The organism is Enterococcus sp. AZ103 (assembly GCF_051714685.1).
GTDB classification, from domain to species: Bacteria; Bacillota; Bacilli; order Lactobacillales; family Enterococcaceae; genus Enterococcus_A; species Enterococcus_A alishanensis.
This window is the reverse complement of record NZ_JBIOSI010000002.1, coordinates 1-115343: the sequence shown is the minus strand read 5'-3', so window position 1 is coordinate 115343 and position 115343 is coordinate 1. Positions and strand designations below refer to the sequence as shown.

General features: G+C 35.3%; 119 protein-coding genes and 2 other annotated features (1 of these 121 running past the window's edge). Of the genes, 57 read left to right on the top strand and 62 right to left on the bottom strand.

Going from position 1 to position 115343, the window contains the following annotated elements; genetic code table 11:
* Nucleotides 1–432 carry the 3' portion of an AraC family transcriptional regulator gene (locus tag ID741_RS15065; RefSeq protein ID WP_438720557.1) on the top strand. 369 nt of this gene lie to the left of the window's left edge, so the window shows 432 of its 801 coding nt (coding positions 370–801); its start codon lies off the left edge, out of view; its stop codon occupies nt 430–432.
* A 6-nt stretch (nt 433–438) separates the two neighbouring features.
* Here ID741_RS15065 and ID741_RS15060 read toward each other — a convergent pair whose 3' ends face one another.
* Nucleotides 439–747: a DUF960 family protein gene (locus tag ID741_RS15060; RefSeq protein WP_218325877.1), complete on the bottom strand. Its 309-nt coding sequence runs from the start codon at nt 745–747 to the stop codon at nt 439–441.
* A 186-nt stretch (nt 748–933) separates the two neighbouring features.
* On the opposite strand from ID741_RS15060, the gene ID741_RS15055 reads away from it, so the two are divergent.
* The 10 genes from ID741_RS15055 (at nt 934) to ID741_RS15010 (ending at nt 8733) form a co-directional block, all read left to right on the top strand.
* Nucleotides 934–1341 carry a pyridoxamine 5'-phosphate oxidase family protein gene (locus tag ID741_RS15055; RefSeq protein ID WP_218325878.1) on the top strand — a complete coding sequence of 136 codons (408 nt, stop codon included), beginning with the start codon at nt 934–936 and terminating at the stop codon, nt 1339–1341.
* A gap of 119 nt (nt 1342–1460) precedes the next feature.
* Nucleotides 1461–2462 (top strand): LacI family DNA-binding transcriptional regulator, encoded by a 1002-nt coding sequence (locus ID741_RS15050; RefSeq protein WP_343214718.1) that lies wholly within the window; start codon nt 1461–1463, stop codon nt 2460–2462.
* A gap of 223 nt (nt 2463–2685) precedes the next feature.
* Nucleotides 2686–3420 carry a sugar phosphate isomerase/epimerase family protein gene (locus ID741_RS15045; RefSeq protein ID WP_218325880.1) on the top strand — a complete coding sequence of 245 codons (735 nt, stop codon included), beginning with the start codon at nt 2686–2688 and terminating at the stop codon, nt 3418–3420.
* Between the two features lie 2 nt (nt 3421–3422).
* Nucleotides 3423–3665, top strand: a complete 243-nt coding sequence (locus ID741_RS15040; protein ID WP_218325881.1) for a hypothetical protein — start codon at nt 3423–3425, stop codon at nt 3663–3665.
* A 12-nt stretch (nt 3666–3677) separates the two neighbouring features.
* Entirely contained in the window at nt 3678–4949 is a 1272-nt protein-coding gene (locus ID741_RS15035; RefSeq protein ID WP_438720555.1) for a gluconate:proton symporter, read from the top strand.
* Between the two features lie 23 nt (nt 4950–4972).
* Entirely contained in the window at nt 4973–5926 is a 954-nt protein-coding gene (locus tag ID741_RS15030) for a sugar kinase (RefSeq protein ID WP_218325883.1), read from the top strand.
* Between the two features lie 12 nt (nt 5927–5938).
* Nucleotides 5939–6565 carry an orotidine 5'-phosphate decarboxylase / HUMPS family protein gene (locus ID741_RS15025; RefSeq protein WP_438720554.1) on the top strand — a complete coding sequence of 209 codons (627 nt, stop codon included), beginning with the start codon at nt 5939–5941 and terminating at the stop codon, nt 6563–6565.
* The gene (gene hxlB, locus ID741_RS15020; RefSeq protein WP_218325885.1) at nt 6562–7104 is read left to right on the top strand and encodes a 6-phospho-3-hexuloisomerase; all 543 of its coding nucleotides are present in this window, start codon (nt 6562–6564) and stop codon (nt 7102–7104) included. The genes ID741_RS15025 and hxlB overlap by 4 nt, the downstream gene beginning before the upstream one ends.
* 91 nt (nt 7105–7195) lie before the next feature.
* Entirely contained in the window at nt 7196–7786 is a 591-nt protein-coding gene (locus ID741_RS15015; protein WP_438720553.1) for an ATP-dependent Clp protease proteolytic subunit, read from the top strand.
* A gap of 92 nt (nt 7787–7878) precedes the next feature.
* Nucleotides 7879–8733: an alpha/beta fold hydrolase gene (locus ID741_RS15010; RefSeq protein ID WP_218325887.1), complete on the top strand. Its 855-nt coding sequence runs from the start codon at nt 7879–7881 to the stop codon at nt 8731–8733.
* 22 nt (nt 8734–8755) lie between these two features.
* On the opposite strand, the gene ID741_RS15005 is transcribed toward ID741_RS15010, so the two are convergent.
* The 4 genes from ID741_RS15005 to ID741_RS14990 form a co-directional block, all read right to left on the bottom strand.
* Nucleotides 8756–9259 (bottom strand): flavodoxin domain-containing protein, encoded by a 504-nt coding sequence (locus ID741_RS15005; RefSeq protein WP_218325888.1) that lies wholly within the window; start codon nt 9257–9259, stop codon nt 8756–8758.
* Between the two features lie 12 nt (nt 9260–9271).
* Nucleotides 9272–10117, bottom strand: a complete 846-nt coding sequence (locus tag ID741_RS15000; protein WP_218325889.1) for a sialate O-acetylesterase — start codon at nt 10115–10117, stop codon at nt 9272–9274.
* A 126-nt stretch (nt 10118–10243) separates the two neighbouring features.
* Nucleotides 10244–10807: a YdeI/OmpD-associated family protein gene (locus ID741_RS14995; protein ID WP_218325890.1), complete on the bottom strand. Its 564-nt coding sequence runs from the start codon at nt 10805–10807 to the stop codon at nt 10244–10246.
* Between the two features lie 15 nt (nt 10808–10822).
* Nucleotides 10823–11185: a winged helix-turn-helix transcriptional regulator gene (locus ID741_RS14990; RefSeq protein WP_218325891.1), complete on the bottom strand. Its 363-nt coding sequence runs from the start codon at nt 11183–11185 to the stop codon at nt 10823–10825.
* 75 nt (nt 11186–11260) lie between these two features.
* Here ID741_RS14990 and ID741_RS14985 point away from each other — a divergent pair, with 75 nt between their 5' ends.
* Nucleotides 11261–12439: a serine aminopeptidase domain-containing protein gene (locus ID741_RS14985; protein WP_218325892.1), complete on the top strand. Its 1179-nt coding sequence runs from the start codon at nt 11261–11263 to the stop codon at nt 12437–12439.
* Nucleotides 12440–12459: 20 nt separating this feature from the next.
* Here ID741_RS14985 and ID741_RS14980 read toward each other — a convergent pair whose 3' ends face one another.
* The 3 genes from ID741_RS14980 to ald all read right to left on the bottom strand — a co-directional run bounded on the left by ID741_RS14980 (nt 12460) and on the right by ald (nt 16187).
* Nucleotides 12460–13155 carry a TIGR00266 family protein gene (locus tag ID741_RS14980; protein ID WP_218325893.1) on the bottom strand — a complete coding sequence of 232 codons (696 nt, stop codon included), beginning with the start codon at nt 13153–13155 and terminating at the stop codon, nt 12460–12462.
* A 124-nt stretch (nt 13156–13279) separates the two neighbouring features.
* Entirely contained in the window at nt 13280–14977 is a 1698-nt protein-coding gene (locus tag ID741_RS14975) for a M3 family oligoendopeptidase (RefSeq protein ID WP_438720552.1), read from the bottom strand.
* A gap of 79 nt (nt 14978–15056) precedes the next feature.
* A complete protein-coding gene (ald, locus tag ID741_RS14970; RefSeq protein ID WP_438720551.1) occupies nt 15057–16187 on the bottom strand; it encodes an alanine dehydrogenase in 1131 nt (376 codons plus the stop codon).
* Between the two features lie 293 nt (nt 16188–16480).
* Between ald and ID741_RS14965 the strand changes: the two genes are divergently transcribed.
* The 4 genes from ID741_RS14965 to ID741_RS14950 all read left to right on the top strand — a co-directional run bounded on the left by ID741_RS14965 (nt 16481) and on the right by ID741_RS14950 (nt 19537).
* Nucleotides 16481–16903: a hypothetical protein gene (locus ID741_RS14965; protein ID WP_438720550.1), complete on the top strand. Its 423-nt coding sequence runs from the start codon at nt 16481–16483 to the stop codon at nt 16901–16903.
* A gap of 479 nt (nt 16904–17382) precedes the next feature.
* Nucleotides 17383–17658 (top strand): HU family DNA-binding protein, encoded by a 276-nt coding sequence (locus ID741_RS14960; RefSeq protein ID WP_218325897.1) that lies wholly within the window; start codon nt 17383–17385, stop codon nt 17656–17658.
* Between the two features lie 132 nt (nt 17659–17790).
* Complete coding sequence (locus ID741_RS14955; protein WP_218325898.1) at nt 17791–18690, top strand: permease; 900 nt, start codon at nt 17791–17793, stop codon at nt 18688–18690.
* Between the two features lie 13 nt (nt 18691–18703).
* Nucleotides 18704–19537, top strand: coding sequence for a TIGR03943 family putative permease subunit (locus ID741_RS14950; RefSeq protein ID WP_218325899.1), 834 nt, complete (start codon nt 18704–18706; stop codon nt 19535–19537).
* A gap of 38 nt (nt 19538–19575) precedes the next feature.
* On the opposite strand, the gene ID741_RS14945 is transcribed toward ID741_RS14950, so the two are convergent.
* Nucleotides 19576–20733, bottom strand: coding sequence for a cation diffusion facilitator family transporter (locus ID741_RS14945; protein WP_438720549.1), 1158 nt, complete (start codon nt 20731–20733; stop codon nt 19576–19578).
* Between the two features lie 215 nt (nt 20734–20948).
* On the opposite strand from ID741_RS14945, the gene ID741_RS14940 reads away from it, so the two are divergent.
* From ID741_RS14940 to ID741_RS14860, 17 genes are all read left to right on the top strand, one after another.
* On the top strand, nt 20949–21287 hold the full coding sequence (locus ID741_RS14940; RefSeq protein WP_218325901.1) for a hypothetical protein: 339 nt from the start codon (nt 20949–20951) through the stop codon (nt 21285–21287).
* Nucleotides 21288–21400: 113 nt separating this feature from the next.
* Entirely contained in the window at nt 21401–23341 is a 1941-nt protein-coding gene (locus tag ID741_RS14935) for a glucosaminidase domain-containing protein (protein ID WP_438720548.1), read from the top strand.
* A 99-nt stretch (nt 23342–23440) separates the two neighbouring features.
* Nucleotides 23441–24262: a sugar-phosphatase gene (gene yidA, locus ID741_RS14930; RefSeq protein WP_218325903.1), complete on the top strand. Its 822-nt coding sequence runs from the start codon at nt 23441–23443 to the stop codon at nt 24260–24262.
* On the top strand, nt 24259–25362 hold the full coding sequence (locus ID741_RS14925) for an NADH-dependent flavin oxidoreductase (protein WP_438721237.1): 1104 nt from the start codon (nt 24259–24261) through the stop codon (nt 25360–25362). The genes yidA and ID741_RS14925 overlap by 4 nt, the downstream gene beginning before the upstream one ends.
* A 74-nt stretch (nt 25363–25436) precedes the next feature.
* Nucleotides 25437–25666 (top strand) — a binding site (T-box leader).
* Between the two features lie 34 nt (nt 25667–25700).
* Nucleotides 25701–25932 (top strand) — a binding site (T-box leader).
* A gap of 51 nt (nt 25933–25983) precedes the next feature.
* Nucleotides 25984–27348: an anthranilate synthase component I gene (gene trpE / locus ID741_RS14920; protein WP_438720547.1), complete on the top strand. Its 1365-nt coding sequence runs from the start codon at nt 25984–25986 to the stop codon at nt 27346–27348.
* Entirely contained in the window at nt 27345–27896 is a 552-nt protein-coding gene (locus tag ID741_RS14915) for an anthranilate synthase component II (protein WP_438720546.1), read from the top strand. Before trpE ends, ID741_RS14915 begins: the two co-directional genes overlap by 4 nt.
* On the top strand, nt 27880–28890 hold the full coding sequence (gene trpD / locus ID741_RS14910; protein WP_438720545.1) for an anthranilate phosphoribosyltransferase: 1011 nt from the start codon (nt 27880–27882) through the stop codon (nt 28888–28890). Before ID741_RS14915 ends, trpD begins: the two co-directional genes overlap by 17 nt.
* Nucleotides 28890–29648 carry an indole-3-glycerol phosphate synthase TrpC gene (gene trpC / locus ID741_RS14905; RefSeq protein ID WP_438720544.1) on the top strand — a complete coding sequence of 253 codons (759 nt, stop codon included), beginning with the start codon at nt 28890–28892 and terminating at the stop codon, nt 29646–29648. Before trpD ends, trpC begins: the two co-directional genes overlap by 1 nt.
* Nucleotides 29645–30238, top strand: a complete 594-nt coding sequence (locus tag ID741_RS14900; protein ID WP_438720543.1) for a phosphoribosylanthranilate isomerase — start codon at nt 29645–29647, stop codon at nt 30236–30238. Before trpC ends, ID741_RS14900 begins: the two co-directional genes overlap by 4 nt.
* A gap of 1 nt (nt 30239) precedes the next feature.
* The gene (gene trpB / locus ID741_RS14895; RefSeq protein ID WP_438720542.1) at nt 30240–31433 is read left to right on the top strand and encodes a tryptophan synthase subunit beta; all 1194 of its coding nucleotides are present in this window, start codon (nt 30240–30242) and stop codon (nt 31431–31433) included.
* Nucleotides 31430–32191: a tryptophan synthase subunit alpha gene (trpA, locus tag ID741_RS14890; protein WP_438720541.1), complete on the top strand. Its 762-nt coding sequence runs from the start codon at nt 31430–31432 to the stop codon at nt 32189–32191. Before trpB ends, trpA begins: the two co-directional genes overlap by 4 nt.
* Before the next feature lie 81 nt (nt 32192–32272).
* On the top strand, nt 32273–33679 hold the full coding sequence (locus ID741_RS14885) for a C69 family dipeptidase (protein WP_438721236.1): 1407 nt from the start codon (nt 32273–32275) through the stop codon (nt 33677–33679).
* 247 nt (nt 33680–33926) lie between these two features.
* The gene (locus ID741_RS14880) at nt 33927–35342 is read left to right on the top strand and encodes a cytochrome ubiquinol oxidase subunit I (protein WP_438720540.1); all 1416 of its coding nucleotides are present in this window, start codon (nt 33927–33929) and stop codon (nt 35340–35342) included.
* Nucleotides 35335–36369: a cytochrome d ubiquinol oxidase subunit II gene (gene cydB / locus ID741_RS14875; RefSeq protein ID WP_438720539.1), complete on the top strand. Its 1035-nt coding sequence runs from the start codon at nt 35335–35337 to the stop codon at nt 36367–36369. Before ID741_RS14880 ends, cydB begins: the two co-directional genes overlap by 8 nt.
* Before the next feature lies 1 nt (nt 36370).
* Entirely contained in the window at nt 36371–38092 is a 1722-nt protein-coding gene (gene cydD / locus ID741_RS14870; RefSeq protein WP_218325913.1) for a thiol reductant ABC exporter subunit CydD, read from the top strand.
* On the top strand, nt 38085–39830 hold the full coding sequence (cydC, locus tag ID741_RS14865; RefSeq protein WP_438720538.1) for a thiol reductant ABC exporter subunit CydC: 1746 nt from the start codon (nt 38085–38087) through the stop codon (nt 39828–39830). The genes cydD and cydC overlap by 8 nt, the downstream gene beginning before the upstream one ends.
* Nucleotides 39831–40249: 419 nt before the next feature.
* The gene (locus ID741_RS14860; protein WP_438720537.1) at nt 40250–41044 is read left to right on the top strand and encodes a sortase domain-containing protein; all 795 of its coding nucleotides are present in this window, start codon (nt 40250–40252) and stop codon (nt 41042–41044) included.
* Between the two features lie 44 nt (nt 41045–41088).
* On the opposite strand, the gene ID741_RS14855 is transcribed toward ID741_RS14860, so the two are convergent.
* The 3 genes from ID741_RS14855 to ID741_RS14845 form a co-directional block, all read right to left on the bottom strand.
* Entirely contained in the window at nt 41089–42651 is a 1563-nt protein-coding gene (locus ID741_RS14855; protein WP_438720536.1) for a helix-turn-helix domain-containing protein, read from the bottom strand.
* A gap of 874 nt (nt 42652–43525) precedes the next feature.
* Entirely contained in the window at nt 43526–44476 is a 951-nt protein-coding gene (locus ID741_RS14850; RefSeq protein WP_438720535.1) for a zinc-binding dehydrogenase, read from the bottom strand.
* 642 nt (nt 44477–45118) lie between these two features.
* Entirely contained in the window at nt 45119–46600 is a 1482-nt protein-coding gene (locus ID741_RS14845) for a glucosaminidase domain-containing protein (protein ID WP_438720534.1), read from the bottom strand.
* Between the two features lie 210 nt (nt 46601–46810).
* On the opposite strand from ID741_RS14845, the gene ID741_RS14840 reads away from it, so the two are divergent.
* Together ID741_RS14840 and ID741_RS14835 are read left to right on the top strand one after the other, a co-directional pair.
* Nucleotides 46811–47797, top strand: coding sequence for a GIY-YIG nuclease family protein (locus tag ID741_RS14840; RefSeq protein ID WP_438720533.1), 987 nt, complete (start codon nt 46811–46813; stop codon nt 47795–47797).
* Between the two features lie 62 nt (nt 47798–47859).
* Entirely contained in the window at nt 47860–48780 is a 921-nt protein-coding gene (locus ID741_RS14835; RefSeq protein ID WP_438720532.1) for a prenyltransferase, read from the top strand.
* A gap of 34 nt (nt 48781–48814) precedes the next feature.
* Here ID741_RS14835 and ID741_RS14830 read toward each other — a convergent pair whose 3' ends face one another.
* Nucleotides 48815–49423: a histidine phosphatase family protein gene (locus ID741_RS14830; RefSeq protein WP_438720531.1), complete on the bottom strand. Its 609-nt coding sequence runs from the start codon at nt 49421–49423 to the stop codon at nt 48815–48817.
* Nucleotides 49424–49548: 125 nt separating this feature from the next.
* On the opposite strand from ID741_RS14830, the gene ID741_RS14825 reads away from it, so the two are divergent.
* The gene (locus ID741_RS14825) at nt 49549–50238 is read left to right on the top strand and encodes a YoaK family protein (RefSeq protein ID WP_438720530.1); all 690 of its coding nucleotides are present in this window, start codon (nt 49549–49551) and stop codon (nt 50236–50238) included.
* A gap of 54 nt (nt 50239–50292) precedes the next feature.
* On the opposite strand, the gene ID741_RS14820 is transcribed toward ID741_RS14825, so the two are convergent.
* The gene (locus ID741_RS14820) at nt 50293–50595 is read right to left on the bottom strand and encodes a rhodanese-like domain-containing protein (RefSeq protein ID WP_438720529.1); all 303 of its coding nucleotides are present in this window, start codon (nt 50593–50595) and stop codon (nt 50293–50295) included.
* Between the two features lie 70 nt (nt 50596–50665).
* Here ID741_RS14820 and ID741_RS14815 point away from each other — a divergent pair, with 70 nt between their 5' ends.
* Both ID741_RS14815 and ID741_RS14810 read left to right on the top strand, forming a co-directional pair.
* Nucleotides 50666–51352, top strand: coding sequence for a YdcF family protein (locus ID741_RS14815; RefSeq protein WP_438720528.1), 687 nt, complete (start codon nt 50666–50668; stop codon nt 51350–51352).
* 308 nt (nt 51353–51660) lie between these two features.
* Nucleotides 51661–53034 carry a cation:dicarboxylate symporter family transporter gene (locus ID741_RS14810; RefSeq protein ID WP_438720527.1) on the top strand — a complete coding sequence of 458 codons (1374 nt, stop codon included), beginning with the start codon at nt 51661–51663 and terminating at the stop codon, nt 53032–53034.
* A gap of 49 nt (nt 53035–53083) precedes the next feature.
* Here ID741_RS14810 and ID741_RS14805 read toward each other — a convergent pair whose 3' ends face one another.
* The gene (locus tag ID741_RS14805; RefSeq protein WP_218325923.1) at nt 53084–53338 is read right to left on the bottom strand and encodes a hypothetical protein; all 255 of its coding nucleotides are present in this window, start codon (nt 53336–53338) and stop codon (nt 53084–53086) included.
* A 161-nt stretch (nt 53339–53499) separates the two neighbouring features.
* Between ID741_RS14805 and thiD the strand changes: the two genes are divergently transcribed.
* The 8 genes from thiD to ID741_RS14765 all read left to right on the top strand — a co-directional run bounded on the left by thiD (nt 53500) and on the right by ID741_RS14765 (nt 60219).
* On the top strand, nt 53500–54309 hold the full coding sequence (gene thiD / locus ID741_RS14800; RefSeq protein ID WP_438720526.1) for a bifunctional hydroxymethylpyrimidine kinase/phosphomethylpyrimidine kinase: 810 nt from the start codon (nt 53500–53502) through the stop codon (nt 54307–54309).
* Complete coding sequence (locus ID741_RS14795) at nt 54302–54850, top strand: ECF transporter S component (protein WP_438720525.1); 549 nt, start codon at nt 54302–54304, stop codon at nt 54848–54850. The genes thiD and ID741_RS14795 overlap by 8 nt, the downstream gene beginning before the upstream one ends.
* A gap of 158 nt (nt 54851–55008) precedes the next feature.
* Nucleotides 55009–55155: a hypothetical protein gene (locus ID741_RS14790; protein WP_218325926.1), complete on the top strand. Its 147-nt coding sequence runs from the start codon at nt 55009–55011 to the stop codon at nt 55153–55155.
* 669 nt (nt 55156–55824) lie between these two features.
* Nucleotides 55825–57354: an ABC-F family ATP-binding cassette domain-containing protein gene (locus ID741_RS14785; RefSeq protein ID WP_218325927.1), complete on the top strand. Its 1530-nt coding sequence runs from the start codon at nt 55825–55827 to the stop codon at nt 57352–57354.
* Nucleotides 57355–57366: 12 nt separating this feature from the next.
* Nucleotides 57367–57699 (top strand): hypothetical protein, encoded by a 333-nt coding sequence (locus ID741_RS14780; protein WP_218325928.1) that lies wholly within the window; start codon nt 57367–57369, stop codon nt 57697–57699.
* A gap of 122 nt (nt 57700–57821) precedes the next feature.
* Complete coding sequence (locus ID741_RS14775; RefSeq protein ID WP_218325929.1) at nt 57822–59387, top strand: Nramp family divalent metal transporter; 1566 nt, start codon at nt 57822–57824, stop codon at nt 59385–59387.
* 101 nt (nt 59388–59488) lie between these two features.
* Nucleotides 59489–60067, top strand: coding sequence for a DUF1700 domain-containing protein (locus tag ID741_RS14770; RefSeq protein ID WP_438720524.1), 579 nt, complete (start codon nt 59489–59491; stop codon nt 60065–60067).
* Complete coding sequence (locus ID741_RS14765; protein WP_218325931.1) at nt 60064–60219, top strand: hypothetical protein; 156 nt, start codon at nt 60064–60066, stop codon at nt 60217–60219. The genes ID741_RS14770 and ID741_RS14765 overlap by 4 nt, the downstream gene beginning before the upstream one ends.
* Nucleotides 60220–60274: 55 nt before the next feature.
* Here ID741_RS14765 and ID741_RS14760 read toward each other — a convergent pair whose 3' ends face one another.
* A complete protein-coding gene (locus ID741_RS14760) occupies nt 60275–61060 on the bottom strand; it encodes an alpha/beta hydrolase (protein ID WP_438720523.1) in 786 nt (261 codons plus the stop codon).
* A 64-nt stretch (nt 61061–61124) separates the two neighbouring features.
* Nucleotides 61125–61550, bottom strand: coding sequence for a universal stress protein (locus ID741_RS14755; protein ID WP_438720522.1), 426 nt, complete (start codon nt 61548–61550; stop codon nt 61125–61127).
* Between the two features lie 182 nt (nt 61551–61732).
* On the opposite strand from ID741_RS14755, the gene ID741_RS14750 reads away from it, so the two are divergent.
* Nucleotides 61733–62362, top strand: a complete 630-nt coding sequence (locus ID741_RS14750; protein ID WP_438720521.1) for a pentapeptide repeat-containing protein — start codon at nt 61733–61735, stop codon at nt 62360–62362.
* A 127-nt stretch (nt 62363–62489) separates the two neighbouring features.
* On the opposite strand, the gene ID741_RS14745 is transcribed toward ID741_RS14750, so the two are convergent.
* Complete coding sequence (locus tag ID741_RS14745; protein WP_438720520.1) at nt 62490–63137, bottom strand: carbonic anhydrase family protein; 648 nt, start codon at nt 63135–63137, stop codon at nt 62490–62492.
* 166 nt (nt 63138–63303) lie between these two features.
* Between ID741_RS14745 and ID741_RS14740 the strand changes: the two genes are divergently transcribed.
* Entirely contained in the window at nt 63304–63669 is a 366-nt protein-coding gene (locus ID741_RS14740) for a YccF domain-containing protein (RefSeq protein WP_218325935.1), read from the top strand.
* Here the strand turns inward: ID741_RS14740 and ID741_RS14735 are convergent.
* On the bottom strand, nt 63666–63836 hold the full coding sequence (locus tag ID741_RS14735) for a hypothetical protein (protein WP_218325936.1): 171 nt from the start codon (nt 63834–63836) through the stop codon (nt 63666–63668). The genes ID741_RS14740 and ID741_RS14735 overlap by 4 nt on opposite strands.
* 118 nt (nt 63837–63954) lie before the next feature.
* The gene (locus ID741_RS14730) at nt 63955–64908 is read right to left on the bottom strand and encodes a hypothetical protein (protein WP_438720519.1); all 954 of its coding nucleotides are present in this window, start codon (nt 64906–64908) and stop codon (nt 63955–63957) included.
* Nucleotides 64909–65097: 189 nt separating this feature from the next.
* Between ID741_RS14730 and ID741_RS14725 the strand changes: the two genes are divergently transcribed.
* Complete coding sequence (locus tag ID741_RS14725) at nt 65098–67734, top strand: transglycosylase domain-containing protein (protein ID WP_438720518.1); 2637 nt, start codon at nt 65098–65100, stop codon at nt 67732–67734.
* A gap of 49 nt (nt 67735–67783) precedes the next feature.
* Here ID741_RS14725 and ID741_RS14720 read toward each other — a convergent pair whose 3' ends face one another.
* A complete protein-coding gene (locus ID741_RS14720) occupies nt 67784–68698 on the bottom strand; it encodes a hypothetical protein (protein ID WP_438720517.1) in 915 nt (304 codons plus the stop codon).
* A gap of 185 nt (nt 68699–68883) precedes the next feature.
* On the opposite strand from ID741_RS14720, the gene ID741_RS14715 reads away from it, so the two are divergent.
* The gene (locus tag ID741_RS14715; RefSeq protein ID WP_218325940.1) at nt 68884–70233 is read left to right on the top strand and encodes an amino acid permease; all 1350 of its coding nucleotides are present in this window, start codon (nt 68884–68886) and stop codon (nt 70231–70233) included.
* A gap of 87 nt (nt 70234–70320) precedes the next feature.
* On the opposite strand, the gene ID741_RS14710 is transcribed toward ID741_RS14715, so the two are convergent.
* Both ID741_RS14710 and ID741_RS14705 read right to left on the bottom strand, forming a co-directional pair.
* A complete protein-coding gene (locus ID741_RS14710) occupies nt 70321–71484 on the bottom strand; it encodes an aminotransferase class I/II-fold pyridoxal phosphate-dependent enzyme (RefSeq protein ID WP_438720516.1) in 1164 nt (387 codons plus the stop codon).
* The gene (locus tag ID741_RS14705; RefSeq protein ID WP_438720515.1) at nt 71481–71975 is read right to left on the bottom strand and encodes an Lrp/AsnC family transcriptional regulator; all 495 of its coding nucleotides are present in this window, start codon (nt 71973–71975) and stop codon (nt 71481–71483) included. The genes ID741_RS14710 and ID741_RS14705 overlap by 4 nt, the downstream gene beginning before the upstream one ends.
* A 174-nt stretch (nt 71976–72149) precedes the next feature.
* Between ID741_RS14705 and ID741_RS14700 the strand changes: the two genes are divergently transcribed.
* Complete coding sequence (locus tag ID741_RS14700) at nt 72150–72479, top strand: hypothetical protein (protein ID WP_218325943.1); 330 nt, start codon at nt 72150–72152, stop codon at nt 72477–72479.
* Between the two features lie 46 nt (nt 72480–72525).
* Here the strand turns inward: ID741_RS14700 and ID741_RS14695 are convergent, their stop codons facing one another.
* The 10 genes from ID741_RS14695 to ID741_RS14650 form a co-directional block, all read right to left on the bottom strand.
* The gene (locus tag ID741_RS14695) at nt 72526–73080 is read right to left on the bottom strand and encodes a hypothetical protein (protein WP_438720514.1); all 555 of its coding nucleotides are present in this window, start codon (nt 73078–73080) and stop codon (nt 72526–72528) included.
* 67 nt (nt 73081–73147) lie between these two features.
* Nucleotides 73148–74053 (bottom strand): TMEM175 family protein, encoded by a 906-nt coding sequence (locus ID741_RS14690; protein ID WP_438720513.1) that lies wholly within the window; start codon nt 74051–74053, stop codon nt 73148–73150.
* A gap of 55 nt (nt 74054–74108) precedes the next feature.
* Nucleotides 74109–74564 carry a GNAT family N-acetyltransferase gene (locus ID741_RS14685; RefSeq protein ID WP_438720512.1) on the bottom strand — a complete coding sequence of 152 codons (456 nt, stop codon included), beginning with the start codon at nt 74562–74564 and terminating at the stop codon, nt 74109–74111.
* A 10-nt stretch (nt 74565–74574) separates the two neighbouring features.
* Nucleotides 74575–74964: a hypothetical protein gene (locus ID741_RS14680; protein WP_438720511.1), complete on the bottom strand. Its 390-nt coding sequence runs from the start codon at nt 74962–74964 to the stop codon at nt 74575–74577.
* Between the two features lie 55 nt (nt 74965–75019).
* The gene (locus tag ID741_RS14675; RefSeq protein ID WP_438721235.1) at nt 75020–75628 is read right to left on the bottom strand and encodes a DUF998 domain-containing protein; all 609 of its coding nucleotides are present in this window, start codon (nt 75626–75628) and stop codon (nt 75020–75022) included.
* 59 nt (nt 75629–75687) lie between these two features.
* Complete coding sequence (brnQ, locus tag ID741_RS14670) at nt 75688–77025, bottom strand: branched-chain amino acid transport system II carrier protein (protein ID WP_218325948.1); 1338 nt, start codon at nt 77023–77025, stop codon at nt 75688–75690.
* A gap of 137 nt (nt 77026–77162) precedes the next feature.
* On the bottom strand, nt 77163–77363 hold the full coding sequence (locus tag ID741_RS14665; RefSeq protein WP_218325949.1) for a cold-shock protein: 201 nt from the start codon (nt 77361–77363) through the stop codon (nt 77163–77165).
* Between the two features lie 225 nt (nt 77364–77588).
* Complete coding sequence (locus ID741_RS14660) at nt 77589–77762, bottom strand: hypothetical protein (RefSeq protein ID WP_218325950.1); 174 nt, start codon at nt 77760–77762, stop codon at nt 77589–77591.
* Between the two features lie 9 nt (nt 77763–77771).
* Entirely contained in the window at nt 77772–78116 is a 345-nt protein-coding gene (locus ID741_RS14655; RefSeq protein WP_218325951.1) for a MerR family transcriptional regulator, read from the bottom strand.
* 16 nt (nt 78117–78132) lie between these two features.
* Nucleotides 78133–78855, bottom strand: coding sequence for a dihydrofolate reductase family protein (locus tag ID741_RS14650; RefSeq protein ID WP_438720510.1), 723 nt, complete (start codon nt 78853–78855; stop codon nt 78133–78135).
* Between the two features lie 255 nt (nt 78856–79110).
* On the opposite strand from ID741_RS14650, the gene ID741_RS14645 reads away from it, so the two are divergent.
* From ID741_RS14645 to ID741_RS14635, 3 genes are all read left to right on the top strand, one after another.
* Complete coding sequence (locus tag ID741_RS14645; RefSeq protein ID WP_438720509.1) at nt 79111–79365, top strand: hypothetical protein; 255 nt, start codon at nt 79111–79113, stop codon at nt 79363–79365.
* A 155-nt stretch (nt 79366–79520) separates the two neighbouring features.
* Nucleotides 79521–80387, top strand: a complete 867-nt coding sequence (locus ID741_RS14640) for an aldo/keto reductase (RefSeq protein ID WP_218325954.1) — start codon at nt 79521–79523, stop codon at nt 80385–80387.
* A gap of 57 nt (nt 80388–80444) precedes the next feature.
* Nucleotides 80445–80795, top strand: a complete 351-nt coding sequence (locus ID741_RS14635) for a DUF2200 domain-containing protein (protein ID WP_218325955.1) — start codon at nt 80445–80447, stop codon at nt 80793–80795.
* A gap of 58 nt (nt 80796–80853) precedes the next feature.
* On the opposite strand, the gene ID741_RS14630 is transcribed toward ID741_RS14635, so the two are convergent.
* From ID741_RS14630 to ID741_RS14530, 21 genes are all read right to left on the bottom strand, one after another.
* Nucleotides 80854–81408, bottom strand: coding sequence for a sugar O-acetyltransferase (locus tag ID741_RS14630; RefSeq protein ID WP_438720508.1), 555 nt, complete (start codon nt 81406–81408; stop codon nt 80854–80856).
* Between the two features lie 12 nt (nt 81409–81420).
* Nucleotides 81421–82449 (bottom strand): LacI family DNA-binding transcriptional regulator, encoded by a 1029-nt coding sequence (locus tag ID741_RS14625; protein ID WP_218325956.1) that lies wholly within the window; start codon nt 82447–82449, stop codon nt 81421–81423.
* A 53-nt stretch (nt 82450–82502) separates the two neighbouring features.
* Nucleotides 82503–83702, bottom strand: coding sequence for an MFS transporter (locus ID741_RS14620; RefSeq protein ID WP_438720507.1), 1200 nt, complete (start codon nt 83700–83702; stop codon nt 82503–82505).
* A gap of 2 nt (nt 83703–83704) precedes the next feature.
* On the bottom strand, nt 83705–85915 hold the full coding sequence (locus ID741_RS14615; protein WP_438720506.1) for an alpha-galactosidase: 2211 nt from the start codon (nt 85913–85915) through the stop codon (nt 83705–83707).
* A gap of 119 nt (nt 85916–86034) precedes the next feature.
* Nucleotides 86035–86790, bottom strand: coding sequence for a DeoR/GlpR family DNA-binding transcription regulator (locus tag ID741_RS14610; RefSeq protein ID WP_438720505.1), 756 nt, complete (start codon nt 86788–86790; stop codon nt 86035–86037).
* Nucleotides 86759–87973 (bottom strand): acyltransferase family protein, encoded by a 1215-nt coding sequence (locus ID741_RS14605; RefSeq protein WP_438720504.1) that lies wholly within the window; start codon nt 87971–87973, stop codon nt 86759–86761. Before ID741_RS14605 ends, ID741_RS14610 begins: the two co-directional genes overlap by 32 nt.
* Before the next feature lie 113 nt (nt 87974–88086).
* Nucleotides 88087–88950: a ketose-bisphosphate aldolase gene (locus tag ID741_RS14600; RefSeq protein ID WP_438720503.1), complete on the bottom strand. Its 864-nt coding sequence runs from the start codon at nt 88948–88950 to the stop codon at nt 88087–88089.
* Entirely contained in the window at nt 88950–90368 is a 1419-nt protein-coding gene (locus tag ID741_RS14595; protein ID WP_438720502.1) for a PTS fructose transporter subunit IIC, read from the bottom strand. The genes ID741_RS14600 and ID741_RS14595 overlap by 1 nt, the downstream gene beginning before the upstream one ends.
* 15 nt (nt 90369–90383) lie before the next feature.
* Nucleotides 90384–90830, bottom strand: a complete 447-nt coding sequence (locus ID741_RS14590; protein ID WP_438720501.1) for a PTS sugar transporter subunit IIA — start codon at nt 90828–90830, stop codon at nt 90384–90386.
* A 193-nt stretch (nt 90831–91023) separates the two neighbouring features.
* Nucleotides 91024–91938: a metal ABC transporter substrate-binding protein gene (locus ID741_RS14585; RefSeq protein ID WP_438720500.1), complete on the bottom strand. Its 915-nt coding sequence runs from the start codon at nt 91936–91938 to the stop codon at nt 91024–91026.
* Nucleotides 91935–92777, bottom strand: coding sequence for a metal ABC transporter permease (locus ID741_RS14580; protein WP_438720499.1), 843 nt, complete (start codon nt 92775–92777; stop codon nt 91935–91937). The genes ID741_RS14585 and ID741_RS14580 overlap by 4 nt, the downstream gene beginning before the upstream one ends.
* Nucleotides 92778–92787: 10 nt before the next feature.
* Nucleotides 92788–93513, bottom strand: a complete 726-nt coding sequence (locus tag ID741_RS14575) for a metal ABC transporter ATP-binding protein (RefSeq protein WP_438720498.1) — start codon at nt 93511–93513, stop codon at nt 92788–92790.
* Nucleotides 93514–93637: 124 nt separating this feature from the next.
* A complete protein-coding gene (locus ID741_RS14570; RefSeq protein ID WP_438721234.1) occupies nt 93638–95746 on the bottom strand; it encodes a heavy metal translocating P-type ATPase in 2109 nt (702 codons plus the stop codon).
* 267 nt (nt 95747–96013) lie between these two features.
* Complete coding sequence (locus ID741_RS14565; protein WP_438720497.1) at nt 96014–97027, bottom strand: DUF916 and DUF3324 domain-containing protein; 1014 nt, start codon at nt 97025–97027, stop codon at nt 96014–96016.
* Between the two features lie 14 nt (nt 97028–97041).
* Nucleotides 97042–97608, bottom strand: coding sequence for a hypothetical protein (locus ID741_RS14560; RefSeq protein ID WP_438720496.1), 567 nt, complete (start codon nt 97606–97608; stop codon nt 97042–97044).
* A gap of 13 nt (nt 97609–97621) precedes the next feature.
* Nucleotides 97622–98176, bottom strand: coding sequence for a hypothetical protein (locus tag ID741_RS14555; RefSeq protein WP_438720495.1), 555 nt, complete (start codon nt 98174–98176; stop codon nt 97622–97624).
* Nucleotides 98163–98429 carry an LPXTG cell wall anchor domain-containing protein gene (locus ID741_RS14550; RefSeq protein WP_438720494.1) on the bottom strand — a complete coding sequence of 89 codons (267 nt, stop codon included), beginning with the start codon at nt 98427–98429 and terminating at the stop codon, nt 98163–98165. The genes ID741_RS14555 and ID741_RS14550 overlap by 14 nt, the downstream gene beginning before the upstream one ends.
* Nucleotides 98430–98439: 10 nt before the next feature.
* Nucleotides 98440–100707, bottom strand: coding sequence for a hypothetical protein (locus ID741_RS14545; protein ID WP_438720493.1), 2268 nt, complete (start codon nt 100705–100707; stop codon nt 98440–98442).
* Nucleotides 100708–100999: 292 nt separating this feature from the next.
* Complete coding sequence (locus ID741_RS14540) at nt 101000–101884, bottom strand: glycerophosphodiester phosphodiesterase family protein (protein WP_438720492.1); 885 nt, start codon at nt 101882–101884, stop codon at nt 101000–101002.
* Between the two features lie 81 nt (nt 101885–101965).
* A complete protein-coding gene (map, locus tag ID741_RS14535) occupies nt 101966–102715 on the bottom strand; it encodes a type I methionyl aminopeptidase (RefSeq protein ID WP_438720491.1) in 750 nt (249 codons plus the stop codon).
* A gap of 13 nt (nt 102716–102728) precedes the next feature.
* On the bottom strand, nt 102729–103559 hold the full coding sequence (locus tag ID741_RS14530) for a helix-turn-helix domain-containing protein (protein ID WP_438720490.1): 831 nt from the start codon (nt 103557–103559) through the stop codon (nt 102729–102731).
* Nucleotides 103560–103673: 114 nt separating this feature from the next.
* Between ID741_RS14530 and ID741_RS14525 the strand changes: the two genes are divergently transcribed.
* The gene (locus ID741_RS14525; protein WP_438720489.1) at nt 103674–104576 is read left to right on the top strand and encodes a DMT family transporter; all 903 of its coding nucleotides are present in this window, start codon (nt 103674–103676) and stop codon (nt 104574–104576) included.
* Between the two features lie 35 nt (nt 104577–104611).
* On the opposite strand, the gene ID741_RS14520 is transcribed toward ID741_RS14525, so the two are convergent.
* From ID741_RS14520 to ID741_RS14495, 6 genes are all read right to left on the bottom strand, one after another.
* Nucleotides 104612–105799 (bottom strand): NAD(P)/FAD-dependent oxidoreductase, encoded by a 1188-nt coding sequence (locus ID741_RS14520; protein WP_438720488.1) that lies wholly within the window; start codon nt 105797–105799, stop codon nt 104612–104614.
* Nucleotides 105800–105895: 96 nt separating this feature from the next.
* Nucleotides 105896–106135 (bottom strand): hypothetical protein, encoded by a 240-nt coding sequence (locus ID741_RS14515; protein WP_438720487.1) that lies wholly within the window; start codon nt 106133–106135, stop codon nt 105896–105898.
* Nucleotides 106136–106180: 45 nt separating this feature from the next.
* Nucleotides 106181–107131: an MFS transporter gene (locus ID741_RS14510; protein WP_438720486.1), complete on the bottom strand. Its 951-nt coding sequence runs from the start codon at nt 107129–107131 to the stop codon at nt 106181–106183.
* Nucleotides 107132–107162: 31 nt separating this feature from the next.
* Nucleotides 107163–108659: a xylulokinase gene (gene xylB / locus ID741_RS14505; protein WP_438720485.1), complete on the bottom strand. Its 1497-nt coding sequence runs from the start codon at nt 108657–108659 to the stop codon at nt 107163–107165.
* An 18-nt stretch (nt 108660–108677) separates the two neighbouring features.
* Nucleotides 108678–109985, bottom strand: coding sequence for a xylose isomerase (xylA, locus tag ID741_RS14500; protein WP_438720484.1), 1308 nt, complete (start codon nt 109983–109985; stop codon nt 108678–108680).
* A gap of 233 nt (nt 109986–110218) precedes the next feature.
* A complete protein-coding gene (locus ID741_RS14495) occupies nt 110219–111109 on the bottom strand; it encodes a helix-turn-helix domain-containing protein (RefSeq protein ID WP_438720483.1) in 891 nt (296 codons plus the stop codon).
* Between the two features lie 173 nt (nt 111110–111282).
* Here ID741_RS14495 and ID741_RS14490 point away from each other — a divergent pair, with 173 nt between their 5' ends.
* A complete protein-coding gene (locus tag ID741_RS14490; RefSeq protein WP_438720482.1) occupies nt 111283–112938 on the top strand; it encodes a family 43 glycosylhydrolase in 1656 nt (551 codons plus the stop codon).
* A 51-nt stretch (nt 112939–112989) separates the two neighbouring features.
* Here the strand turns inward: ID741_RS14490 and ID741_RS14485 are convergent, their stop codons facing one another.
* Complete coding sequence (locus ID741_RS14485; protein WP_438720481.1) at nt 112990–113325, bottom strand: zinc ribbon domain-containing protein YjdM; 336 nt, start codon at nt 113323–113325, stop codon at nt 112990–112992.
* Between the two features lie 204 nt (nt 113326–113529).
* On the opposite strand from ID741_RS14485, the gene ID741_RS14480 reads away from it, so the two are divergent.
* Nucleotides 113530–114981, top strand: a complete 1452-nt coding sequence (locus ID741_RS14480; RefSeq protein WP_438720480.1) for an ATP-binding protein — start codon at nt 113530–113532, stop codon at nt 114979–114981.
* 48 nt (nt 114982–115029) lie between these two features.
* Here the strand turns inward: ID741_RS14480 and ID741_RS14475 are convergent.
* Nucleotides 115030–115343: hypothetical protein (locus ID741_RS14475; protein ID WP_438720479.1), on the bottom strand; the 314-nt coding region annotated here is incomplete at its 5' end.

Below are 115343 nucleotides of genomic sequence, written 5' to 3'. Positions count from 1 at the left end.
TACTTGAAAAATGAAGAAATAGATTTGTATCAAAATGCCCGAATAGCCTTTGAATTTCTTTTGATGATTAAAGCTGAGGTAGCAAAACAAATGCAGAGCGCCAATCCTCAAGCTGAGAAATTGAGACAGTATTTAGATCAGCATTATCAAACGGATTTAAGTTTAGATCATTTAGAAATTATTTTTGAGGAATCAAAATACCGATTAATCAAGACCTTTGAAGCGGCTTATCAAGATACACCCATGGCTTATTTACGCAAAGTACGAATTTTAAAAAGTCTAGAATTATTATGGGGAAAGCAAACGATTTATCAAATTGCTGAAGCAGTTGGCTTTTCCAGCAGTAATTATTTTTCTAAGGTATTTAAGAAAGAAATGGGCCTTAGTCCGACAGAATATATTGCCTGTAAGCAAATAAAAAAAGCAGATTAATCTGCTTTAGTCGAGTTTTAGCACCATCTCGTTACCCATATCATGAATATAAACTCTACTTGGAAAGTTTATATTGGCAAATTCTGGGATATAAGGTGCTGTTACATTATCAGAAAAAGCCGGCTCAGCTTGAGAATGAACCACACTTAAAGTTTGATGTACTGGGTCTTTAAAAAAATTAAAACGTTGCGGTGAGACCAAGGTCATGCCTTTTTGCTGGCGTCTAAAAATCATATTCCATAATTCAAGTTGGATTTGTTTTGGGATAATGTCTTCAGATATTTCACTGCGGATTGGTTTATTTTGTTCGAACATTGCAGCTACCTCCTTATTGTTATTCTTATGATACCAGTTTTTTTAATAGATGCTAAGTAATTATTTTGAGTATCAAAAAAAATATAAAATGAGAAAAAAATGATTGCCAAAAACGAGCTGTTTCTTTGAGGTTAGCCTATAAATTTTGTTAATCTTAGGTTGTCAAAACGAGAAGGAGTCCCCATTATGAATAACGAAATTGAAGAATTATTACAAAAGGCTGATGCATTTACTTTAGCTACAACAGACGATGGTCAATTTCCCCATTTGATCGCTGTCTCGAGTCCAATTGAACGAAGAGATCATTATTATTTCAAATTCTATATTAACGGAGATGGTCAAACGGCAAAGAATATTTCTCGAGATCATGCCGGTACATTATTTGTGGTTGATTCGGATAATCACGAAAGTATAGCGCTAAAAGGATTTTTTATTATTGAAGAAATGACTGCTTATGAAGAGTTAGCTGCTGAAAAACTAAATGATTTTCAAAAAGGGTTAAAATATCCTAATCCGGTAATTGCTACTTTTGAAACTCTGGCGGTCAAACATTATAAAAACCGTCAAGCCCATTTCATGGATATGACGAGATAGTTAAGGCTAAACCTGACAACTTTGTCTGGTTTTTTTGATTTCGTCTTGCTATTTATTAATGAATGTCATAAATTTAAAGATGTAAATATATTTATGATAATTAAAGATAAATATTACGAATAAGGGAGGCTGTCATGAAAAAAGTAACAATCAAGCAAGTAGCAGAGCTGGCAGATGTTTCAAAAACAACAATCTCTCGTTTTTTAAATGGCCATTATGGCAATATGAGTCAAGAAACCAAACATCGAATTGAAAAAGTCATAAAAGATTTAGATTATCGTCCAAGTCGACAAGCCCAAGCTTTAAAATCAAAACATAGTTTCTTGATTGGTGTAGTGGTGGCTGATATTTCTAATATGTATGCCTCTTTACTGTTAAAAGGTGTAGGAGACGTATTAGCGAAAAATAATTATCAAATGGTGATTGTTGATTCAGCTAATTCGATTGAAAGAGAACACGAATTGATTCAAAAATTATTGGATCAAGGGGTAGAAGGGATTATTTTACAACCTTGTAGTCGCTATGCCAAACAATATCAATTTCTGTTAGACCGTCGTTTACCTTTACTTCTGGTTGACCGGCGAATCGAACCAGATCTATGTCCAGCAGTTGTAACGAATAATCATGCTTCGGTAGTAAATGTCCTTACTGAAGTTTTTAAGAAAGACTATCAACAAATTGTCGTAGTTACAGAACCTATCGCTGAAGTTACTACTAGAGAAGTTCGTTATAATACAGTCAAAGAAATGACCGAATCTGCAGGGAAAACAGTCCAATTAGTGGAGGTTACTGAAAGCTTAGATTTACGATCGATAGTCTTAAAAATGGTGAAGAATAGTAAAAAAACGTTATTATTTGCTTCTAATGGACGGGTCTTGATGGAACTTTTAACTATTTTAGCAGAAGAAAAAATTATTATTCCTGACGATTTAGGAATCACTGGTTTTGATGATTGGAAGATTACTGCTTTAGTAGGACCAGGAGTAACTAGCATTGAACAACAGTCACAAAAAATTGGTGAAGTGGCTGCTCAAAAGATGATTGATTACTTAAAAAATGGAGAAACAATTAAAGAAGAAACCATTGTACCTGCCAAATTGCGCTGGCGAAATTCAATCTAAATGATTATTCATCGAAAAAATATTTTAAATCAGAAACGAAAAACGATAAAATATCAACGTTATTTAAAAAATAATTTTACTGCGAGGGGAACCGGTTTCCAAAGCTCGCAGTTTTTTTCTGGCCAAATTTTTTGTTTTTTTAAATGAAAGCGTTTGACAAATTTAGGGAACCGGTTTACTATGAATCCATAAAGTTTATGAGAAAAGAAAGGGATGGAAGAATATGAGAGATTTAGTCTTAAATTTTTTAGTCTATGCTGATAAAGTTGCAAACGGTACCAAGCAAAGTGAATTAATAAAGGAAGCTGTTGATCTAGGTTTTAACAAAGTAGAAGTTCGTCGCGAATATTTTAATGATTTAGCTATTGAATTACCTGAAGTGAAAAAGGTAGCTGCAGAAAATAATGTTGAATTATTTTATAGTGTACCAGATGAAGTTTTTGTTGATGGAAAAATAAATCCCAAATTATCAGGGTATTTAAAAGAAGCAGAAGATACTGGCATCAAACATATTAAATGGAATATTGGTGATTTTACAGAAGAATCATCTTTAGAAGAACTTCATATGTTAACCGGTTCACCAGTAGCAATTAATATTGAAAACGACCAAACTTTAACCAGTGGAACAATTGAAGCGATTGAGACATTTATGAAAGCTATTTGTAAAGCCGATATTAATGTTGGTTACGTGTATGATTTAGGTAATTGGCGTTTTGTTGGCGAAGGTTTAGATGAAAAAGAAGCAGCAGAAAAATTAAAAGATTATGTTCGCTATATTCATGTAAAAGATGTCTCTTATCTTGATGATAAACCACAAGCTGAATTTTTAGATCACGGCGTTTTAAACTGGCGGGAAATTTTAGCAATTTTACCTCAAGATGTTCCGGTTGCCATTGAATATCCAACTACTGCAAATGATCAAATTCTTGAAGCGAAGAATCTTTTAGAGGAGGAGTAATCATGCAAGATCAACAAACTAAAATTGATCCAGAAAAATTTGCTTATCATTTTATGGATAGTTTAACGATCGATTTTTCAACTAAAAAAACCGAAGCAGCAGCAAAAGAAGCATTGGCGGGTTATCTTTCAGCATATTATTTAGCTCAAAGATTTAATAATCTAGAAAATGATTTCTTTAATGAAGAAACCGGTAAACCAATGTCGACTTATCAAAAAATTTTAAGTGAACTAAACCAATATTAGGAGGTGGCAGCGTTGGGTAGTATTATTACTGGATTATTATTAGCATTAACATTTATTATCTTTGTCGTCTACGCTATGAAAGGCGGAAACTTAACAGTTGGTTTCTTCGTAATGGCGGTTTTGTGGACCATCATTGGTTTAGTACCATTTAATGTAGCAGTCAAAGAAATTTTTACAGAGCCTGTTTTAAATTACGGGAAAACGGCCTCCTATATTATTTTTGGTTCTTGGTTTGGTCGAGTTTTAGTTGATACCGGAATTGCTGGAAGTATTTCTCGCCGAACAGAAAAAGTTGGTAAAAAGAGTCCGGTTTTAGCAACGGTTTTAATCGCTTTAGTAATTGCTTTGATTTTTACTAGTTCATACGGTGTGGGCTCTGCAATTGCTGTTGGGGTAATTTTATTTCCGATTATGTTTTCAATTGGTGTACCTAAAAATATTGCCGTTTCTGTTTTTACTTTATCAATCGGGGCAGCAATGTATGTAAACAATGTCTTGTTCGTTCAATTCCAAGTTTTCTTCCCAAAAGTTGCTTGGGGCGCTCATTACCAACGTTTTGGTTTTGTTGCAATGGCGGTTCAAATGGTAATCGTGATTTTATTTATACTATTTAATGCCAAAAAAATTCGCAACGGTAAACCATTTATTGTTGAAAGTGAGACAGTTGAAGAAGTACGTGAAGTTGCAGTTTGGACTTATATTTTACCAGTCTTACCAGTTGCATTAAGTATTTTTGCAAAATGGGATGCGGTTCCTGCCTTGTTGATTTCAATTATTATTGCTTTCCTTGCCACAGGAAATATGAAAACTTACAAAGGTTTTGTCAATATGATGAATGAAACAGCCAAACATGCGATTTCAGATATTGCTGGTTTATTAATCATGTTGTTTGTTTTAACTATGTTCCAATCAGCGGCTGTTCATGCAATGTCAGGCTTCACCTCAGTCTTCCAAAGTATCATTCCTGACAGCAAACTAGTTTTAGTCATTATTATTTTGATTATTGCACCACTAGCTTACTTCCGTGGACCATTGATGCTTTATGGTGCTGGTGCGGCAACTGCAGCAATTTTAGTTGGTACCGGGATGTTCAATCAATATTTCTTGTATGGTTTACTTGTAGTTCCTTCAATGATGGGTGTTTCAGCCGATATTACCCAATCTTGGAACTTGTGGGCGGTTCAATATTCAGAATTAGATACTAAGACATTTTTACTAACCGGATTGCCTTGGGCTTGGTTAGCTACGGCATTTAACTTAGTTGCAGCATATATTCTTTTATAAAAAATTTGAAAAGAGGTATTATTATGAGTGAGTTTTTAACGATTGGTGAACCAATTGCATTGTTTGGATCGACAGAGGTTGATAAAAGTTTGAAAGATGCCAGTAATTTCCAAAAATATTTGGCTGGCGCAGAAGTAAATGTGACTGTTGGTGTTTCCCGACTTGGTCATAGTACACAATACATTACTCGGCTTGGAAAAGATCCTTTTGGTGATTTTATTGTCGATCAGTTAGCAGAAAATAATATTGGCACAGATTATATTGATGAAACTGATGAATATTGGACGGCTTTCCAATTAAAAGACCGCGTCAGTGATGGCGATCCAAGTATTTTCTATTTTCGTAAAGGATCAGCGGCAGCGCATTTTGATAAAGCCGTTTTAGATACAATTGATTTTTCCGATGTGAAAATGGCCCATTTGTCCGGTATTTTTCCAGCAATTTCAGAAGAAGCCTTAGATGCTTTCCGCCATTTAATTACGCTATTAGAAAAAAATCATGTTCGGACTACCTTTGATCCAAATTTGCGTCCACAGCTTTGGTCAAGTCAAGAGCATATGGTGGAAACAATCAACGATTTAGCTAGTCATGCTGAAATTGTTTTACCTGGTATTAATGAAGGTGAAATTTTAGTTGGTTCAAGAGATCCTGAGACGATTGCTGATTTTTATTTGGCAAATGGTGAAGCGACTCAAACGGTGATTGTTAAATTAGGAACTGATGGCGCATATATCAAACAAAAGGATGGGACTAGTTTTACTGTGCCAGGTTTTAAAGTAGATCATGTGGTAGATACTGTGGGTGCCGGTGATGGTTTTGCGGCAGGATTAATTACGGCTTTAATTGAAGGAGAATCCTTGAAAGATGCTGTAATTCGTGCCAATGCTGTTGGTGCAATGGCTGTTCAAGCTCCTGGAGATAATGACGGTTATCCAACACCAGAAGAATTAGCAGATTTTTTAGCAAAAAATAAATAAGGTCGTGTAAGTATGAAATTACAAGCAGCAATCGATCGTGTCTCTTTAGAGGATGCGGTAGCTTTAGCGCTACAACTTGATGGAAAAACAGATATTGTGGAGATGGGTACTTCTTTAGTGAAAGATTACGGTATTGAAGCGATGACCCAATTGAGGGAAGCTTTACCTAATACAGAACTATTAGTGGATTTAAAAACCATTGATGAAGGTGCTTATGAGTTTCGTCAAGGTTTTAAATATGGTGGTGATATTTTAACAGTGATGGGTGCGGCGTCTTTAGATACTTTACGAGCAACTTATCAAGTCGCTGAAGAAGCCGGTAAAACTATGATGATTGATTTATTAGAAGTCAGCGAGGAAAAAATTGCTGAAATTCTTGAATTTGAACATGCTATTTATGCGTTACATCATTCGGTAGATCGTGTGGATAAACAAGATGCAGTAGGAAATGTTGCTCATTTTCATGAGAAATTTCCAGAAATCAAACGCTTGGCAATTGCTGGGGGCATTGATTTGGCGCAAACAAAGGCTCTAGCGACACAAGGATTAATCGAAATTGTCATCGTTGGTTCTAAAATTAGTAAAGCCAGCGATCCTGCTGCAGCGGTTAAAGAATTTATGGAGGGGCTAAAAGCATGAGTACAATAAAAACAATTATGGATGAAATCAATGAAGTGATGGCGCTAGTTGATGAAAGCCAAATCGATGATGCATTAACATTATTTCAAAAAGACAAACGAATTTTTGTGATTGGTGCTGGTCGCAGTGGTTTCCAAGGAAAAGGTTTTGCGATGCGCTTGATGCACATTGGTTATACCGATTATGTAATGGGGGAAACAATTACACCTTCGATTCAAAAAGGGGATACTTGGGTGGCTATTTCTGGATCGGGTACGACGAAAAGTATCGTTGCCGATACAGAAGCTGCGAAAAAACTAGGCTTGGACATAGTTGTACTAACGTCTGAACCAGCCTCACCTTTGGCAAAATTAGCGGACAAAGTAATTATTGTTCCTGGAGCGACGAAAACTGGTTCCGGAGTGAAATCAGTCCAATTGTTGTCTTCATTATTCGATCAAACTGTCCATATTACGTTAGATGCGTTAACTTTGAAATTGGCTAAACGAGACGATACATCAAATGCTGATGCCTTGCATGAACATGTAAATGTAGAATAATTTTTTGATCACTACGGGATTCTTCGTAGTGATTTTTTTACATTTTTAAAACATTTGTTATACTTAAAGGAAAGAGAAAGAAGGTCCTAGTATGTTTTATTTAGCAGAAGAAGAAAATGAAGAAACAAAAACAGATATTTCCGAAATTTATAAAAAGAAAATGTTGGAACAACGAACAATCTTAATTTATGGAGAAATTACGCAAGACTTAGCCAAAGAAGTGACATCTCAATTACTTTTACTAAGTGCTTTAAGTGATGATCCAATTACGATTTATATTAATAGTCAAGGTGGTCATGTGGAATCTGGCGATACTATTCATGATATGATTAAATTTATCAAACCAGAAGTTAAAATGGTTGGTACTGGTTGGGTAGCCAGCGCAGGAATTACAATTTATTTAGGTGCTGAAAAGAAAAATCGTTTTAGTTTACCAAACACGCGTTACATGATTCATCAACCGATGGGCGGCGTACAAGGTCAACAGACTGAAATTGAAATTGAAGCCCGAGAAATCATCAGAACCCGTGAAAGAATCAATCATTTGATTGCTGAAGCAACTGGTCAAACTTATGAAAAAGTTGCCGAAGATACAGATCGTAATTTTTGGTTATCTGTAGATGAAGCAAAGAAATATGGGATTGTCAAAAAAGTGATTAAATCATCTGACCAAGTTAAATAAACCATCAAGTCGCGAAACTTTATTGTTTTGTGACTTTTTTTATCTTTGAATGTGATAAAATAATAAAAAAATGGAGGTTCTAATAAATACATATGACAAAGACAATTCATCCTGGGAAAATGGTTACCGTCAATCAACATCAAATGCATATCTTCACTGCAGGAGATGGAGACAAGACCTTTGTTTTTATGGCTGGTTCTGGCACGGCCGCGCCAACTATTGACTTTAAACCGCTGTGGCAAATACTAGCCAAAAAATATCGCATTGTCGTGATTGAAAAAGCTGGCTATGGTTGGAGTGAAGCGACAACTGTTTCGCGAGATTTAGCTACAATGTTAGAAGAAAGCCGCGAAGCTTTACATTTGGCAAATATTCAAGCACCATTTATTTTAGTGCCTCACTCGATGTCTGGATTGGAAGCATTGTATTGGGGACAGAAGTATCCAACGGAAGTACAAGCAATCATTGGTTTAGATCCAGCTGTTCCTGCTGCGTATGAGAAATTAAAAATTCCTTCTAAGACGAATTTAAAGATTTCAAAGACTTTAATCAATTTAGGTGTTCATCGACCTTTTATGAAATTAGTTGCGAAAAATGTCTGGAAAAAACGTGGTACTAGTTTATCGTCAGAAGATTTTCAGCGCTATGTAGATTGTTATAAGGAATCATTGTTCTCGTCAGATGTAATAAATGAAGTCTTGACAGTGAGAGAAAATGTGGCAATCTGTCAAAAAGGTGAGGTGCCAAAAGATATTCCAGTCTATTATTTTATTTCTGATGGTAAGGAGATAGGATTAAAAGAAGATTGGCGACCCACTTTAATCGCCTATTTGGCTCAGTTTGAAACAAGTAAATACTTACTGCTAGATTGTGGTCATTATGTGCATGGAGAACGGCCAGAGGAAATTGCAGAAGAAATTGAATCATTTATTACTGAGATAAGCTAAAGCTTACCTCAGTTTTTTTATTTTAAGTTAGCTGGTCTAAGCGAGAAAAATCAACAAAATCTAATGAACTTTTATAGACATCTCGTAATAGTTTAACTTCATCAGATACTTCACTTTTATTTTTACTGGTGGCATGAATTCCTTTGATAAAGGTTTTGTGTAGAAAACTTAACTGATCATAGGTTAAAGCTCCCGGTAGATGACCTAAAAAGACCAGCCGTTTACCGTTAGCATTTTGTTGAGCCAAGTTAAAAATTTCTTGGATTTTTTCTTGATTCTCTGGGTCAGTTAGTCCAACGGTTAAAATTTGAACTTCTTGTTGCGGATCGCTTACTTTTAATAAATCTTTTAAATGCATTAAACTACCAGCATATACAGCACTGATAAAAATAACTGTATGACCTTTTAATTGTGCCTCGGTAATTTCTTCAATAGAGAATAGTGGTAGATTAAGTCTTTCAGCTAAATAGTTTGCGTATTTTTTTGCAGTACCATATCTAGTTGCGTAAATAATGATTTTTTCCATTATTTTCCTCCTTTATTTCGGTAGATAAGGGGCAATTTCTTGTGAAAATGCAGGATAGTCTATCTGTCCAAGGGCAAATTTTTTACTGGCAAGGTAAATGGCTTCAGTGGCTGTTCGATCTTTTTGATAAAGAAGTGAAACTTTTTGGTCTTCATTTTCTAAAGGGATCAACTGGTCTTGTTGGTTAGCGAAAGCTTCATAATAACGCAAACCAAATTTTCTTTGAGACAAGGCATCAAGATGGATACCATCAGGATTTGCCGATAGTCCTTTGGCGGTAACAAAATAAAAATGCTCGTCCGTATAAGCGATTTTTCGCAAAATTTGATTGATTTCATGATATTCAATAGCCTGTTGGCCGAAGCCAGTTTTACCTAAAAAATTCGGTAATTCGCCGATAATTATTGGAACATCAGGTAAATCTAACACTTCACGGAAAGCAGCAAAAACCTCCCGTAGTTTTCCCTCATAACTTTTATAAAGCTGATTTAAGCTATCATTTTCCCCTTGATGCCATAAAATACCAATAATCTCACTGGTTTCTTGCGCAAATTTTGCTTCCTTGACAGCGTGACGAAACAAAACCCCTTCTGGTGACCATTCAGCTATACTACTACCACCTTCAGCGCAAGGGATTAAGCCGATAGTTTCATCGGGATGCGCAAAACTATAAGCTTGCGCAAAACTAGCCGCCAATCCAATCCCAGCTACTTCACGATCAGAATGAATCGGTTCTGCCATCATTTGAAAGCGTCCATTCCTTAGCATTTGAATTTTTTCATTATAGATAGGCGGTACGGTGTGAATAAATCCGCGTCCAGCCATATTTGATTGTCCAACTAATAAAAATGATTTCATCCTATTCTCCTTCATTCATTATCTTTTTTATTTTAGAAGACTTAATGATAAGCGTCAAACAATCGAAGATCTCACTAAGAAATTGAGAATAAATATTTTTATCATAGAGAAAGTAAAACAGTATTTTTACATCGGCTTCAAATTTTTTATTAAACGTTCAGTCATCCATTTTAAGCGACTGTCGCGTCCTTTATCGGTTTTGGCATCGAAATAAGCGCGAGTGTAAGTTTTTTGCACTGAGGGAGACATAGTTTGAAAGTTTTGATAGGCTAGGGCATTTTCTTTTAATAAATCAGCGACTGTTTCTATTTGTTCAGGAGTGATAGCAGAGGGTTTGACAGCTTGATCCCATTGTCCATTTGCTTTGGCTTCACTGATTTTTTGTAGCCCAAATTCAGTGACTAAATCTTGATCTATTAATTTTTGAACAATTTTTTTGTTCTTTTCCGACCAACGACTATTTTTGCGACGTGGAGCGAAATATTTCATATAGGAATGTTCGTCAATTTTTTTCATGACACCATCAATCCAGCCGTGACACAAGGCTTCCTCTAAAGCTTCACTAGCTTTTAAAGTTGTGAAGGTCGCATCTTTTGAAAAAAGTAGCCAAATGCCTGAATTAGTTTGGTGATTTTCTGTAAGCCATTGATGAAAATCACTTTTAGCTTCAAAGTGTACTGGTTGTGTCATAAAAATCTTCCTTTCTTAATGAGTTTTTTCAAATTGCTCTCGATTACTTATAATTGCCTCTTGATTTTGGCGTAGCCAGATTTTTACAGTTCTCAAAATAACTAAGCTACTTTCTCCTAAAGGTGTTAATTGATAGGTGACAGGAAAACCAGTAGCAGTTTCTCCGATTTTGCTGATTAGTCCAGAGGCTTGTAAATTGTTTAAATTTTCAGTCAAAACTTTGCGAGAAACACCGGTCATTGTTCGATGTAATTCAGAAAAATTATGGGCTCTCTGGGCCAATGACAATAAAATAAAGGGAACCCATTTTCCAATAAGTGGTAGGGCCAATTCTCTTAGAAGCATTTCGTCAGCTAAATTTTGGTTATCATTTTGCACCTTCAGGTAACCTCTTTCTAAAAAAAAATAGTTTTCTTATAATAGCTTAAAGTATAGCATAAAGTGAGGAAGCCAATGAAAAACCATTTTTTTAAAAATTTTGCCTTTGAATTTGAGACCACTCGATTGATGTGGTATATCCCAAATGGTGGTGCCGATTACGGCGAAGTAGCAACTGTAGCGGAAAAAATCAATCCTAGAAATAATGAATCTTGGTATCAGGAATGGTCTAATTTTGCAGAAAAATTACAGCAAAGAGGACAGCAATTTCATTCCACAGAAAGCTGCGGAAATGCGTATTTACGAGCGAGTCGCTATTACCAAGCGGCTGAATTTTTCTTGTCACCACAAGATCCTAGGAAATTGACAGCCTATCAACAATCGGTTTCTTTATTTTATCAAGCTTTGGATTTAAAAAAAATCTCTTATCAAAGATATCAAGTCGGAAAATTTAGAACAGTTTTTTTCCAAACAACGAAAGAATCACGTGGTACCTTTTATATTTGTGGTGGATTTGATGCCTTACTAGAAGAATTGTATTTCACAAATGTAGTTTCAACTTTGGCACAGGGGTTCGATGTGGTTCTTTATGAAGGGCCTGGTCAATCAAATGTCATTCGCGAGCATCAGCTGGTTTTTGATGAAAATTGGGATCAAGTAGCTGAAGTAGTCATAAATTTTTACGAAAAAGAGATAGGCTTGAAGGGATTGCGTATTGGTGTTGGAATTTCTTTAGGGGGACTCCTCTTGGCAAGAGCAGCCAGTTCAAATCAGAATTTATTTGATAAAGTTATTTTATATAATTATTTTCCTTCAATGTTAGCCAGCTTTCAGAAATCATTACCTAAATTTTTGCATAAGTATTTAGATACAGGCTTCCCACTGTTTTTAGAAAAAATTTGTAGCCAGTATATTGCTAGTAATAGCTTTTTAAATTGGCAGGTAACGCATGCTAAGTGGGTTTTTGGCGCAGACTCACTAAATGAATTATTAAAGGTGACTAGTCGGTTTAATGAAGAAATCGCTTATAAAAGATTAACAACGGATTGTCTTATTTTTCTAGCTAAAAACGAAAATTATTATGATTATCAATTAGGGAGGAATTTCTATCAGAAAATTCCCGCAAAAAATAAGCGCTTGATCTTGTTTGATAAACAGGATTTTTCGGCAGATTTGCATTGTCAAAATGGCGCTGCTTATGATAGCAATGATCAATTATTTCAATGGTTAGATGAAGAAACCCTAAAAAGCTAAACTTTTTAGGGTCGTTTTTATTATGAATTACTAGAAAATCCCGCCATTTGGGTCGCAAAGGCTTGAACATTTCGTGTCTGAATATAAATTGTGCCATTGCCGTGAAATTCGTTCACGATTCCTTCACCAGTTTTAAAACCAAACATACCTGAGGCCACTCGAATATTATAATCTAAAGAACTAGTCCAGGCGATAACATGCTGATTGTCAACAATCACTGGTGCGTCTGGAGTGACTTGAATTTTTTCTAGATCACCAAAAGCTGAAACTAAGATAACACCACTTCCAGCAGTTTCCATGACAAACAATCCACCCGTTCCTCCTAAAAGAGCGCCAGATAATTTTTGACGTTTCATATTGTAACTAACCGATTGTTCACTAGCTAAAAATGCACCAGTATTTAAACGCCAATGTTCTTGTCCAACATCTAAAGGAATAATTTTACCGGGCGTTCCAGGAGCGATTGCAATCGTAGAAGTTGCTGATATTCCCGTCGCAGTACTAATAAAGAAACTCTCACCACTAGATACAGAACGGCCAATTGCAGATAGAGCGCCACCTAACCCTTTTTTTCCATTGGCATTCATGGAGCCTTCCAATTCAATCTCACCAAGTTCGTAAACCATCGCCCCTGGTTCAATTCGAATTTGTTCATTTTGTGCTAATTCAATTTTTGCAATCGGGGCAAAAGCACTCTCGGAAATCTCATACTTCATAACAACACTCCTTTTTTCATTTATTGCTGTATTATACCATGATTTGGTGCGAATAAATAAGTTAAAAATATCGCAAAAGAGATAAATAATAAGAAATTCCCAGCCACCAACCGGGAATCTATTATTATTTCAAATCAGTTTCCGAAATATTTTCCAAATAAGTACTAACCGTTTCAATTACTTGATTTATAGCAACTTCATCAAACGGCGAATTTAAATGCCCAGTTTGAAGGATTTCTGTAAATGTCTGAGTACCACCAACATGACAGATAGATAGATAATCTTCCCATGTTTTTGGATCTTTTTCGATTATTTTTCTTTGCCAAAATTGAAAAGCACAGACTTGAGCTAAAGTATAATCAATATAATAAAAAGGGACTTCAAAAATATGGCCTTGCCGATACCAATAAATACCACGATCTAAGCCCTCTGAAAAGTGATAATTTTTCTCTGGACAATATTGTTTTTCTAGCTTTCTCCAGCAAACTTTGCGCTCTTCAGCAGTCCAAATAGGGTGTTCGTATACTTCTTCTTGAAAATGATCTACTAATGCTCCGTATGGTAAAAATTGCAATGCACTACTCAAATGAGCAAAACGATATTTTAATTGGTCTTCTTTAAAAAATTTCTCCATAAAGGGCCAAGTTAAAAACTCCATACTCATTGAATGAATCTCCGCGGCCTCAGAAGTAGGAAAAACTAATTCCGGCTCTTCAATCCAAGCTGAATGATAGCTTTGAAAGGCGTGTCCAGTTTCATGAGTTAATACGTCAACGTCATCAGAAGTGCCATTAAAATTGGCGAAGATAAAAGGCATTTCTATAGCATCAATAAATTCACAATAACCGCCACTTTGCTTACCAGAACGACTGGCTAAATCTAATAAGTCTTGTTGTTTCATCTTTTGGAAAAATGCACCCGTTTCTGGTGACAACCCTTGGTACATTTCGGTCGCTTTTTTAATTAATTCTGATTGATTTCCTTGAGGTTTTGGATTCCCTTCAGGAAAAATTAATGGTAAATCATAATGATAAAGGGTATCAACACCTAATCTTGTTTGTTGTCGTTGATATAATTGAGTGGTTAAGGGAACCACTTTTTCTAAAATAAACTGACGAAATTTTTTTAAGTCCTTTCGTGTATATCCCCAACGATTCATGGCAATATCACCGTAAGTAACATAGGAGTCAAACCCTAATTTCATCGCAATTTGATGCCTTAGATTGACTAACTCAGAAAAAATCTGATCAAATTTTTCTTCATTTTCAGTGAAAAATTGCCAATAAGCCGTCTGTGCGCTTTCACGAATCGCAGTATCTGGATCAGAAAAATAAGCTGATATATCGGATAAATTACAAATTTTTCCGTTAAAATCGATTTCTGCTGAGGCAATTAATTGCGTATAGTCACTGATTCGTTCATTCTCCTGCTGTTTTAGATTGACTATTTTACTGCCAGTTAGCCGTTTTTGATCTTCTGCCAGTAAGAACAAGGTTTCAGGGAACTCTTTTTTTAAATCGCTAAGGAAAGGGGAGGTAAGTAAAGCAGAAAAAAAATCTCCATGAAGCTGATCAACGTGAGGCTGCTGTTGATCCCAATAAGTATTTTCTTCTAAATAAAAAACATCTTTTGTATCAATTGAATGACGGATATAAGCAACTTTTGCCATTGTAGTCACGTTTTTGCGTAAATGATTTAATTGTTTCAGCGCATTTTTTGCTGCAATGTATTCTGATGCATGCTTAAATTTATCTAGCTGTTTAGAAAATGAAGCTTGATAAGCTGTAAAATCTGGCCGTTGGTAAGTAAATGTAAATGACATGAGATCCCTCCGATATTCCAAGTATAACTGAAAACAATAAAAAAAGTCTGCCGAAAAATCGACAGACTAAGAAAGTATTTTACATTGCTGTTTCAGTTGTTAATGCTTCTTCAACTGGTGTGTAAGGTAAGTCTAAATCATTAGCAACTGGTTCAATTGTTAATTTACCGTCATAAGTATTTAGACCACGACGAAGTGCCAAGTTGTCATTTAATAAACTTACTAAATCATTATTAGCTAATAAATTAGCATAAGCCATTGTTGAGTTTGATAAAGCATAAGTTGCTGTTTGTGGTACAGCCCCAGGCATATTTGCTACGGCATAATGAACTACATCTTCTTTAATATAAGTTGGATCATCATGAGTCGTTACTTTGTCAGTTGTTGCAAAAATACCACCTTGGTCAATTGCCACATCGACAATTACTGAATGGAATGGCATGCCGGCAACCATTTCTTTAGTGACTAAAGTTGGTGCTTTGTGACCAGGAATTAATACCGCTCCAATAACTAAGTCAGCAGATTTAAGTGCTTCTTGAATATTGTAACGATTTGACATTAAAGTTTGTACGTTACCTTCAAAAATTTCATCCAATTGTTTCAAACGAGGAACGCTTACATCCATAATTGTTACATTGGCGCCAAGACCAGCAGCGATTTTTGCTGCGTTCATTCCTACAACACCACCACCGATAACAACTACGTTTCCGCGCATAACACCTGGTACACCTGAAAGTAAAATACCACGACCACCATTTACACGTTCTAAGAAGTTTGCACCGATTTGAGCAGCCATACGTCCAGCGATTTCACTCATTGGAGCAAGAAGTGGAAGAGACTTGTCAGCTGGTTGAACATTTTCATAAGCGATAGAATTTACACCTGATTTAATTAATGCTTCAGTTAATGGTTTGTTTGCAGCTAAATGCAGGTAAGTGAATAATAATAATCCTTTACGGAAATATTGATATTCTTCAGTTAGTGGTTCTTTTACTTTCATTACCATTTCTGCTGACCAAGCGCTCATTGCATCAGGGACGATAGTTGCCCCAGCTTCTCTATATTCATCGTCAGTAATTGCTGAACCTAATCCAGCTTCGGTTTCTACCAAAACTTTATGTCCGCGACTGGTTAAATCGAACACACCAGATGGTGGCAAAGCCACTCGATTTTCATTGTTTTTGATCTCTTTTGGAATACCAATAATCATTAGAAACACTCCTTTTGAAAATTTAGTTGTAAGCGATTACACATAGAATTTTACAAGATAAAATGCGCCTTTCCATTAAAACTTGTTAATAAAGTGCGAAAGTTTTCCTTATCAAAAAACGATTGTGAGGTTTTTAACAAGAGGTTTTTTTTATATTTTCTATGAAATAATCCGTTCTTTTTTAATTTTTTTGAAAGAATTTTTAAAGAGTTTAACTTTTTATTTATACTAGAATAAAAACAATTGCCAAAAGAAAACAAACTAGCGATAATGAATGAAAGGGGGCAGTGTAGATGCCTAAGAAAAATCGAATTGATACTTTAAAAGAACAAATAAGTTTCATTGAAGCACGGATCACCCGTTATCAAGAATTAGGTAATGGAGGCATCTTCAAAAGAATTTTATTTGGTGGTGGAAAGCAAGCTAAGCTTGATTTTATTGGTCTTTTAGTTGGCTTTCTTTTATTAATATATAGCTTGATAAAAAGTCTGAACAATTGGCATTTTATTGTGATGATGGTGTTATCTATTGTTGTTTTGTTTTATGCTGGTATCCAACTCAATGTAATCCGAAAAAAAAATCCTGCCATAAAATATCAAAAAATAGTAGCTAGCTTAATAAAAGAAGAAGAATCTATGAATCAGGAGTTGGGTAGGTTACTATCAGAAGCGGCTGATGACAAAAAGTTAAAAAGCGTTAAGAAGCAAGCAAAATGATTGCTTCTTGTGATAATTTCACATGAAAATAATTAAGGAGAAAAAGATAAAGTTGACTATTTGAATCAATTTTATTTTTAATCCTTTTGATTTTTCTACACTTTCAATTAATTATTGTGTTTTATTTAAGAAAGGTCTGATCCAAATAAATGTATTTATGGAAATGAATTTAATTCTTCTTATTGTAATGTTTGGAATAGCTTTTCACTGATGATGGACTAGATTCTCTTAGGACAAAAAGTGGATGAATATATAAAACGCTATATAATAGTTTTTTCTTTTATTTAACAGGTTTATTGGAAATTTTCAACATACTGTCAATAATAATCTGAGATAATAAAAATATGAAATTTTATTTTTTTTAATAAAAAAAGATAAAAAAAGGTAGAATGAGAAAAATAAATAGTTGCCTTTAATCTAAAGAACCCATAGAATAGAGTTTGAAATACAACAAATAATTGATAGTGGGGGAAACACACATGATTAACAAGCAAAGTTTAGTAGAACAAGTTGCAGAAAAAACAGGGTTAACTAAGAAAGATGCGTTGTCTGCTGTAGATGCATTATTTGATGGCATTCAGTCTTCTTTAAAAGCAGGCGAAAAAGTTCAAGTTATCGGGTTTGGTAATTTTGAAGTAAGAGAACGTGCTTCACGCAAGGGACGTAACCCACAAACTGGAGAAGAAATCACAATTCCAGCAAGTAAATCTCCTGCATTTAAAGCTGGTAAACAATTAAAAGATGCAGTAAAATAAGTTTCAATATCTCTAACTCTCGCTTAGGCGAGAGTTTTTTTGTTTTTTAAGGAGAGATTAATTTTTTTAAATATATTTTGTACTTCTTCTTTTTTTGGCTTATAGTTATTTTCGCGAGAAAGGAAGCGAGTTATGTTTAATTTTTTACCTCACTCAGTCCTACAGTTAAGCACAATTTTCTTATCTATTGTCATTGAAGCCATTCCATTTGTGCTGTTAGGCTGTGTTATATCTGGAATTTTACAAGTCTATTTGACACCGGAAAGAGTCAAAAGATTATTGCCTAAAAATAAATTTCTTTCTATCATAGTTGGTTCGTTGATTGGCTTTTTCTTTCCATCATGTGAATGTGGGATAGTTCCGATTATTAATCAGTTTTTGAAAAAAGGTGTGCCCGACTATACTGCCTTTGCCTTTATGGTCACCGCACCAATTATTAATCCTATTGTTTTATTTTCTACTTTTATAGCTTTTGGCAACAATTTTCATTTCGCTTTTTTACGAGCTTTAGGCAGTCTGATTGTGGCGATTATTGTTGGAAGTTGGCTGGCTTATGTTCATAAAGGTCCAGTGCTGACAGCTGATGAACAGGCCACAGTATCAGACCATGTTCATCATCACGAAGATAACCTATCTTTTTTTGGAAAAATATGGCAGGTTTTAGTTCATGCAATTGATGAATTTTTTGATACGGGTCGCTATTTGATTATTGGTGGATTATTGGCTTCGGCGATGCAAGTTTATTTACCAACCCAATTGATGATGACTTTGACTAGTAATAAATTCATCTCCATTTTAGTAATGTTGGTGTTAGCTTTTACCATGTCTCTTTGTTCAGAAGCCGATGCATTTGTCGGTTCTTCTCTATTAAGTTTATTTGGCACCAATGCTGTGGTAGCTTTTTTAGTTTTTGGTCCAATGGTGGATATCAAAAATTTGATGATGATGAAACGGCATTTCGAAACAAAATTTATTTTGCAATTGATAGCTTTGATCAGCATCATCGTGACAATCTATGCTTATGTGGTGTAAAGGAGGATAGCCAATGATTCGTTTTTTAATATTGTCAGGTTATTTTGAATTAATGATGTATTTGCAAGTTTCAGGCAATTTAGACAAGTATATTAATGTTCACTATCGTTATTTGGCTTTCATTACGATGGGGTTGTCTTTACTATTAGCCTTAGTCCAATTGAAAATTTGGGTTTCAGGAAACAAAGAACAAGCAGATCATGGGCATCACGATCATGGATTGACTAAACCTTATCAAAAAGCAATTGCTTATTTTTTACTGTCCGTACCACTGATTATTGGCTTTTTATTCCCAACGATTAGTTTGGATGCTTCAATTGTTGAAAATAAAGGCTTTAGTTTTCCTATTAGTAAAGAATCTACAGGGGATCCTCAAATGAGTACTCAATATCTAAAACCAGATACAAGTATTTATTATAATTCAGCTGACTACGATCAGCAGATGGATCAGTTAATGAAAAAATATCAAGATTTAGATGAGTTAAAAATTACCGATGAAAACTATTTAGAAATGATGGAATTAATCTATAATTATCCTAGTACATTTGCAGGCAAGCCGATTTCTTTTGAAGGATTTGCTTATGAGACAACCAAGGAAAACCAAACTTATGATTTCTTGTTTCGTTTTGGTGTGATTCACTGTATTGCCGATTCGGGAGTTTTTGGTTTGCTAGCTGATTTACCAGAAGGATCAAGTCTAGAAAATAATCAATGGTATCATTTAGAAGGTACAATAACGATTGATTATTTTGAACCCTATCAACGACAGTTGCCAGCAATTACTGTAACAAATGTAGTCCAAATATCTCCACCAAAAGATCAGTACGTTTATCGTGCATTCGAATAAAAAAGGTAAACCTCAAAAAAATGAGGTTTACCTTTTTTTTATAGTAGATAGGTTCGATCAAAAGTGATATTTAGCGTAGCTGGTTCATAGCGAGAAATATAAATTTGGCTGATGTATTCTGATAATTCTAGGTCAGACAACTTGATATTTTCAGGAACAACTAAATCAAAATGAAACGTTTCTGGCGTTGTCGTAGTATCAATTCTTAAATCATGCATCCGCAAATTTGAATCAATATCTCTTAAAACTTTTCGCATTTTAGGGGCAACCCGTTTGAAATCAGGATCATCAATCGGGTAAGGATCCAAGTGACAAACCAAATCAACATTCATACGTTCTTTGACCGTCTGTTCGATATCATCAATTACCTCGTGAGCATGTGGCAAACTCCAATCTTCATTTACTTCAATATGAACAGAAGCAAAAACACTGCTAGGTCCATAGCTATGAATCAATAAATCATGATAACCAATAATATTAGGATATTCATCTAATAGTTTTTTGATCTGACTAATCTCTTCTTGCGGGGCGCGGACGCCCATCAGTTCATCAATAAATTCTTTGATCATCTTTATACCTGTATAAATAATATACAGAGCAATCAAAAATCCAATATACCCATCTATTTGCCAGCCAGTTAACCATTCGATTAAAGCTGAAAGTAAGACTGCAATCGTTGTATAAACATCGTTAATACTATCTTGAGCAGTTGCTTTTAAAGTATTGGAATCGATTTTTTTTGCTAAGCGACGATACATTAAATTCTGCCAAAACTTCATTAAAATCGATAAAATCAATACAACAAAAATAATAGGTGATAATTTGACTGAACTAGGATCCAAAATCTTATCAAAAGAGCTATCTAAAAAACGAACACCAACATAGGTAACTAAAAAAGAAACAACAAACCCACTAATGTATTCAAAGCGTTCGTGACCATAAGGATGCTCTTCATCTGCTGGTTTTCCAGCAACTTTAAAGCCGGCAAGTGTAATGATGGAAGAAGCCGTATCTGACAAATTATTCATTGCATCTGCCATAATCGAGACACTTCCAGAAATTTGACCAATCAATAGTTTTGCTACAAAGAGTATTAAATTAGAAAACAAGCCGAGAACACCGGCTAAGATACCTACAGCTTCACGTGTGTTTCCTTTAAATTTTTTTGTAAATTGCTTGATTAAGAAAGTTAACATGCGGGACCTTCCTTTTTTAAAATAATATTCCTAGTATACTAAAATCACTCTCTGAATAAAAGAATTTTATGCTAAAAAAAATCATGAACAACAAATGAGAGATTTATTGCTTGGTATCACTGGCTTTTTAATGAACTTTTCTGCCCTTCACATTTTAATAAAGCTAAATTCTCGTATAATAATTATTGACAATAATTATTCATAGGAGGCCCACCATGGAAAATACAGTAGATATTAAATTATGGAATATTGATACCGGAGTCGTCGTCAACGCGCTAGAAGATTTCATTGAAGACTGGAAAATTTCACGCAATTCTGATTTACAAGAATACTTAAAGAGTTATTCACCTTACTTCCAAAGTGATGATGATACAAGAGAAGCAATGGAATTAATTTTAGGATATGCCAAGGAATTAATGGATGGGCAAAGAGATGAAGTTGATTTCTATGAAAATAAAATATGGGAAACACGTGATGGCGAAAGTGTCAGGACAACTCATTTTCACGAAAGAAAAATATCAAATATGTTAAACAAAATATTAATATTAAAATAATTAACCAATTAAACAGTTAAAATAAAAAGTATCTCAAAATTTCTTTTAGACAAGAAAAAAGAAACATGCTAGAATTATTCTTGAATACTATGTTTAGGAATGAGGGACTTTGGTTGAAACAAAATAAGTTAAAAACTTTATTAACGATTGGGGTATTGGTTAGCCCAATGGTATTATCTAGTTATCAAGCGTTGGCTGCTGAAACAGCAACAACTTCAGAAAGTGCGACACAGTCTTCAGCAACTGCTACCAGTCAGACAGAAACCGCTGAAACACAGCCACAATCAGAAGCAGAACCTGCGGTGGATACAGAAACAAGTACTACACAAACAACGACGCCGGAAGCAACACCTGAACCGGTTAAAACTTATAATATTTTTCTCAATGGTGTCGCTTTATCTAAAGAAGAAAATGCCAATGCTTTTTCTCACACTGATGCCGCAGGAAATACTATTCGATTTACTTATAACAATGAAGAAGGTTTAACTGCTGGTACAGAAGTGACTTATGCAATCACATTAAAAGAAAAGCAAAAGTTAGATAATATTTTAATCTATCAAACAATTGCTAGTGTTAATTTAATTAATAATGCTGATTTGACTGGAAAATTTGTGATGCCATCAATTGATGTTGCTTTTAGCATGAAAACTTCCGAAGTATCTGAGCAACCTAGTCAACCTGAAGAAAATAATAATAATTCAAATTCAAATAATAATACTAGCAATAATAATGAAGGTCAGCCAACGAATAATCCAGATCAATCGACAAATGAAACTGGAGCAACTACCACTGATGAAGGGCGCCAACCAAATCAAAATGGTGCAGGGGATGTTTATTCACCATCTAATGTAAATATTCCAACCTATAGCAATGCAGTGCAAAATGCTATTGTCCAAGCTGCTTATGCGCAATTAGGAAAGCCTTACGTATGGGGTGCTAAAGGACCAAATGCATTTGACTGTTCTGGTTTAGCTTATTATGTTTATCAACAAGCAACTGGTCATTTTATTGGTTCTTGGACAGGTGATCAACAGTATTCCGGGACACAGATTCCAGTCAGCGATGCACAACCAGGAGATTTATTATTTTGGGGTGCCCCAACTAGTGTAACAAGTCACGTTGCTATTTATATTGGAAATGGTCAATATATTCAAGCACCACAACCTGGAGATGTTGTGAGGGTTACTAATTTGGCAGACTATATGCCAACCTTTGCTGTTCGAGTTAATTTAGCTGGGTTGCCAGCTGCTAATTCATCCTTACAAAATGCATTTGGATCAGCTTATATCTTTGATCGCAATCAAACGACAGATGGATTTATCGAAAAAATCGGTGAAATTTCACGGACAATCGGCCAAGAACATGATATTTACGCCTCAGTCATGATTGCTCAAGCAATTTTGGAAAGCGGATCAGGAAATAGCTCTTTGGCTGCAGAACCAAACTTTAATTTATTTGGAATCAAAGGATCTTATGAAGGTCAGGGCGTATCTTTCAGCACACTAGAACAAGATACTGCGGGAAGTAGTTTTTCAATCACTGCCCAGTTTAGAAAATATCCTTCTTATAAGGAATCCTTAGAAGATTACGCTGATTTAATTAAAAATGGAATCGCTGGAAATTCAGATTTTTACAAATCAACTTGGAAATCAGAAACGAGCTCATTTAAAGATGCTACAAATTATCTACAAGGTCGTTATGCAACAGATAAGCAATATGCTCAAAAATTAGAAGCAATTATTGATGCATATGATTTAACTAGCTTTGATGAAGCTAGTAATGAAGTAATTGGTCCGAAGATGTCTGATTTATCTACCAAATTTTCATTAAGTAAAAGAAATATATTGATGACTAATGTTGCTTATGGTCCGCAATTACCAGAATTCTTTACTAAAGATTATTTTGTAGATTTATTTAGAGGCGACAGTATCATTGCTTTAGCTGCTAGTGCTGTTAAATCAAAAGAAGAAATCGCAACTACTACTAATACCACTTCAACTGTTTATTTAGCTTTAAGCAGAGGATTGATCGCTGTTTTACCACCAGTTAAATAGTATTTTTCTAACCGGCTCTGATAAAGAGTCGGTTTTTTAGATTGACCTGAAGAGAAATAAAACTTACTATTTAGAAGAACGAAAATCTAGGAGGTTTTTATGAGTATTAAATTAGTAGCAATCGATATTGATGGAACATTGTTAAATCCCCAAAGAGAAATTACACCAGGTGTAGAAGCAGCCTTGAAAAAAGCTCGAGCAGCAGGTGTTTATATTGTTTTAGCAAGTGGACGCCCATTAGTTGGTGTCCAAAATCAACTTGAAACATTAGGTTTGTTGACCGAAGAGGATTATGCAATTACTTATAATGGTGGATTGGTAGTCAATAATCACACAGGAGCGGTAGTTTCTGAATATGGCTTGACTAGAGATCAGTTTTTAGAGATTGATACTTTGGCTCGAAAATTAAATGTCCATTTGCATACAGAAGATAAAGAAGCGATTTATACTTCTAATCGTGATATTAGTCCTTATACAGTTCATGAATCTTTCTTAGTGGATATGCAAATTCGTTTTAGAATGCCTGACGAAATTGCAAATCAAGTTGTGCCTACAAAAATGATGATGATTGATGAGCCGGAGATCTTAACTGAGGCAATTCAAAAAATCCCTGCCGATTTTTATGACCGCTATACCCTTGTACAAAGTACGCCATTCTTTTTAGAAGTCTTGAATAAAGAAGTTAGTAAAGGATTGGCTCTGGAAAAGTTAACAGAGCATCTAGGTTTACAACAATCCGAAGTAATGGCGATTGGCGATCAAGAAAATGACTTAGCAATGATCCAATACGCTGGAACAGGAATTGCCATGGGAAATGGTACAGCTTCAGCAAAGGAATTGGCTGATTTTGTGGTAGCCAGTAATGCAGAAGATGGCGTTAAAGAAGCGATTGACCGTTTTGTTTTCTTGGAGAAAAAATAATGAAAATGACCGAACCTATTACTTTTAGAAGAGGACTAACTTTAAAAAATAGAATTGTAATGGCACCAATGACTGTCAAAATGAGTTTTTATGATGGGATCGTAACTGATGATGAGATTGCGTATTATCAAATGCGGGCTGGAGCAATTGGTGCAATTATTACAGGTGCCGCTAATGTTCAGCCCAATGGCAAAGGTTGGGAAGGAGAGCTTGGTGTCGATGACGATAAACAAATTCCACGCTTAGCCAAATTAGCTTCTGCGATTCAAACAAATGGTACTAAAGCTATTTTACAAATATTTCATGCCGGACGTATGACTGATTCTTCTGTTTTAAGAGGTGAAACACCAGTATCTGCCAGTGCAGTACCGACTCATAAGGAATGGGGGGAAGTGCCCCGAGAAATGAGTCATGAAGAAATTTTGGCAGTCATTGATAATTATGCCAAAGCGACAACGCGAGCGATTCAAGCTGGCTTTGATGGTGTCGAATTACATGGAGCAAATTTATATTTGATTCAACAATTCTTCTCCTCTCATTCTAACATCCGTGAAGATATGTGGGGTGGAAGCTTGGAAAAGCGTTATACTTTTATCGACCAAGTGGTCGCTGCTGTGACGAAAGTAGCTGATGATTCTGAAGTAGAAAATTTTATTGTCGGTTTCCGTTTTTCTCCTGAAGAATTTACTGAACCAGGTATTCGTTTTACTGATGCATTGTATTTAGTTGATCAGTTAGCTGAGACAAGTTTGGATTATTTACATGTTTCTTTAAGGGATTATCAAAAGAAACCAGAGCTTCCAGACTATCAAGAAAAAACGATTGTCGAATATTTAGCTGAAAAAATCGCTGGTCGAATCCCTTTAATCGGAGTAGGAGAAGTGACTACGCAAGCAGATGCTGAAAAATTATTAACGACAGCTGATATTGCGGCTTTAGGAAAAATTTTACTCAGTGAACCTAATTGGTATAATAAAGTGATTCATCAACAAGAAGATTTAATTCGTCATAAAATTTCTAGCTATGATCGAGAAGAACTGCATATTAGCAATGGTGCTTGGGGCTTCTTAACCGATCGAATGGCCGATCGCATTGACTAAATGAAAATAAAATGAAAATTTGTTTAAAAAATAGCTTGACGAATCTTATTTAGAGGATTATAATAGTTTTCAATATAACAGTTAAACAAAAGAGAAGTAGCCTAAGATAATTTTTTCAGAGAGCTGATGGGACTGCGAATCAGTAAAATTACTTTTGTGAATGGCCTTTTGGACCGAAGATTTGAACACTTGTTTAGTAGGATTTTCCGGGTACTCCCGTTACAGAGAAAAGTTATTGATAGATAACTGATAGAGGTCTTTTTAGACATTTTTGAGGTGGCACCGTGGATTATCCGCCCTCGAACTAACATACGTTGGTTCGGGGGCTTTTTTATATTTCAAAATAGATAACAAGAGAAGTAATCAAGAATTGAAAGATTTACAGCAAGCTTTAGTTGATGAGAAGAAAGCAATCTTTCCTTGATGAATGGACTTGGATAAGCATCCTTGAATAAAAGTAGGGGATGACGGGCTTGCCCGTTATAGCGAAAGTTGTTGTTAGACAACTGTTAAAGCTGCTATTTGTTTAGCAGAATTATTGAGGTGGTACCGTGCGATTGCGCCCTCAAGTCAGAATACTGGCTTGAGGGCTTTTTTTTATATTAAAGGAGGAAAAAACAGATGCGAAAAATAAAAGTAATTAATGGTGATTGTTTCACCCCCATCAGTTTATATTGCCGGCTGAAAAGTCAACAAAAGGCTTTGCTGGAAAGTATTCCTCGAGAGCAGGAAGCCAGCCGCTATTCGGTGATTGCTTTTGATCCAGTTCATCATTTGAGTTATTTAGAAGGGCAATTCAAAATTGATGGACAAGCTTATCCTGTTTGTGATCCTTTGAAAGAATTAGAAAAATATGTTCTGAAAAATGAAGTTTTGCATGAAAATTTGCCTTTTCAAGGAGGAGCTATTGGCTACGTGGGTTATGACATTGCCGCTTGCTATGAAGATATCGGCCCAATTCCGATAGATCAACTAAAAATCCCTGATATGCAATTTTATCTATATGAAAACTTTTTAATCTATGATCATAAAGAACAGATGGTAACAATCGTAATTGGTAATACTTACTCTCAGGTTGGTGAAGAAAACCTAGATCAAAAATTATCACAAGTAGAAAAACAATTGGCTATTTTAAATTTACAAGAAAACCAATTGCCTCCAGCTGTGAAACTATCCTTTACTAGTAATTTTCCACAAGCTGTTTATGAGGCAACAGTCAAAAAGGCAAAAGCTAAAATTAAAGCAGGCGATTTATTTCAAGTTGTCCCTTCACAACGTTTAGTCGCAGATTTTAAAATGGATGGCTTTAATTATTATCGTCATTTGAGAAATACCAATCCTTCGGCTTATTTGTATTATTTACCTTTTCCAGATTGTCAGGTAATTGGTTCTTCACCAGAAAGTTTAGTCAGGGTCAAAGGTAAGGAAGTGACAACTAATCCAATAGCTGGGACTCGAAAACGGGGTTTAACAATTAAAGAGGATAATCAATTGGCAGAAGATTTATCAACCGATGAGAAAGAATTAGCTGAGCATAAAATGTTGGTGGATCTAGGTAGAAATGATTTAGGAAAAATTGCTGAGATTGGTTCAGTAAAAGTCCCGATTTATTTAACTGTTGAACGTTATCGTTTTGTGATGCATCTCGTTTCAGTCGTTTCAGCTCAATTAAAACCAGAATATCAGGCAATGGATGCATTAAAAGCAACTTTACCAGCAGGAACTGTCAGCGGCGCTCCAAAAATTCGTGCTATGACAAGAATTTATCAATGGGAGCCCGTAAAACGGTCGGTTTATGCAGGAGCGGTCGGCTATTTATCTCAAGACAATCAAGCTGATTTTGCGATTGCTATTCGTACAATGGTAGTGAAAGATCAGAAAGCCTATGTTCAAGCTGGGGCTGGAGTAGTTTATGATTCTGATCCAACTTCAGAATATTTTGAAACGTTGCAAAAAGCCAAAGCTTTATTGGAGGTAGGAAGATGATTTTATTAGTCGATAATTACGATTCCTTTACTTATAACTTGCTTCAATTATTTCCTAAGGAGATTGAGATTCAAATCGTCCGTAACGATGCTCCTGAATTAATTGAAATAGCTGAAAAAGCCCAAGGAATTGTTCTCTCGCCTGGACCTGGGCGTCCCAATGAAGCTGGATTGATGGAAACTTTGATCAAAAAATTTTATCAACGAAAACCAATCTTAGGGATTTGTTTAGGTCATCAAGGCATTGCAGAAGTTTTTGGTGGGAAAGTTGTTGCATCACCGCAAGTCGTTCATGGCAAACAAAGTTTTTTAAAAAATACCAAGCAAAAAGTAATGCGGTATCACTCGCTAATCGTTGAAAAGGTTAGCCTACCAAAAGAACTAATTGTGACTGAGGAAGCAGATGATTTAGTTATGGCCTTGCGTCATCGAGATTATCCTATTTACGGCTTACAATTTCACCCCGAATCAATCGGCACCGAGAATGGTCAACAATATTTACAAGAATTTTTACAGGAAGTGAGGAATTCCGATGCAAGCATTATTTGAAAAAATTTATCAACAGAAAAATCTTAGCAATCAAGAAATGACAATGTTAGCTACAGCCATTTTTAAGCAACAATTAAATGATAATCAAATCAGCGCCCTATTGATTGCTTTAAAATTAAAAGGAGTGACCGCTGATGAATTGACAGGTTTAGCTCATGTGATGCAAAGTCGTGCCATCGTCGTCCATCAAGCACCGCAAGGAGTTATGGATAATTGTGGTACAGGTGGAGATCACTCCAATAGTTTTAATATTTCGACGACCGCTGCTTTTGTCTTAGCGGCTGGTGGGATTCCTATGGCAAAACACGGCAATCGTAGTGTTTCCAGTCGTTCTGGCTCTGCTGATGTATTAGAAAGTTTAGGTGTAGATCTATCTGCCTCAGCTGAAAAAATCGATTTTTTATTAAATGAAGCCGGTATCGCTTTCTTATTTGCACCAGCAATGCATCCAGCGATGAAGACCGTTATGCAAATCAGAAAAGATTTGGCGACACCGACTATTTTTAACTTAATTGGCCCAATTATTAATCCCTATCCTTTAGAGTATCAGCTATTAGGAACCTTTGCAGGAGATTCATTAGTAGAAACAGCTACAGCTTTAGGTGCGTTAGGTAGAAAACAAGCAATTGTTTTACAGGGAGCCTCTGGAATGGATGAAGCGAATTTGGCTGGTGTTACTCGTTATGCTTTTTATCAAAATAATCAAGTGGTAGAAAAAGAATTATCTCCTGAAGCATTTGGTTTAAAAGCAGCACCACTAGCGGCAATTGTTGGCGGAGATGCTTTGAAAAATAAAGAAATCTTGCTATCTGTCCTACAAGGAGAAGCAAGTCCTTATCTTGATACTGTGATTTTAAATGCTGGGTTAGGCTTTTTAGCTGGCGCGAAAGTTAACGATGTTGCTAGTGGTATCCAAATGGCGCAAGCCATTATTAAGTCTGGGGCAGCATTTGATTGTTTACAGCATTTTATTACTTTACAGGAGGTAGCTTAATGGACTTTCTAGAAACAATCTTGACTGCTAAAAAAGCTGAAATTGAAAATTTGGCTCCTGTTCATCAGACGATTAATAAAAAAAGACCATCTTTTTATCAATACGTTAAAGACCATCCCGAAAAAATGCAGATCATTGCTGAAATTAAGCGTGCTTCGCCATCAAAAGGAGCGATTAATTTGGCTGTTGATCCCTTAGAACAAGCAAAAAATTATGAGAATGCTGGCGTAGCTGCGATCTCTGTTTTGACGGATCCAGTTTTTTTTAAAGGAACCATTCAAGATTTAACTGACGTCGCTGCCGTAGTTGATTTACCGCTTTTATGTAAAGATTTTATTATCAGTAAGCAACAAATTGATCGCGCGAAAATAGCTGGTGCGAGTCTCATTTTGTTAATTGTCGCAGCGTTAGAACCAGCAAAACTAAAAGAGCTCCATGAGTATGCTGAAAGTTTGAATCTAGAAATTTTAGTAGAAACTCATAATGCTGAAGAATTAGCACTAGCTAAAAGCCTCCCAGCAAAAATTATTGGCGTAAATAACCGCGATTTAAAAACATTTGAAGTGACATTAGAAACTAGTTTGAATTTAGCGCAAACGGATGACGAAACGATTTATATTAGCGAATCAGGTTTTAAAACGGCTGAAGATGTCGCACAAGTCAAAGAAAATTATCAAGCAGTCTTAGTCGGAGAAACATTAATGAAAGCTGGTAACATTCTTGAAAAAATTCAAGCATTGCAGATGATTCGCCAATGACCAAAGTGAAAATTTGTGGATTAACTACTAAAGCCGCTGTGGATACCGCTGTAAAATACGGTGCAGATTATTTAGGCTTTGTTTTTGCAAGAAGCCATCGTCAGATTTTACCGGCAAAAGTTAAACGTCTAACTGACCAGCTACCTAAAAAGATAAAAAAAGTTGGTGTCTTTGTTTCTCCAAGTCTTCGAGAACTTGAAGCAGTGATTAAAATTGCTGATTTAGATTTAGTTCAAATTCATGGAACACCACTGCAGGAAAAAGCAAGTGTCCCGATGATTCAAGCATTACCAGGAAAAAGCAATCAGCATTACCAAATAACCGCACCCTATCAATATTTACTTTTAGATGCACCGCCAAAAAAATACATGGGTGGAACTGGCGAAACATTTGATTGGCACGCAGTCAAAAAAGCTGATTTGCCAAAGGATAATTTATGGATTGCCGGAGGTTTAGACAGTCAAAATGTCAAAGCTGCGATTGACTATTTTTCACCAGAAACAGTCGATGTCTCTAGTGGCGTCGAAACACAACAAAAAAAAGATTTAGATAAAATCATGCATTTCATTCAAATTGTAAAGGGGAAATAATATGTATAGACAACCAAACACAGCCGGATTTTACGGTGAATACGGCGGACAATTTGTCCCAGAAACTTTAATGTACGCAGTCAAGGAACTTACCGAAACTTATGAAGCATCAAAGACAGATGAAGCTTTTCAAAAGGAATTTGACTATTATTTAAAACAATACGTTGGTAGAGAAAATCCGTTGTACTTTGCCGAACAGATGACCAAAGATTTAGGCGGTGCCAAAATTTATCTAAAACGGGAAGATTTAAATCATACCGGTGCCCACAAAATTAATAATGCATTAGGCCAAGTTTTATTAGCCAAAAAAATGGGGAAAAACAAAATTGTTGCAGAAACTGGAGCAGGTCAACATGGTGTAGCAACTGCTACCGCTGCCGCATTATTTGGCATGGAGTGTGTCGTTTTCATGGGAGAAATCGATGTGAAACGTCAAGCTTTAAATGTTTTTCGAATGGAATTATTAGGAACAAAGGTGGTCAGTGTGACTTCTGGCTCAAAAACGTTGAAGGATGCTGTGAATGAGGCATTACGCTACTGGGTAGAACACGTAGAAGACACGCACTATGTGATGGGTTCAGTTTTAGGTCCCCATCCATTTCCAGAAATTGTTCGCGATTATCAAAGCGTGATCGGTACTGAAGCCCGACGTCAAATATTAGACCAAGAAGATCGTTTGCCTGATATTGCTATTGCTTGTGTCGGTGGTGGTAGTAACTCAATGGGCTTATTCTATCCATTTGTAGAGGATTCCGAAGTGCAATTAATTGGCGTGGAAGCTTCTGGCCGCGGAGTAGATACCACTGAACACGCAGCAACTATTACAAAAGGTGAGATTGGTATTTTGCACGGTGCAAAGATGCATTTGTTACAAGATGAAGATGGTCAAGTTTTGGAAGCTTATTCGATTTCTGCTGGCTTAGATTATCCTGGAGTCGGACCAGAACATTCTTACTTATATAGTAGTAAAAGAGCAACTTATGCCACAATTACTGATGATGAGGCTGTTGAAGCCTTTCATTACTTATCTCGCAAAGAAGGCATCATTCCAGCACTGGAAAGTTCTCATGCCTTAGCCCATGTTATGAAAATTGCACCAGAAATGGCAACGGATCAAATTATTCTTGTTTGTCTTTCTGGTCGGGGAGATAAAGATGTGGAACAAGTCAAAGCTTTAATGGAGGAAAATAAATGAAAAAATTGACGAATTATTTATTACAGAAAAAAGAAGTAGGAAAATTATTTGTTCCTTACATCATGGCGGGAGCCAATGGGTTAGACAACTTAACTAAGGAAATCGAGATGCTGGCGGAAAACGGGGCAACTGCAATTGAATTAGGTGTGCCTTTTTCTGATCCAGTTGCTGATGGACCGATCATCCAAGCAGCCGGATTAGATGCGCTAGCAAATAAAGTAACTTTAAAAAAAATAGTCCAGGTTTTACAAAATTTTCAATCACCAGTACCACTGATTTTAATGGGCTACTATAATTCTTTTTTCCATTATGGATTAGCGGAATTAATTACTGATTTAGCCAGCACAGATGTGGCCGGTTTTATCATTCCTGACTTACCTTATGAACATCAAAATTTAGTCTTACCATTACTGAATGACAGTGAAATCGCACTACTACAGCTAGTTACTTTAACCAGTCATGAAGACCGAATCAAAGAATTAGTTCAAAATGCTGAAGGGTTTGTTTATGCGGTAACAATTAATGGCACAACAGGAACCGGAAAAAATTATCGTGATGACTTAGACCAACATTTGGAAAAAATTGTTGAATTGGCAGATATTCCAGTTCTAGCTGGTTTTGGTGTTTCTAATCCTGAACAAGTTGTACGTTTTTCAGAAGTTTGTGACGGTGTGGTTGTCGGATCAAAAATCGTGCAAAGTTTAAAAAATGATGGATTAACAAAAACTGGTCAATTAGTTTATGCATTCACTCATTAAAAAATAAAAAAAACACGTTTTATCTTCTCATATTTTCAGAATTCAAGCGTATACTGAAAGTGTAAAAAAAGGAGCGTGTTCATATTGAAAAGAATCAAAGGTTCATGTACAACTGTATTGGTAGGTAAGAAAGCGTCAATTGATGGTTCTACAATGATTTCTAGAAATGATGACGGCCACGAAGCTTTAGATCCCCAACGATTTGTTGTTGTATCACCAGAAGAGCAACCCCGCCACTACAAAGCAGTGATTAGTGGTGTAGAAATTGATTTGCCAGATAATCCAATGTCTTACACATCAATCCCAAATGCCCTTTTAGATAATGGTATTTGGCCTGCAGCCGGAATTAATAGTGAAAATATTGCTATGTCTGCTACTGAAACGATTACGACGAATCCTAGAATTCAAGGCTTAGATCCTTATGTTGAAGGCGGTATTGGTGAAGAAGATTTAGTAACTTTAGTTTTACCTTATATCCATTCTGCTAAAGAAGGGGTCGAACGTCTTGGAAAATTATTGGAAGAATTTGGTACCTATGAACCAAACGGTATTGGTTTTTCTGATGAAAATGATGTTTGGTGGTTGGAAACAATTGGTGGTCATCATTGGGCGGCTGTCAGAATTCCAGATGATGCTTATGTGGTTGCGCCAAACCGGATGAATATTGATACATTTAATTTTGACTCACCAGATACTATGTGTTCAGCTGATTTGAAAGCTTTGATTGATGATAATCATTTGAATCCTGATTTTGAAGGCTACAATTTACGCCATATTTTTGGTTCTAGTTCAATCAAAGACACAGTTTATAACAATCCAAGAGCTTGGTATGGTCAACTTTATTTAACACCAGATATGGATCAAGATCCAATGGAACAAGATTTACCATTTATTTGTAAGGCAAACCGAAAGATCACGATTGAAGATGTCAAATTTATTCAAAGCTCACACTTTGAAAACACTATTTTTGATCCATATGGTGACGGCGATGAAAGTGATAAAACTTTGTTCCGTCCAATCGGAATCAATCGAAACCACAATGTGCATATTTTACAAATTAGAAATGGCGTTTCAAAAGAAATTGCCGGTGTTCATTGGTTAGCATACGGTGCCAATACGTTTAATACTGTCGTACCATTCTACTCAAATGTGAAAGATACCCCAGCTAGCTACAAAAATGCTGACGGAACATTTGATTTAAATAATATGTACTGGCTAAGTTGTACGACCGCATTATTAGGTGATACTGATTATGATTTTTATGTAGATATGCGTAACAGTTTCGAGCTTGCGGCCATGAGCAGTTATCACTTTATTCAAAATGAAACTGATGCAGGTCTAAAAGATGCAACTGATGTACAAGCTTATCTTGAAACTGCTAATGAGAAATTAGCTCAAGATTCATTGAAACGTCAAACAGAGTTGCTAGGAGAAATGGTTACTTCTGGATCAAATCGAATGAAACTACGCTACAATTTGAATGATTAAAATTTTAAAATCAGTCCATTAAAATTTGATGGGCTGATTTTTTGTTTTCTTATAAAGTGACAAAACGTAACTTCATTAAGCTTTTTTGTAAATTTAGTTAATTATATAGTTATTTAATGTTATTTAAGCCTGGAAATTTAATTTTTCTTAACCGGATTGGTTGGCTTTTCAGTTAATAAAGATTACAATTAAGATGTGAAATTACGCGTAACGTGTTGTTATTCACGCAATAAAGGAGGAGAAAAAAATGGATATAGTTACCTTGGCGCGGTTTCAGTTTGCAATGACAACTGTCTTTCACTTTTTCTTTGTACCGTTTTCTATCGGAACTGCTTTTGCAGTAGCGATTATGGAAACCAAATATGTACGGACAAAAAATGTGAAATACCGCCAAATGGCTAAATTCTGGGGAAATATTTTCCTATTAAGTTTTGCAGTAGGGGTCGTAACAGGTATTATTCAAGAGTTTCAGTTCGGTATGAACTGGTCAGATTATTCCCGTTTTGTGGGAGATATTTTTGGAGCCCCACTTGCTGTTGAAGCTTTATTGGCATTCTTTTTAGAATCAACTTTCCTAGGATTATGGATGTTTACTTGGGACAAAGTTAGCCCAAAACTCCATGTAGTCTTTATTTGGCTTGTGACTATCGCTTCAATTTTGTCAGCATTCTGGATTTTAACTGCCAATAGCTTCATGCAACATCCAGTTGGCTACACTTTAAACAATGGTCGTGCAGAAATGACTGACTTTGGTGCTTTACTTGCCAATCCACAAGTTTGGTATGAATTCACCCACGTAGTATTTGGTGCCATTACCTTAGGTGGAATGGTTGTAGCTGGTATTTCTGGGTTCCAACTATTGAAGAAAAAATTCAAAGGCAACGAAATTTTCAAGAAATCGATGCGTATCGGTTTAGTGATCACATTAGTCGGCTCAATTTTGACTTTGGGTGCTGGTGATGCACAAATGAAAGCTTTATTAGATGATCAACCAATGAAGTTTTCAGCAATGGAAGGGAATTATGAGGATACAAGTGATCCGGCAGGCTGGACTTTAGTCGGCTGGGCCAATGAAGCCGAACATAAACAAGTTTTTGGTATTGAAATTCCTTATGTTTTAAGTATTTTAGCTTACAACAAACCTTCTGGCTCAATCGAAGGAATGAACAATATTAACAAAGCTTTGGAACATCAATATGGGGACGATAAAAATTATTATCCACCAGTGAACACGTTGTTCTATAGTTTCCGAGTGATGGCTGCTTTTGCTATGTTAATGTTGTTAGTATCAATTGTGGGTCTATTCTTTACACGTAAGAAAAAACCAGTCTTATATGAAAAGCGCTGGATGCTTTGGATAGTAGGATTATCAACCTTTGTGCCATTCTTGGCCAATACAGCGGGCTGGTTAATTGCTGAATTAGGGCGGTATCCTTGGACCGTTTATGGTTTATTTACAATTGAAGATAGTGTGTCACCAAATGTTAGTGTGACTTCGCTATTAATTTCAAATACGATTTACTTCTTATTGTTTGCTAGTTTAGCAGTGACGATGGTCTATCTTGTTCGTCGTGAAATGAAAAAAGGGCCTGAAGTAGAAGAAATCGAAAATGATGATTCTTCAAATGATCCTTTTGATAAGGAGGCGTTTATCCATGAGTAGTTTACAATTATTATGGTTCGTTTTAATTGGCGTATTATTTGCGGGTTTCTTCTTTTTAGAAGGTTTTGACTTTGGGGTAGGGATGTCTGTTCAAACATTAACTCACAACGAAGCTGAAAAAGATCAAATTGTAGAAACCATTGGACCTGTTTGGGACGGTAACGAGGTTTGGTTAATTACTGCCGGTGGCGCGATGTTTGCTTCTTATCCTTACTGGTATGCTTCATTATTTAGTGGATATTATCTGATTTTATTTATTATCTTAATTGGCTTAATCATCCGCGGAGTTTCTTTTGAATTTAGACATCGGATGCCATTAGAAAAGAAAAATTTATGGAACTGGACTTTAAGTATTGGTAGTTTCTTAGTACCATTCTTCTTTGGTGTTTTATTCATTAGTATGATTCAAGGTATGCCATTAGATGCAAATGGCGACATGGTTGCTCATTTCACTGATTATATCAATATCTTTTCAATTGTCGGTGGCGTAGCCGTTACTTTACTTTCATACTTACATGGCTTAAATTATATTGCCTTAAAAACAGATGGACCAATTAGAGAACGAGCAAAAAATTACGCGAAATTCTTATACTGGGTTCTTTATGTAGGTGAAGTTGCTTTTGCTGTTTTACTATTTTTCTTCACAGACTTTTTTGAATTACATTTAGCAACAACGTTAATTTTCTTAGTCTTAATCGTAGCCTTAACAGTATTTGCTAATATTTCTGTCATTAAAGACAAAGAGTTGCCAGCTTTCTTAGCTAGTGGTTTAACTTTTGTCGCTCTAGTGGCCCTTTTATTTACCGGATTATTCCCACGGGTAATGATCAGTTCTATTACACCAGCAAATGATTTATTGATTGTGAATGCTTCATCTTCACCTTATACTCTAAAAATTATGAGCATTGTTGCGGTAACAATCTTGCCATTTGTATTAGCTTATACAGCATGGAGTTATTACATTTTTAGAAAACGAATTAAACATACCGACCACATCAATCATCAAACCGAATCATTGGAGGCTTAAAATGATCGACAAGAAATTGTTAGGTCTTCCAGGTATGAAAAAAATCCTTGGCATGCTTGCGGGGTCTAGTATCCTGCAAGCTATCTTTATTGTTGGACAAGCTTTTGGCTTATCAAGGACAATAACGAATTTATGGCAAGGAGAAAAATTATCCCATCAGCTTTCGTGGATGGGAGTTTTTTTTATCAGTTATTTTGGAAGACATCTTATGACGTATCTACGAGAGAAAAAATTGGAAGACTATGCTTATCAACAAGCAAGCGTTTTACGCTCTAATTTGTTAGCGAAAATTTTCCGGTTAGGGCCCACAGTAGTTCAGGCAAAAGGGACTGGTAGTACAGTTACAACTACTTTAGATGGGATAAATCAAGTAGAAGAATATCTTCATTTGATTTTACCGAAAATTTTAAATATGAGTATTATTCCTTGGATTATTTTGCTGGCAGTCTTTTTCTTAGACTGGGAATCAGGGATTGTTTTATTAATTGTTTTTCCATTGATTATTATTTTTATGATTATTTTAGGCTATGCTGCTCAAGGAAAAGCCGACAAACAATATAAAACTTTTCAAATCCTCTCTAATCATTTTATTGATTCCTTAAGAGGCATTGATACCTTGAAATTTTTTGGCATCAGTAAAGCTTATAGCCGTAGTATTTTCCAAACTTCTGAACGGTTTCGTAAAGCAACTATGAGCACCTTAAAAGTGGCTATTCTATCGACTTTTGCATTAGATTTTTTTACAACTTTATCTGTAGCTGTAGTAGCTGTTTTACTTGGATTACGTTTAATAAACGAAACGATTTTTCTATTTCCAGCTCTAACTACTTTGATTTTAGCACCGGAATATTTCTTACCAATCCGTGATTTTGCCAGTGACTATCATGCAACTTTAGATGGAAAGAATGCCATGGATGATGTGCAACAAATCCTTGATATTCCAGAAATTACTGTCCCACAAGTAGATTTATCTGCATGGCGCGAAGATTCAGAACTTACTGTATCTCAGTTGAATTTTCAATATAATCAACAAGCTACATTAACTGAATTGTCTTTTTCGGTTAAAGGCTATAAGAAGATTGGAATCATCGGACGCAGCGGTTCTGGTAAATCGACTTTGATTAATCTATTAAGTGGTTTTTTGACACCACAGTCGAGTAATATAGCTATTAATCAGCAAATCATAACAAGCTTCGCTCAAAAAAATTGGCAAGATCAAATTAGTTATATCCCCCAGATACCTTACATATTTCAAAAAAGTGTCCGCGAAAATGTCGCTTTTTATTATCCTGAAGCAAATGACGAAGAAATTTGGACAGCTTTAAAGGTGACTGGTTTAGCTGGTGTAATTGCTGAAATGCCTGAAGGAATCGATACTGTGTTAGGAGAAGGGGCAAGAACTTTAAGTGGGGGACAAGCACAACGAATTGCTTTAGCTCGTAGTTTTCTGGATAAAAGCCGAAGAATTATGCTGTTTGATGAACCAACAGCCCATTTAGATATTGAAACAGAAGTTGACTTGAAAAAAGAAATGCTGCCGCTAATGATGGATCATCTAGTATTTTTTGCAACGCATCGACTACATTGGATGCAAGAGATGGACTACATCTTAGTCATGGATCAAGGAAAAATTGTGGAACAAGGTACTTTATCTGAATTAGAAGCTAAAAATGGTGCTTATGTTGCCTTACGTCAAGCCATGAGAGGGGACGACTATGAATAAAATTGGCTTATTCCAAGCGTTAAAAAACGATCAATGGGTCAAACCTTTCTTTAAGCAATATAAAAAATCGTTATTGTTAGCTATTTTGTTAGACTTTATTACGTTTTTCTGTGCCGGTGCATTGATGTTTAACTCAGGCTACTTGATTAGTCGAGCAGCTTCATTGCCAGAAAATATTTTAATGATCTATATTCCGATCGTATTAACTAGAGCATTTGGGATCGGCCGACCAGTTTTTCGTTATGTAGAAAGGTTGGTCAGCCATAATTGGGTGTTGAAAATGACTTCAAACTTACGAGTTAAGTTGTATGACACTCTGGAAAAGGATGCTGTCTTTTTTAAACAACAGTATAAAACCGGCGATATCTTAGGATTATTATCTGAGGATATCAATCATATTCAAAATTTATATTTGAGAACCATTTTCCCAACAATTATTGCTTGGTTATTATATGCCTTTATCATCATTGGTTTAGGGTTCTTTTCACTGTTCTTTGCTTTAGCAATGTTATTAATGCTAGCGGTAGTTGTCTTCTTATTACCGTTAATTTCTGTGTTGGTCAATGGCAAACGACAAGAACAGCAAAAACAAATGAAAAATAGCTTATATAATGATTTAACTGATAATATTTTAGGGGTATCAGATTGGATCTTTGCCCAACGTAATGATGAATACGTTGCAAGTCACGAGACCTCAGAGAAGGCCTTAAGAGAAGTTAATCAAGCGCTACAAGATCATCAGCGCAAGCGTAACTTTTTATTGCAAATGTTTTTTGCTGTCATCACTATTGTATTATTGGTGTGGACTAGCCGCCATTTCCCTGGACACTTTGGCGGGGCAGCTAACTGGATTGCTGCTTTTGTTTTATCTGTTTTCCCTTTAATTGATGCCTTTGCACCGCTACCAGCAGCAGCGCAAGAAACCAATATTTATCAGGATTCAATTGTAAACTTAAATGCTTTACCACAATCAGAAACAACACCAGATTATACGGCTGAACTAAATGGCCCATTTCAATTGGACATTAACCATGTTTCCTTTAAATATCCTGATGGTCATCAACAGGTTTTAGCTGATATCAATTTCCAGTTACAACCAAAGGAAAAAATAGCCATTTTAGGACGAAGTGGTTCTGGAAAAAGCACTTTGGCCAGTTTAATTAGAGGTGATCTAACTCCTGAAAATGGTGAAATCACATTAAATCAGGTTCAAACTTCTCAATTAGGTGATCAAATTAGCCGCTATATCGGAGTTATTCATCAAAACCCATACTTGTTTCATACTACAATTATTAACAATATCCGAATCGGTCGCGAATCAGCAACAGAAGCAGAGGTTTGGCAAGTCATTGAGAAGGTTGGCTTATTGGAGCTAGTAAAAAATCTACCAGATGGTTTAGATACTTTAGTTGATGAAGCTGGCCTACGTTTTTCTGGTGGCGAACGACAACGTTTCGCATTAGCCCGAATATTATTACACGAAGTTCCGATTATTTTGTTAGATGAGCCAACAGTGGGGCTGGATCCCATTACTGAACAATCTCTACTAAACACTTTTTTCGAAGTATTGTCTGACAAAACAATCATTTGGATTACTCATCACTTGCAAGGTATTGATCTAATGGATCAAGTCATTTTTATAGAAGATGGGAAATTAACCATGCAAGGTAGTCCCGAAAATTTAGCGCAAAACAATCAGCACTATCAAGAGTTACAAAGAATAGATCGCGGCTTATAAAATAAATTAGACCCTCCGGTTAGATCTTATTTAGATGAGATTTAACCGGATTTTTTTATCAAGTCAGAATATTACCTAAAAAATAATCATTGTACTACTATATTTTATGTATCTAGTGTTTTTATATGAGATATAAGATAAAAAAATTCTTTATCAAAAAGTTCTATTTTATGGAAATTTTTGATAGAGGTTTTTTTCTAATAAATGGCATAGCAATAGTTTTGCTCAATCACTTTTTTATATTGATAGGTAATTTATGAAAAAGATTTTCAATCCTATAACAGTAGCCTTAATATCATTTAGATGTTATGGATACTGTTATTTTAAAAGCAAAAAAATATCAAAAACTAGTTTCTAGTTGTAATTTAATTATAGAAACAGAGATAAATTAGCTTTTTAAAGGAAATGAGGTCTTTATAATGATTAAAAAAACAGGATTTAAAAAATTACTAATTGGTTTAACAATGATTAGCGCAACAGCCGTGGCAGTTCCCGTGATTTTTCCTGATGTTGCCGCAAAAACGCTTGATACAGTAACAAGTACATTTAATTCTTCTGATGAAACAGAAAATACATCTCAAGAAAAAGCAGATAAAAAGCAAACATCCGCGTCTTCAAAAGAAAATAAACAAGTAAAAGAAAGTTCTGAAGCTGCTACATCGGCTACTAGTGAAACAAATCAAAGTCAAGAAACAACTGTTGCTCCAGAAGAAGCCGATACAGTAGCTACTGTTGAAACACCAGTTGTTGAAGAAACCGCACCGCAGGAGGTGGAGCCCACTCCGATAGCAACGCAACCAACTTTACAAGCCAATCAATTAAATATCAATGGCACCTTTATCAGCTATTCCAATGCGGGTCAGGGTAGTGGACAAGCAGTTATTGATGGAAATTCAAATATGGCAGCAACTTGGGGTGGAGCAGCCGTTCAATCTGGCTCTGACGGTTTAAACACTCACTTTATCGGTCATAATCCAGGTATCTTTAACGTGTTATTCAGTTTAACTGGTGGTTCAGTTATCCAAGTATCAGATAGCAATAACCAGGTAACAAATTACACAGTCACTGGCATTACACAAGTAGACGATTACGCAGTAAGTGCTGATGGTACAGATTACTACGATCAAATGATTGGTACCGGTGGTGGTGAAAGAATTACATTACAAACTTGTATAAATGATAGTACAAACTTAATTGTTTTTGCCCAAGCATAACAAACCTTGAAGCAGTCAAATAAATGATTGCTTCAAGGCTTTTTTTATTTAGTTGTAAAAACGAAACGAGGTGAGAGGCTAGAAAAAAGGTGGATAATTTCCTTATTTAGATCCATTTTTTTAATAGTTTCAATTGCATGACGATTTTGCATTTTTAAAATACCAGCAAAAATATTGTAACGATCATTTGTGGATATGAAGTTATCAACAATTATGAGGTTTCCATTTTGATAGTCTGACAGTGGATTGTTACTAATTACGAGGTCATAATTTTGAAAGGATGAGACGTCTATTCGTTCACTAAAAATAATTGAACCTTTAAAAATGGTAGATTGCACTTGATTGCCGTATTCAAGTTGTAATAGACTTTCTAACATCTCTGCATGCTTCGTTCCTAGGTCACTTACGATTAAAATAGATATTTTTGTCCGCAAATGATTCAAAATAACCGGTAATCGCGACCATTCTTTCATCAGTAAGCTAAAAATCCGATAATAATGAATCTTGGCCCAATCAGTAGTTTCTTTCTTATCAAATTCTTTCAAATAATTTGCGACTAAGCTGGCAAAAACTGGGTAAACCCGCTGACTTTCCCGTGAAAAACGTTTAAATTTATCAAATAAAATAATTCGGTCGAAAGGATAATATAAGTAGACAACATACCAATAAAGTAATTCTTGTAAAATTTTTTGATGATCTATTAAAGATATCTCTGCATCAATAAAGGTACTGATTGCTTGAAGAAAGTCTTCAAATTTTTCGGTTGTTTTGTTCATTTGTTCTAAATTATCCCAATGATAAAAAGCAGATAGTGCAGTATGGCTCACTTCTTTATACCAAGAAGATGTGATTTTAATTCCACTACCTTTAAAAATTTCTTTCAGTGAAATAAATTCATCATTTATAATACTTTCGTACAGATCATCATCAGACAAAAGTTCTTCATCCGAAATAGTAAAGTTTTGTTGAGCTCTTAATAAGCTAATCACAATTAAATAGGCATTATCTTGTTTTTCCATATCATTCAACCGAAACCCTAAAGAATTCGCAATCTTTGTGATAATTTTTGATAATGCGACTTGGTTTAGATCAAAAGGCCAGTGGAGATATCCATAAGCTTCGCTAAAATATTCCTGATAAAAGAACCGAACCCACTGCTCTTTTTTTGCTGTCACGTAAAATGGATTACGATGAAGTCGTAGCCCGTAATTCTTTAAAAAAATATCAATTTTGGCTACCATTCGATAGAAACTTGCTTCACTCAAGAAAAAGTATTTACACCAAAAACTAGCATCTTCATTTGGCTGATACAAGAGCTGTTCAATCATTTGAAATTCCTTGCTTTCAGCAAAAATTATGTTATAAATGTTTGCCATCTTATTCGTTGAAACATTACTCAACCTTAAACCTAGTGTTTTCGAGAAATCAATTTTGACATATGTACCCCAAAAATCATTGATATAGTCGATATCTGACATCAATGTTTTGGTAGAGCAACTAACAACAACTCTAGCTTCTTTAACAGATAGCCAATCATCTAGACGATCTAAAATTTCTACCAAGCGCATCCGACGATAATTTGAACTCCCAATTAACTCTCTTTTCATAAAAAATCCTCCTATTAAGAGAAACTTCCCCTTTTAATCATATAACGGAGGTTTATAAATGACCAAAATTGTTGCTTATTTTTTTGATATGTAATAAAAAAATTATTAATTGTAATTTTTAAAAAATATAACGGTAATATTTGAAGTGAAGGGTTATAAAAATAGGCGAAGACAAATACTGTCAAGTCAACATTTAGATTAAACGCAGCGATCATGTAAAATCTATTACTTTTGATCGTAGCAGAGAATTCGTAAACGAGAGATTCATTAGTCGTTTACTAGGCTAAAGTTTATTTTTCACATGCATACGCACCACAAGAATGTGGTACAAATGAAAATACTAATAGATTCATTCGAGTTTATTTGCCTAAGAAACAGACTTTTGAGATGCAAACTCAAGAAGATATGCTTTTTATTGCTGAGGAATTAAACACTAGACCTAAAAAAATTCATAGCTTTGCTTTAGAACTTGTAAAGAGTTATATGAACAAGAGAAATGTCTTTCTGGTTAAAATGTATGATTGTCCACGAAGGTGATTAAAATTTAGTTCAGTTGTTGCACTTTATAAAAAGATATTCGCTTTTTTACTACTTAGTTTACATAACATGTATTATACAAAGCTAAATACCTTGGTCAGATTTTAGATTCAGTACACCATATAGCTGTTTTGGTTTAGCTATTTTTTTGAAAAGACGTTTAAATAAAAAACTAAATTATCATTTGCTAGCTGCGCGTAGATGATAATTTAGCATCTATTATTGAATTATGACTTAGAAAATCCACTAGTCTAAATATTTTTTTCATTAATCGTGATAAAGATATCTGACAATGATTTCCATCAAATATCTTTATACAAAAATCTAAGGCATCATTCTATGGCTCTAAAAGAATTTTACCGACACTTTTTCCTGATTCCAAAAATTCATGAGCTTCTTTACCATTAGATAAAGAAAAAATAGTTGGTTCACTAATATTTATCGTACCCTCTCTAAGATACTTGAAAAGTCTATCACTTCTTTCACTGCGTTCCTTATAGCTAGTCAAATAATCCCAAAGATCTCTGGTTAATATGCTTTTTGATTGAGAAAGTAATTCAACAAAATCAATTTTAGGAGGATTGCCTCCAGCCATTCCAAAGAAAACTACTTTTCCTCTATGTTTAACTAAGTCAATACTATCCAGTAGTGTAATCCCAACTCCATCATATACGGTATCAAAATACGATAAGTAATCTTCTTGCCAATCTGAATTTCTTAAAAAAACCCTTTTTGCACCTTGTCTTAAAGCCATCTGTTGTTTTTCTTTTGAAGAAGTAATCCCATATACATTAAGACCATCGGCTGTTAACATTTGAGCTAAAATTTGCCCCACCCCACCACTTATCCCATGCACAAAAACATTACTACTTTCAAGTCCATTCCCTAAATCATGAGCTAAAAAATCAGCAGTCAAGCCCTGTAAGCCAATACTTGCTACTAACTTAGAATCCATGTCACTAGGTAGTTTTATGGCATTTTCTTTTGGAACAGCTACTAATTCGGCGTTTGAAAAAGGAACATAAACAAAAAAGACTTTATCACCAATATTATACTCACTATCGGCAGAGCCAATATCAATGACTGTCCCAACACCTTCGTACCCATTTATATATGGAGAACGTTCCTCTATGTGATATTCTCCTTTTCTTCTATAAATGTCCGCATAATTCAAACCAATATATTCCATTCGTAATAGTAATTCACTCTTAGAAACAACCGGGTCTGGTAATTCACCATATGTAAAAACATCAGAATTACCGAAATGATCGAAATATAAAGCTTTCATAATTAGTTAATCTCCTGTCATTTATATAATAAGTACTGAGATACTATCTGATTAAATTCTAATACATAGCATGGATTGTCACAAACAGATGTATAGCATTTATCACCTATTTAAGTACTTGAATCATATACATTTTATAATATAAAATTTAGAATGTTTAGGAACATTATTTCAAACAGAATCATATCATTTTTTAAAAGTTTTTTCCTCTTTTTTGTATTTTTCATTTTTAGATCACGTTTATGTTCATTATAAAAAAACATATAAACTGATAAATCATTAAATCAAAGATATAATTTTAAAATTCATTCTCAAATAATTTCAAGGATAAGAAACTATCCAATTATTATTAATCCCTTTCTAAATTATTATGTAAACTAAAATTAGGAGCTAAAAAGCTTTAACACAAGATACCATTAGATTAAAAGTCTTTTAGAAATCTTTTAGTCTAATGGTTATTTCTCTTAATCATCTAACCATTCTGGCTATTCTTCTTGAAATATAAAAAAAATAACTTTATCTGTACTGAATTTTCTGGAAAATTAAATAACGCCCATTTAAAAGTCTTTTAAATGGGCTCCAGGTAGACAAAAAAAACTCTCGAAAGCATACAGCTTTTGAGAGTTTCACTTTATTTAATTTCTAATAAACTCGTACACCAAAATCAGGTGTATACCATTGTGTATCACCATATTTAACTTCTTGTCCTGGTTGTGGCGCATGGATATATCCTGTATCTCCCGTAGAAATAGCTACGTGTGTGGTAGCACCTGGTTGTCCCCAGAAAAGTAAATCGCCTGCTTGTGCATCTGAAACTGCAATTTGAGTCCCTGATGATTCTTGAGCGACAGTCCAACTACCAATATCTTCACCAGTAACTTGTTGGTAAACATATTGTGTTAATCCTGAGCAATCAAATCCTTGTTCAGGTGTTCTACCGCCCCAAACATAATCTGTTCCAAGATATTTTTCTGCTTCAGCAACAACCGCTTCACCTCGAGCATTATCCGTTGTAGCTTGACCATTATCCGTTGGAGTAGTGGCTTCTGGTGTTGTAGTGTTTACTTGTTCATCAGCTACCGTATTGTTGTTTTCTACTGGTGTATTCTCCTCAACAGGAGCCGTTTCAACTGGTGCAGTAACTGTAGGTGATTCAACGACTGGCGTATCAACAACAGGTACCTCAACATTAGTATTATTGTCAACTACTGGTGTCGTAACCTCAGGTGTAGCAACTGGTGTATTTGTTGTAGCAGAAGCTGCACCATCTTCACCATTTCCCACGACAACGGTTTGTCCTGTGTAGATATCATTATCTTGTAAATTATTCCAAGAAACAAAATCATTCGTACTAATGTCATGCTGATTAGTAATAGACCAAACAGAATCACCAGACTGAACAGTATAGGTTTCTGGTGCGACTACTGCTTCATTAGTTGGTGCCGGTGTTGTAATTTCTTTAGCTGGTGTATCATAGTTAGTTAAATTATTTTCTTCAATAATTTGAATTAATTCTTGCGCATAAGTGCTACTTTCACTGAAACGATCTTGTAAGGCTTGAGCTGCTGCTTGGTAATTATCAGCAAAGTGTTTCCAAGTACCGCTGAAGTATTGGTCGTCGCCATTTTCTTCAGTCGTCTTCATTACTTGAACATAATCAGCAACTGCATCTTCATAAGAATCGTAATCTTTCAATTCCTTTTGTTCTGTTAAGCCAGTTGCTAAGTTTGTTTTTGGTAGGATAGCAGAATTACCTTCATACTGTCCTTCCAAACCAAAGACGTTAAAATAAGGTCCTTTGGCGAACTCGTTTTGTCCCCAGTTGCTTTCTAAAATTGCTTGTGCTAGCATAACCGATGCATATAAATCATTTTTTTCAGCTTCTGGCTCGATCATTCCAGCCAAACTGCTGATATATGATTGTTTATCAACGCTAGAATTTGCTGTCGATGCATCACTATTAGTTTCCGCATCTGCTTGACTCGCATTCATTAATGGTGCAACAACAGAAGCAGCAACTAGTGCCGTTCCTAATAATGCAGTACTTTTTTTCAAATATAAATAATTATTGGTTTGACGACGTCTTTGTTGACGTAGTTGACTTCTACTTACCCTTGTATCCATATTTTCACTCCAATCTATTTTTACAAAAACTGACAATCCGCACTCACAAGAAATATTTTAACGATCTTTAAAAATAATAAAATTCGTTATATTAATTCTCGCAAATTTTTATTAGTATTGCAACCATTTCGGTACGTTAAAAATGACTAATTAGTTTTTTAAAAGTGCGATTGTGGCTTTAAAAGTAAAAATCACTATAAGGAGCATAGCATGACTAAATCATTGATATTAAAAGAAAAAGTTAGTCGTTTACCTGAGTCTCCAGGTGTATATTTCATGAAAGACAATGAAGGTCAAACAATCTACGTTGGAAAGGCTAAAAATCTGAAAAGACGAGTGGCTTCCTATTTCAGGAACAATAAACAGCATTCAAAAAAAGTTATTCGAATGGTTGGCCAAATTGATGATTTTGATTTTCAACTAGTTGATACTGAATTTGATGCCTTAATTCTAGAATGTCAAAAAATCCATCAAATACGCCCTCATTTTAATCAAAGAATGAACCGCTACGAGAATTATGGTTTTTTTCAATTTTTAGATGAAGAGCCTTATCTGAAAGTATTAAATCATTGGTCAAATCAAGGACAAATAATTGGCCCTTTTTTCAAGCAAGCAAAAATGATCGAAATAAAAAAAATACTAATGAGTTTATATCGCCTGACAGGTCCACTTAGATTTGCCAAAGATATTGTGAACATTTCGTCTGAGCTAACACCTGAAGAAGAGTTTGCTGGAAGGTTAACAGAAATTAGCGATGCTTTTAAAGGCCGCCCCGAAAAAGTTTTACAACGCATCGAAGATAAAATTCAGCGGGCTAACCACCGTCAAGATTTTGAAACTGCAGCTATTTGGTGGCAGAATTATTTAATAATTGAACGTTTTTTAAGACGAAATAAACAATTAATTTTAACTTTACAAGGTAGATTTTTTATTGGTTTATTAGCTGAAAACAACCAATATTATTGCTATCTCTATAGTAAAGGAATGATTTTAAATCGTATTGTTTATAAACGGCGCCCTACTTTTGAACAAATGCAAAAAAAATTGCTCCATTCAATTCCAAAAGAAAATCGCAAAAATTGGCTATCAAAAGAACATTTGGATAAGGAAGATGCCGATCTATTCCCTATTTTTTTTAATTATTTGAATGCCCATGGAACTGCTCAGGCTATTTTTGTCGAAGAGCAACCCTTTTAGTAGACAAACTTCTTTCGATTGCGTTTAATAAATAAGCAAGTATCTATGAAAGAAGGATGTTAATGGAAAATAAATTTACTTTCCGACAATTTTGGGAGTTATCAGAAATTTATACGGCCCCGTTGAATTTGTTTTTAATTTTAATGGGGGTTTCGATTGCGATGGATCAATTTGACTGGGGAATCAGTTTAAATTTATTCCTTTATGGATTAATTTTAATTATTTTCCATGTAACTGCGAATATTTTTAATCATTACATGGATTATAAAAATGCTTCTGATCAACATTATCGTGAAGTAACGAATGTCATTGGTCGAGAGAAATTGAGTTTAAAGTTTGTTAGAAATCTTTATCTTATTTGTTTGTTTATCGCCTTTTTACTTGGCGTTTGGTTAGTTTTGAGGACCAATATTATTGTTGGAATTTTGGGCTTAATTGGCTTTTATATTGGTCTTTTCTATTCTTATGGTAAGCACCCGTTGAACTCACTTCCGATTGCTGAAGTTTTAACTGGTACGACTAGTGGGTTTTTTATTCCAGTCATTGGTTTTTACTTAGCAATTGATGGCAAAATCGAAGTGACTCCTTTCATGATTTTTGAAGTTTTTATTTTGTGTTTGCCACTTAGTATGATGATGTTTAATAATTTATTGGCTAATAATACGTCTGATTTAGAAGAAGATGTTAAAAATGGTCGTAAAACTCTGGTTTATTATCTAGGCAAAAAAACAGCAGTTTCAGTATTGCTGATCGTTTTTGCAATTAGTTATTTACTATTACCTATTTTTGTCTTTTTGGGAATTGCTCCCTGGCCCATTTTAATTTTGTTTTTATTCTTACCAAAAAGTATCCAAGGGTTAAAAATCTATCAGCAAAAACAGGACAAAGCTATCACCTTTCCAATTGTTTTAAAGACAATGTCCTTAGTAATGATTGGTTATCCATTGCTTTACTTTATTGGCAGTTTGATCCATCAATTATAAAAAAAGACCATTCTCATTTTGAGATTGGTCTTTTTTAAAATGTTTTTCCCCAAGTAACAAATTCTGCTTTTTCTCCATCTGTTTTCAGAATTGTGAGACTAGAATTTGGTACAATTGGACTTTTCCTAAGTTGGCTCAAAGGATCCTGTTTTAAATTGGAAAAAACTGTCATCAAAAACAAGCCATGTGTGACCACTAAGATTTGCTGGTTTTGATTTTTTTGATTAATCTCAGAAATAAACTCTTTTCCTCGATTTATCAATTGTTCATAGGATTCGGCATGTATTTTTTCTGAGTTAAATTTATCTGGTTGATGAAAATAATTGTAGGCTTCAGGATGATTTTTCACTTCATCGATCACTTTGCCATCCCAATCTCCTAGTTTTAATTCTCTTAATCGTTCATCGATCTGAATTGTTGGCGCAGCATGATTTTGACTTAAAATGATTTGTGCTGTAGTTTGCGCCCGCATTTGTGGTGAGCTATAAGCTTGATCAAAAGTAGTTGTTGCTAATTCTGTTGCTATTCGTTTTGTTTCATCGATCCCTTCAGCCACTAATGGTGTGTCAACCGTTCCACCGTTAAATCGTCTCTCAATATTGTTTTGGGTCAAGCCATGGCGAATAAAATAAAATGTTGTCATCAAACCTCTCCTTTTTTTTAGTGTACTGCAATAAAAATAAATTGAAAAGCTTTTGGAAAAACATTCTTTTTGCTTTTTTTTAGAATTAGCGCAATAATAACCAAGAATTTTAGGAGGCGGTATTTGTGCAGGAACTTGAAAAGATAAAAAAAGAAATACCGATTCATGAAACATTATTAATTGGTTCACTTTTGGCTATGGCAGCGGGTAGTCTTGACGCGTATACCTATTTACTACATGGTGAAGTATTTGCAGGTTTACAAACTGGTAATTTAATCTTATTTGGTATTCACCTTATCCATCCAGATAATGTCGGTGTGAGTCGCTATTTGATTGCTATTTTGGCATTTATGTTAGGAACTATTTTAATTCGTCTATTTCAAGAAAAATTTGATCACAGTAGACGACCAGGTATTCATCAATCGTTTGTGATTGGTTGGGAAATTATTTGTATGCTAATTGTTGCTCTTTTTGCGTCAGTTTTATCTGACCGAGCTGCCAGTGCTTTATTGTCAATTGCTGCAGCTGCTCAATTGCAAGAATTTAATCGTTTAAAAGGTGCTCCTTTTACTTCTTTAATGATGACAGGAAATATTCGGACATTTGCAGCAAGTATTTTGGAAGGATTAATGTTAAAAGATCATAAAGCGATCAATAAATGTCGTGATATTGCTACAATTATTGGCAGTTTTATTGTTGGGGCAGCACTAGTTTCGTTATTATCAGGTGTTCTCGGAGATCAGACTATCTTTGTGTCAATTGTTTTTTTGTTATTTGCTTTAATCTGTATATTAATCAAAACAAAAAAGAATTAAACTTTCTCATTAAAAAAGGTTCTAAGCTCAAATTGTTGAGCTTGGAACCTTTTTTTAAACAATCTCACCAAACCATTGATGCATTCCGCCGGTCATATTAAAAGTTTGATAGCCTTTTGCCTGTAATATTTCAGCAGCCTGTTCACTTTTATTACCAGTTCGGCAGACTAAATATATCGGTTTGTCCTTTGATCCTTGATAGTTAGCTATGTTAGCTAAAGGAAAACTAAGCGCTTCTTTAATGTGGCCTGATTGATATTGTTCAACGACTCGAACGTCTAATAACGTAATCGCGTCTTTTTTTAGGAGTTCTTCTAATTCATCTGGAGAAATCTCTTGGGCTTCATGAAGTGACATCTATTCAACCTCCTAGTTATGTTAAAATAACTATAGAGAGTTTTGTTTTTTCAGTCAAGGAGTGAAGCTTATGTTAGAAACGTTAGTTAATTTTTTAATTCAACAAGAAGATGAAAAAAAATTTTCCGCTGATACGTTAGTTTTAGCCGGAAATAGTTTACCGAATTTGATTAGCTATACTGCAAAATTTGTTAAAGAGAAAAAAATTAAAACAGTCATGTTTTGCGGCGGGATTGGACATGGTACACAATTCTTAATTGATAACTATAAAAAAATGATGCCTGAACTACACATGGAAAATTTTCCTCAATTACCTGAAGCAACAATTATGCTAGAAATATTTAAACAGGCTTATGGCGATATTTCTCAGTTAGACATTATAAAGGAGGAACAATCAACAAATACTGGTGAAAATGCTCGTTTTTCCTTAGCAGCTTTTGACAATCCCCCTGAAAAAATCTGGTTGGTTCAAGATCCACTGTTGAAAAAAAGGAGCTTATTAACTTTTCAGAAAAATTGGCCCATACCCACTAAAGATATTGCTTTAATGCCCTATCCTACTTTTGATGAAAATTGGTGGCCAAAAGAATATTATTTGTCTTTAGTCATCGGAGAAATCCGACGTCTGCATGATGATGAGCAAGGCTACGGTCCCAAAGGTGCAAATTACATTCCCCATGTTGATATTCCTGATAATGTTTGGCAAGCGTATCTAGCTGTAAAAGATTTACTAATAAGAGATGTTCGAAAAAATTAAGGACCAGTGAGAAGTCAGACTCATTGGTCTTATTTACAAAAAAATTTATTGTTTTCGACATTTCTTTTTGCTACGCTGACTGTAAGGGTTTTTATAGTGGTGATTGGGGGGAGCATAATGAATAAACGTCTTTGACTATGAGTAAAGAAGAATCTTAGAGTTTCTAAGCTAATCGTTATGTCTCTTCATCTATGGAGTCGCCTTAAAGATCAATCGAATATCATTTTTACTATATAAATAAACTCTTTTGCCTTCATAAGTGAATGATTGCACATGACGATGATTAATTCAAATTGGAGTGTGTAAAAATGTTAATTGCTATATCTTTTATTATTGTTGCCGCGATTATTTATGACTTACTTTATTTAAAAAGCCGAAAAGTTGCCTTTTCTAAGCGATTGGTCCTAGCCCTTGTTTTAGGGATTATTTTAGGACTTATCTTAAACCAATTCTTTTCTGCCTCTGAACGGATGCTTTTTTCTGATTGGGTAGGTATTTTAGGTGGTATTTATGTCAAACTATTGCAAATGATTGCAATGCCATTGGTTTTTGTCTGTGTCGTTTTAGCCTTTACTAAAGTTGAAATAAAAACCAACGTAGCCAAACTAGGTGCGACCATCGTTGGGAATTTGATTGGGTTTGCAGGATTTGCAGGAATTATCGGGATAATTACCGGTTATTTTGCTAATATTGATGGTAGCGGCTTTACTATCTCTAAAACAGCCTTAAGTACTGCCAATGAATTAAGAGACAGTTATGTTGCTGGTGGCGAAAATGCTTTGAGTTTGCCTCAAAAAATTATTGCTATCTTCCCTTCAAATCCCTTTTATGATTTAACTGGTCAGAGACCTAGTGCAACCTTGGGTGTAGTTATTTTTGCCCTATTTTTAGGAGTTGCCTTTTTAAAAATTAAAGATAGAAAACCAGAAGCTGCTGGATTTTTCAAACAAATGATGGATAGCATTTATGAAATCATTATGTCAGTTGTTCGGTTATTCTTATCATTTGCTCCTTACGCAGTCTTTACCATCATGACTACTACTGTAGTAAATAATGATTTTTCAGCTGTCTGGAAACTGGCAAAATTCTTTGTTGCTTGTTATGTTGCGATGGCAATTGTTTTTGCCATTCAAATTTTGATTATTGCTCTTTGTGGTATTTCACCAGCACGTTATATTAAACGGGCATTCTCAGTTCTTTCCTTTGCTTTTATTACAGCGTCAAGTGCCGGCTCAATGGCTATGAATCTTGAGATGCAAGAAGATTTAAATATTCCAAAAGGTATTTCCAGTTTGAGTGCTTCTTTTGCAACATCGATGGGTATGTGTGGCTGTGCTGGTCTTTATCCAGGAATTATTATCGCGATTGTTGCGCAAACACAAGGAATTAATCCATTATCACCTCAATTTTTACTTTATGCTGGATTTATTATTGCGATGACCTCATTTGGGATTGCTGGAACTGGCGGTGGTGGTTCTGTTGCTACGATTATTTCACTTTCTGCTTTAGGCTTACCTGTAGGTCTTGTAGGAGTATTTATTGCAATTGAACCACTTGTTGACATGGGTAGAACTGTAGTTAATTTAAACGGCGGAGTTGTTGCTAGCGCAGTGACTTGTAAAGTCAGCGGAATCGATTTAAGTGAAAAAAATTCTGAATCAATCGCAACTGAAAATAACTAATTAAAAAGTCTATGAATGAGTAAATTAATTACCCATTCATAGACTTATTTTAATTTATAATTGTGTGAAATAAATTGCTAATCATACCCCATAAACTTGTAAAGAACTGCGAAATAGTTCCTAACAAGCCACCAAAGTCAGGATTTGCTACAAAGGATTCCATTTGAGCAAATGCTTGATCTTTATATGCATAAATCAAGAATATAATGAGTAAAACTCCGAGTACCCGCCAAATTACTGAACTCAAGCGAACCACCAAATAGATAATAAAAGCTAAAACAACTAATGCAAGAATTTGTTCCACGGTTCTCCCTCCTCTTTACCTTATTATGCCTCAAAAATCTTTCTATGACATCAGACTTGCGCCGGATGACAAAATAAAAATTGGCCCACCCAAATAAAAGCCAATTGGCTGTTTTTAATTCCTAAAAGAAGACTATACTAAATTTTTGTAAGGAGGTTTTTATGAAAAAAGTAGTGACTATAGCCGGTTCTGATGCAACTGGTGGCGGCGGGATTAAAGCGGATTTAAAAACTTTTCAAGAATATGGAGTTTTTGGTTTTGCGGCAATTACTAGTATTGTCACCATGTTCCCTGAAAGTGGCAAACACCAATTAACGCCTTTAGACTTAAATTTAATCGACAAACAAATAGATTCGGCTTTGGCAGGTCCAATCGATGCTATTAAGACTGGTCTGCTACCCTCCCGTGAAATTATCGAATTGACGAGTCAAAAATTATTTGATTTTTCTGGACCAATCGTTGTGGATCCGGTAATTGCAGGAAAAGGAACCACTGATTTTTTAAATGCAGACAATGTAACTGCCATGCGAGAAGTTTTATTACCTATGGCGTATATAACAACGCCTAATTTAAGGGAAGCGGGCATTCTTTCCGGTTTAGGCGAATTAAAAGAAAAATCACAAATCGAAAAGGCAGCAAAAATTATTTATTCCTTTGGTGCAAAAAATGTTGTCATTAAAGGTGGCGGCGCCGGGTTGCCCTTTGATTTGTACTATAATGGCGAAATATTTCATTATTTCCCACACCCAATTATAGAAACAACCTTTAATCATGGTGCTGGCTGTACTTTTGCGGCTAGCATAACCGCTGCTTTAGCAAAAGATTACGAACTATTTTCGGCTATTAAAACAAGTATTAATTTTGTTCAAGCAGCTATTAAAGCTGGAATAGCAATTAATCCTTATGTCGGCCACGTTTGGCACGGAGCATACAATCAGGCTGAGAAGAGGATGGAGGAAAATCATGACTAATCACAAAAAAATCCAAACGATTGTATTTGTAGCATTATTTGCGGCGCTAACTTTTTGCGGTACTATGATTAAAATTCCTTTACCAACTGGAATGTTTATTCATTTTGGCAATACAGTGGTTTTATTAGCGGTGCTATTACTAGGTTATTGGCGTGGCGCTTTGGCTGGAGGCATTGGTTTTGCACTCTTTGATATTTTAAATGGCTATGCCAGTGAGGCACCAATTTATTTTGTTGAATGTTTTGTTGTGGGGGCTGCTGCCTACTTTGGCTTTTGGCTGTTTAAAAAGGATCCGACAAAAATTTATCAAATTATCACGATTGCCTTCTTTGCAGGGATTGCCAAATTTATCGCCTCAGTCATAGAGGCAACAATGATGTCAATGATTGCTGGAGCAGACTTAAAGCCTGCTTTTATGGCTGCTATCATCAGTATGCCTGCGACTGTCATCAACATTGTTTCGACCATTATTATCACAAGCTTACTTTACTTCCCTTTAAAGTCTGCTATGAAAGGCATATTACACAAACAAACTATTTAATATGCTATAATAAAATTCCTTGGCAGGGGCACAGCTGATACATGTTATATTTCTTAACATGTATCAGCTTTTTTCTTGTTTTTATAAACGACCCATGCTATAATTTTATTCAAAGATAAGTGTTTTCATGAATTTTTCAAGAAAGGATGTGAAGTATAATGACATTCTCTACTCAAGATTTGACTTATCGGGTGACTTTAGACACTGAAAACAATTTATTCATTGTTTATATCCCAAATAGCGATCATCGCGCAAGTGGCGTCACGATTGAAGAAGCAATTTCAAAACTTAAAAAAACTGCATAAGGAGCGTCACAAGAAATGGACGATTGTCTAAATTAAAAAGCATCTGCTGGCTATGAGCGGATGCTTTTTTTGTGTCTTACAATTCTGTTCGTTGAATGATAGACAAATCTATTTTTTTATTATGTAACTTCTTCTATCATAATAAAAAAAACAGAGGTGAATAGTTATGATTCAATTTTTTGATGGAATTTTTCAAATAGTCTTCAATTTCCTTGCAGTATCTCTAGATGTCATCCATAATTTGATAAATTTTTTGTTCTCAGCGATTATTTAATTGTGAGTTTCTCATTTGATTGACCTTCTAACCATTCGAATTCAATTTCAAACTGGTGTTTATCGCCTTTTTTTTCATATTTCAATTCAACTTCCAAAAGTTAGTTAGGCGCAATGAGCGTTGTTTTCTCTCCCTCAACTAAACTGAATTGTCCGTTTTCCTTTAGCCTCGTATTAATCATCCGTAAGAAATCACTAAACTTTGCTAAACTTTGTTTTTCCCCTCAATAAACAAGGACCTCTGTTAATGGCTTATTTACAGTCATTTCTCTCACACCTTTTCCTTTATTATTGCTGTTTTCAAAGTTTTCTTTCAAATTTCAACCTAGTGACTTGACGAACGCTGTAATTTCTAAGATGATAAAGGGATGGATTTTTAAGAAAGTTGGTATATCAGTGAGTTTATTAGAGTTAAAAGAAATTAGTCAGCAATTTGGTGACAAGATTTTATATGAAGATTTGTCTCTACAAGTTAATCGTGGGGAACATTTAGGATTAATCGGTCAAAATGGAGCCGGTAAAAGTACCTTAATCAAAATTATAACAGGCGAAATTTTACCAGATGATGGCACAGTTTCATGGCAAAAAAACATTCATTACGGTTATCTAGATCAGTATGTTGAAGTTGATCCTGAATTGACCATTCGTGATTTTTTAAAGACGGCCTTTATGGCGGAATTTGAGAAAGAAGCCAAAATTGGGAAACTGTATGAAGAATACAGTGAAAATTATGATGATAAATTGTTAGAACAAGCCGGAAAGCTGCAAACTGAGTTGGATCAAGGCGATTTTTATCAAATTGATACCTTAGTTGATGAAATGAGCAGTGGCCTTGGCTTAGCTATTTTAGGTATGGAGTCTCAGTTAAAAAATCTCAGTGGCGGGCAGCGTTCCAAATTAATTTTAGCAAAATTACTACTGGAAAAACCTGATGTTTTGATTTTAGATGAGCCGACTAACCATTTAGATGACGAACATGTCGCTTGGTTGAGTCAATTTTTAAAGGATTTTGCGGGAACCTTTGTAGTTATTTCCCATGACCAAAGTTTTCTAAATCAAATTACTACTCATATTGCTGACATTGAGTTTGGTAAGTTAACTAAATATACAGGGAATTTAGAAAAAGCCTTAAAACAAAAAGAACAATTTCAAGAAACCTATTTGCGTCAGTATGCCGCTCAGAAAAAACAAATTGAAAAAACGGAAGCCTACATTCGTAAATATAAAGCCGGTAGTCGTTCAACTATGGCAAAATCTCGACAAAAGCAATTGGATAAAGTGGAAAGATTGACCCCGCCTAATTCCAACGCGAAAGCCCACTATGATTTTCCTTATCACCCGATTGTCACAACCTTGGCTTTGGAGACAACTGATTTAACAATTGGTTACCAAAAACCTTTGTTACCGCCAATCAATCTAACAGTACGTTATGGTGAAAAAATTGCTATCCGTGGCTTTAATGGTATTGGTAAATCAACTCTTTTGAAAACTTTAATCGGTGAAATTCGTAAAATTGACGGTGATTTTCATTTTCCTGCTAATACAAAAATTAATTATTTCGAGCAAGATTTACATTGGGAAAATGGTTATCAAACCCCTTTGCAGTATTTGAGTGATATTTATCCAAAGGAAACAGTCAAAGAATTACGTAAACACCTTTCTCGAGCAGGACTTCCTAGTGAATTAGCCCAAGAACCACTTAGAACCCTAAGCGGTGGTGAACAAACCAAAGTAAAATTAGCCCAAATGACAATGGAAAAAGGCAATTTGTTAATTTTAGATGAGCCCACCAATCATATCGACCAAAGTACTAAAATAAGTTTACAAGAAAGTTTACAAAATTTTGCTGGTACCGTTATTGTCGTATCCCATGAAGAAGATTTTTATAGTGCGTGGGTGGACCGTGTCGTTGATATTCAACAATAGGAGCTGAAAAAAATGTATCCCTTAGTCCCCACCAATATTTTAGAAGTCGCGCAAGTAATGGCTTGGCGAAAACAGCAAGGTGAAACGGCTGACGAAGATCAAATTATTATTGAAGCCATCAAAGAAAATGCCCAAAACTTAATTGATGAAGCACTAGAAGGTCCTTATTGGACAATTAAATGGGAAAATGAAGACCATTTATTAGCAGTCTTTGATGTGATGGGAGAAAAAATCGGCGAACTTTCCCCTGCTGATTCTTCTTTCTCTGCTGAATTTCGTAAAAATGGGCATGAATTACTTTTACATTTAGGAAAACAATTAAGGCCAATTATCGGTAGCCACTAGTCAGAGAAAATTCTCTGGCTTTTTTTTATTTCAAAGAAATTTTAGGTTTGCCGAAAATAATTATTTGCTTTGTCTACATTTAGGTGTATGATGTGTTTGTAAAAGATAAACGGGGTGAAGAAATGCGTGAAAAAAATAAACAACATTTGATAACTCATGCCAACGGTGCATCTTTAGCCGAAATTAATGGAACTGTCAAAGTTCCTGAAGGCAAAAGTTTTTTTAGAACATTATTAGCTTATTCTGGTCCGGGTGCTTTAGTCGCAGTTGGTTATATGGATCCCGGCAATTGGTCCACTTCGATTACTGGCGGACAAAATTTTCAATATTTATTAATGTCAGTCATTTTAATGTCTAGTTTAATCGCTATGTTATTACAATACATGGCAGCAAAATTAGGTATTGTTACTCAGATGGATTTAGCCCAAGCCATTCGTGCGCGAACATCTAAAGCTTTGGGAATTGTTTTATGGATTTTGACTGAGTTAGCCATTATGGCTACCGATATTGCTGAGGTCATTGGTGCGGCGATTGCACTCTATTTACTTTTTAGTATTCCATTAGGTTTAGCTGTTGTGATTACTGTTTTTGACGTTTTATTATTATTACTACTAACAAAAGTCGGTTTTAGAAAAATTGAAGCGATTGTCGTTTGTCTAATTTTTGTCATATTATTTGTTTTTGTTTATCAAGTTGCCTTATCAAATCCTGATTGGTCAGCACTAGTGAAAGGTTTCGTTCCTTCCAGTCAAACATTTGCCGAAAGTCCCAAAATTGGTGGTCAAACACCTTTAACTGGTGCTTTAGGAATTATCGGAGCCACTGTCATGCCCCATAATTTATATCTTCATTCTGCAATTTCGCAAACAAGAGCGATAGATCATAGTGATGAAAAACAAGTAGCTAAAGCTGTTCGTTTTACAACTTGGGACTCCAACATTCAATTAACCTTAGCGATGTTAGTTAATGCTTTATTATTAATTATGGGCGTAGCAGTTTTTAAATCAGGTGCGGTTAAAGATCCATCTTTCTTTGGCCTTTATGAAGCTCTGTCTAATCCCGCAACCTTAAGCAATGGTTTGTTAGCAAATGTTGCCCGATCAGGTGTCTTATCGACATTATTTGCGGTAGCATTATTGGCATCCGGCCAAAATTCTACCATTACTGGAACTTTAACTGGACAAGTTATCATGGAAGGCTTCATTGAAATGCGAATGCCAATCTGGTTGCGACGATTAGTTACACGATTATTGTCCGTTGTGCCCGTTTTAATTTGTGTATTGCTTACTCGTGGTCAAAGTACCGTTGCAGAACATGAAGCTTTAAATGATTTAATGAATAACTCGCAAGTTTTTCTAGCTTTTGCCTTACCTTTTTCAATTATTCCCTTGTTAATGATGACTGATAGCGCTGCTGAAATGGGGCACCGTTTTAAAAATAATTTAGTGGTAAAAGTTTTAGGTTGGATTTCAGTCGTCGCGTTAACTTATTTAAATCTACGAGGATTACCTAATCAAATTGAAAGTTTCTTTGGAAGCAATTTATCTGCTGATCAGCTTTTTCTAGCACATGCAATTGCTGACAGTTTGATCGTGATCGTTCTAGTATTATTGGCTTGGACCATTTTTGAATTGTATCGTGGCGATAAAAAACAAGCCCTTCTCATGGAAGAAGAATCCGCTAATTAGCGGATTCTTTTTTTTAGGTCTAAAGTCCGATTGTTCAAAATCATAAAAAAAGATATGCTAAATGTATCAAATAAAACCGATTAGAAAGCGGGTTGAAAAATATGCGTCAAGAATATTTATCTCAATTAACGGAGTTGTTGAGCTATCGAGTTTCTCCTAGTGTAGTTCAAAGCACCGTTGAATATTACGATCAAACAGTTATTGAATTAATGGAATCCGGCTATTCAGAAGCCGATGCTGTGGCTGAATTACCTAATCCCAAAGCAGTTTTGGCTAGTTTAGTCGACGAACCATTTCCATCAACAAAAAGAAAGCTCCCCTTGTTCGTCATTATTTTATTAGTTATCAGTTCACCTTTATGGGGAAGTTTGGCAATTGCTGCTGCAGCGATTCTTTTTAGCATATATATTGTCGCTTGGTGCATACCTTTTACTGGCTTTTCAATTGCTGGAGGATTTATTTTTGGTGGTGTCGTGGCGATGGTTACTAGTCCATGGGCCTTCTTTGATGCTATGTTTATGGGGGTTTCACAATTTGGTGTTGGCTTAACTATTTTAGGCTTAGGTATTATTGCTTTATGGTTGACCAGTCATCTGACAAAAGCTTATTTAAAAGTACATCAAATTCTCTGGAACAAGATTAGTCGCTCTTGGCAAAATAAAAAGGTGGTATACGCATGAAAAGAGTCAATCAATTAGCAAAATGGTCTTTAGGATTAGTTATTACTGGCGCAATCATCACATTTTTAGGTTTTGCATTATCAGGTTTTTCATTCGAACGGTATGCTGAAAATAGTGATCATTGGTACAATACAGTTCACCTTTATAAATAAAAAAACTGTAGATATCGCCCAAAATTTGGACTTTATATACAGTCTCCAACAAGGCTTAGGCCTTGTTTTTTTTGATATATTGTTTTAAAAATGCCAATGATGATGTCCAGGCTGCCTCAAGATATCCTTCCGCATGTCTAGTTCCTTCAATCAGTTTAACTTCATTCGGCACATTATTATCAGCTAAAGCTTTTTGCAATTGATAAATTCCAGAAAGTGGTACAAACTCTCTCAATGAACTAGCTAAATAAAGCGGACCACTCTTAGTTGAAACTCTTTGGAGTGGTGTTGCATCTGTCAATTTTTGATCATCTGGTGCGTAGTTAGTAATAAACCATTTATAAAATGGATCATTAGCACCGTCTTGATCAATTAAAGCTGAGGCTTGCTGGTCAAAATTAGGTTTTTGTGTATTTTCAGCCACTACATCGGCATGTTGATGCACCCATTTGGCAATATCAATAATTCCCGACCAAGAAACTGCTGGAATTCCGCGCTGTAAAGCCAACTCAATCGATAAATTTCCGCCTGCAGAAGAGCCAAAAGCCCCCCAGCTGCCTTTTAATTCGGGATACTGTTCGTATGCCCAATCAAAACTAGCTAAAGTATCCTCTAAAGCCGCTGGAAATAAGTTTTCTGGAGCTAAACGATAATCTGGCACTACTACTAAAAAACCTGCTTCAGCAAATTTTTCAGCAATCTCCCCCTCTGTTTCTTTACTACCTCGAAACCATCCACCACCGTGAAGATCAATCAATCCTCTTTCAAATCTTTCTGGTTGATAAATATCAGCCTTTAAATTTAAATCTTTATGATAAACGACATTTTTCATAACTTTCATAATATCCCTCTTTTCAAAAACAAATATAAGCCTATCTTCAAAAAAAGAAAAAGATTTTGAATTGTTATTTTACCACCATTACATTACACGGTGCATTATTAACAACAAAGGCAGTCGTTGAGCCGATCAAGGCTCGCTCGATACGCCCTTTACCAGTGGCACCTATCATAATTAAATCAATATCATTGTCTTCAGCATACTTAACAATCGCTGTTTTAGGATTATCTTCCAATTTTACGGTTTCGTAGTCAAATCCTTCTGGTAATTCTAATTCTGCTTGTAAAATAATACTGTTTAAATAATTTTTCGAGGTTTCAGCGATATAGTTCGATGCATGGGCATCCGCCAGCATCGGAGCAGTATCTACCGTAGTTAAAATAACCAAATGTCCATCATTTCTTTTGGTTGTCTCTACAGCCTCTTTTAAGGCATTTTCCGCTTGTTCAGAACCATCTACAGCAACCAATATATTTTTATAGACTTTGCGCAAAGTAAACTCCTCCTTTATTTAACAATTAGGGTAACAAATCATCCTTCTTACTATCTATTATAAAAAAGAAAGCATAAAAAAACAAACGCTTTCTTGAAAGTAACAATTCTGAATTATTTTTTGTTTTTATTAAGGATTTTACTTTTTAAAATGATACAATATTGTTAAAAAGGGGGGATTTCATGGCTGAACTTGAAAATTTAGATTACCGCTATCGTCACTTAAGCCAAACAAATTTTTCTCATTTAAGTTTTGAAAAGGTTGATTTTACTGGGGCTAATTTAACCGGTACAACTTTTGAAAATAGTTTGTTGCGGCAATGTGATTTTACAGATGCAAATTTGACCGATGTCAATTTTATAGGAACGGATTTACGAACTTGTCGTTTATCTAGTGCGGATATTTCTGGTGCTAATTTTTATTTCGCAATTTTGGAAGATGTTGCCTTAGATCATGTCATTTGGGATGAGACCACACAATATTTCCGACTACATCCACCCAAAACAGGGGCTTTTTTAGGTTATAAAAAATGCTTTGGTTATCGGATCGTACAGCTTTTAATTCCTGAAAACGCCCAAAGAACCTCCGCTACTGGCAACTCTTGTCGTTGCGATTTGGCAAAGGTTCTAACGATTAAAGATATGTACACCAATCAAGATTATGATGAAGCTGTCTCATACGTCGATCCAGACTTTATTTATCATCGTGGTGCTTGGGTTTATGCAAAAAATTTTAATCCAGACCGATGGGCTGATTCCACCGGTGGTATCCATTTCTGGTTAACTCGTAAGGAAGCTGAAGGTTATATGTAATCTTTAGCTTTCTTTTTTCAATAAGTCTTTGATTTTAAGGATAATGCCAATGCCTGATAAAATTAAAATGATTAAATTAATTTTTTGATTCATGCCACCTTTTTTCATTCCTACACCTCCAAATTTTTTAACAATGATATGCAAAAACCGTCCGTTGATTCAATGGTTGTAATTGCCGGCGATTTTTTCCATGTAATTCACAAAATGCTTCTATCTGACTAGTTGAGACTGTCAAATTTTCTTGTAAAACAAACCACTTCACATTTTCTGTTAAAGGTGGTGTGGTTAATGAGCCGGTATAATGATAATAGCTTTTATTTTCCGGCAACAACAATTCTGGTGAAATCATTAAGGCATTCTCAGAATCAAATTCAGCTAAAACTTGTTGAAATTCCTGATTTTCTTCACCTTCAGCAAATAACACCGCTACAACAGCTAATTCTCCACTACCGTTTTGATAAACAAAATGCCCTTCTAAAGGAAAACTTTGCCCGTCAATCGTGTGCTCAGCTTCAGAATGGAAATGAACTTGCATTAAAACATGCCTCTCTCCATTTAAGATTGCTTCTCCTAAAGCTAATAATTGAAGGTTTTGTCCATTATTATTGAAATTACAAACTTCCTTTTCAAATGAAAAGTACAAACCCGCATTTTCATCAGTTTGGGTTATCGTATCCTGGGTAACAATAGCAATCGGCGACTGTGCCTCCCCGCCATCTGGCTGCCATTTTTCTTGTTGTAAATAATCAATTAAAAATGATTTCAAAATAATCACCTCTTCAAAGTAATTTTTTAAAATATAGCATTTTAAATTGAAAAAGACACACCACGAATCTGCAAAAATCCATTTAATAAAGCTAAAAAAACTTGATTCAGTCGCAAGTCTGAGGGTTTCAATCAAAAAAAGTGTTAAAATGAAAAAAATGAAGGAGGTGCTTTGGATGTCTTGTTTAGGAAATATTATCTGGCTGATTTTTGGTGGATTTATTGGAGGAATCGGTTGGTTATTTGCTGGTATTTTATGGTGTATTACGATTATTGGAATTCCGATTGGCTTGCAGTGTTTTAAGATGGCTAGCTTGAGTTTTATGCCTTTTGGCAAAGATGTCATTTATCACACAACACCGGTAAATCTTGTGGTAAATATTATTTGGTTAATTGTATCAGGGATTCCGTTGGCGCTAGCCCATCTAACCAGCGCCTTATTATTATGTCTCACAATTATTGGAATTCCCTTTGCTGCACAATCTGTAAAATTAGCCAAACTCGCTTTAATGCCCTTTGGTGCAGAAATTGTTTACTATTAGCCCCAAATTAAATAGATTAAACCAAGAATCACTAAAATAATGTTCAGACCAATTTGCAAACGGACATAACCTAGTGGTACTGGTTTTTTTTTACGACGTGCGATGTTTATGACAATGTTATATATACCTACAATGATAATGTAGGCCAACAAAAAATTTCGATACACACAAAAACCTCCTTATCTATTCAGTTTACCTAGCTAGTAGTGCTTTTTCAAGGATGCATTATTTTTCCCATAAAAAAACTCGTAGGAAATCAAAAAGAAAGTCGATTTCCTGCGAGTTTTAGTTTTTGGTGATACTTAATATTTTTGCATTTAAACGATCATACGAAATTGTGAAACTTTCAACATCTGTCTGAGATGTTGGCACCCGATAAGTATAAGTCGTTAAACCATCTGTGGGGCTATTCGAATTGAAGAAACTTTCTAAATATGCTATACGTAAATCTCCTCGTGTGGCTACAAATAAATCATAAAAACCATTTTTATCAGTAATATCTACTTCTTTTTCTAAGGCTTGAAATTCCGTCTGATCAGGATTTAGACCATCTTTATTCATTTCTTGGAACAGCTGTTCATCTGAATTGTTGCTAACAATATCTGACCAAGCTGTTTCAAAATCAGCTGTCTTATCTAAATAAGTATCATCAGCGGTAATAATATTCGTGTTGTCACTAGGATTCGCTGTTGTGGTTAAACTTAATAAGGTATCATCACTATAAATCAGATCTAATTGAAAATCGTGGCGATTACCAGCTGTATCAGCAAAGGTCCATAACTGTCTTTCTACAGTGGTCATTTTATCTTCTTGCAAAGTTTTTCCAAAGCCTAAAAGATTGGCCTCCACAAATCCAGTATTATCAGAATAAATAGCCGAATAAAGCTCTCGATATAAATTAAAAACCAATTGATCATTTTGCATTTGGCCATATATATTGCTCATGGCTTCTGTTAAAGCTGAAGAACTGGCTAAATTATTACGGTCATCTAAAAGTGCATTGACTTCACTGATTTTATCTAAAGATTGCGTCAAAATTTCTGGATCACTAATATCTTTTAAATTAAGTTGGGCTAATTTGGGTAGTTCCTGTTGTTCTTCTTTTTCTTCCCCGCTAGCAAACCAGCCGAAAGGAATCGTGAACTGAGGAAAATTTCCGGTTAGAATAATTCCTGCCCCGCCGATTATTAACCCTAAGAAGACGGCCCAAAATATTAACCATTTTTTCTTTGTGTTCATTTTTCACCTCGTTATTTGATTACTTATTTATTGTGGCGACAAAATGTGATTCCGTCAAGCATTTATCAGAAAAAACGCTTTTTTAAATTAAATTTCTAAATATTTCCTACAAAAATTGTCGATTTGATAGTCAAATGTGGGAATTTCTATTAAACTAAGACTAAATGATTATTTTGAAGGGTAAGGACAATGACGCAAACGACACGCAGAGAACAGCGTAAAAAAAATAAAAACACTATTAAACCACCAAAAATTGCTCGAAACAAAGGCAATCGCAATAAAGATAAAAAACATAAACTAACCAAAACTACCAAGCTTTCGATCTCAGCAATAGCTGTAATTTTTATTGGCCTTTTAGCAGGCGGAATCTTCTTTTATAACAATTACTTTAATACTGTGCAAACTGCGATTGATGCTGGTCAATCACAAGCCAAAAAGATTCAGGAAAGCGACTTTAAACAACATTATCCAACAACGATTTTAGATAGCTCTGGTAATACAATCCAAGAACTAAAAACTCAGGAACGAGACTACATGACTTATGAAGAAATGGATCCACTCGTTTCCGAAGCTTTGATCTCAATCGAAGACCGACGATTTTATGAACATCATGGCGTCGATACACAAGGTCTTTTAACTGTCGGGATTAATGCTGCTATTGGACGCGGAGTGCGGGGGGCTTCTACGATTACCCAACAGTTGGTAAAGAATATTTATTTAACGCCTGAAGTATCAATTTCCCGTAAAGTCGAAGAAATGGTTATCGCCCAACAGTTAGAAAAGAAATTCTCTAAGCATAAAATTTTAGAATATTATTTAAACAATGTTTATTTCGGCCATGGTGCTTATGGAATTAACGCCGCTGCCAAAGTTTACTTTGATAAAAATATCAATGACACAACTCTTTTAGAAAAAGCCACTTTGATCGGTGTAACCAACAACCCATCAATTTATGATCCGGCGGAAGAACCAAAAGAATCATTGAAACGAGCTCGTTTAGTCTTAAAGCAAATGTATCGTGAAGGTTATATCACTCAAGACGAATATGACCAAGCACGAAAAGATAAACTAGAAGCTAGCGTCCACACCGAAGCTTTAAACAATGAAGTAAAAGATAATGAAATTGCTTTGGCGCTAGATTCTGCTACCAAAACCTTGATGGAACAGCAAGATTTTCGCTTTCAATATCAATTTGATAGCGCTGAAGAAGAAGCTCAGTATAAAGAAGAGTATCAAACTGCTTACAACAAAGTTTATCAACGAATTATCTCAGGTGGCTACGAAATTAAAACAAAAATCAATCAGGATTTACACAATCAATTGCAAGGGATTGTTTCTGATGTTTTAGCTGCTTGGCCAGAAATGGATGAAGAGACCAATCTCTATACTAAACAAGCCGCTATGACTGTGATTGATAATACCACAGGTGAAGTAGTTGCTAGTATTGGTGGTCGTGGCGAAGAAGGAAATTCTTATAATCGAGCTTTTCTATCTGATCGTCAGCCTGGTTCTGCCATTAAACCATTAGTTTCTTATGGTCCTGCTTATGAACGAGGTTTACTTGAAACAACGACGGTTTCAGATGATCGACCAAATAATACTTATCCCAATAACGTTTATCAACGTTCATTAGGAGATTTAACTTTACGTAATGCCATGGCGATTTCATCTAACGTGGTAGCTTACAAGTTAGCGATTCAAAATCAAGAAGAAACCAACGAACCTGTTTATCAACAGCTAGCTCAGATGGAATTTGGTGGTTTAGATGTGGCTGATAATAATCCGATTATCGCAGTTGGTGGGATGACCTATGGTGCAACTACTCAAGAAATGGCTGGCGGAATTGCGACCTTAGTCAATCAAGGAAATTATCGGACACCGACAAATATTGAAACCATTAATCGGAAAGACAATGAACAAGAAATTTATAATAGCGCTAATATTGCTCAGCGTAAAGTTTACAGCGATGATGCTGCTTACTTAACGATTGATTCGATGAAAGGTGTTCATCAAGAAGCCGATGGTACTGCGGCAGATACCACTCTAGCTTACAACAGTAATTGGGCAATCAAAACTGGGACAACTGATGACGCCAAAGATTTATGGACTGTCGGCGCTACACCTTACTATACAGTTGCGGTTTGGATTGGTGATGACACACCTGCCGCACAAAATAACACAGTTGTCGGAAAAGCAACTAGAACTATTTTCCAACAAACGATGGACTTATTGAACAACGGCAAAGATGATATTGATTTCACAATGCCTTCTTCAGTTACGTTACAAAATGGACAATTGGTCACCCGTTCTAGTCAAACAAAACAAGTATTAGCTGCTCGAAAAAGTGCTTTACAAGCTTCAACTGCCGCAATCGATACTGCCGCAAAAAAAGTCAGTAACCAAATCATTGCTGACAAATTAGATGCTGATTCAGTTAGTGAAGCCAATACATTTTCTAACACACTACTTTCTGAACAACTTGAAGCATTAAGCGATTATCAAATTTTAGTCACTGATACTGAAGACAATTGGTCGACTTTTGACCGTTATGCGCAACAAATTTGGAAATCAATTCAACAGATTGAACCACGCGGTGGATCGTTATCTACCCTCTATACCAATATTTATAAGAGTAAAGAAGCCGAGTATCAGCAAGCAAAAAGTACTTTAAACGACAGTTTATCGGATATTGATGATGAAATTAAACAAGCTGAAGAAGATGATAAGACCTTAGATTCACAAATCAAAGATATTCAAGATGCCATCGACGAAGCTCGTGGAATTAGGCGTTCAACTAACTCATCCAGCAGTTCAGAAGAAAATTAAAAAACTGATGTCAGAGAAAATCCTCTGACATCAGTTTTTTTGATTTTTTTTACTCGTTCTCTTCTACGCTAGTGCTGGAAGAGCTGCTTGAACTAGAGGTTGAGTCACTGCCAGCTTTGCTGACGGAGATAGACTGCGACACACTCTGATAAGAAGAATATATTTTTTCTTTCGAGGATAAGCTTTCTTTTACCTTAGATAATTCTTCATTTCGCTCAGCAATTTTAGCCGCTTGTTCTTGCTGATAAGCTGCGGCTTCTGCCGCAATAGCTGTCTCACCTGCACTAATTTTTTGAGTTAGTTGTTGGTTGGCTTCACTTAAGCTATTTTTAACTGGCTCTAAATCTTTGATTAATTCATTTTTATATTGACCTTCTGGCAACAAGGCAATTGCTCTAACCGTATCAAGATAATCCGACAAATCCACTGTGTCTTGTTTAGACAGTTTTTTTATTTGATTAATTGCTGTTTGATAATTCTTAGATTGCTCTTTAGCAATCGACAAAATCATCAGCATATCCTTGCCCCATCCTGTTTCAGTGTTACTTCCATTGTTCACTTTTTGTTCCAATCGAACAATTTTACGATTGTTTTCAGGTTCTGATAAGACTGGTTCAGCAGATAAATCCATCCCTCTTAACACTTCGGTTTCAAAAAGTTGGTTGATCTCCCCTTGGGTATTAAAATTTTTCTTGGCTTGTTCAACCTGTTGAATGCTTTGTTTATTATTGTTTTGTGATTGGATATAGGTGATCACATCGTCAAAATCATTTTCTTCAGTACTGGCCTTAAAATAGCCTTCTTTTTCATCAATATATAAACTACCTAACTGTTTAGAAATAGCCTGATTGACTTCTTTGGCCTTTTCTTCAGTATGATCTCGGTAAATCATTAAACCCGCAAAAATTAACGCCCCAACGACTAACACACCTAAAAGGGACCATCCAATTAATTTCTTAGACAAATCTGGCACTCCTCTCTTTCCCAAAATAGTATACCATTTTTTGATTTAGGAAACAGCCTTCTTTCTTGTTATTTATTTAAAATTAGAAAATCAATTGGTCTAGATATTTATCAAACTTTTTTTCTGTGTAAAATAGTTTTTTCTGGTAGAATTCTTGTTGTTATATCAGAATGGGAGTTGTCAAAATGGAAAAACATCAAGAATTAGAACGTGGACTAAAAAATCGACATGTCCAATTAATCTCGATTGGTGGAGCAATTGGTACAGGTCTTTTTTTAGGTTCTGGAAAAACGATTCAATTAACAGGTCCATCTATTTTACTAACTTATGCCATTACTGGTGGTGTAATTTTTCTGGTGATGCGAGCATTAGGTGAATTAATGCTAACTAACTTGAAGTATCATTCTTTTTTAGATTTTGTAGCAGAATATTTAGGTACGAAAGTCGCTTTTGTTACTGGTTGGACTTACTGGTTTTGTTGGATTTCGATTGCCATGGCAGATTTAACCGCAACTGGTTTATATGTCCGTTATTGGTTACCAAATATTCCACAATGGCTTCCAGAAATGATTGCCTTGGTCATTTTACTTGGTTTAAATTTAGTGGCTGTCGGATTGTTTGGTGAGTTGGAATTTTGGTTTGCATTAATTAAAGTCGTCGCAATTATTGGTTTAATTATTGTTGGTGCATTTATGATTATCACCAGTTATAAAACAACGGCTGGTCATGTGACGGTAAGCAATTTGTGGAATCAGGGTGGTTTCTTTCCAAAAGGTGGCTCTGGATTTGTAAAATCATTTCAGATGGCAACCTTTGCCTTTGCTGGAGTGGAACTAGTTGGCTTGATTGGTGGTGAAACGAGTGATCCGGAAACGGTTTTACCCAAAGCGATAAACAATATTCCAGTTCGAATCATTTTGTTTTACTTGGGCTCATTATTTATGATTATGTCAATTTATCCTTGGCATAGTTTATCGGCAGATCAAAGTCCTTTTGTTCAAGTATTCTCCGAAATCGGAATTGTAGCAGCCGCATCGATTGTTAATATTGTCGTTTTGTCATCAGCTATGTCTGCTTGCAATAGTGCTATTTACAGTACCGGTAGAATGATTCGCTCTTTAGCACAAGAAGGCAGTGCACCAAAACAGTTTAAACAATTAACTAGCCACCGTGTTCCAGGTAGAGCACTATTGTTTTCAACGGTTATTATTTTCTTTGCTGTTGTGTTAAATTTCTTTTTACCTAGTCAAGTCTTCACCCTAATCAGCTCAGTAGCAACCATTTGTTTCTTATTTATTTGGGGAATTATTGTTTATACTCATATGATGTATCGCAAGAAAAATCCAGCGGCAGCTGCTCAGCATCACTTTAAATTACCTTTCTTTCCTTATTCGACTTATTTGATTTTTGCCTTTTTACTTTTCGTATTGGTTGCTTTAACATTGCAGACAGATACCTTAGAAGCTTTAATTTTTACTCCTTTGTGGTTTATTGTATTATTACTGATTTATCGCTTTAAATTCTCCAAGAGATAACTCTATATTCTTAAAAATTTTATTATAATTTGAACTCATCATTTAGAAAAAGTTATTTAAACTTAAAAAACCACTAATCAAATTTGATTAGTGGTTTATTTTTTGAATAAATTTTTCTAAACGTCGAATGGCTTCCTTCAGTTCATCTAACGAATAAGCGTAAGACAAACGCAGATAACCTTCTCCAGATTCTCCAAAAGCACTTCCAGGGACCACTGCTAGTTTTTCTTCCTCCAGTAAACGGATTGCAAAATCTTCGCTACTCAAACCAAATTGACTAATTTGAGGAAATAAATAAAATGCACCTTCAGCTTTATAGCAAGGCAAACCCATATTAGTTAAGGCGTAATGCAAATAATTACGCCGTTCTTCATAAGATAACCGCATGTTTTCAACTGTGTCATGCCAATCCTTTAAACCTTCTAAGGCTGCATACTGACTAGCAGTAGGTGCTGCCATAATCGTATATTGATGAACTTTTAACATCTCTTGGATGAATATTTCAGGCCCAGCGACAAAACCTAAACGCCAACCAGTCATAGCAAAAGCTTTTGAAAAGCCATTAATGACAATTGTACGCTCCCTCATCCCCGGTAGACTAGCAATGCTAACAAAACTACCATCATAGATTAATTCTGCATAAATCTCATCCGAAACTACTAATAAATCATGTTTCTTCACTACATCAGCAATTTTAATTAACGCCTCTTTAGGCATAATTGCACCTGTTGGATTATTGGGATAAGACAACATCAAAATTTTACTTTTAGGTGTAATGGCCGCTTCCAATTCCTCAGCAGTCAACTGAAACTGATTCTCCATCTGTAAATCAATCGTAACTGCTTTCCCACCAACAAGTTCAGTAATCGGTTTGTAGCAAACAAAACTTGGTTCCGGAATAATCACTTCATCTCCTGGATCCAAAAATACGCGAAAAGCCAGATCAATCGCTTCGCTACCTCCCACAGTCACAATAATTTCTGATTCTGGTTGATAGTTTACTCCCACTCTTTCATTTAAATAATCATTAATTCTTTTGCGTAACGGTAGTAAACCTGCATTTGCAGTATAAAAAGTTCGACCTTCCCGCAACGAATTAATGGCCACTTCAGTCATTTGACGCGGCGTATCAAAATCTGGTTCCCCCACGCCTAAAGAAATCGCATCCGGTTGTTCTGAAACAATATCAAAAAACTTACGAATGCCTGAAGGCTTGATATTGGTCATTCGTTTCGCTAAAAAATCTCTCATGGACTCACCCGCATTCGTGGATCGTTGTCGTTTCCTGTTAAATCAATACCCCATTCTTTATATTTATCTAACAAGAAATGTGTCCGTGTCCCAGAAACTTCGGGAATGGAGGCTAAGTTCGTTGAAATGAAACGAGAAATATCCTTTATATTTCGTCCTTGTAATAACACGATAAAATCAAAACCACCACTTATAAAAAACAGTGATTCAACTTCTTGATAACTTTTAATTTGCTGGGCGACTTTGCGATAACCATCCTCACCGGTAGGTACCATTGAGACCTCCACTAATGCTTCGATCCAATCATCCTCTACTTTATCCCAATTAACTAAAGCTCGATAACCAGCAATAATCTTATTCTCTTCTAACCGCTTCAATTCAGCCGCAACTATGGGCTCTTCTAAGTCCAACATAATTGCTACTTCTGCAACATTTAAGCGACAATCTTTTTCAATAATTTTTAGTAATTGACGTTGTTTTGCTTTCTCCATTGAAAAACCTTCTCTCATCATAAACTCATAAAATTAATCACTTGTTTATTATTTATGAAATACTTCCCAGTGTCAAATTTTTCTCAAAAATTAGTTGTTTTCCCGAAAATAATCTATTCAATTACATCAATTCATAGTACAATTGATTTAAATCGGTCATAGAAGGAGTCATTCATGGAAACAGTCGTTGAACTATTTATTGAAAAACAAAAAAAACGTTTAGCTGAAGGTAAAATTCAGCAAGAAGAATATGAAGCCTTTTTAGATGGGGTAAATGATGCTTTATCCTTTTTGGAAATGCATTATGAAAATGGTTCAGAAACCGTTGAAAAGTCTGATAAAAAACCCCGTACTTTTAATGAAATCGAAGAGAGATATCAAAAAATGCGTGAAGTTGCAATGTATAAAAACAGCTTTTTACGCGTTTCAGATATTGCAAGGCACACTGGTCAAATGACTGATGATTTGAAAAAAATCTCTAAAACTATTTCAAATGAACTATAAAATAACCGCCAAGAGTAATTTAAAGAATTACTCTTGGCGGTTTTCTTTAGCCTTTAATCAATATTTCATTGTAAAATGCTTGCCCAACTTCTTTTAATTGATCTTTCTTTTGAAAGCTGCCAGCAAACCATGGCGGCATCGGTTCTGAAATATTTCCATAAACGGCAATTAATGTTTGAATAAAAAGCTCACTGTCTAATTTTTTGATGGCTTTTTGCAACTGACGCATTGGCTCAAGTAAATCTGCCTGGCGACCTTCCGCTTTATATTTACGATAAATTTTTTGTCCTTCTTTTTGCGCTAAAGCAAACAACGGCTGCTCACCACTTAAAGTTTGAAGGGATTCCTGTTTATAACGATCAGCTTGCTGCTGCCACTGCAATAATTCTTTATAGACAATTTCAATCTTTTTATCAGCAACTGTTGCTAAAGCTGCATAAAAGTCAATTGGTAATTTTTCTACTCGTCGCTCTCGTTTAATCCAAGTAGCTAAAGTTGATTGGGGAATGCCCGCAATTTGACCAAATTGTTCGACGGTAATTCCTAAATCACGACGAATATACATTTTTATTGGGTGTTCTATTTGCGTGGGTCGAAACATTTATTCACCTTATTTTTTTTGCGATATTTTTATTTTATTATAGCACATAAAAAAAGAAGCGTAAAAATTACGCTCCCCGATTTTTTCTTTTTGGTGGAAATTTTCCTCTTTGTGCTAATTTTTGACTCATTCTATCTAAATTTCGGAGTTCATTTTCGATTTTATGTTGCTCTTTAGGATTCATTTCATTGGCTAGCTGCTTTTTACGCTCAGCAATATCAACTTGCAAACGTTGTTGCCATTCGTTGATGACTGCTTGAAATTTTTCAGGATCATTTTGTGTGCTACTATCCTTTAGCGAATCCCGCAGAAAACGACCATACCGTTGTATATTGTTCCCAACTATTTCCTTACGATTTTGATAATATTGATTCTGCTCGTCTTGATCTAAAGTATCGACAAAATTATTTTCTTCTCGATCAATCATATTTTGTAGAAAAGCCATGATTGGCATAATTAGATAAACAATCAATGCTGTTCTCACAAAAAACCAGCTAAAAATCAGCAGACAAACCAATACAATCATGGTAAACATATCTTGACGGTCTAGCTCTTGTTTGCGCCGCGTCCGTTGTTGCCCATCTAATATTTGCAATTCCAAACTAGCATTCAAACGTCGCGAAATCAACGTGACAATAAAGGTCAAAACACCGTAAATAATAATTGTTTGACGAGTCGTATCTTCAATTAATAACCGAGTAGCAGAAGGTACTAGTGATAAGGTAAATAGCATCATTAAATAAACTACCAAGGTTCGATTTTTTACTTCAGTAATCCGATTAAAGCTATAAGCACCTTGAAACCAGATATTCGCCACAAAACAAAAACTAATAAAATATATCCCAATCGCTCTCAGCAATTCAGTCATATTCACTGCACCATTAGCAAAGTATTTAACCGGCAACTCTAAAACCATAATGGTTAGAATAATCGCAATGATAGCATCGCCAAAAACAACAACTCTTTCTTTCATCTTTCCACTTCCTCTTTTGAATTCTCTTTTATTGTACTGGAAAATTCGCAAAAGACTAAATGAAACGATGACGGTAGATACGACTGGGATTTTGTGTCTCTTCTGGTTGTGCCAAAGTGTAAAATTCCCACTGGTATTTTTCATAAAATGCTTGATGGTCAGTCAATAAATACAGCGTTTCAATCCCCTGATTTTTCATATCCTGACAAACAAAATCTAACATTTCACCAGCAATCCCTTGGTTACGATACCCCTCTTCAACATACAAGCTACAAATATTTGGCGTCAAATCTTGACGGTCGTGGAAGTCATTTTCAATCACACCAATACCGGCGATCATTTTATTTTTCGAAAACATGCCATACCATTGAGGGACTGCTGTTTTACCAATGATACTTGTCTCAATACTTTCTAAATAAGCTTCTAACGGCACACCCCATTTATGATGAAACCAATTGGCAGCTAATCCTGTTAATTCAGGATGATCTTTTATTTTTATGATTTCTCGCATTTTTGCTCCTTTAAATTTCTTCACTCCATTTAAGATACGTCACCAGTTCCACATATTGGATTTGTTCCAGCAAAATTGTTTGAAAATGATCCATCTCTTCAACCAGGTATATGGTTTGTTGATCAATTCCAGCGATCACACCAATTAGATCAGCTTCTGGTTGGCCCTCAGAGTTTAAAAAAGCCAATTGTAATCGAACTTTTTGCTGATCAGTATATGCTTGATTTAATATTTTACCGATTGCTTCGTCACTCATTATTTCTCGTCGCTGCCATATTTCATGACGATCTTTTTCTTCTTTATTCATCTCAGCCGTATGCTCGCTTAGATAAAAACCGAGCCACTTCGCCATTTTACGATCATCATAATTGCGAACATAGGGATCTGGATGATATGACATGAACGCTTCTCCCATCTTTATCACCTCTTTAAAAATAAGTTGCGAACGTACGTTCTCATTGTAACTTATTTTTAAAAACATCGCCAACAAAAATCACCATCGGTAAATAATTAAAGAAAAAGCTAACTCGTTGCCACAATCCTACCAAATGGAGAAACGGTACATTTAGTTGAGCCAAACCATAAATTGCACCAAATAAAAGACTAATAGCAAAGAGTAGCTGATATTTCCTGACTTTTTTTAGTTCTCCTTGTTTTTGATAAAGTAATATCAAAATTAATGGGAATAGAAAAAAACCTGCATAGCCGATGCCCGAGCCAATATTATGAATCCAAGTAGATAAGTTCCATGTTGCTGCTTCTTCATTAATACTAAAAAGCCCCGTAAAAATACAGTCACCAATTCCATACAACGCAACTGACAAAGCTAACAAACTCGCCAAACCAACCGAAGTCTTGCGAAAATAATGAAAGACAGCTGGGACTGCCAAAACAAATAAAATACCCGAAATCACTGACCAAATTAAAAAAGGAGTACGCACTGGACTACTGACATCGCCAAAAGCGCTCATTACATCTTTCATTTGATGGATATTTGGTGCAAATAATCCCAATCCATAAGGTGTCAAAAAATCACTGATCACTGCTAACAATAAAAATATCATACCTTTTCTCACACATTTCCCTCCAATTAAAAAAAACGAAGGTCTCCCCTTCGTTTAATTTATTTTTTTAGCTTAACGATCAATAAACCAACAATAAAACCGACAAAGGCTGGAACAACCCAACCCATTCCCAAATTAAATAATGGTAAATATTGCTTAGCAAAGTTCAATAATGTCTGAACCCAAGATAAGTTGACGATCACACTCGGACTAGCAGCTAAACCATCTAATATCGCCGCAATTAGTGTAAAAATAGTCGTCATTTGATAAACAATCGGACGATTTTTAAATAACGGACCGATAATTGCTAATAAAATTAAAGTCATCGCTAAGGGATAAACAAACATCAAGACTGGCAACGAAATTTCAATAATCTTTGTTAAACCAATATTGGCAAATAAACAAGGTAAAACACTAGCAAAAACAATAAAGAATTGATAACTTCTTTTTGGAAAGATTTCAACAAAAGTTTCGGAAAAAGCCGTCACTAAACCGATTGCTGTTTTTAAACAAGCGGAAATAACAATTAATGCTAACAAAATACTACCAATTGTACCTAAATAATGATTGGCAATTTGGGCTAGAGCAATTCCTCCATTTTCACTAATCGGAAATTTTCCCAAACTCATCGCACCTAAATAAGCTAATAAAGTATAGATAATTCCCATTAATATCACACTAATCGTCCCTGCTTTAATTGTATCTTTGGCAATTTGGCTAGGTTTCTCAATACCCATTGAACGAATCGTGGTAACAATAATAATTCCAAAGGCTAATGATGCCAATGCATCTAAGGTATTGTACCCTTCAATAAAACCTTTTAAAAAAGTTGCGGATTGATAATCTGGCTGTACTGGTGCCGTAGCAATCGGTCCTAATGGTCGTGTAAATCCTAAAAACAATAAAAATCCCAGTAAAATTAAAAAAATTGGATTAAGAAACTTACCAACATAATCTAAAATTTTGGTAGGTTTTCGGGAAAAGAACCAAGTGGCCACGAAAAATAAAATACTAAAAATAGCTAACGCAATTTTTGAATGTTCTCCTGAAGTAAAAGGTGCGATACCAATCTCAAAGGAAGTCGTTGCCAAACGGGGTAAAGCAAAAAATGGACCAATCACTAAATAAATTAAGATGGTGAAAATAATTGCATATTTGCGATTAATACGTGAAGCTAAATCTAATAGCCCCTCACTTTGAGATGCTCCAATAGCGATAATTCCTAAAAAAGGTAGACCGATGCCAGTAACTAAGAAACCTAAATTTGCTAAAAAAACTTTACTGCCAGCTAATTGACCCATGTTCACAGGGAAAATCAAATTCCCAGCACCAAAAAACAAACCAAATAACATTGAACCAATAAATAAATAATGCTTAAGTGATAATTTTTTCTCCATAAAATATCTCCTACTATTTGAAAAATATCTGAAACTATTCTCCATTGTAGCTGAATCATCGATTTTTTTCACTTCATAAGGTAAATTTAGGCAAAAAAAAAATGAAGGTCATAATGACCTTCACTTAAAAGTTTAAATTAAGCTTTAACAATGTTAGTTGCTTGAGGGCCACGTTGACCATCTTCAACATCGTAAGTTACTGCTTGACCTTCGTCTAAAGTTTTGAAACCGTCACCTTGGATAGCTGAAAAATGAGCGAATACGTCATTTCCATCTTCACCAGTGATAAATCCAAAGCCTTTGTCAGGGTTAAACCATTTTACTGTACCGTTATTCATATTGTAGTACCTCCAAATACACATCTAATGTGCTTATTTGCAATACATTGAGAAGTGTAAAAAGAAGTCGAAACTTGCTAAATTAAAAAACACATCAAAACTATTACTTTCATACCATAACACGCCTGTTATCCAATAGCAACATAATTATTATAAAAAGAGCATTTTCGCGCTATTTTATTAAGTTTCCAATAATTTTATGAAAAATTTCAAGTAATCTCAGATTTATTGACTACTTAAAAAAATTGTATACTCACAATTTTTCACTTGGGAATCAACCTTTAATTGAATTGCGCTATCAGGAATTGTCTGACTTTTTTTTGGCATCATCAAATCCCAACCCCAAAAAAAGATTACCGTAATACCAATGATTACCAACAAACGATGGCTTTTTTTCATAATTCCCTCCTATTTCCGATAAGATGCAATAACTTGATTCAATTGCTGCATAGTGGTCATCAAATCTTGATATCGCGCAATCAAATGTTGCTGCGCTTCTTCTAATAACTCCTTTTGCCAATCATCTGTAAAAGGGCCTAAACGATATAAAAAGTTATAATCCAATAAAACTTCTAGCGGTACCTCATTCGCCAATAATTGTTTCATTAAATGAATCCATTTAATGTCCTTCGAACTATAATTTCGGCTACCATCTGGATTTCGTTTGATTGTTCCTGTCAAACCAATTCGTTCATAATGTCTTAACAGGCTAGGGCTTAATTGAGTCTCTTGTGCTGCTTCAGAAATTTTCATCCCTTAGCCTCCTTTATTATTCCACTTGATATCTTAACCATAACGCATCATCTGCTAACACTTTGCTTTCTATTAATTTAAAATCAGCAAATTTCTTTCCATCAGCCTGACCTCCGATAGCATTAAAAAGTGAAGGCGTATCTGGATTTCCATCAGCAACTGGGGCTAAAACAAGACTTAATTCATCGCAAACACCCGCTTGAATAAATGACCAATTAATTACACCACCACCACCTAACATAATGCTGTCTAATTGAAAATACATTTGTAACTTATCAATCGTCACTTGCGGATCAATCGTTTCTTTTCCAGCAATGATATACGGAATATCTAGTTCTCGTAAAAAAGCTTTGTATTGTTCGCTAACCCTTTCTGTTAATACTTCGATGACTGTTGCGACCGTTTCTCGATAACTAATTGTATTTTTTTCCCAACCTAATTTGCCTGAAGGATCCAAAGAGATGTAATACATTTCTGCCCCAACTTGGCTAATAAAATCACCTGCGGGGACAGGTTGACAATTTGCCGATAAAGCTGGTTCTTTATAAAAAGTAAAGTTGTCGTCTGACGTAACTCGACCAGAAAGCCAGCCTTGGTTTTTGTAATAAGGATCTTTCCCGAAGGCAATATTGTAGAATTGAAGACTAGCAGATTTGGCTTTTTCACTCTTAAAAAAATCGCCGGTAATTTTTCCATCTAATGATGTTAACATGTGGCAAAAGATAAATGGTCGTGTCATGATTATTCCTCCTAAATATGATTTTTCTCATTTCTATGTTTAGATTCTACAACTTAAAGTCGACTTTAAGGCAATCCATTAGTTTCATTCCTTAATTAAATTTTAATCAAACCGTTTTTTTGAAAATTTTTAACAAATAAAAGAAAACGTGCTTTCTTATAGGACTTTTCTAATTTCCAAGTTTTTCTACGACTTTAGTCCTATTTTCTTTTACAAAAGTTTCGCCATACTACCTTTCAAAGGAGGTGAAAACAAATGGAACAGATTTTAGCCATCGCTGTGATTGCATTTATTTTGTATTTTGCAATCCGCATGGGATCCTTGCTGTGGCGCGTTGCTGGCGTATTAATCGTCCTTTATTTAGTCGTCAACTACCATGAAGTTGCTTTAAATCAGTTGGAAAATTTTGTGGTAAATCCCGATTTCGCTGTATTGTGGGATAAAATCTCGCTCGCTGCTTCAGGGATTTGGATACAAGTGACCGGACTGTTTCAAGGGGTTAGCGCTTAGTCATTAGGAGTAGAAAAATATTGTTAGGAATTGTGCCACTAAAGATAAGCTGTTGAGTATTTCGACTGAATTTATTTTTAGTGGCTTTTTGCTTGCCTTAATGTCCAGTTTAAGTGTTAGGCTTGTTTTAACAAATACAGAAAGAAGGATCTAATATGTTAAAAGAAACGTACACTCTTTCCAATGAAGTAAAAATTCCAAAAATTGGTTTTGGTACTTGGATGATTCCTGACGAAAAAGCTGAAAAAGCAGTGATTGAAGCAATCGAAGTTGGTTATCGTCATATCGATACAGCCCAAGCTTATGAAAATGAAGTTGGAGTAGGCGCTGGCATTCGTCATTCTGGGATTCCTAGAGAAGAACTTTTCTTAACGACGAAATTGGCAGCAGAAATTAAAAATTATGACGGTGCAGTTGCCGCAATCGAAGAATCTTTGAACAAATTAGCTATTGGTTATATCGATTTAATGATTATCCATTCTCCTAAGCCTTGGGCAAATTTCCAAGAGGAGGCTAATCATTATTTTGATGGCAACTTGGCTGCTTGGAAGGCCTTAGAAGAAGCATATGAAGTAGGGAAAATTAAAGCAATTGGTGTTTCAAATTTTGAACAAATTGATTTAGAAAATATCATCAACAATGGAAAAATTAAACCGATGGTTGATCAAGTCTTGGCTCATATCGGTCATACACCTGTTGCATTAATCGATTTTGCTCAAAAAAATGATATTTTGGTAGAAGCATACTCGCCCATTGCCCATGGTGAAATGATGAGTAATCCCGAAATCACGGCTTTAGCGGAAAAATATCAAGTATCAATTCCTCAATTAGCAGTACGATACTTGTTGCAACTTGATTTATTGCCATTACCAAAAACAGAAAAAATTGCTCACATGAAAAACAATGCCGATGTTGATTTTGAAATTTCAGCTGAAGATATGGCGACTTTAAAGAATATCGGTAAAATTGATTATGGTTCTAGCACTGACATTCCTGTATTCCGTCGGGCAACTGATAAATAATCGTTAGGTTGTCTCTCCCTTCTTTTCTTGATACTATTATAAAAAAAGGAGCGTTAGATGACGAACACAAAAATATTCGAGATGTCCTTTGCGACAGTTTATCCTTTGTATGTTAAAAAAGCAGAAAGAAAAGGTCGTACTAAAACAGAAGTCGATCAAATTATTTGTTGGTTGACTGGTTTTACGCAACAACAATTAATGGCGCAACTTCAAGCTGAACATTCTTTCAGAGAGTTTTTCGCAGTAGCTCCGGAAATAAATCCAGACACGAAACTGATTAAAGGTGTGGTTTGTGGTGTGCGAGTGGAAGAAATTGAAGATCCTTTGATGCAAAAAATTCGCTATTTAGATAAATTGATTGATGAATTAGCAAAAGGCAAAACTATGGAAAAAATCTTACGAAAATAAAAAAACAGCCAAGAACGATTTTTGTCGTCTCTTGGCTGTTTTACTATCTAACTATTCTCTATTTTTTTATCACCTTGCATGGTGAGCCGTAAGCTAAAACATTCTCTGGTACATCCTTTGTTACTAAACTACCAGCACCTATCACCGAATGGTCGCCAATTGTCACTCCTGGAAAAACAATTACATTGGCCCCTAACCAAACATTCTTACCAATCGTGACTGGTAAATTATATTGAGCATTTTTTAAACGTAGCTCTGGATTTAGAGGATGAGTTCCGGCAATCAAGGTTACATCGGGACCAATCATTGTATCGTCTCCAATAATAATTTTAGTGTCATCAACTAAAGTCAAATTAAAGTTACTATAGACTCTTTCACCAATAAAAGTATTTTTTCCCCAATTAGCATGAATTGGCTGCATTAAAGTCGTATCATTTCCTACACTGCCAAAGATTTTTTGTAATAAAGCTATTTTTTCGGTTTTTTTACTAGGCAGTAATTGATTGTATTGAAAGATCCAGTCGGTATATTGAACCTGTTCTTGATAAATTTCGGCATTTTCATAGTAGATTTCGCCACTATCCATGCGCCGTTTGATTTCTGCTGTATCCAAATAAAAACTCCTTTAGCTAAAACGGAAACTTTCACGTTCGATTAATTTTGAAGGAAAAGTTAGTACAACATTTTCGCTTCTTTCTTGATTAATTTTTTCTTTGGCCAAACGAACGGCAGCTTTTCCGATTTCTCGACTATTAATATTGACGGTTGTCAGATTAGGTGTTAAATATTCAGCGATTTCAATATTGTCAAAACTAACAATGACGATATCTTCACCGATTTTTTTCCCAGCTGACTGCAAGCTACGGTAGACACCCACTGATAGTGGATCACTTCCAACTAAAATTGCAGTCGGAAGATTCTCGCCATTTTCTGATAATAGCTCATCCATCATTCGTTTACCTTCCAAAGGTTCCCATAATCCTAATTTGTAATCAATATTTTGCTTTAACCCTTGTTCGTACATAAACTGTTTATACACCCGTAATCTTTTTTCATTTTCGTTATATTCTTTTTCCCCAAATTCATTCATATCAATATTGTAACCGCCGATATAAGCAATTTTTTTATGACCTGCGGCAATTAATAGTGATAAAATTTTTTGTGTCATTCGTTCAAAGTCAGCATAAACTAAATCCACATCGGCTTGAATGTCAGGATTATCCACCACGACAATATTTTTATTTTGTGACATTAACTTTTGAATTGATTTTTCTTGGACCGAACCAATAATAATAATGCCACCTAAATGATCAAAGTCTTTCCATTCTTGCGGGTCGTCCTCAGCTAAATAATAAGTTCGATTCATACCTAAGTGTAGTCGACGCGCTTCTTCTTTGATTCCTGCCCGTAATTGACTGAAATAAGGGTCATCTAGTTCTTTTTTTCGATCAATAGTGGAAATTAAACCGAGAGATGGCAACTTTTTCTTTTCATATTTACGTTTACTAATATCGTAATTTAAATCTTTCACTGCGGATAAAATCCGAGTCTTCGTCTCATCAGAAATTGATAATGTTTGATCTTGATTTAAAAAACGAGATACTGTACCGGGACTAACATTTGCCTTTCGAGCAACATCACGGATACCAACCATTTTTTCCACCTCACCTGTTTGATAACTAAATTTTACCACAGATGATCGCAAAGTTATTTAGACTTCACGGTTTTAGTTAGTTGGTTTTTTTGAAAAAAAACCATATCTCTCACGATAAAAGCAATCAATATCCCAATAATAATGACAAACAACGCGATAAATGGAGCAAAAATACTTTCTGATCCAGTAACCTTTTGTAAAATACTCAAACCAAATGGTGCTAAGAAATTTCCTAAGTTACAACCGATTAAAATAATCGAAGTGGCAATATTCATTTTGCTAGCAGGAGCATAACTGTTTAATGAGTTATAAATAAATGGAAAAATCAAACTTCCAGGAATCCCACTAATAAAGTACCCAACTAATAATAGAGCAAAATTACCATTGGATAAGCCAATTAATAAAGTCGCAATTGCTAATAAAATCAAGCCTAAATGCAGACACTTTTCTCCTAAAATTTGATTGATGCGCCCGAAAAATGTACCGGTAACAATCCCAATAATCGGCATCACCGCTAAAAAGTTAGAGGCATTGTAGTCCTCTCCTCGCATCGAAGTCACCATTGCTGGAAAACGAACGCCAATTGCAATAAAGGTCATCACTAAAAATAAAGCAAACAGCGCTAATAAAAAGACTGGTAATTGAATTTTTTCGTGAGATTGTCCTTGATCACTACTTTTTTCATGATCTTTTTCATCAATTTCTGGAACAAACATGGTGAATAAAATAAAGATTGGAAAAGCAATCGCATAAACACCGAAAGAAAATTTCCAACTGACACTTAGCAAAATACCTGCAGCAATCGTCATAACCGCACTCCCGATGTTTTCAGCTGCGCCTCTAAATCCTAGCAAAGTCGCCCGACGATTCACTTCATCTCTATACAACAAATTAATAATTGAAACTGCCAAAGAATTAAACAAACCAAATCCTGCACCTAAAATGAAGCGACTAACGATAATCATAGGGTAACTGGTTAGAAAAATTGGTGCAATCCCGCCGAATCCCACAAAAAGCAAACCAATTTGAACAGTCTTTTTAATCCCGATTTTTTTAGCAATTAGATTAGAAAGGATTACGAAAATTACGACCGCCAAGGCTGGCACAGTTGCCACCAGCTCTCCTTGAGTAGTTGTCATATTTAAACTATTGCGCATTTGTGGTAAAGCACCGTTAATGGCAGTTGCACTCGTCAATAAAATCGAAAGGGACAAAATCGCTGCTTGAGTAATAACCGAATTTCGTTTTTCCATTTTTAGTTTCCTCTTTTCTTAAAGTGAATCAGTTTCGTTTGGAAGTCGCCGTAAAAGTCAGGGAAATAGACACCGATCTGATTTAGCTCAGATCCAGAATAAATTTCTCCAGTCGCTTGGTCCTCGTATAAAAAGCCCTCTGCTAAACCTTTCAATCGTACTTCATTAAATACTGGCTGCGCGCTTGCTAAAGTACGAGCCATAAATAAAAGTGCTTCTGATTGATCTTCAGCCACAAATAACCAAGCTGTCGTATTGCCTTCAAAAGGACTAATCAAACGGATGAAGTTGCCGTATTGTACTAATGGACGTAACTCTTGATACACTTTAATTTGCTGCGTAATTTCATCTTTTTCTGCTTCACTTAACATCGTTAAATCTAATTCATAGCCTAAAACGCCTGACATGGCTACATCCCCGCGGGTTTTCAAAGAGGTCACACGACCAGTTTGATGATTTGGTACAGCAGAAACATGAGCCGTAATCGCGGACGTTGGATAGGCAATACTTGTGCCATATTGAATTTTTAAGCGTTCAATCGCATCTGTGTTATCGCTAGCCCAAGATTGCGGCATATAATATAAGAAGCCGGCATCAAAACGTCCGCCACCACCAGAGCAACCTTCCCACAAGATTTTAGGATATTTTTCCGTTAGGTTTTCCATCAACTCATAAACCCCTAAAATATAACGGTGAGCTGTTTCACCCTGTTGGTGGCTTTCTAAAGCGACCGAATAAGTATCAGACATACTTCGATTCATATCCCATTTAATGTAATCAATTTCAATCGTATTTAGGATCGCTTCCATTTGTTTTTGAATATTTTCACGCACTTCTTTGCGCCCCATATCCAACAAATGCTGATCCCGCGAACTAGATGGTGTCCGTCCAGGTACTTGCATCAAATAATCAGGATGTTCCTCATATAATTTAGAATCAATCGAGATCATTTCCGGCTCAAACCATAAACCAAATTTCAACCCTTTAGCATGAACATAATCAGCTACTGCTTTCAATCCTTTAGCCAATTTCCCTTCAAATTCAAACCAATCTCCTAAAGAAGAATCGTCGTTGTTTCGATGTCCAAACCAGCCATCATCTAATACAAACATTTCTATTCCTAAATCAGCTGCCTCATCTACAATTGCTTCAATTTTTTCATTAGTAAAATCAAAATAAGTTGCTTCCCAGTTATTCACTAAAATTGGTCGCTCCGCAAATTGATGCGCTCCTCGAGCTACTCTTTCTCTTAACAAATGATGGAAAGTATCACTCATTTTATTTAAGCCGCTGTCAGAATAGGCTAGTAATACTTCAGGTGTTTGAAACTCCTGTTGTGTTTTCAATTCCCAAGAAAAATTATATTCATTTATACCAGCAACTAAGCGTAATTGGTTAATTTGATCGACTTCTAATTCAAATGAGTGATTACCTGAATAAACCAAATGAACACCAATTACCTCACCATTAAATTCATTCGCATCATCCTCCATTAAAGCGATAAAACTATTCATATGATGACTTGTTGCGCCTCGCCGACTTTCAAATCTTTTAATGCCAGCAGATAATTTCTCGCGATTAACTTGACGTTCTTGTACATGGGCTCCTGGTAAAGATAAAACATCTTGATATTTCCCTGAATTGGTTAAATCCAATTGCATAGATGCGATTTTTTCAATCGAAAGTGTTTGGTTCGTCAAGTTCCGGACTTTTACTGAACGGACAATAACATTACGTTCGTTATATATGGTGTAAAACAAATCAAGATAAATTCCTTCAAAGCGATCTTTTAAAGTAATAGTTAAAGTACTCGCTTCATTTTCTTCAACGACATACGCTGCAGGTAGCCCCGCTAATACTGGTTTTCCAGCGGAAATCTTATACGAATGATAGCGTAAATCAGTTAAGTTTGTACCATTTTCTCGCTGAATAATACTTGCTGGGATGCGATAATCCATCGAACCATGACTAGAAAATTCTTGCGGTAAAGTATCTTTTGAGTAAGCCCTTTCTTCTTGTCCCGGTACATTACCAGAAAAACCCCGATCTCTTCTAGGATAATTTTTATGGTCATGGTATTGATTGACTTTTTTTCCAAAATAAATATGTGCCAACATACCTTCGTCTTCAAGCTTCATAATGTAAGATATTTCATTGTTCTTTAAATGGAAAATACCCTGTTCTTGGTCAAAAGTAATTAAATTGTGATTCATTGTCTTCCTCCTAGTAAACATTTTTTATTTTAGTAATTGTTTACCTTATAATGTTTACTAAACACTTTTGTCAAGAGAAAACTCAAAAAAACTGCTAAATAATTTTAGCAGTTGAAGAATTAATAGATGGTTTCTATCTTTTTAGGGTATAAATCAGGAATTTCTTTATCACTAATCAAATAATCAATCTCACTTAAATCCATTGATTGATACATGTACTTACTATCAAATTTATCGTGAGTAACTAGAACTGCGACTTTTTGTGCTTGCTTTCGAAAGGCTTTTTTAATCAAGGCCTCGCCTTCACTAGTTTCTGTCGCACCATAATCTAGCGAAAAACCACGACAACTAACAAAAGCAATGTCGACATTATAATTTAAAACATCAGCAAACGCCTTAGAGCCATTAATCGTTGCTCTTTTAGGGACAATTGAACCACCTAAAACAGAAATTTGCGCATTGGTAAATTCACTGAGCATCACCGCTGTTAATAAACCATTGGTAATAATACGTAATCCATCAAATTTAGCCAATAAATTGACAAGATGGAGACAAGTTGTTGAAGAATCAATAAACAAAATCATATCATCTTTTATTAAACCTTCCGCCAACTCTGCTACATACTTTTTATTTTTATCTTCATCTAGTTGGGCGATTTTCATCAAATAAGGCACATCGATCTTTTCATTATCAATAATCATTGCGCCGCCACGTGTTCGTCGGATTAAGCCATCATTTTCTAAATCAACTAAATCACGTTTAATCGTCGCTTCACTGTAATTCACCAACTCTTTTAGTTCATGGATGCTGGCAAATTGATTGATTTTTAAAAAATTAATAATCTCATTTTGCCGCGACTCCAGTGGATTCATCATTTGTTCCAACTCCCTTTGTTAATATAAAATAACCAAGTATTGACGTAGTTAGCCATAAACATGGAACTAGTTCAAATTTAAGCAAAACCTCAACTGGCTTGAATTGATAAATCGTTCCAGCTAAAGCTAAAGTAGCTAACATCCCAAAAAACATTGCCCCACCAATGTATTTTTTTCGTAAGTTCTGTTGCTTAATATAGATAACCATTAAACAAATCAAATGAGTGAATAGAAAAATCAAGCAAAAACTGATTATTCCTTGATTCAACCAGATCATTTGAAATGCTTTGGCAGCTTCCTCAACTATTACAATACATATAGGATGAACAAAATAATAGTATTTAGATAATAGCCGAATTTTCCCAGTGTCAAATAATAGCTGCTTTGGAAAAAACAATAAACTGATAAACAGACAAAAACTGAAAGGAATTAGCATGAATAAAAAGTTCATATCTAATTTATCAACAGAATATAAGAGAATTCCTTCTAATGCCATCATAGCAAAAAATAAGCCTGTCAAAAAAAATATTTGTCGATATCTTAAAAGTAATTTTTCTTGGTAGTCATAAATAAAAAATCCGATACCTACAAAGATCAACCCAAACAATAAGCCACTTCTGGTGGTAAAAAAAATTTGGATAACAATATCAAATAGTTCTTTTAACCAACCATTTGGTATCAGACCGTAGTATGTTTCGATGCTACCAAAACTATATAAAAATGTGGCTATAATCAACAGTAATTTATACGAGAAGTGTTTTAAAAAATTAGTAGCGATAAATAAAGATAAGATTAAGGCCGGAATATACCATAAGTGATAATAAGTTCCAACATGAATCAAACCAAAAATCAAAGCCAATGGTAACAACTCTTTTGACAAGGTCAGATTTTGATGAAGCCAATCCAAGCCAATCGGAATAAAGATCACACTCCACCAAAGATAAGATTGAGTTAATCGTTTTAAATAAACTGGTAAATAGTTCTCATCGTTGCTCATTCCTCGTCTGACAAAATAAGCACTACTTATAAAAAAGAACGGTACCGCCCAGCGACACAGAATATTTTTGACAAAATAATTGACTTCTGGCAAGCCACTGATTGGTTGGCAATGCACACAAATCACTAAAATTGCCGCTATGTATTTTACTGAATCTAGCATTTTTCCGTTTATTTTATTCCCCAATTAAATCACTCTTTCCAGCTCATCTTCCTTCAATTTTAACATTAAATTTTATAATTAAATATCATACTTAAGTCTAAAAAGCGCTGAAATTTTTAGATTTCAGCGCTCATGCTTTATTTATACAACTCTGCTTTGCCTAAAGTGTTTAGAATACCTAGCTTGTGGCGTACCACTTCTTTAACTTTTTCATTTGGCGAAATGTAAACTTGATTTGGTTCGAACATACCAGGATTTTCATTCAACACTTTATGGATTTCTGCAAAGAAAACACTTTTTAAATCAGAACTCAAATTAACTTTAGCAACTCCATATTTGACGGCTTCACTGACTTCGTTGTCTGGATTCCCTGAGCCACCATGTAAAACAAATGGAATATCAATTTTTTGATTTAATTCTTTTAACAACTCGATGTTTAGTTCAGGTTTTTTATCTTTTGGATATAAACCATGAGCTGTTCCAATCGCGACAGCCAAAGTATCAATACCCGTTTCTTCAACAAAATCTACCGCTTGGGCTGGATCGGTAAAGATAATATTCGCTGATCCACCTTCTGCGGAACCATTGTCACCAATTGTTCCCAATTCTGCTTCTACTGAAACATTTACTTTATGAGCTAATTCAACGACTTGTTTTGTTAAAACTTTATTGTCTTCATAAGACGCTGTTGATGCATCGATCATGACTGAAGTATAACCGTTGCGGATGGCACGCATCACATCATAGATTGAACCGCCATGATCCATATGAATAACCACAGGTACTTTACTATTATGAGCATAAGCTCTAACAGATGCGACAAATTCATCATTTAAATAAGCAATTTCATCGGGATGAATTTCAATAATAACAGGAGAATTTTGCGCTTCCACTTCCTCTATAATAGCTTTTAACATATCGTAACTACAAATATTAAAAGCTGGTACCGCAAATTTGTTTTCCTTTGCAACTTTCAGTAAATCTTTCATTGTGTATAACATTATACTTCCACCTCTTCATTTAATTGGTTTACTACAATTTCAGTTGGTTCTTCTTCAACTGCCGGTTTCTTTAAAAATCCAATAGCTAGTGCAGTTACTACTGTCCCCGCTACTAAAGCTAAAGCATACATTGGTAAACTACTAATCACATTTGGAATCAACATTACCCAAATTCCGCCATGTGGCGCCATTGAAGTCACACCAGCAGCCATTGAAATGCCAGCAGCCGTTGCTGAACCCAACATCAAACTCGGAATGATTCTGATTGGATCAGATACTGCGAAAGGAATTGCACCTTCCGTAATATAAGATGCCCCTAAGATCCAGCAAGATTGACCAGAAGTTCGCTCTTCTTTGGTAAATTTCTTTTTGAACAAGACAGTTGCTAACGCAATTCCTAAAGGAGGTGTCATCCCAGCCGCCATACAAGCAGCAATTGGGGCATTAACTCCTGCAGACATTAATCCGATACTAAATGTAGAAATTGATTTATTAATAGGTCCACCCATATCGGCTGCCATCATAACACCGATTAATAGGCCGAAGACTAATCCTGATGTATTCCCTAATCCATTTAACCAACCTGTTAAAGCATCTAATACCCAAGCAATTGGTTTGTCGATACAAAAAACCATCAATAAACCAATGATTAGAATAGAAACCAATGGCACTACAATCAATTGATACATCGCAGCAAAAGTTTTGTTGACATTAATTTTATTAGCAAAAATATTCGTCACATAACCTGCTAATAAACCGCCAACCATGCCACCTAAGAAACCAGAGCCACCAGTTGAAGCGATTAATCCAGCAACTAAACCAGGAGCAAATCCAGCTTTACCAGCCATCGACATGGCAATCCCGGCTCCTAAAGCAGGCACCATCATTGCAAAGGCAACATCTCCACCAATTTGACTCAAGGCAGCAGCTAAAACATTGTAATCAGCACTTTCTGGATTTGAAGCGTTTATACCAAAAGCAAAACTCATGGCAATAATAATCCCGCCGGCAATTACAAACGGTAGCATCATATTGACACCATTCATGAAGTGATTATAAATTCCAGCTTTTTTCCCGCCGTCACCTTGTGTTTCTTTGTTCGCAGATACTGTTGTTAAGCCGACACCATTTTTTACTTCATCAATAATTTTTTCTGCATCTTTAATTGCTGCAGCGGTGGATACTCGCTTAATTTTTCTTCCAGCAAAACGTCCCATATCAATATCTTTATCAATCGCTAAAATAATTACATCCGCTTCATCTACTTCTTTTTGCGATAAGATATTTTCGACTTTGGCACCTTGTGTTTCAAATTTCGCTTGGTCGCCTTGCGCTTGAGCGGTTTTCTCAAGTTTTTCAGCCGACATGTAAGTATGTGCAATCCCCGTTGGACAAGCTGTTACACCGACAATTTTCATAATAGTTCCTCCTTATTATGTGTGCATAATTGCTAAAATCTCTTCTCTGGTAGTCGCATTTTTCAATTGATTTCTAAAATCTCCATCCATTAATTTCCGTGACAACGAACTCAAAATCTGTAAATGAACATCACTTGATTTTTTTGGGACAATGATTGAAAAAACGCATTCAATCGGTTGACCATCTAATCCTTGATAATCATTTATTTGACTAACATGAGCAAATAAAATACTAGGTTCAGTTACATGTTTACTTTTTGCATGGGGAATACCAAAGCCTGCTTCAATTCCCGTTGAAGTTTCATTTTCTCGTTTAAATAAATCCTTGATTAATTTCTTACTATTTGTTGCTCTTCCAGCTGAATGAAAAGATTCACCGATTAAATTAAATAGTGCTTCTTTTGATCGAATTGAGTCATCAAAAATTATAAGTTCAGGTAACATTAAATCAGTAACATTCATACAAATCCCCTTCTTGAAGTCGTAAGTAAGCGCTCACTTGCTATGACATGAATATAGCAGAACTAGCTAAACCGTTCAACGATATGAGCTAATTATTCCTTTATCATGGGTTTGAGATTGAATTAGTTCATTTCTTTGAGCTAAATAGCGCAAAAAAACTTCCAGCGGACTAGCTGAAAGTTTTTCTGATCTTTTATTGATTTAATCCTTCGTGAATCTTTTCCAAATTCCATTTCATCATGTCGTAGTAGCTGTCACCGTCTTCTCCCTTTTCAGCAATCGAATCGGTAAACAAATTACTGTAAATTGGCAAGTCGACTTCTTTCGATAATTTTTCCATGCTACGAGCATCAACACTGGTTTCTACAAATAAAACCGGCACTTGACTTGCTTTAATTATTTCGACAATCTGTTTGATTTGTTCAGGTGTTCCTTGATTTTCAGTATTGATCTCCCAAATATAGCCCGCTTTTAATCCATAAGCCTGAGAGAAATATTTAAATGCGCCTTCGCTGGTAACTAATAATTTCTTTTCTTCAGGAATATCAGAAAATTCATTTTTTGCAGTATTATCAAGCTCTCTCAACTTTTCAATGTATTTATTGGCACGTTCTTGATAGTATTCTTTATTTTCACTATCTTTTTGACTCAATATTTTTTCAATTGACTGTACATATAGCACGCCATTTTCTAGTGATAACCAAGCATGGGGATCTTGTTGCTTATTATTTGTTGTTAAATATAGGGGTGTGACCTCTTGACTAACTGCAAAGAAATCTTTATCTTCCTTTTTTTCTGCCGTATCCATCAATTTTTCAAACCAGCCGTTACCAGTTTCCAAGTTTAAACCATTGAAAAAAATAACGTCGGCGTCACTTGCTTTCTTTGTATCTTCCGGCAAAGGTTCGTATTCATGAGGATCTGTCCCTACAGGAACAATGCTATGGAGCGTAATTTTATCTCCACCAACATTTTGAACCATATCTGCAATAATTGAATTTGTTGCTACGACTTTTAGTTTTCCATCCTCTTCTGCTGACTGATTATTGCAACCAGCAAAAATTCCTAATGCAGCAATTCCTAATAATACCAAAACTATTTTTTTCATTCAGCCACTCTCCTAAATTGTCTAATTAATCCTTTTTCTGGTGCAAAAACAAAAGCAATCACGAAAAATACCGCGCAGGCCATGACAATAGTTGCTCCTGAAGGTAAATTATAATAATAACTAAAAAACAAGCCAATAAATGCTCCAACAACACCAAATGACGCCGATAGACAAATCATTTTCACTAAATTATTAGTTAAAAGATAAGCAGTCGCAGCAGGTGTAATCAGCATAGCAATCACTAAAATTGTCCCTACCGTTTGTAATGAAGTCACCGCTACCAAAGTCAGTAAAAACATCACACCATAATTAATCAAACCAACTTTCCAACCATATGATTGCGCCATCACAGGAGCAAAAGAAGTTAATTTTAGTTGTTTATAAAAAATAGTCACCGCTAAAATAACAACTATCATCACACCTGCTGTTAAATACATATCTGAATTACGCACTGCCAGTACATTTCCAAATAAAATATGGTATAAATCCGTCGCACTACGAGCAAAGGAAATTAAAACAATACCTAAAGCAAAGAAAGTGCTAAAAACAATGCCGATTACGGTATCATTTTTTAAACGAGAATGTTTGGTTAAAAAACCAATCAATCCTGCCGCTAATAAACCAAATAAACTAGCCCCGAAGATATAACTGCCACCTAACATATAAGAAATCGCCACTCCAGGCAAAACAGCATGAGAAATCGCATCACCCATCAAAGAAATGCCTCTCAAAATTACAAATGAGCCAATCACACCTGCTGAAATCCCCACCATCACCGAAGTGATTAAAGCATGTTGTAAAAATTGATACTTAAAAATATCTGCTATAAACTGAGTCATCTTTTCCCTCCTATAGATTAAAATTAATTAACGCATCTCCATATGCTTTTACCATATTTTCACTGGTATAAACTTGTTCAATTCCTCCTGCTGCCACGACACCATGATTCAGTAAGATTACTTCATCAAAGTAATCGCGGATCTTATGAAGATCATGATGGACAATCACGATTGATTTTCCTTCATCACGCAGTTTTTTTAGTAATTCCACAATAATCTTTTCACTAGCTGCATCAATTCCTGCAAATGGTTCATCTAATAATAACCACGGTGCTTGTTGTGCCAGAGCTCTAGCAATAAAAACCCGTTGCAGTTGTCCACCAGAGAGTTCACTAATTTGACGTTTGGCAAAGGCAGTCAAATCCACTTTTTCTAAGGCTTGCCAAGTAATTTCTTTTTGACGCTTACCTGGACGTTTAAAAAAATTCAATTGCGGATAGGTTCCTAATAACACAACATTAAATACATCAATTGGAAAAGTTAAATCAATTTCTTGTCGTTGTTCCACGTAAGCAATTAGATTTTTCTGTTTACTAACAACTTCACCGTTATAGAAAATTCTCCCTGTTTTTGTTGGAACTAGACCCAATATTCCTTTTAATAAACTTGATTTGCCAGCACCATTAGGACCGATAATACCCACCATTTTTTTACTAGGGATGGTTAAAGATAATTGTGACAAAACGGATTTTCCTTGATAACTGACCGACATATTTTCAATTTCTAAACTTTCCATTACTCCACCTCTTTTTTTAGGCTAACCTAACTTATTGTATTTAGGATAACTTATAACAAAAAATTAGGCAAGCCTTTATTTTTTGAATAAAAAAAACTGGAGCAAAAAACTCCAGTAAAATTAGTTATTTATTTATTTTTAAAGTTAAAGCATTTAAGGCCACAATGACTGTACTCATACTCATCAAAATAGCGCCCACAGCCGGATCTAGTAAAATACCAATTGGTGCCAAAATACCTGCTGCTAAAGGAATCGCAATGATGTTATAGCCAGCTCCCCACCATAAATTCTGAATCATTTTACGACGGGTTTGTTTCGCTAAATCAAGAAAATGTAAAATATCTTGAGGATTACTGTTGGTTAATACGACGTCGGCTGAGTCAATGGCTACATCTGTTCCAGCACCAATCGCTATCCCAATCGTTGCTCGTGCTAAACTTGGAGCATCATTGATACCATCACCTACCATTGCTACTCGATTGCCTTCATTGACTAACTGTGCGACAATTTTTTCTTTTCCATCTGGTAATAAGCCTGCATAGAATTTTTTCATTCCTAAATATTCAGCCACACTAGCAGCCGCTTCTTGATTATCACCTGTTAACATCACAGGTTCAATCCCACGATTCAGCAATGCTGAAATAAATTCTTTGGCCTCAGGTTTGATCTTATCACCTAAAGCAATTAAGCCAACTAATTGATTGTCAATTAACAAATAACTAATTGTATTTCCTTGCTCTTGATAGGCTTGAATTTTTTCAGTTGGCAATTGTAAATTTAATTCTTCCAATTTTTTTGCGTTAACAATCTGAACGGTTTTACTTGCAACTTCACCTGACAAGCCAACACCAGAAATATTCATTACATTTTCTGCAGTCATTGGTGTGATATTTTCAGTATTTAAATACTTCATAATCCCATTGGCAATTGGATGGTTAGCTGATGCTTCTAAAGCGCCAATATATTGTAATATTTCTTTTTTTGAAAATTGTTCAGCTAAAACTTCTACACCAGTCACAGCAAAAGTTCCTTGAGTTAAAGTCCCTGTCTTATCTAGCAAAATCATATTCAAATCATGGGCATTTTCTAAAGCATTACGATTTTTTAGCAATAAGCCATTTTTAGCAGCAATCGAAGTAGAGCGTGCAACCACTAATGGAACTGCCAATCCTAAAGCATGAGGACAAGCAATAATAAAGACAGTCACCATTCGTTCTAAAGCTTCAGGTAAATCTGCAACAAAAAGCCAAACTACAAAGGCAATTATCCCAGAAAATAATGCTACATAAAACAACCATTTTGCAACTTTGTCAGACATTGCTTCTAATTTAGATTTATCAGCCTGCGCCTTTTTAACCATCTCCATCACTTTTGCAAGATAGCCATTTGCGCCTGTGCCAGTAACAATAATTTTTAAAGTACCATCTCCATTAACAGAACCGCCGATGACCTTTTCACCAACTGTTTTAGTTACACCGCGAGATTCTCCAGTTACAGCTGATTCATCTACAATTGATTGACCAGATTCAATCAAACCGTCTGTCGGCATCTTATCGCCGGCTTTGACAATCAAATGATCACCTTCATTGACTTTTTGCAAGGAAATTTTTTCTTCACTGCCGTCTTTAGTAATTCTAGTGACTTCATCTGGTAAAAGTTCGGCTAATTTTTGTAAAGCATCACTAGCACTCATTACTGCATTCATTTCAATCCAATGACCTAATAGCATGATTACAATCAGCGTGGCTAATTCCCAAAAGAAATTCATCACATGTCCACCGAAGAAGGTATTTGCGACAAATGAATATAAACTATAAATATAAGCAACCGTAATCCCCATCGCAATCAACGTCATCATAGCTGGACTTTTCATCTTCAATTCCATTTTTGCACCACTTAAAAAAGGTTCTCCGCCATAGATAAATAAGATTGTTGCCAAAATTAAAACTATCCAGTCAGAACCTGGAAAAGTAAATTGAAAAGGAAGATCCGCCCCCATCATTGGTGACATCAAAATAATAGGAATCGCAATCACAAGGGACAACCAAAATTTTTGTTTAAAATTTCCCATGTGCATTGAATGATCCATGCCACCCATGTCATGATCACCATGCATTGAGTGATCCATTTGACCCATGTCATGATTTCCATGCATCGAATGGTTCATCTGACCCATATCATGATCGTTATGGATTGAGTGATTTCCATGACTCATTTCACTCTTTTCTTCCATCATATGATCTGCGTGATTCATATCTTTCATATGATTTTTTTCAGGTATGGAATGATCCATTTCTTTATTTTTACTCATTTCATTTTCCTCCAGTCAATGATTTGAAAAATCATTTACATTTGTAAACACAAAACAAGCTTATCATTTGCTTAATTTTTTGTAAAATGAAATCCCTTGAAGTTTTCAAATTTTCATCCTACCAATATTTAACTTGAAAAAAGATTGATTACAAAAAAACAGCTAAGCATTTTGCTTAACTGTTCTTAATTATTCTTCTTCACTTTTTCTTCTTTTCAACAACAAAAAGACAATGATTACCAATAATAAGGCTAAAATAACCCCTAATAATCCATATAACCAAATAGGTAATTTTTGATTATTTTGATTAGTGATTACCGTATTGACCTCTGCTGCTTCTTCGGTAGTAATCGTAAAATTCTTTTTGAAATTCCAAACATTTCCTTTAGCATCCGATACTTTTAAAGCCAGTCGGTAATCGCCAGCTTCTAGCGGTTGATTTTTCCAATCGATCACAAAAGAATAAGTAGAATTAGGCGCCATTTGCATATCATTATCAAAATTAGCTTTCTTGACTAATTCATCTGTTTCTCGATTATAAACTTTTCCATCATATTTCAAATGTCCATAAGCATCCATTGTTGGGTTTTGCAAATTCGCTACAACACTAGTTTTTTGAAACGAAATGGCTGGTTTGACTGATAACAATTTTAAATCTCTGGATACTTCGTTGTCTGTTTCAGTTAATTTTAATCCCAATACGTAACCATAACTATTGCTTATGCCACCACTATTTTTTTTCGTGTCTTTAATGACTTCGATCGCAGCTAAAATCTGACCATCAAATGATTCTGCTGGCATTGTCAGTTCAACCGGCACTCTGACGGAGCTATTTGCAGCTACAGTGACTTCACTTTCTATTTGTGCAATCTCATTGATTGGATATTTTAAAGACGCATCATTGGAGCCTTCATCTTTGTCATAATCAATAAAACCTTGTCTATTTGTATAAGCTTGATTAATCGACATTTGATAAACTGATGGTTGATTGGATGTATTGTTAATGATAAATTCGATTGTTTGCGTTTGACTAGGTGTCATCCTTAAATTAAAAAATGAATCTGTCCCATTGACTTGATTTTCAGGCAGTACTGCTTGGATATCGTAACCTACATCTCCTTCAGCATAAACTGCCTCTTCACCAAGTAAAAAAAATCCCAGTAATAAACTAAACACTAGCGCTAACTTTTTTATAAATTTCATTTGTGACTTCAACATTAACTAGCGTCTGATGTATTAAATAATTGATAGTTAATGGTCCCAGTCAATTTATCACCAGGTACTAAAATATTAGCCGAATCATTAAAATCTATCGAAACGTTACTTATTTCAGTTGAAATATCGCCAATATTTGAATTGTCTTTATCTCCAGATTTTGCAACAATCGCATCCTCTCCTTGAGCGAGAATATTTTTACTATTTACTTTAAATATTGTAACAGGGAATTTTTCAGATGCACTTTTTTGTATTTCGTTTCCCTGAACAGATGCTTTTACACTCCAGTCCCCATTTAATTGGTTATTAAAGACAACGATATTTTGGCCTATTAAAGGTGTAGTTAATGAATAGCTTCCATTTTGTAGCGTAGATTCAAAATCATAGCTTGAAGGTACACTTCTTAAGATAAGTACTCGTTCATCTGGATCTTTGTTATCTATGATTTCCACACTTGTTTTTGACTCTTTTTTTTCGTCAATAAGTTCATCAGCATTGACACTAGTTGCCGCGATATTTACTGCTAATAATCCTAATGCTAACATTCCTAATAATTTGATTCTTTTCATATTCTTCCTCCTATTATTCTGGGTTAGTTGTATCGACTAAACTAATTGTCTGCATTCCAGAGTATTCTCCAGCAGGTGCATCGGCTGGAACCGACAAATAGATGTCTTCTTTTTTTATTTGGTACTGGTAATTCTTTGAAACTGTTGGCGCCGTTTTTAAAATAGTTTTTTCTTGATTTGAAGCAATTTCAGTTGAATAAGCTTCATAGTCTGTTTCTGCTTGACCATCTGAAGTTAATTCTCCTTTTCCTAGGTGCAGACTAATTGGATATTCTTCCCCATTAGAAAAAGTCGATAATTGATATTTAATTTGCCATGAAGTCTGAGGATTTTCCCGCGTATCTTTAATAGTAACAATGAAATCATTTGTTGCTTGAACCTTTTGATTATTACTGGAAATCATTTTCGTCTCAAAGGTCGGGACCTTCACTTCCGTCAACTTCAATGGATTTTCAACTATTCGGACAGTTATTTGACTTTCAGCTTCATAACTTTTGGCATTTGTAATCAGAGGATGGGAAAATAAAAGTAATCCAAACACTAATAAAACTTGTTTATTTTTTCTCAATAGCTTCCCTCCTGACTAGCAAAAAAAGCAATAAGAATCCGAGTATGCACGCGCCTAAAAATGAAAGTAAAAAGGTCTGTCCTTCATTGGTCTGGGGTAGCATGCGGACTTTTGACAATAATCCACTGGTTTCCGTCAAGCGAAAAGTTATTCCCTGTTGGTCATAATCAGTTCGAATTGTTTCTGCAAAAACTTTACCTGGCAAACAACTAATGATAATTAAGAGGAGAGTTATTTTATTTTTGAATTTCATTCCTCTCCTCCTAATCTGGACTGGCGGTATTATTTAATCGCCAAGTCACTTTTACTTGATTGCTGTAGTCTCCGATTGGCAAATAATTTTCAGATTCAAGTAAGACACCACTTGAAGTATCCCATGATTTGACATAACTGAAGTCTTTTATTGCAACAGAATGATTATCCATGACTTGAATTGCCTTAGCTAAATCTGTGCCTACTTCGTTAGCACTATTTTTCCAAATCAAATTGAAACTTTGACTTTCTCCTACCATTTTTGCTGTAATTGTCCAATTTGGATTGCCTTCACGACTGTCAAATACCTTTAAGTCAATAGAATTATCAGCGTCTCTGGGCAATATCCCCTTTGATTTATCAATTGTACGATCGGTCCATTTTAATAAATCTGGTGCCTTCTCAAAAACTATTTTTCCGCTTACATTAATTAGTAATTTAAGTTCTTCACTTTCTTTGATCAATTCAACTTCACCAGTAACCTGATTCTTTTTTTCCCGTTCGATTGAAATAACAAAATTATTATCTCCGTAAACAAGTTGTTCTAAAGGTATTTGAATTTGATCTGATTGAAAATCGGCTAAGCCAGTTGAGATCAATTTTTTTGAATCAAGAACAGTCTCATTTCCAGCTTTACGAAGTGAAAAAATTAAACTATCGCCGTTGTCATCGTCTTGCCACCAGAATTCTTGCATCATACTAGTAGTCCCTTCAGATGAAATAAGTTCTGAAGGATCTTTCTCCACAGTTAACTCTGTGAGAATCTGGTCTTTTTCCCAAGATAGCTTGGTTGGAACATTGGGCTTTTCTATCCAAAAATATGTTGGATCACTAGGAAAAGATAATTCTACTTCCTTCCCCTTTTCCACCCCTATAACCGAAGACGTCATTTCTACAAAGTAGTTTTTTTCCAATGAGGATTTAGTTTTTATCTTGTAACTTAATCTAGCGGTCTGATTGTAACCAATCTCAGCCTTAGTAGGGAATTGGACCAACACTTCACCAGTAGCAGGATTCAGAGTAGCTTCTCCATCAAATACTTTTCCCTCTCCGGTCGTTAGCAGAACTTCACTGATATCACTTGGCTCGTTAAGCTGCAATCCTTCTGACAATAATTTTGTCTGCCATGAACGTATCTCGACTGGTGATTCTCCTGTAATTTTTAAATCCGAATGAACAGTTAAAGTTTCATCTACAGTTGCGGATTTTTCCATCGTTGTATTTTCTTTTTCAACTGTAATGGAATCATCTTGAGAATTAGTCACACCATTTGTCAGCTCACCTTCTAAATTTACCGGTGTTTGGCTAAAGACAAATTTTGTTTCTCCTTTGGCAGAACCATTCGCTGCAGTGAACCCCCAATAAGCTTTATTGTCATTATTAGCTAAATCTAACTCAGTAGATAATTTGTCCCATGGAATCGTTGTAATAGCCGTTGCTTGATCGGTGGCAGGGTTTTTCAAATAATATTGAAATTCCTTTGTATCGGAAACAAATCTATAGCGAAATTCATACCAGGTACCATTTTGAATAGTTGCATTAAGACTTTCGTTTAATGGAATTATTCCATTGTGAACAAGGGCTGCTTGACGAGGGCTACCGATTATTGGAAACCATTTATCAGGATCTAATAATGGAGGATCCAAAGGACTATAACTATCTCGATTACCTGGAAATGCGTATGCCAAATGAGGAGTTGTTTGATTATTTTCATCATAAGCTGCATTAGTACCAAGTAAATTTTTCTTATTCGTGTACAAATCAAATTCAATCGCGACAGATTTTTTTATTGCCCAACTTTCAGGATAGATTTTTGCTGCCCAGTCACCTCTGGAAGCATGGGTAGATCCATAGACACCTAAGTTTTGTCCGTCACTATTTTGAACTGCTGTAGTCAAAGCATTCAATCCAGTATTTTGCATAACAAAAGCAAATCCATCAGCTTGTACCGTTCCAAAGTTCACATATGCTCTACCTTCAAAAGATTGATCAAAGTTCAAACGATAGTCTTCTTGTGACCATATTGAAGTGAAATTATTACTACCTGACAAAGAAATTTGAGAATAAGGCAAGCCGTTATTTTCATCTGGGTTACTTATCGTTGTAACAACTGCATCACTATTTGTGGGTAGAAAAAGGTCTCCAACCGTTATTGCACCTTTTGGAATATAGGTTAGTCCTTCGCCTGCTGCCTCTACTTTTGAACCATAAAACATAAAAGTCATTAAAATAAATAAAAGGGGCGTCATCATCTTCTTAATACATATTATTAAAAACACCTCCTAAATATACCTTCATTTATAATATACATGGATATAATATACGATTCAACCTTTTGACGGAAATATTTTTAATAAAATCATTAATATCGTAGTTTACTATTTTATTCCAAAATAAAGCGCGTTCTTTCTCATATTAATTATATAAATAAAAAAAATCCACATTTTAAATATAATTAACAAATATATTTTTGGAATATAAATAAAAGAACGAAAATATCATTTATAGTTATTTTTTGTCAAAAAAATCCACGCAATCTTTTTTTAGATTACGTGGATTTTTCTTGGATTTTTATTTCATTTGATCAGTGGTAATATAATCTACATTTAATGCGACTACTTTCAGAAAATCGTTATTTAAAACAGTGTATGCGCCAACTTCAAGACCTGCTTTATGAGCTTGTTTGACTTTAGTCTTATTTAAATTTAGATAATCAGTATTAATACCAGCATTTTCACCGAGCTTTCTTGCTTGTTTGATTGTTTTTTTGTCAATATCCTTGACTAATAAGTAATACGAATAATTAGTATTTAACTTACTGATTTTTCTCAAAGTTTTATAGTGAAAAGAAATCACGCGGACTGCCGAAGTACCAAAACCATATTTGTTCAGAAGATTGATAATTTCATTTAATTCTTCAACGGTGGCCGATTTATCTTTGATTTCGATAAATGGACTTTTACCAGTTTGTTGACAGATTTTTAAGAAATCCTCCAACGTAGGGATTTTTAATTCTTTTTTAGTAAAGTTCATGGTTGTATTAATTTTAAAATCCTTCAGTTGATCAACTGTATAATCTTTTACACGACCTTTACCTGTCGTTGTACGATCTATAGTACTGTCATGCATAACTACCCATTGACGATCTGCGGTTAAACGAATATCCGTTTCAATTGCTGTTCCTTTGGCTTTTTTGAAAGCAGGTAATGAATTTTCTGGTGCCTTCATTGTATTTCCACGATGATTTACATATCTGGTAGGAACACTTTTTTTAGCAGGTTCTTCTTTAGTATAAGCCAGCCGCATCATTTTATTTCCTTCAAATTTTCGGTAAGCAGTCGCTGTTGCAGTCTCTACCACCATGCTCTTGGGATCTTTTCCGCCAACGATTGTTCCATTACTAGAAGCTACAATTGCCAAAACAACCAGCAATCCACTTAATAAGATTTTTTTCAAACGACCACCTCCTCAAATCATGTTTTATTCATCAATGACTAATTTAACAGATTTAACTCGAAGCCGTCAATTTTCATAAAATTATTTTTGTTGGGTCATAATGATTGGACCATCTTTAGTAATCGCGATTGAATGTTCATATTGAGCACAAAAACTGCCATCAATCGTTCGTCCAGTCCAGCCGTTAGCATCCATCTGCATTTCCCATGTTCCAGTAGTAATCATTGGTTCAATGGTAATTGTCATACCTTCTTTAAGGCGCATTCCTTTTCCAGCAGTGCCATAATGAGGAAAAAGCGGTTCTTCATGAATTGATGGACCGATACCATGAGCCAGAAAATCTCGGACAACGCTAAAACCATTTTCTTCTGCATAAGTTTGAATCGCGTGTCCGATATCTCCTAAACGATTTCCAACTTGTGCTTGTTCAATTCCTAAGCGTAAAGTTTCTAAAGTAACGGTCATTAATTTTTGATGCAGCTCAGAAATCTCTCCGACTCCATAAGTCCAACAGCTATCAGAAATTGCTCCACGATAATCAACACAAAAATCAACACTCACAATATCGCCAGTTTTTAATCGATAATTGGATGGAAAACCGTGAGCGATCTCATCATTGACACTTGTACAAGTAGCAAATTTATAACCTTCAAAACCAATTTGAGCAGCAACCGCACCCTTTTCTTCGATTCTCTTTTGTACCAATTGATCGATTTGATTAGTGGTAATTCCTGGTTGAATAAACTCTCGTAATTCTTCATGGATACTGGCTAGAATTTCTCCAGATTTTTTCATTTGTTCGATTTCTCTTGGTGATTTTAATGCAATCATTGTTGATACTCCTTTATTGATAATTTTTACGAAATTGTAGTGGGGTAAAATGATATTTTTTCTTAAACGCTTCAATAAAATAGCTTAAATGGTTGAATCCTACACCATAACAAATTTCTGAGATTGTTTGGTTCGTGGTCAATAACTTTTCTTTAGCAATAAATAAACGATAATAAATGACATAATTTTTCGGTGAATAGCCGGTATACAACTTAAACAATTCCGTACATTTATTTTTATTCATATGCCCTCGCTGGCTCAGCTCATCAACCGAAATATCTTCTATGTAATGTTGATGAACATAGTTTAGTAAGGGATAAATTAAGGCCTCCGATTGTTTAGTTTCCGCCGTTTTCTTTTGAAAGACTTTTTCAATAAATTCTAACAAAAAAATTGTCAGGGATAAGAAATTTTCATCGATTGGTTTTGTATGCAGTTCCCTTAAGCGTTTGTCCCATTTAGGATCACGTAAAACAACTTGAAAATCAGCCTGTTCTTCTTGCATCAGCTCTTTTAAATAATTTTGATATAAAATATCATTAAAAAAATACGGAGAAAAGTCAACACAAAGATACTCGACTTCATCGGTTAAAACTTTTGCTTGATGTAACCGTCCACTATTAATAAACAATAATTTATCTTCGTCTAAATAAATCTTTTCACGACCAACTTGATAGGAAAATTTCCCTTCTAAAATCCAGACCAGTTGAAATTCTTTATGCCAATGAAGACGAATCCCGTCTCCTCGATCTTTTATTAACTTGTTTCGATATATAGCAACTGGCAATTTTCCAGTAACGTGTTGAGTCGCCTCTTTAAAATTTACATCTGTCAAAAAGTTCATTTTATCTCCTCATTTACACAATAGTGATAAAAATACAGAAAATAGTGATAGTATTGAAAAAAAACATATAGTTATAATAGCATAGTTGGTATTTTATTGTGAAGGAGTGACATGATGAGTAATTTACAAAAGGGATTAACATCTGTGATTGTTGGTTCGATTTTATGGGGGGCATCTGGTACAGTGGCGGAATTATTTTTCTCAGAAAGTACCGTCAGTACTCAATGGGTTGTCGCTTTGCGGTTACTTGGTGCCGGTATTTTGCTTTTATTATGGTGTTTGTTTACGATTCCTCATCAATTTAAAAACCTTTTAAGACAACCAAAACAAGTATTGGCTGTTTGTCTTTTTGGTTTTTTAGGTGTTTTACCTTCTCAATTTACTTATTTTATGGCTATTCGCACAGGAAATGCTCCTACTGCGACAATTTTACAATTTTTGAGTCCTTTATTTATTTTACTTTATTTCACGATTACTAAAAGAGAATTACCACGGAGAATCGACAGTTTTTGTGTCTTTTTAGCGATGTTTGGAACTTATTTATTAGTTACTAAAGGACAATTCAATCAATTGGCTTTATCGCCTGAAGCTTTTATCTGGGGAATTTTATCTGGAGTCAGTGCAGCTCTTTATACCCTGTTACCGCGAAAATTATTACAAGCCTTCGATGCAAAATTGGTCACCGGCTTAGCGATGTTTGTTTCAGGGATTGCTCTTTCACCAATCTTAATAAGTACTGATGTTCCGGTATTAGCACCACGAAATTGGGGTATGCTGGCCTTTATTGTAATCGGAGGGACAATGTTTTCTTATTTATTCTATATCCAAAGTTTACAATATATCGATGCTAGTTTGACAAGCATGCTAAGTTCTTTTGAACCATTAACGGCAACAATTTTGTCTGTAGCTTTGTTGCATACTGCTTTTGGGCTGCCAGAAATAATTGGGGCTTTGTTTATTTTATCAACAACTTTCCTACAAGCTTGGGCCAGTCATCGAGAGTTAGCCAAAACATAAAGTGAAGCCCATTTTAAAAATGAGCTTCACTTTTTTTAATGATAAAAATCAGCACGACCTTTTGACAGCATCTCTTTGACACCGCCTGTTTCCATTAAGGAGCGATCCATGATGGCTTTTTTGATGAATGAAGCAGGATAACCTTTCACTTCAGCCGGTCCAACGATTCCTAAAGCATCTGTATTTCCAATTGATGCTACTGTTCCTAAAGAGTGAAATACAAATGGCGCTTGTTTTTTTCCTGCTGCTTTAGCTAAAATATCTTTTGCGGCATACTGTCCCATTTTTAAAGATAATTGGGCCGTGGTTGGATAAGGTTTCCCTGTTGTATCATCCACTACAAAAGCAACATCACCAACAAAATAAATTTTATCATCATCGGGATCGGTAAGATTTGCTTTCACAGCAATTCGATTACGTTTGGCTGAAAAACCAGAGTCTTTGATTACATGGCTGCCACTGACACCAGTTGTCCAAATAATTGTTTTAGCAGTCAATTCGGTACCATCATCACAAGTTACTACGTCATCAGTAACCGCTTGGATTCTTTTTGGTCGGAAAAATTTCACACCCCGTTCTTCCAAGTGTTTCATACCGTAAGCCGATAACTTTTCGCTAAACATCGGCAAATATTGTTTACCAGAATCTACACAAAAAATTTCAATTTGATTTGGATTTACTTTGGCGGTTTCAGCTAATTTTTCACGGGCATCTAGTAAAGCCCCTAATAATTCAGTTCCAGTAAAACCAGCGCCTGCAACAATTATTTTCAAATACTCTGGGTTGTTTGTCTCTTGATATTTAATCATCATTGCATGCAAATGATGCTGAATGGCTTCTGCTGAGTCAACATCATCCATTTTTAGACAGTATTCCGTCACGCCCTCAATGCCGAAGGACTCTGATTCAAAACCTAAAGCAACAATCAAATAATCATAAGATAATTCTTGTCCATCACTTAAACGCACCCATTGTTTTTCAGGCAAGATTTTCTCTACTTCCCCTTGAACAAAATGCGTGCATTTATGATTGACTACTTCTTCAATCGGATAAGTAATCGCTTCAGCCGACTGTGTTCCAGCAGCAACTTCATGCAAGTTTGTTGCTTCATAATGATAATTGTTGCGATCTACTAAAGTTATTTTTATATCGTGGTGAAGCTGTAATTCTCGTAAAGCTCTCAATCCAGCATAACCCGCACCTAAAATTAAGACGTCCATCATTTTTCCTCCTTATTAATCTTACTTCCATTGTAGCAAGAAAAAAAGAAAATGACAGGGGTTTCAATAACAAAAAAAGCCCTAACGGACTCTTTTTGTTTAACGTTTAACCGATTTGATATTCAAAATGCACAATCCGCCAATCATGGCAAAAGCAAATGAGACTAAAAAGATAGCTGAAAAACCAGCGATTGAAATAACTGCAGCTGCAATTACTGGGGCTAAAGCTTGGGTAATTGTATTACCTAAATTGTATACTCCTAGGAAAAATGCTACCCGCTCTTTATCAGGAATTACCTCTAGATTCAATAAATTATCCAATGAATTCCAAATGCCCATTCCTAAATCAGCAGTAAAACCGTAAATAATAATCGCTGTATCATTTCATAAAAAGAATAGACTTAAAGCACCAATTCCTAATGAAATTGTTGATAAAGCGACAGGTAATTTCAAAACATTAAATTTATCAGAGATTGGTCCAGCAATAAAGCCCATGGCAATCCCGAAAATTAACATGATTGTATTGATCAATTGAATCGAAGTTTGTGTACCAGAAGCTCCTTTGTTTAAAAAGTCAGTCATAATATATAGCAAGTAGCCAGTAATAGCAAAGTTTCCGACACCTTGAAAAAGTTTACCAATCAGTGCTAAATAATAATCGCGACCAACTGACCATTTTGGAAAAATAGTTAAGACTTCTTTTAATTGAAATTTTTCTTTTTTCTCTGCTTTAACCGCGACTGCTTCATTTAAATTTCCCGGTTCTCGAACGATTGCCACAGCAATAAACGTACCGACAAAAGTAATAATGCCAAAAATAATAAAGCCAAGACGGAAATTTCCTAAAAAAGCTGCTGCAATAATTGTAAAGCCATTATTTCCTAACGCCATTCCTAAACCGCCATAAGCACCGGAGGCAGTTCCACGACCATTTTCAGGTGCGAAGTCCAACCATGCGACCATTGGTGCCACAATAAAATTTAAAGCGACTTGGCCTAACATCCAAGCTGCTAACAATGGCGGTACACTGTTGGCCATTGACGCTAAAATCATCGCAATCATAAAGAAAAATGCGCCGCCAACAATCCAAGGTGTCCGTTTGCCAAAGCGACTTCTTGTTCGATCGGATAATAATCCGGCGACCATATTGGAAACAGCTGCTACCACCATCCCACAAGTCGAAAACAAGGCCACCAATTCAATTTTATTTTCTGAATTAATTTGTTGAATTAAAGCTGGTAAAAATAAACTTGATGCTGCAATATATGGACCTAACCATGCTGCCGGACCAATCACAAGGCCAGGTAATAATCTTTTTAAGGGAATCGAAACCATTTTTACTTCCTCCTCTTTCTATTTGAAACTATTATTTTGATAATTGCAATAAACTACTTGAAATATCCTTAGTCGCCTGATAAACCTTCTGCCAAATAGTGTAAACTTCAGCGTATTTTGCGACCTTCTCTTCATTCGGGAAAAAGACTCGTTCTTGGTAATTCACAAAAGTTGTCACTATTTCAGAAAGTTGACCCCAACCACAGCCAATCGCTGCAATCATACAAGCACCTGCACCAGGTCCCTGCTCAACCACTAAACTTTTTATTTTGGCATTAAAAATGTCTGCTTGCATTTGTAACCATTCGGGGTTTTTAGCTCCACCACCGACAGAAATCATTTCCTTGAAAGCTTTATTTTTAGTTTCTTCCATTAATAGTTGAGAATCTTTCAAACTAAAGGTAATCCCTTCCAAAACAGCACGAGCAAAATGGTCTCTCTGATGGCGAGTATCAATACCTATAAAACTGCCACGAATTTGGCTATCAAAATGCGGCGTCCTTTCTCCAACAATGTATGGTGCAAATAGTAATCCTTCACTACCAGCTGGTATTTCCCCAATATCTTTTAACAATTCAGAAAAACTTTCCTCTTTAGCAAAGCTATCTTTAAACCATGATAAAGAATTTCCTGCAGCTAAAGTAACTCCCATCGAGTAATAGCTATTTGGAATCACATGATTGAAAAAGTGTAGCTTGCCTTGATAATCCTGAATATTTTTTTCAAAACTACTAAATACACCACTAGTTCCGATTGAAATCAAAGCAGCATCCTCATTAACTAAGCCAGCTCCTAATGCACCACAAGCGTTATCAGCCCCACCAGCAAAAATCTTAACCGGTTGAGTAAAGCCAAATTTTTCAGTCAATGATGATTTCATCACACCAACTTGATCAGTAGCAGCAACTAGTTTCGGTAAAATAGCCGAATCAATCTTAAATTGTTCCAGAATTTCTCGTGACCACTGTCGCTTTTCAACATCCAATAATAAAGTACCTGCCGCATCACTGTAATCAGTCACTAGCTGATCGGTAAAATAAAAGCTTAAATAATCTTTCGGCAACATCAGATGTCTTACTTTTCCCCAAACCTTAGGCTCATTTTCTTGTAACCATAAAATTTTAGGTAACGTAAAACCTTCTAAAGCAATATTTTTTGTAATTTGTAATAATTCTTCACCAAAATTTGCCATAATTTCTTGGCATTGTTTTGAGGTTCGAACATCATTCCACAAGATTGCTGGATAAATCGGTTGTTTTTCTTCACCTAGGACTACTAGTGAATGCATTTGTCCTGAAAAACTAATTCCCGCTAAGTTTTCTTTTAAGCTGGGGAATGTAGCCACTAATTCTGTTAAGACTTGATCACAAGCTGCGATCCAGTCAGCTGGATTTTGTTCTGAAAAACCAGACTGCGGGGAGGACAAAGAATAATCGCTACTTCTTTCGGCGACGACTTGACCATTTTGATTCATCACAATCCCTGTTAAACTACTGGTTCCTAAATCAATTCCTAATACGTAACGCATCTTTTCCCCTCCAAAAATCTAGATTAAGTAATCATTTAAAACTGATTTAATGTATTCAATGTGACTAGATGGCATGTCCACTTCTGATTGATTCAAAGCGTAATTAGTTAACGATTCTAAATCTTCTTTTCCAGCGACAATTTCGGCTCCAATCCCTGATTTAAAACTGCTGTAACGCTCAGCTTTTAAATCTTCGAAGAATTTATCCTCTTTTAATTTAGCAGCAGCTTTCAAACCTCTGGCAAAATTATCCATTCCAGCAATGTGAGCTAAAAATAGGTCTTCCATCGCAAATGATGAACGACGAACTTTCGCATCGAAATTAATACCTCCAGGAGCAATTCCACCATTATCTAAAACTTCATACATCACTAAAGTTGTATCGTAAATATTAGTAGGAAACTCATCAGTATCCCAGCCTAATAAAACATCTCCTTGGTTGGCATCTAATGAACCTAACGCACCGTAAGTTCGTGCGACAGCAATTTCATGTTCGAAAGTGTGACCGGCTAATGTCGCATGATTGGCTTCTAAATTTAATTTAAAATTACCAGTTAAATTATATTTTTGGATAAAAGCCATCGCAGTTGCAGCATCAAAATCATATTGATGTTTTGATGGTTCTTTTGGTTTTGGTTCTAATAAAAATTGTGGTTTATGACCGATCTTTTCGCCGTAAGCAATCGCCATTTTAAAGAAACGCGCAATATTATCTTGCTCAAAACCCATATCGGTATTTAATAACGTTTCATATCCTTCCCGACCACCCCAAAAGACATAATTTTCTCCACCTAATTTTTTAGAAAGATCCAAACCCTTTTTGACTTGTGCCGCTGCGAAAGCATATACGTCCGCATGATTAGTTGATGCTGCACCGTTAACGTAACGAGGATTTGAAAACATATTGGCAGTGTTCCATAAAAGTTTAATCCCTGTTTGATCCATTTTTTCTTTAATCAAGTCAGTAATTTCATCCAGATTTTCAAAAAATTCAGCTAATGAATCACCTTCAGGTGCAATATCAACATCATGGAAACAAAAATATTCCGCACCTAGTTTTTCACAAATTTCAAAGAAAGCTTCTACTCGATTTTTAGCAGTTTCCATTGGTGTTTCACCAAACCAAGTTCTTTGATTGACTGGATTACCAAATGGATCTGAACCATCTTGAGTCATCGTATGCCAGTAAGCAATTGAAAAACGTAAATGTTCTTTCATAGATTTACCAGCAATGATTTCCTCTGGATTATAATGGCGAAATGCAAAAGGATTTTTGGTTTTTGGTCCTTCATATTTAATTTTTTCGATTTTTTCAAAGTAAGTCATGTAATTTCCTCTTTTCTTAATACGCTTTCAAAACGCTAGAATAATCAACTCAGTTCATCTTTTCTGGCCAGCAAAAACATGTTGCAAGATGTAACCGATTTCTTGGACTAATCATAAAAAATTTTCTTGTGACAATCTATATCAAAATGAAGCAAAAAATTACCATTTTTCGTATTTAAACACTGATAAACAAAAAGAAAGCCAGAAATATCAAGCATTTCTGGCTTTCTAAATTAATTTTCGGTAACTTTTCGATAATCCTTTGGTGACATACCACTCCAAGTTTTAAATTGGCGGGTAAAATGTGAAGCATTCTGGTAGCCAATAATTTCGGCAATTTCATGAACAGATAATTTTGGTTGATGTAGTAAAAATTTTGCTTCGTTGTATTTCAGCTGATCCAAATATTGTTTTGGACTCATGCCGTAAACCTTTTTGAAGCTTTTCAGCATACTGCTCTTACTGATAATTAAAGCTTCGGCTACATAGTCCATCGTCAACAAGTAACGGTTCTCTTCTGTAGGATACTCGGTAAATGTGCGGAAATTTCTCTGAATATTTTCGGCGATACTTTTTGCTAGGATCAAAGAATTATTATCTGAATGATCAATTTTGACTTGCTCAGCTTCAGCATATTCCAATAGACTATTGACTAAATTTAATAAAAGTATTTCGACTCGTAATTTTTTTTTAATGGTAAATGCTGTTTGATTTAACAAGCTTACATATTCCAATAAAATGGTTGCAATCTTTTCATACTGGGGGTTTTCTCGTTGAAATTGAGTCGGGCAATACATCAATAACTGCTGCTGAATTTCTGGATCATCAATATCAAAATGAACACAAAAATATTCCATTCCATCTTCTGAGATACAAGAATTCTCATGCCGCAAGCCAGGTGTAATCAAGGCGATATCATTTTCTTCAAACTGATAAGTTATTCCATCAAAAATTGTTTCTTGCACGCCACTAATAATCAACATTATTTCAAAAGCAAAGTGAGTTTCCGGTTCAGCTTTCCAACCATTAGGGACCCACTGCTTATGACCGCCAAAAGATTTTATATTGGCATTTACATCAGGTAAATTAACGATTTCTTCTAACCATTCTGGTCTCTCATTCAATTTCATCACCTTTATAAATACGAAAAATGGTAATTTTTCAATCTATTTTGATATTTATTATACACTTTTTTTCTTTTATCATAAAGCCATCGCAAGAAATCGATTTCAAAACTATTTTTTAACATTGCATGCAAACGTTATCAAAGATTTCGACAATAGAAAGGAATTTTACCATGACAATTAAAAACCCAATTATTCCTGGCATGGCGCCAGATCCATCCATTATTCGCGTTGAAGAAACTTATTATATTGCTACATCAACTTTTCACTGGAATCCAGCCGTTCAAATTTTTGAATCCAAAGATTTAGCCAACTGGGAACTAATTGGCTATGCTTTAGAAAATGGCGAAGTCAATCTTCGAGGAACCAATACACCAGCAGGCGTTTGGGCACCTCATTTATCTTATGATCCTGAAACAAAGAAATATTGGTTAGCCTATTCCCATATGTTAAATATGGCCGGTCGAGAATTTAATTCTGATTCTTATGCTATGTGGGCAGATGATATCCGTGGTCCTTGGTCTGAACCGATTTATTTAACTTCAATTGGTTTTGACCCAGCCATTTATCATGATAAAGATGGAAAAAAATATGTAGCGATTTTAGAATGGGAAACGCGACAAGGTTACCAAGCACCCGGTCATATTGTAATTGCGGAAGTTGATTTAAAAAAAGGTGGCATTATCGGTGAATGGCATCGGGTAACCCATGGTTTTACAACTCGTGGATGTGCCGAAGCTCCGCAGATTTATCAACATGATGATTATTATTATTTATTAATCGCGGCAGGTGGTACAGGTTATGGTCATGATGTTGAGATTGGTCGTTCCAAAAATGTTTTTGGTCCTTACGAGCCACATCCATCAGGTGAACCAATCATTACTTCATCACCAAATCATTTATTTTCATTAGGTGATCCCGACGCTGGTCATTTTGAAATGTATAATCCCAATTCTTTAATGCAAAAAGCTGGTCATGGTTCTTTAGTTGAAACCCACACTGGTGAATTTTACATTGCACATTTGATGTCGCGTCCACTTTCAGGAGAATTATTAAATCCTTTAGGTCGTGAAACTTCATTACAAAAAATGACTTGGACAGCTGATGGCTGGCTAGAAATGGCTGACGGTTCTAATTTAGCGAAAATGGAAGTTGAAGGCATGAAAGATAACGATGCCGAAACAATTGGTAATTTTGATATTTATGACGACTTTTCAAAAGAAGCTTTTACAAAAAAATTCATGACGCCTTATCGTGAACAAACAGTTAAGTGGGCCAACACGACTGAACGTCCTGGTTATTTAAGAATCCATGGAGAAAATTCTTTCTTCTCTCAAAATAATCCAGCAATTTTAGCAACTCGCGCAACTTCTTTCGATTATGAAGTCGATACAAAAGTTGTCTTTCAACCGGTCCATTATTCTGAAACAGCTGGTTTAGGTCTATATTATGATTCAAATAATTGGTTATATGTGCATTTAACTTATTCAGAAGAAAAAAATGCTACTATTTTAACGGTTCTACAAGCTAAATTAGGCACGAGAATTGAGTATGTTAATCATCGTGTTGAAGTTCCAAATCATGCTGCTAACTTAAAAATTGTTTACAATCACGGCTATGCTGATATTTTATATAAACTTTATGAGACAGATCATTGGACAACTTTATTGCAAAAAATTGACGTGAAATATCTTTCTGATGAAGGTGTCAACGGTGAACCTGGAGAAATTGGTGGCTTTACAGCTTTGTTTAATTTCTTAGGTAGTGTTGATGCCAATCAACATCAATCTTTCGCTGATTTTGAGTATTATCAAGTCAAAAATCAATAAATAGAAAACTCCTTGAAGTTACGGACAACCGTTACTCAAGGAGTTTTTTAATTAAAGCTTCTTAACGAACTCAGATTTTAATTTCATAGGTCCAAAGCCGTCAACTTTGCAATCAATATTATGATCGCCTTCAACCAATCGGATATTTTTTACTTTAGTGCCTTGTTTAATTGGATTGCTGGCGCCTTTTACTTTTAAATCTTTGATTACTGTAACACTATCGCCTTCTGCCAATAAATTTGCATTAGCATCTTTAGCGATAACTCCTTCTGTGGCAACTTCGGCTGATTCGTTCCATTCATGTCCACATTCTGGGCAAACAAATAAGCCACGGTCCTCATAAGTATATTCTGAACCACATTCTGGACATTTTGGTAGTTGTGACATGGTGAGTCTCCTTTTCATTTTTACAAATTTACTGCTTAACTTTTATTCTAACAAAAAAATACTGCTTGTGAAAAGAGGCATAAGCAATTTTGTCGATTTTTCCAGTGATTTCAATCACTTCCCTATCTTTCTTCACATTTTCCACATATTCGTGTTTTATAATACATAATATAATTAGGTTCTACTCTATCTGAGGTGCAAAGAATGAAATACTTATATCAGTTAATGCTGGCTTTTTTTATTTTAACTTTAGCCATCATTTCAATCATTGGTCTAACCTTTTCTCAATTTACTAGACGAACGTTGGAACAAAATAATTATAGTCAGCTCAGTCACTACGCTGAGACAATTGCCGATCCACCAGCCAGTTTCCAGACAAATCCCTACTTTAATAGTGGCAGTGTCAGCGAACAGTTAATCAATCGGATTTCTTATACTGAAGACGTTTTAAAATCACAAAATGTCGAATTTGCTTTTATCAATGCTGATAATGAAGCTGAATATCCCGAAATTAACCAAACTCTTTTGAATAAATTAGTCACCAAAAAAGAATTTAAAATGGTAAAAAACCGAAGCGAAATTCGTAAAACTTTAAATTACGATTTAAACAATCAAAATGTCTCGACTGCTTATGTTTTAAGAGGATTATATCAAGTTGATACTGGGGAATTTCTAGGTATTTTAGTGATTTCTCAAAATGCTAAAATGATTCATGACAACGCTAATGCCATGTTTGCTGATTTAGGAAAAGGATTTATCGTATCCGCTGTTATTGCTTTAATCATCAGTTACTTTTTAGCTCAACGACAAGCAAAAAAAGTTAAAATATTTAATGACGCCACGAAAAAAATTGCCGCTGGAGATTTTGATGTTCAGTTAGCAGCAAATAATAGTCAAGATGAATTCAGTCAATTGGGACACTCCTTTAACGATATGGCAGTTTCTTTAAAAGAATCCAGTGAAGAAATTGATCGCCAGGAAGAATTACGCAAACAATTTATGGCAGATGCTTCCCACGAGATGAAGACGCCTCTTACTACAATCAAGGGCTTACTAGAAGGTATGAGATACGACGCTATACCTGCCGCCCAAAAGAAAAATGCCATTAATTTAATGGAAAAAGAAACTGACCGCATGATTCGTTTAATTAAAGAAAATTTAGATTACGAAAGTATTCGTGCCAACCAAATCAAGATTAATTTACAAGAGTTTAACGCGACGGATGCTTTAAAAGATATTGTTACTCAAATGGAAAATAAAGCAGCCGATGAGGGGGATCAGTTGATTTTGGAAGCTCCTGAAAAAGTCCATATCACTGCAGACTACGATCGCTTTACCCAAATCGTTGTTAATATTGTACAAAATGCGATTCAATTTACCCATGATGGAAAAATTATGATTCAAGCTAGTCAGGATGACCAAGGTACAGTAATTAAAATTTCTGATACCGGTATTGGCATGGATCCTGAACAAATCAAAAATATTTGGGAACGATATTATAAAGTTGACCCTTCTCGTACCAATAAAAAGTACGCAGAATCTGGTTTAGGTTTATCAATCGTCCAACAATTAATGAAGCTCCACAATGGAACGGTAACTGTTGTCAGTGAACTAAATCAAGGGACCACCTTTGAACTACACTTTCCCAATCGATAAAAAGAAGCCATTTTCCTAGTGAGGGAAAATGGCTTCTTTTGCTATTCTTTAAAAATCTACTTGATAAGTAGCAACACTGGCAATGCCATCAACAATCTGAATAATTAAAACCGTTTCTCCTACTTCAATTGATTCTGTTTGCTGATAAAGCTGAGCAGGAAAAATATTGCCGCTATCAATTACTTGAATTTCTCCTAATTTTTCAGGACGAATCCTCTGGGTACAACGGGCCAAAATTAGTTTTTCATTGGACAATGTATTGGTTTTATTTTTATCCGTCAAGCGATTAAACAGCGCCATTCCTGGAAAAAAAATTAAATTGATTAAAACAAAGATCACTAAGATGACTAAGATAATTAAGG

Excerpts from the sequence above, each read along its gene's own strand:
- ID741_RS14705 (WP_438720515.1), bottom strand. The coding sequence starts at position 71,975 with ATGGAGAAAGCAAAACAACGTCAATTACTAAAAATTATTGAAAAAGAT.
- ID741_RS15045 (WP_218325880.1), top strand. The coding sequence starts at position 2,686 with ATGAGAGATTTAGTCTTAAATTTTTTAGTCTATGCTGATAAAGTTGCA.
- ID741_RS14945 (WP_438720549.1), bottom strand. The coding sequence starts at position 20,733 with ATGTTAACTTTCTTAATCAAGCAATTTACAAAAAAATTTAAAGGAAAC.
- ID741_RS14660 (WP_218325950.1), bottom strand. The coding sequence starts at position 77,762 with ATGAAAAAAAGCCATCGTTTGTTGGTAATCATTGGTATTACGGTAATC.
- ID741_RS14590 (WP_438720501.1), bottom strand. The coding sequence starts at position 90,830 with ATGAATGTTACTGATTTAATGTTACCTGAACTTATAATTTTTGATGAC.
- ID741_RS14980 (WP_218325893.1), bottom strand. The coding sequence starts at position 13,155 with ATGAAGTATGAGATTTCCGAGAGTGCTTTTGCCCCGATTGCAAAAATT.
- ID741_RS14565 (WP_438720497.1), bottom strand. The coding sequence starts at position 97,027 with ATGAAATTTATAAAAAAGTTAGCGCTAGTGTTTAGTTTATTACTGGGA.
- ID741_RS15000 (WP_218325889.1), bottom strand. The coding sequence starts at position 10,117 with ATGAAATCATTTTTATTAGTTGGACAATCAAATATGGCTGGACGCGGA.
- ID741_RS14830 (WP_438720531.1), bottom strand. The coding sequence starts at position 49,423 with ATGACAACATTTTATTTTATTCGCCATGGCTTGACCCAAAACAATATT.
- ID741_RS14915 (WP_438720546.1), top strand. The coding sequence starts at position 27,345 with ATGATTTTATTAGTCGATAATTACGATTCCTTTACTTATAACTTGCTT.
- cydD (WP_218325913.1), top strand. The coding sequence starts at position 36,371 with ATGATCGACAAGAAATTGTTAGGTCTTCCAGGTATGAAAAAAATCCTT.
- map (WP_438720491.1), bottom strand. The coding sequence starts at position 102,715 with ATGATTGCATTAAAATCACCAAGAGAAATCGAACAAATGAAAAAATCT.
- ID741_RS14880 (WP_438720540.1), top strand. The coding sequence starts at position 33,927 with ATGGATATAGTTACCTTGGCGCGGTTTCAGTTTGCAATGACAACTGTC.
- ID741_RS14900 (WP_438720543.1), top strand. The coding sequence starts at position 29,645 with ATGACCAAAGTGAAAATTTGTGGATTAACTACTAAAGCCGCTGTGGAT.
- ID741_RS14620 (WP_438720507.1), bottom strand. The coding sequence starts at position 83,702 with ATGGAAAAACGAAATTCGGTTATTACTCAAGCAGCGATTTTGTCCCTT.
- ID741_RS15005 (WP_218325888.1), bottom strand. The coding sequence starts at position 9,259 with ATGGAAAAAATCATTATTTACGCAACTAGATATGGTACTGCAAAAAAA.
- ID741_RS14690 (WP_438720513.1), bottom strand. The coding sequence starts at position 74,053 with ATGAAAGAAAGAGTTGTTGTTTTTGGCGATGCTATCATTGCGATTATT.
- ID741_RS14750 (WP_438720521.1), top strand. The coding sequence starts at position 61,733 with ATGGCTGAACTTGAAAATTTAGATTACCGCTATCGTCACTTAAGCCAA.
- trpD (WP_438720545.1), top strand. The coding sequence starts at position 27,880 with ATGCAAGCATTATTTGAAAAAATTTATCAACAGAAAAATCTTAGCAAT.
- ID741_RS14855 (WP_438720536.1), bottom strand. The coding sequence starts at position 42,651 with ATGAAAAGAGAGTTAATTGGGAGTTCAAATTATCGTCGGATGCGCTTG.
- ID741_RS14490 (WP_438720482.1), top strand. The coding sequence starts at position 111,283 with ATGACAATTAAAAACCCAATTATTCCTGGCATGGCGCCAGATCCATCC.
- brnQ (WP_218325948.1), bottom strand. The coding sequence starts at position 77,025 with ATGGAGAAAAAATTATCACTTAAGCATTATTTATTTATTGGTTCAATG.
- ID741_RS14840 (WP_438720533.1), top strand. The coding sequence starts at position 46,811 with ATGACTAAATCATTGATATTAAAAGAAAAAGTTAGTCGTTTACCTGAG.
- ID741_RS14685 (WP_438720512.1), bottom strand. The coding sequence starts at position 74,564 with ATGCGAGAAATCATAAAAATAAAAGATCATCCTGAATTAACAGGATTA.
- ID741_RS15040 (WP_218325881.1), top strand. The coding sequence starts at position 3,423 with ATGCAAGATCAACAAACTAAAATTGATCCAGAAAAATTTGCTTATCAT.
- ID741_RS14995 (WP_218325890.1), bottom strand. The coding sequence starts at position 10,807 with ATGACACAACCAGTACACTTTGAAGCTAAAAGTGATTTTCATCAATGG.
- ID741_RS14770 (WP_438720524.1), top strand. The coding sequence starts at position 59,489 with ATGCGTCAAGAATATTTATCTCAATTAACGGAGTTGTTGAGCTATCGA.
- ID741_RS14795 (WP_438720525.1), top strand. The coding sequence starts at position 54,302 with ATGACTAATCACAAAAAAATCCAAACGATTGTATTTGTAGCATTATTT.
- ID741_RS14580 (WP_438720499.1), bottom strand. The coding sequence starts at position 92,777 with ATGACTCAGTTTATAGCAGATATTTTTAAGTATCAATTTTTACAACAT.
- ID741_RS14600 (WP_438720503.1), bottom strand. The coding sequence starts at position 88,950 with ATGTTATACACAATGAAAGATTTACTGAAAGTTGCAAAGGAAAACAAA.
- trpA (WP_438720541.1), top strand. The coding sequence starts at position 31,430 with ATGAAAAAATTGACGAATTATTTATTACAGAAAAAAGAAGTAGGAAAA.
- ID741_RS14550 (WP_438720494.1), bottom strand. The coding sequence starts at position 98,429 with ATGAAATTCAAAAATAAAATAACTCTCCTCTTAATTATCATTAGTTGT.
- ID741_RS14815 (WP_438720528.1), top strand. The coding sequence starts at position 50,666 with ATGTTAGAAACGTTAGTTAATTTTTTAATTCAACAAGAAGATGAAAAA.
- ID741_RS14650 (WP_438720510.1), bottom strand. The coding sequence starts at position 78,855 with ATGACACGACCATTTATCTTTTGCCACATGTTAACATCATTAGATGGA.
- ID741_RS14700 (WP_218325943.1), top strand. The coding sequence starts at position 72,150 with ATGGAAACAGTCGTTGAACTATTTATTGAAAAACAAAAAAAACGTTTA.
- ID741_RS14480 (WP_438720480.1), top strand. The coding sequence starts at position 113,530 with ATGAAATACTTATATCAGTTAATGCTGGCTTTTTTTATTTTAACTTTA.
- ID741_RS14625 (WP_218325956.1), bottom strand. The coding sequence starts at position 82,449 with ATGGTTGGTATCCGTGATGTTGCTCGAAAGGCAAATGTTAGTCCCGGT.
- hxlB (WP_218325885.1), top strand. The coding sequence starts at position 6,562 with ATGAGTACAATAAAAACAATTATGGATGAAATCAATGAAGTGATGGCG.
- ID741_RS14525 (WP_438720489.1), top strand. The coding sequence starts at position 103,674 with ATGAGTAATTTACAAAAGGGATTAACATCTGTGATTGTTGGTTCGATT.
- ID741_RS14645 (WP_438720509.1), top strand. The coding sequence starts at position 79,111 with ATGGAACAGATTTTAGCCATCGCTGTGATTGCATTTATTTTGTATTTT.
- ID741_RS14485 (WP_438720481.1), bottom strand. The coding sequence starts at position 113,325 with ATGTCACAACTACCAAAATGTCCAGAATGTGGTTCAGAATATACTTAT.
- ID741_RS14510 (WP_438720486.1), bottom strand. The coding sequence starts at position 107,131 with ATGGTTTCGATTCCCTTAAAAAGATTATTACCTGGCCTTGTGATTGGT.
- ID741_RS14965 (WP_438720550.1), top strand. The coding sequence starts at position 16,481 with ATGCCTAAGAAAAATCGAATTGATACTTTAAAAGAACAAATAAGTTTC.
- ID741_RS14560 (WP_438720496.1), bottom strand. The coding sequence starts at position 97,608 with ATGAAAAGAATCAAATTATTAGGAATGTTAGCATTAGGATTATTAGCA.
- ID741_RS14975 (WP_438720552.1), bottom strand. The coding sequence starts at position 14,977 with ATGTCATTTACATTTACTTACCAACGGCCAGATTTTACAGCTTATCAA.
- ID741_RS14765 (WP_218325931.1), top strand. The coding sequence starts at position 60,064 with ATGAAAAGAGTCAATCAATTAGCAAAATGGTCTTTAGGATTAGTTATT.
- ID741_RS14790 (WP_218325926.1), top strand. The coding sequence starts at position 55,009 with ATGACATTCTCTACTCAAGATTTGACTTATCGGGTGACTTTAGACACT.
- ID741_RS14950 (WP_218325899.1), top strand. The coding sequence starts at position 18,704 with ATGATTCGTTTTTTAATATTGTCAGGTTATTTTGAATTAATGATGTAT.
- ID741_RS15055 (WP_218325878.1), top strand. The coding sequence starts at position 934 with ATGAATAACGAAATTGAAGAATTATTACAAAAGGCTGATGCATTTACT.
- xylA (WP_438720484.1), bottom strand. The coding sequence starts at position 109,985 with ATGACTTACTTTGAAAAAATCGAAAAAATTAAATATGAAGGACCAAAA.
- ID741_RS14955 (WP_218325898.1), top strand. The coding sequence starts at position 17,791 with ATGTTTAATTTTTTACCTCACTCAGTCCTACAGTTAAGCACAATTTTC.
- ID741_RS14985 (WP_218325892.1), top strand. The coding sequence starts at position 11,261 with ATGAAAAACCATTTTTTTAAAAATTTTGCCTTTGAATTTGAGACCACT.
- ID741_RS14835 (WP_438720532.1), top strand. The coding sequence starts at position 47,860 with ATGGAAAATAAATTTACTTTCCGACAATTTTGGGAGTTATCAGAAATT.
- ID741_RS14515 (WP_438720487.1), bottom strand. The coding sequence starts at position 106,135 with ATGGGCATTTGGAATTCATTGGATAATTTATTGAATCTAGAGGTAATT.
- ID741_RS14740 (WP_218325935.1), top strand. The coding sequence starts at position 63,304 with ATGTCTTGTTTAGGAAATATTATCTGGCTGATTTTTGGTGGATTTATT.
- ID741_RS15025 (WP_438720554.1), top strand. The coding sequence starts at position 5,939 with ATGAAATTACAAGCAGCAATCGATCGTGTCTCTTTAGAGGATGCGGTA.
- ID741_RS14655 (WP_218325951.1), bottom strand. The coding sequence starts at position 78,116 with ATGAAAATTTCTGAAGCAGCACAAGAGACTCAATTAAGCCCTAGCCTG.
- ID741_RS15015 (WP_438720553.1), top strand. The coding sequence starts at position 7,196 with ATGTTTTATTTAGCAGAAGAAGAAAATGAAGAAACAAAAACAGATATT.
- ID741_RS14725 (WP_438720518.1), top strand. The coding sequence starts at position 65,098 with ATGACGCAAACGACACGCAGAGAACAGCGTAAAAAAAATAAAAACACT.
- ID741_RS14715 (WP_218325940.1), top strand. The coding sequence starts at position 68,884 with ATGGAAAAACATCAAGAATTAGAACGTGGACTAAAAAATCGACATGTC.
- ID741_RS14960 (WP_218325897.1), top strand. The coding sequence starts at position 17,383 with ATGATTAACAAGCAAAGTTTAGTAGAACAAGTTGCAGAAAAAACAGGG.
- ID741_RS14585 (WP_438720500.1), bottom strand. The coding sequence starts at position 91,938 with ATGAAAAAAATAGTTTTGGTATTATTAGGAATTGCTGCATTAGGAATT.
- ID741_RS14775 (WP_218325929.1), top strand. The coding sequence starts at position 57,822 with ATGCGTGAAAAAAATAAACAACATTTGATAACTCATGCCAACGGTGCA.
- ID741_RS14615 (WP_438720506.1), bottom strand. The coding sequence starts at position 85,915 with ATGAATCACAATTTAATTACTTTTGACCAAGAACAGGGTATTTTCCAT.
- ID741_RS14820 (WP_438720529.1), bottom strand. The coding sequence starts at position 50,595 with ATGTCACTTCATGAAGCCCAAGAGATTTCTCCAGATGAATTAGAAGAA.
- ID741_RS14760 (WP_438720523.1), bottom strand. The coding sequence starts at position 61,060 with ATGAAAGTTATGAAAAATGTCGTTTATCATAAAGATTTAAATTTAAAG.
- ID741_RS15060 (WP_218325877.1), bottom strand. The coding sequence starts at position 747 with ATGTTCGAACAAAATAAACCAATCCGCAGTGAAATATCTGAAGACATT.
- ID741_RS14570 (WP_438721234.1), bottom strand. The coding sequence starts at position 95,746 with ATGGAAGAAAAGAGTGAAATGAGTCATGGAAATCACTCAATCCATAAC.
- ID741_RS14860 (WP_438720537.1), top strand. The coding sequence starts at position 40,250 with ATGATTAAAAAAACAGGATTTAAAAAATTACTAATTGGTTTAACAATG.
- ID741_RS14610 (WP_438720505.1), bottom strand. The coding sequence starts at position 86,790 with ATGATGAATCCACTGGAGTCGCGGCAAAATGAGATTATTAATTTTTTA.
- ID741_RS14845 (WP_438720534.1), bottom strand. The coding sequence starts at position 46,600 with ATGGATACAAGGGTAAGTAGAAGTCAACTACGTCAACAAAGACGTCGT.
- ID741_RS14595 (WP_438720502.1), bottom strand. The coding sequence starts at position 90,368 with ATGAAAATTGTCGGTGTAACAGCTTGTCCAACGGGGATTGCACATACT.
- trpE (WP_438720547.1), top strand. The coding sequence starts at position 25,984 with ATGCGAAAAATAAAAGTAATTAATGGTGATTGTTTCACCCCCATCAGT.
- xylB (WP_438720485.1), bottom strand. The coding sequence starts at position 108,659 with ATGCGTTACGTATTAGGAATTGATTTAGGAACCAGTAGTTTAACAGGG.
- cydC (WP_438720538.1), top strand. The coding sequence starts at position 38,085 with ATGAATAAAATTGGCTTATTCCAAGCGTTAAAAAACGATCAATGGGTC.
- yidA (WP_218325903.1), top strand. The coding sequence starts at position 23,441 with ATGAGTATTAAATTAGTAGCAATCGATATTGATGGAACATTGTTAAAT.
- ID741_RS14680 (WP_438720511.1), bottom strand. The coding sequence starts at position 74,964 with ATGTCATATCATCCAGATCCCTATGTTCGCAATTATGATGATCGTAAA.
- ID741_RS14530 (WP_438720490.1), bottom strand. The coding sequence starts at position 103,559 with ATGAACTTTTTGACAGATGTAAATTTTAAAGAGGCGACTCAACACGTT.
- ID741_RS15030 (WP_218325883.1), top strand. The coding sequence starts at position 4,973 with ATGAGTGAGTTTTTAACGATTGGTGAACCAATTGCATTGTTTGGATCG.
- ID741_RS14780 (WP_218325928.1), top strand. The coding sequence starts at position 57,367 with ATGTATCCCTTAGTCCCCACCAATATTTTAGAAGTCGCGCAAGTAATG.
- ID741_RS14695 (WP_438720514.1), bottom strand. The coding sequence starts at position 73,080 with ATGTTTCGACCCACGCAAATAGAACACCCAATAAAAATGTATATTCGT.
- ald (WP_438720551.1), bottom strand. The coding sequence starts at position 16,187 with ATGATTATTGGTATTCCAAAAGAGATCAAAAACAATGAAAATCGAGTG.
- ID741_RS14665 (WP_218325949.1), bottom strand. The coding sequence starts at position 77,363 with ATGAATAACGGTACAGTAAAATGGTTTAACCCTGACAAAGGCTTTGGA.
- ID741_RS14640 (WP_218325954.1), top strand. The coding sequence starts at position 79,521 with ATGTTAAAAGAAACGTACACTCTTTCCAATGAAGTAAAAATTCCAAAA.
- ID741_RS14675 (WP_438721235.1), bottom strand. The coding sequence starts at position 75,628 with ATGATATTTTTATTGTTAGCAGTGATCAGTGATTTTTTGACACCTTAT.
- thiD (WP_438720526.1), top strand. The coding sequence starts at position 53,500 with ATGAAAAAAGTAGTGACTATAGCCGGTTCTGATGCAACTGGTGGCGGC.
- ID741_RS14575 (WP_438720498.1), bottom strand. The coding sequence starts at position 93,513 with ATGGAAAGTTTAGAAATTGAAAATATGTCGGTCAGTTATCAAGGAAAA.
- ID741_RS14710 (WP_438720516.1), bottom strand. The coding sequence starts at position 71,484 with ATGAGAGATTTTTTAGCGAAACGAATGACCAATATCAAGCCTTCAGGC.
- ID741_RS14730 (WP_438720519.1), bottom strand. The coding sequence starts at position 64,908 with ATGAACACAAAGAAAAAATGGTTAATATTTTGGGCCGTCTTCTTAGGG.
- trpB (WP_438720542.1), top strand. The coding sequence starts at position 30,240 with ATGTATAGACAACCAAACACAGCCGGATTTTACGGTGAATACGGCGGA.
- ID741_RS15010 (WP_218325887.1), top strand. The coding sequence starts at position 7,879 with ATGACAAAGACAATTCATCCTGGGAAAATGGTTACCGTCAATCAACAT.
- ID741_RS14810 (WP_438720527.1), top strand. The coding sequence starts at position 51,661 with ATGTTAATTGCTATATCTTTTATTATTGTTGCCGCGATTATTTATGAC.
- ID741_RS14520 (WP_438720488.1), bottom strand. The coding sequence starts at position 105,799 with ATGATGGACGTCTTAATTTTAGGTGCGGGTTATGCTGGATTGAGAGCT.
- trpC (WP_438720544.1), top strand. The coding sequence starts at position 28,890 with ATGGACTTTCTAGAAACAATCTTGACTGCTAAAAAAGCTGAAATTGAA.
- cydB (WP_438720539.1), top strand. The coding sequence starts at position 35,335 with ATGAGTAGTTTACAATTATTATGGTTCGTTTTAATTGGCGTATTATTT.
- ID741_RS14850 (WP_438720535.1), bottom strand. The coding sequence starts at position 44,476 with ATGAAAGCTTTATATTTCGATCATTTCGGTAATTCTGATGTTTTTACA.
- ID741_RS14635 (WP_218325955.1), top strand. The coding sequence starts at position 80,445 with ATGACGAACACAAAAATATTCGAGATGTCCTTTGCGACAGTTTATCCT.
- ID741_RS14940 (WP_218325901.1), top strand. The coding sequence starts at position 20,949 with ATGGAAAATACAGTAGATATTAAATTATGGAATATTGATACCGGAGTC.